We start from the raw sequence: 87,967 nt of genomic DNA on the forward strand, positions 1-87,967 counted from the left end.
CTTCTGGATGTTGCCGGCCGCTGGCCGGCAACATCCAGAAGCACCCGATGCCGGCCAGCGGCCGCCACTACCGGGCCAGGGTCCACCCCTTCTGCACGCCGCAGGGGGATAATGGGGGCCCACGTCGGGCCGGTCGCCGCCATGAAAGAACTCACCCTGGACTCTGCTGTCGCCACGCTCCGCGCCGGCGGCGTGATCGCCTATCCGACCGAAGCGGTCTGGGGCCTGGGCTGTGATCCCTCGCATGAGGCGGCGGTGCACATGGTGCTGCGGCTGAAGCAGCGCCCGATCGAGAAGGGCATGATCCTGGTCGCCGCAGAATTGTCGCAGCTGGAGGGCTGGGTGCGCCTGCAGGCGTTGCCCGATGCCCGCCAGCGCGCGGTGCTGGCCAGCTGGCCGGGTGCCAACACCTGGATCCTGCCGGCCGGTCCGCGCGCCCAGCCCTGGATTACCGGCGAGCACAGCGGCATCGCCGTGCGCATCAGCGCGCACCCGCTGGTCGCCGCCCTGTGCCGCGCCTGGGGGGGGCCCCTCGTCTCCACCAGCGCCAACCTGGCCGGTGAACCACCGGCACGCAGCCGTGCCGAGCTGGATCCACGCCTGCTGCGCCTGCTCGATGGCATCCTCGATGGCGAAACCGGCGGCCTGGCCCAGCCCACCCCGATCCGCGACGCGCTCAGCGGCAACGTGCTGCGCTCCTGAGCGGACGATTGCACTGCCACCCACAATCACGCACCCTGCCGCCATGAACCTGCTGCGCACCGCCCTGGGCCTGTGCCTGCTGCTGCCATGGACCGCATCGGCCGCCGAGGACGTGCGCGTCTACCGCTGCGTCGCCAGCAATGGCGCCGTGGCCCTGCAGGACAGGCCCTGCAGCAGCGGCCGGCAGGAGGTGCGTGACCTGCAGCGCCCGCGCGATCCGGCACCCCGGGTGGTGCGCAGTGACGCCCCTCCCGCGGTGCCCAGCGAGGTTCCGGTGATGCGCGATCGCGAAGTCCGCCACGTCTACATCCAGCCGCCACAACCGTTGTACGAGTGCGTGAGCGACGACGGTCGCCGCTACACCAGCGACAGCAACGAGGGCAATCCGCGCTGGGTCCCGTTGTGGACCAGCGTGTGGCTCCCGCACGGGCACCACGGCGCGGTCCATCCCGGTCCGCGCCCGGGCTTCGGCACGCCGGTCGGTGCGCCGATCGGTGAAGGCGCAGGCTACCGGCCGCCTGCGGTGGGCGTCGGCGTGCAGGTGCCGGCCGGCAGCGTGCTGGTCCGTGACAGCTGCCATGCGCTGCCGCCGCAGGACGTCTGTGCGCGCCTGCGTGACCGCCGCTGGGAACTGGACCGCCGTTACAACAGCGCGCTGCAGAGTGAGCGCACCGCCATCAGCAATGAACAGCGCGGCATCGACGCGCGCCTGTCGCGGGACTGCGAACGCTGAGCGCGATGCCTGCCTGGGCATGTACGCTGTGCGCATGAAGAACCTGATCTGGCTGGCCCTGGGCCTGTTCGCCGGCAACGCGTTGGCCGACGACGGGGTGATCTACCGTTGTACCTCCAGCAGCAGCGATGTGCCCACCCTGCAACGCACGCCCTGCCCTGCCGGCAGCAAGCAGCAGGTGGTGAGGGTGCCGGCCAGTGCTCCGCCGGCGCCGGCCTCAGCGGCACCCGTGCCGGCCGCGCCCGGACCGGCCGCGGCCACTGCGCCGTCCGTTCCCGCACCCGCGCCTCGTCGCCCCGGCGAAGGACGCACGATCATGGAAGCTGGCATGGTCGAACGCGAAGGCGGCGATCTGATACTCGACAGTGCATCGCTGCCACGCCAGGCCGATGCCGCGCCGGACAGCAATGCGCCGCCGAAGCCGCCGCTGCCACCGATCTTCCAGTGCACCGACAGCCAGGGCGGTGGCTACCTGCACGAATACGAAGCCGCCCCCGGGCGCTGCGAACTGATGACCGTGCAGGGACTGGGCGGCGCCACGCCGGTCAATGCCGCCGGCTGCGAAGTGGTGCGCGACCGCTGCGAGGAACTGCCGGACGCGCAGCGCTGCAGCAGCTGGCAGCAACGCTTCCGCGACGCACGTGGCCGTGAGCGGTTCGCCTCGCCGGAAAACCGCGACAACGCCCGTGCGGAACGCGAACGGCTGCAGGGCGTGCTGGAGGCCAGCAACTGCCCGGTACCGGGGTGACAGCCACCCGGTAGTGCCGGCCGCTGGCCGGCAATCGCAGGATCTTCAAATGATTCCAGTTGCCGGCCAGCGGCCGGCACTACCTTTTGGAAGATCAGAACCCGTAGCGCAGGAAGCCGCCATCCACCGCGATGCATTCGCCGGTGACATAGCTGGCCGCCGGCAGGCACAGGAAGCCGACGGCTGCGGCCACTTCCTCCGGCTCGCCGATGCGGCGCATCGGCGTGCGGTTGATCACTTCCTCGTAGTAGTCCGGGTCCGACAACGGACCGGACGTGCGCCGCGTGCGGATGTACCAGGGCGCCACCGCGTTGACCCGGATGCCATCCTCGGCCCACTCGACGGCCAGGTTGCGGGTCATCTGGTGCATCGCCGCCTTGGTCATGCCATAGACCACGCCACTGCGCACATGGGTCAGCCCGGACACGCTGCCGACATTGACGATCGACGACGACGCGTGCCGGGCCAGCAGCGGATGCGCGTAGCGCGACAGCTCGAAGGCCGAGAACAGGTTGGTCTCGAAGATCTTGCGCCATTCGTCCTCGGAATATTCCGTGGCCGCCTTGGTGACGTTGCCACCGGCATTGTTGACCAGGATGTGCAGGCCATCGCTGTGATCTTCCACCCAGTCCAGGATCTGCCGACGGTCCTCGTCATCGGAGACATCGGCCGCCAGCGCGTGCACCTGGTGCTGCGGATAGACATCCAGCAGTTCGTCGCGCGCCGTTTCCAGCATGTCGATGTCGCGGCCGACGATCATCAGATCGGCGCCGAGGCCAGCCAGTTCGTGCGCAATGGCCAGGCCAATACCGGCGCTGGCACCCGTGATCAGGGCCGTCTGGCCGTCCAGGCGCCACCGTTGCTGGGTCATGAGTCCTCCGGGGCCGCGCCCGCTGTGTTTCGATGCCGCAAGGATACGCGCTCACGGCAGCGCTCGGCCGGGGATGCGACACTTGCCCATACGCCCACCGCGGAGAGCCGCCATGCGCATCCTGATCCTGTCCACGTCGCTGCTGGCCAGCCTGCTGCTGGCGGCCTGCCAGCGGCCGCCCACGCCCAACCCGGAGAAGCCACCGGTGCCACGAGCGATGTCGCGTGCGATCAACGACCCGCTGGACCGCGCCAAGGACGTGCAGAAAACCGTCGATGATGCCGCTGCGCGTGAGCGCAAGGCCGAAGCCGACGCGACGCAATGACCTGTGGGGTCAGAGACCTGTGTGCTGCCAAGGAATCCGACCCCATGAACGAAAACGCCCGGCCAGAGCCGGGCGTTTTCATTCGGTACCGTTGCCGATCAGAATCCGCAGAAGCAGTACGCCAGCGCCTTCACCGGAGCGCCATTGCCCTTCTCGCGGGCCGCGTTCTCGACGAAGCGCAACTGAGTGTCCACTTCCGGCATCGTGCGTGCCAGCATCATCCGCGCCATCCCCGAATCAGACAGCATCCAGGCACCGGCGCGGCTGCCGGCGAAACCGCTGACGAACTGCGCGAACGGCGTCGCCGCCTTCTCGATGTAGCGCACGCGGTAGGCATCAGCCTTGCCCAGCTTGGCACGGCTGGCGGCATCGGCCACGGCATCCTTCAGGCCACCGAAGGCATCGACCAGGCCACGTTCCTTGGCCTGCGCACCGCTCCACACGCGGCCACGCGCCACTTCGTCGACGGCCTCGACCGGCTTCTTGCGGGCGTCGGCGACGCGACCGGTGAAGTCGGCGTAACCCTTGTTGATCACCGACTGGATGACCTGGCCAACGGCCGGATCCATCGGGCGGGTGACATCGAACGCACCCGCGAAACGGGTGGTGCCGACACCATCGGTGTGCACGCCGATCTTGTCCAGCGCGCGGCTGAAGTTCGGCACCATGCCGAAGATGCCGATCGAACCAGTGATGGTCGACGGATCGGCATAGATGCGATCGGCATTCATGCTGATCCAGTAGCCACCGGAGGCGGCCAGGTCGCCCATCGACACCACCACCGGCTTGCCGGCGGCCTGCAGGGCCACCACTTCGCGGCGGATCTGCTCGGAGGCGAACACTTCACCGCCCGGCGAATCCACCCGCAGCACGACCGCCTTCACGTTCTCGTCGTCACGCGCGGCACGCAGCAGCGCCGAGGTCGACTCGCCACCGATGCGGCCGGCCGGCAGGTCACCGCCACTGATTTCGCCGGCGGCCACCACCACGGCCACCTGCGGACGCGAGTCCACCGGGTTGCGGCGCGCGTCGAGCAGGGCCAGGTAGCGGCCGAAGTCAACGTTGCGGAAACCACCGTCGGCATCCTCGTCGGCCACGCCGCGCTCGATCATCAGATCCTCGAATTCCTCGCGGGTCTTCAGCGCGGTCACCAGCTTCTGCTGCAGGGCGAACTTGGCCAGGTCACCACCGGCGGCAGCGATGCCTTCCGGCAGGGTGTCGATGCCGGCGGCCAGCTGTGCCGGATCCAGGCGGCGGGCCTTGGCGATGTCGCCCAGGTAGCGCTGCCACACGTCGTTCATCCAGAACAGGTCGGCTTCCTTGGAGGCCGGCGACGCCGCGTCGAGCACGTACGGCTCGGCCGCGGACTTGTACTCGCCCACCTTGAACAGGTGCACGTCCACGCCCAGCTTGTCCTGCAGGCCGGTGCGGAAGTACTGGCGGTAGCGGCCGAGGCCTTCGAGCACGACCGAACCCATCGGGTCCAGGTAGACCTCGTCGGCCTGCGCGGCCAGCAGGTACTGCGACTGGCCCATGCTCTCGCTGTAGGCCACCAGCTGCTTGCCGGAGGCGCGCAGGTCCTGCAGCGCGGCGGCCACCTCACGCAGCGAGGCGAAACCGGACGGCTGCAGCTTGTCCAGCTCCAGCACCACGCGTTCGATCTTCTTGTCTTCCTTGGCCGACTCGATCACCCGCAGCAGATCGCGCAGCTGGATCTCCTCGGCGCCGTTGTCACCCACCGCCTTGGCCAGCGCGCGGCTGACCGGGTCGGCGCTGAACTGCTCGACCAGGCGGCCTTCCGGCGCGATCACGAGCGTCGTGCGGTCCTGCAGCGACTTGCTGGCACCGGCACCCATGCCGGCGGCGATGACGAACATCACCAGCAGCAGGAACAGCAGGCCGAAGAACACCAGGTTGAGGATCAACCGGCGGGTGAAGTTCATGACGTCCCACAGCCCGATGAAGAAACTGGCGACGGGGTTGCGACGCGCCGGGGGCAGCGGGGGCACGGGTTGATTCATGGAACGCTCCGGATGGCTTCTTGCCGTGGTACCAGCATAGCCGGTGCCGCGTGATGCAGCATCGGACACAAGTCAGGGGATCGCCCGTCACGGGTGAACGTGGCGGGCGGGAAGATCAGGACAGCGCGGATTGCCCGATGCGCTGGCTGCTGCGGCGCAGGCGCCAGCCCATCAGGATGGCAGCGGCGGTCAAGCCGACGATCAGGCCGATCCACATGCCCTGCGGGCCCATGCCCAGCCCCAGGCCGAGCCCGGCGCCGAGCGGCATGCCCAGGCCCCAGTACGCGAACATGGCGATGAACATCGGCACGCGGGTGTCCTTCAGGCCGCGCAGCGCGCCGGCCGACAGCACCTGGATGCCGTCCGGGAACTGGAAGGTGGCCGCGTACAGCAGCAGGGTCGAGGCCAGGCCGGCCACCGCCAGGTCGTTGGTGTACACACCGACGATGGCATCGTGGCCGAACAGCAGCACCGCCGCCGACAACGTCTGCGTGCCCATGATGATCGCGTAACCGGCCCAGGCCGCACGCCGCACGCCGAAGCCGTCACCACGGCCGACCGCATGGCCGACGCGCACGGTGGTGGCCTCGGCCACGCCCATCGGGATCATGAAGCACAGCTGCGCGACATTGATCGCGATCTGGTGCGCAGCGGCTTCGTTGGCACCAAGGCGGCCGATCAGCAGCGCGGTGACGATGAACAGGCCGCCCTCCATCAGCACGGTGATGCCGATCGGCAGGCCGGTGCGCAGCAAGTCCCAGATCGCCTTCCAGCGCGGCCCTTCGAAATGCGAGAACAGCTGCAGATGGGCGAAGCGCCTGGTGAACCACAGGTAGGTGGCGAAGGCGATCGCCTGCAGCCACATCATCACCGCCGAGGCGATGCCCAGGCCTTCGGCGCCCATTTCCGGGAAGCCGAGCTTGCCGTTGGCCAGCACATAGCCCATCGGTGCCAGCACCAGCAGGCCACCGAAGCCGAGCAGCATCGTCGGCAGCGTCCAGTGCATGCCTTCACTGAGATAGCGCATGCAGAAGTACAGGGTCAGCGCAGGTCCGCCCCAGCGCACCGCATGCAGGAACGCGGTCGCCCCCGGCACGATGTCCGGCGCGATGCCGAACGACGGCAGCAGCGGCGGCACCACGGTGAGGAAGGTGAACATGATCAGGCCCAGCCCCAAGGCCAGCCACAGTGCCTGGCGGAACAGCGGGCCGATCTCGCGCTCGCGGCCGGCGCCATGCAGCTGCGACACCGAGGCGGTGAGCGAGATCAGGGTGCCGATCGGAATCAGCATCGGCAGCCACAGCAGCGCCGTACCGATGGTGACGGCGGCCAGTGTGGCCGTGGCGTGGTGGCCGGCAATCACGTTGTCGACGAAGGAGATCAGACCGGTGGACACATGGCCCAGCACAAGCGGCAGGGCGAGCAGACCGGTGGCGCCGACTTCCTTGCTGAAGCGCGGCGTGGAGGTTGCAGTAGACATAAGGTGCTTGACGCGAACTGCGGTTGCGCGCGAAGGGCACAGGCACCGGGTTGCGGGCGCCCATCTTACGCGGGCGGCGCCAGCATTCCCATGACATGGCGTGAATGCTGGGTTTCAGCCGCCCCACACAAAAAGGGGACGGAGGGGATTAAGTCGTTTCAGGCCCGCTAGTGCCGGATGCGACTTAATCCCCTCCGTCCCCTTTTTTTACTGGCCGGCCTGGCGCTTGAGCCAGCTGTCGCGCTCGGCGGCGGGCACGGCGAGGAAGGCGCTGCGCACTGCGTCGCGTTCCTGCGGTGGCGTTCGCTGCGCGACCAGAGTCAGCTGGGCCAGCTGCGCCGGGCTGAGCTGGCGCAGTACGGCCAGCGCGGTCTCGCGCTGTTCCGGCGGCACGAAGCCGAACAAGCCATGCAGCTTGGGGAATTCCAGGCCCAGTTGCGGGCCCAGCCGCCACCCGTCGCGGAACGCCTGGTCCTGGTCGCGGAACTGTTGGCGCAGGCGCTGCTGCTGGTCCGCAGGCAGCGCATTGAATCGCGCAGCCGCCTGGCGGATGCGCTCGCGCTCTCCTTCCGGCAGCGCGCGCCAGGCGGCGTAGTCGGCGCGGCGCTGGCGCTGCTGCTGCGCATCGAGCTGGGCGAAGCCAGAGGGTGCTGCCGTCGACGGTGCTGGCGAAGCCAGCGGCGTGGCCGGCGACGTCGGTGGCGGCAACGGCACGTTCAACGATTGCGGCGCGGCAGACAGCGACAAAGGCAGGGCCAGCAGCAGGCTGGCGAACACGGACTTATTCATCGGCAGCAGCGGTTTCCAGCGTGGCACTGGCCGGCTCGGGCCGGCTCGGCCTGGATTGCGATTCATCCACCGGCAGCGGGCCGCCCGCGGCAGTCCACGCGTACAGGTCGGCATCGGCGACCAGCGGGTAGTCACGATCGGCCAGCATCGCTGCGTCGTCCGTGGCCTGGGCCGTGGTCGCATCCGGCGTGGCGTCGACCTTGCTGGGTGGCAGGGCTTCCACCGTCACCGGACCGGCTTCGCCCACCACTCCCTCCGGCAGCGGTGCATCACCGCCGAAGGAATGCCCCTGCCAGTGGCGCCAGCCCAGCGCTGCGGCCAACAGTATCGCCACGGTCGCCAGCAGGATCAGCGGACCGCGCCAACGTGGCTTGGCGTTCGTGCGACGGCGCTTGCCATTGGCGGCCGCCCGCTCATCGCGCTGCGGTGCGCGCCAGCTTGGGGTCGGGGCTTCATTGTGGGCGGTCGCGGCGGCGGGTTGCTGCAGCTGCTGCAGGCGCGCGGCCGGCAACTCACGGATACGCGCCTGCACCTGTTCGGCCAACTGGCGCCAGGCCGAGGCATCCGGCTGGCCGTGGGCATCACGCGGGCAGGCGTCGGCCAGCAGGTGCTGGTAGCCGGCCTCGTCCTGGTCGAGCACGCGCATGGCGATGCCCTCGTCCAGGCTGCCCCCCACCCGCAGCAGCAGCGCAAGGCGCGGCAGCGGCGGCATCGCGCCCAGCACGGCCAACGGCGGCAGCCACTGCCCGCCCACCGGCTCGCGCAGCGCCTGGCGCTGGCCCAGAAGGGTCCAGAAGCGGGTCGGCCACTGCGCCATCGGCAGGTCGCTGGCCACTGCGGCAAAGGCGCGCATCACCGCCACCAGGGTCTGCTCGGCGCGCGCGGCATCGCCGCACTGCAGTTCAGCGACCACCAGGGCACGGCGCTCGACGCCACGCAGGAACGCCGACAGCGCGCCGGCCGCGGTCGAGGAAACAGGGGCGGGCACAGCCGTCATCGGTCACTCCAAAGGTCTGCCGGCATGATAGCGGCAGGCCATCGACGCCCGTAGGACTTGCGCCCACAGGCACTTCGTGCTGCAGGTTGTGCACAGCACCACGCCCCCTCCGGCGAAAACTGTGGCTTCGGGCTGAATTCACTCTGTTTCAGCATTGTTTCACACTTAAGATATTGATTTTATTGTCCTTTGTTGTGTGGCGATTTTTTGACCAACCCAAGCGTGAGGCCGTCGCCATCGGCCTTCTACGTTTCCGATGGCCGTTAACGCACAACGTTATCCACAGAACATGTGGATAAGACTGAATCTCCAATGGACACCGATATTTAGGTGACATTTATGATTCAACGGGCGCCGCCCCGCCGCTCCCGCTGCTGCCATTCGCGCGCGCATGGCCCGTTACACTGGCCCGATGCTTTCACCGATTCCGACCCTGCAGGTCGCCCTGCCTGTCCCCCTGCCCCGCCTGTTCGACTACCTGTCGCCGGAGGGCGATGCCCCGGCGCTCGCGGTCGGCTGCCGCCTGAAGGTGCCGTTCGGCAACCGGGAGCTGGTCGGTGTGGTGGCAGGGCACGGCCAGACCGACGACGGCCAGGGACTGCGCCAGGCCTTGGCCTGGTGCGACCCGCAGCCGCTGCTGCAGGGGGAGCTGTGGCAGAGCCTGCAATGGCTGGCGCGCTACACCCATGCGCCACTGGGCGAGGTGCTGAGCACCGCCCTGCCCGGCCCGCTGCGCCATGGCGAGGTCCTGCCCGACACACACCACTGGGGTTGGCAGCTGACCACCGAAGGCCACGCCCAGCGTGAAAAGCTGCGCGCCGGCAGCCGTCCACGGCAACTGGCCGAGCTGCTGGCCGAAGCCATCGTGGATGAGGACGTGCTGGGCGAACGCATGCAGGACTGGCGCACCGCCGCGCGCAGCCTGGCCAAGCGCGGGCTGGCCGAGCGGGTTGCGCTGAGCGTGGCCCCCCAACACGCGCAGCCACTGCCCGGTCCCACGCTCAACCCGGACCAGGCCGAGGCGGTGGCCGCGATCAATGCCGCCGACGGCTTCCAGCCGTTCCTGCTGGATGGCGTGACCGGCAGCGGCAAGACCGAGGTCTACCTGCAGGCGATCATCCATTGCCTGGCGCAGGGCAGGCAGGCGCTGGTGCTGGTGCCGGAAATCGGCCTGACCCCGCAGACCCTGGCACGCTTCCGTGGCCGCCTCGGCATCGCCGTGCATGCGCTGCACTCGGGGTTGAACGACAACGAGCGCGCGCGCGTCTGGGCAGCGGCCTCACGCGGCGAAGCGCGCGTCATCGTCGGCACCCGCTCAGCGGTGTTCACGCCGCTGCCCCAGGCCGGCCTGCTGATCGTCGACGAGGAACACGACGGCAGCTACAAGCAGCAGGACGGCATCCGTTACCACGCGCGCGATTTCGCCCTGGTCCGGGCCAAGTCGCTGGGCGTTCCGGTGTTGCTGGGCAGTGCCACGCCCTCGCTGGAAACCCTGCACAACGCCTACGCCGGGCGTTACACCCACCTGCGCCTGAAACAGCGCGCCGGCGATGCGCGGCCACCACGCGTGCGCATCCTCGATGTACGCAAGCGCCCGCTGCATGACGGCCTCTCGGCCGATGTGCTGGCCGGCATCGGGGAGCATCTGCAGCGTGGCCAGCAGGTGCTGGTGTTCAAGAACCGCCGCGGCTACGCACCGGTGCTGCTGTGCCACGACTGCGGCTGGACCGCGCCATGCCAGCGCTGCGATGCGCCGATGACCGTGCATGGTGGCGGTCGTCGCCTGCAGTGCCACCACTGCGGCGCGCGGCAACCGGCGCCGCTGGCATGTCCGGCCTGCGGCAGCCTGGCACTGCAACCGCAGGGCATCGGTACCGAACGCCTGGAAGAACATCTCACTGCGGCCTTCGCCGACTTCCCGGTGGTGCGCATCGACCGCGGCACCACCTCACGGCGCGACGCGCTGGAACAGCAGCTGGCGAAACTGGGCGACCAGCCCGGCATCCTGGTCGGCACGCAGATCCTGGCCAAGGGCCACGACCTGCCCAAGCTGACCCTGGTGGTGGTGGTGGGTATCGATGAGGGCCTGTTCTCGGCCGACTTCCGCGCCAGCGAAAAACTGGCGCAGCAGCTGATCCAGGTGGCCGGCCGCGCGGGACGTGCGCGCGACCCGGGCGAGGTCTGGCTGCAGACCCATCACCCCGGGCACCCGCTGCTGGAAACCCTGGTGAGCGGTGGCTACCATCCGTTCGCGCAAGCCGAGTTGAACCAGCGCCAGGCGGCCGGATTCCCGCCCTTCGCGCATCTGGCGCTGATGCGCGCCGAAGCGCAGCAGGTGGAGCATGCCAATGCATTCCTGCTGGCGGCCCGGCACCTGCTGGGCGAACAGAACGTGGTCGAGGCCTACGGGCCGATGCCGGCGCCGATGCCGCGGCGGGCCGGTTACCAGCGCACGCAGCTGCTGCTGTCTGCGGTGCAGCGGCCGCCTCTGCATGGCGTGCTTTCGCAACTGGTTCCGCAGCTGTACGCGCTGCCGGAAGCACGCAAGGTGCGCTGGTCGCTGGATGTGGATCCAACGGATCTTTATTGAAGGGTCAGAGCCCACCCGTCGAGTGGGATCCGACCCCGATGCCCTGGGGTCGGATCCCTTTTCGCCGAAAAGGGCTCTGACCCCGGACGCCTTCGCTTACGTCAGCGGCGACATCACGCCGCGCTGGTAGGCCGGTCGCTCACGCAGGCGCGCATACCACTCGGCCAGGTGCGGCAGGTCCGGGCGCTGGATCGGCAGTTCATACCAGGCGTACACCAGCGAGCCGAGCGGAATGTCGCCCATGGCGAACGTCCCGCCCGACAGCCATGGCTGCGTGGCCAGGGTGGCATCGGCCATCGCCAGGTAGTCACCGGCACGGACGATGGCCGCGCTGATGCGCGCTTCGTCACGGTCGGCCGGCGCGGTGCGCATGATGCCCCAGACCAGGTCGCTGTACAGCGGCGCCATCCGCGAGGTGCTCCAGTCCATCCACTTCTCGGCCTGCGCGCGCTCCATCGGGTCCTCGGCGTACAGCGTGCCCAGCGCATAGCGCGCGCTCAGGTAACGCACGATGGTGTTCGATTCCCACAGCGGCAGGCCGTGGTCCTCGATCACCGGCACCAGGCCGTTGGGATTCATCGCCTGGTACTCTGGCGTCTGCGTGCCGCCATGGCTGCCGCCGACTTCGATGGATTCGTACGGCAGGCCGATCTCCTCGGCACACCACAGCACCTTGCGGACGTTGCTGGAATTGCGGCGGCCCCAGATCTTCAACATGCGGGTTTTCCTTGCTGGCAATGCGAGCGGCAACGATACGCCTGATTGGAGTGGAGATGTGCGTGCCGGATGCGGGATCGGGCATCTACAGCATGCCGGCCAGCGGCCGGCACTACCGGTTCTTTTTCCGGCACTACCGGTTCTTTTTTGGCAGCGCGCGCACGTAGGACGACTTGCCGTCCTTCTTCAGCTCGAACAGGCCGATCGCCGCCAGCAGATCGCTGAGTTTGCCGTAGCCATAGTTGCGCGGATCGAACGAGGCCTGGTTGCCGATCTGGCTGCCGACCGGCCCCAGGTGCGACCAGCCATCCTCGCCCTCGGCCGAGGACACCGCGCGGCGCAGCATCTTCACCAGCCGGGTGTCGCTGCGCATCTCCGCCCCGCTCTTGCGCGGGCGTGCATCATCATTGGCGACGGGCTCGTTCGACGCCTGTTCGCTCGATGCCTGCTCGGCATCCGGCACGCTGGCGTGGGTCTGGCCCAGCGCTTCCAGATAGGTGAACTTCGAGCACGCGTTGACGAACGGTTCCGGCGTCTTCTTTTCGCCGAAGCCATACACCTTCACGCCGTCGGTCAGCAGGCGCATCACCATCGGGGTGAAATCGGCATCGCTCGACACGATGGCGAAGCCATCAAGGTTGCGCGCGTACAGCAGGTCCATGGCATCGATCACCATCGCCATGTCCGACGCATTCTTGCCCTTGCTGTAGGCGAACTGCTGGATCGGACGGATCGCATACTCGTGCAGCACCGCTTCCCAGCCCTTCAACCGCGGGCTCTTCCAGTTGCCGTAGGCACGGCGCACGTTGGCCACGCCATAGCGGGCGACTTCGGCCAGGACCTCGTCGATCTTCGAGGCCGGCGCATTGTCGGCGTCGATCAACAGGGCGATGCGCTTTTCCGGTTCGCTCATGGATTCCTCGCGGGCGGTTGCCTGAACCCGAGTATCGCCGATCCACGCGGGCGCTGACGTGACAGGTGGCCGCCGTGCGAAGATGCCAGGCGCTTCCCCCAATGCCCCCACTGGAGTGAGTCGATGAGTCGCGAGCGCGTTCCCCACCTGGTCGTTGTCGGCGGCGGTTTTGCCGGTCTCTGGGCCACCCGTGCCCTGGCTCGCGAGCGCATACGCATCACCCTGGTCGACCGCCGCAACCATCACCTGTTCCAGCCGCTGCTGTACCAGGTGGCCACCGCCGGCCTGTCCGCGCCGGATATCGCCGCACCGCTGCGCCACATCCTCGGCCACCAGCGCAACGTGGAAGTCCGCCTCGGCGAAGTGGTCGCCATCGACAAGCAGGCACGGCAGATCGGCATGGCCGATGGCAGCACGCTGGACTACGACAGCCTGCTGCTGGCCACCGGCGCTACCCACGCCTACTTCGGCAACGACCAGTGGGCCGATGATGCCCCTGGCCTGAAAACGCTGGACGATGCCATTGCACTGCGCCGCAAGCTGCTGCTGGCGTTCGAACGCGCCGAGGCCGAACCGGACCCGGCGAAGAAGGCGGCGTGGCTGAGTTTCGCCATCGTCGGTGGTGGTCCCACCGGCGTCGAACTGGCCGGCACGCTGGCCGAGATCGCGCGCCACACGCTGCGCAACGAATTCCGCCACATCGATCCGGCCAGCGCCAAGGTGCGGCTGGTCGAGGCTGGGCCGCGCGTGCTGTCCTCGTTCCCGGAAGTGCTTTCGCTGAAGGCGCGCCGCCAGCTGGAAAAGCTGGGCGTGGAAGTGCTGACCGGTACCCCGGTGAGCGACATCGACAGCCAGGGCTTCAAGCTCGGTGAGCAGTTCGTGCCGGCCCGCACCGTGGTCTGGGCCGCCGGCGTGGCCGCTTCACCACTGGCGCGCACGCTGGACGTGCCGCTGGACCGCGCCGGCCGCGTGCAGGTGCAGCCGGACCTGACCCTGCCTGATCACCCGGAGCTGTTCGTGGCCGGCGACCTTGCCGCACTGAGCCAGGCCGACGGCAAGCCGGTTCCCGGCGTGGCGCCCGCGGCCAAGCAGATGGGCAAGTACGTGGCCGAGGTGGTCCGTGCACGCCTGCACGGCAAGCCCGAGCCCGGTCCGTTCAAGTACGCCGACTACGGCAACCTGGCCACCATTGGCCGCATGGCCGCGATCGTGCACCTGGGCCGGCTGCAGCTCTCCGGCGTGCTGGCCTGGTGGTTCTGGCTGGCCGCGCACGTGTTCTTCCTGATCGGCTTCCGCAACCGCATCGTGGTGTTGCTGAACTGGGCGGTCGCGTACTGGAGCTACCAGCGCAGCGCGCGCATCATCTTCGGTGATGACCAGGACGACCGGCGGCCGAGGCGGTAAGGCCGCACGCAACAGGGGTCGGATCCCTTTCCGCGGGAAAGGGCTCTGACCCCGTCAACAAACATGGAGCGCCATCCACGCATGGCGTGGATCTTATCTCTTGCCGATCTGGCACCTTGGGGGCCGAGAGCCCGGCGTGGGCGACCGTGTGGATCCAGGTCTTGCGACCGAGAAGTAGCTTGGGTCCCCACGCCGGATTCTCCCTGAACCGCCCGAACAGTTGGTTGAGTTGGCGCTCGAACTGATAAGACTGGGCAAGCGGGGAGAGCTCTCGACCCTGTCAGCCTAGCGGAGTTCTGCCATGTTTGGGATCGGGATTGATGTGAGCAAAGCCACGCTGGATGTGGCCGTCCATGGAGAGCAGTTTCGCCAATTCAGCAACGACAAGCGCGGCTTTGTACGCTTAATTCGGTGGCTGAAGACGTGGCCGATCAAGCAGGTCGTTCTTGAGGCAAGCGGGGGCTACGAGCGTGCTGCTCTGGATGTATTGCACGCCGCCGGCCTGCCGATGGTGCGAATCAATCCGGCACGTGCACGGCGATTTGCCCAAGGCACAGGCCGTGCCGCAAAGACCGATCGGCTCGATGCGACAGTGCTGGCGCAGATGGCCCATTTGTTACCGCTGACCCGCTACGTACCGCCTGCCCCTTGGCAGCAGCGTCTGGCTGAATTTGCGCAATGCCGCAGGCATCTGGTGCAGATGCGGGTCAGTGAGATGCAGCGCTTGCGGCGATTGGTCGATCCGGATCTGATTGCGATGAAGCAACGCTATATAGCTCAGCTATCTGACGACCTGAAGCAACTGGACAAAGCTATTGCCGAGCAGCTTGAGGGACAGCCTGGCTGGAAGAACATCGGCGCGCTCAAAGGCGTCGGCCCCATCCTGATCAGCACACTGGCCAGCGAGTTGCCCGAACTGGGCAGCTTGGGAAGCAAAGCCATAGCGTCGCTGGTGGGGCTGGCCCCGATGAACCGCGAAAGTGGCACCTGGCAGGGCCAACGGCGGATCAGTGGTGGGCGCGCGGTGGTACGCGAAGCCCTTTACATGGCGGCCCTGACGGCCATCCGGTACGAGCCAAGACTGCGCACGTTTTACGCTGGCCTGAAGGCCAAAGGCAAAGCGAGCAAGGTGGCGCTCGTGGCGGTCATGCGCAAAATGCTGGTGATCCTAAACGCCCGTAAGCGGGACGCCGAGGTGGCCCTCGGCTGCCCCTGACAAGACAGTTGCTACTTCCGGCAGAAGTCCTCCTTCCTCGCGGTGTCGGCAATCTGCGCGGTACTCCAATGCCGGGTGATCCAGATCGTCAGTGCGGTACTGCCGAGATGCCAGCGCAGCATGCCGCGCTGGGGTTGCCGCCACAGGTGGCGCCGGGCAATCCAGAAGGCCTCCCGCTCCACTTCAGGCACCTTGTTCTTCATCCCGTCCTTGTCGAAGAACTGGGCGGTGAAGCGCCAGGGGTTCATCGGCTGGTATCCCGCCCGTGGCTCACCGCTGCACGCAGCCACGCCACTGGGCGCGCGGTCGGCCGGCTTCGGCCGACCGTCCACCAATGCCAGCCCGAGCAGATACAGCAGGCCAGGCAGCAGCGCGATGCTGGCGACCAGCACGACGACGGAGATCCATGCGTTGCCGGCGGCACGCATCGCTCAGTGCGCCTTCGGTTTCGGGTACCACAGTGCGTTGACGATGACCCAGCGCTGGTCGAAACGCCCCATGTGGAAGTAGTCGACGAACCACGGGGTTTCCAGCCGCACCGAGGCCGCGTTGCCGGTCACGTCCAGCACCGTGCAGCGGCGATCCCATTGATCCTTCGGGGTCTTCAGCGCGCCCTGTTTCGTCAACGAGACCAGCTCTTCCTTCGACATCCGGCGCAGGCCCAGGCGCTCGTCGGGTGTATCGCCGAGCACAGCGCGCTTGGCCAGGTCCGGATGCAGGGAACGGGCGACGCGCTGCGGGTCGGCCTCCAGCTGGCCATCGACGTAGTCGTGGCAGGTGGCTTCGATGGCCGCGATCGTGGCGGCGTCGGCGGCAGGGCTCGTTGCTGCGGAAAGCGCGAACAGCAGGGCAATCGTGGACATCCGGGTCTCCGGCTCTGGGCGCGGGGCGATCATCGCATGGGCCGAATGGCCCATCCACGCATGACGTGGATCTACTGTAGAGCCGAGCCCATGCTCGGCTCCCGCATCGGGCAGACGGAACAACAGCCGAGCGTGGGCTCGGCTCTACAGAAGCGCAGGATCCGTTGCCTGCAGCCAGGCCAGCTTGCGTTCGCGGGGCTGCTGCTTGAGTTGCCACTCGGCCCGCGAGGCGGCGGCCCGGTCCGGGTATTCGCGCACGGCCAGCACGCGCAGCGGCGGCCGGGCCCGGGTGTAGCGCGCGCCCTTGCCGGCCTGGTGGGCGGCGAAACGCGCCTCCACATCGGTGCTGATGCCGGCGTAATAGCTGCCATCGCGGCATTCGAGCAGGTACAGGAACCACGGGCGGACGGACGGGGCCATGCCTGGATTATGCCGTGCTGCACTGCAGCGGATATACTGGCGCCCGAATGCAGGAGAGAGGCGCCGCGCTGGCGCCCGCCGAAGGCGCAGGCTCCCATGATCGCTCAGGCCGGTGGGCTGGAATCCCACCAACCATGCATTCGACTCGCCGAGCTGGAGAGAGGTCACCGGGCATGCCCGGGACGATCCGCCGAAGGGGCACGCGGCCCATGCCGCTGAACTCTCAGGCAAAAGGACAGCGGGAGCGGCACCGGTCATCGTCATCCCGTCATTGCGCAGGCAGTGGCGGTGGTCGCGCATGGCCGGCCCCACCGCGCCCGGAGCCTGCCCCATGCTGCTGTCCATCATCTACCTGATCGCCATTTCCGCCGAAGCCATGACCGGCGCACTGTCCGCCGGCCGCCGCCGCATGGACCTGTTCGGCGTGGTCATGATCGCCTGCGTCACGGCCCTCGGGGGTGGTTCACTGCGCGACATCCTGCTCGGCCACTACCCGCTGGGCTGGGTGAAGCACCCCGAGTACCTGGGCTTCACCGTGTGCGCGGCGCTGATCGCCACCTGGGTGGCGCGCTGGATGCACCACTTCCGCCGCACCTTCCTGGTGCTCGATGGCCTGGGCCTGATCGCCTTCACCCTGATCGGCTGCTCGATCGCGCGCGAAGCCGGCCATGCAATGCCGATCGTGCTGATCGCCGGCATGCTGACCGGCGCGTTCGGCGGGGTGCTGCGCGACATCCTCTGCAACGAGGTGCCACTCATCTTCCAGAAGGAGCTGTACGCGATCATCGCGCTGCTGACCGGCGCGGCCTATCTGTTGCTGCTGCACTGGGGCGTGGCCGATGCCACCGCAATCCTGTGCTGCCTTGGCGGCGGCTTCGCATTGCGCCTGCTGGCGATCCACTACCGCTGGGAAATGCCGAAGTTCGTCTACCACGACGAAGTGCATTGAGCCTCTTCGTAAAGTCGAGCCATGCTCGACTGCTCTTTGCAGGAAACCAACGCGCTTCGCGCGCAGGTCGGGCATGGCTCGACGCTACAGGAAGCGGTATCACCACCCCGGCGATGTACCTGGCGCTGTCGCTCATGCGCAGCGCCAGGCGCATCGCCGGTGCAGATGGGCCGGCCTCCAACTCCGACCGGCCCTGATCGCGGCCGCACCCCCGCAGGCGCTGGCCGCCATCCACACACGTGCCGCACTCAGGCGGCTTCGATCAGGCTGCTTCGGACACCTTCACGTCGCGACGGGCGCGCACGGCCGCAGCCAGACGCTCCAGCACCGTCACGGTGGTGTCCCAGTCGATGCAGCCATCGGTGATGCTCTGCCCGTAGACCAGCGGCTGGCCTTCCACCAGTTCCTGGCGGCCACCGACCAGATGGCTCTCGATCATCACGCCAACGATGCGCTGTTCGCCGTCTTCCAGCTGAACAGCGATGTCCTCGATCACCTTCGGCTGGTTCTCGGGGTTTTTCAGGCTGTTGGCGTGGCTGGCGTCGATCATCAGGCGCGTCGGCAGCTTGGCCTTGGCCAGCACCTGGCAGGCGTCGGCGACGCTGCCGGCGTCGTAGTTCGGCTGCTTGCCGCCACGCAGGATCACATGGCAATCCGGATTGCCGGTGGTCGACACGATGGCGGTGCCGCCCTGCTTGGTGACCGACAGGAAGTGATGCGGATTGGACGCCGCACCCACCGCGTCAGCGGCGATCTTCACGTTGCCATCGGTGCCGTTCTTGAAGCCGACCGGGCACGACAGCCCCGAGGCAAGCTCACGATGCACCTGGCTTTCGGTGGTACGCGCGCCGATCGCGCCCCACGCCACCAGGTCGGCGATGTACTGCGGCGAGATCACATCGAGGAATTCGACACCGGCCGGCAGGCCGAGCTTGTTGATGTCGCGCAGCAGGCCGCGGGCAATGCGCAGGCCCTTGTCGATCCGGAAGCTGCCGTCCAGGTCCGGGTCGTTGATCAGGCCCTTCCAGCCCACCGTGGTGCGCGGCTTCTCGAAGTACACACGCATGACGATTTCCAGTTCGCCGGCCAGCGCGTCGCGCAGCGGCTTCAGGCGCTGGGCGTATTCGATGGCGGCCTTCGGGTCGTGGATCGAGCACGGGCCCACCACCACTGCCAGGCGGTCGTCACGGCCGTGCAGGATCTGGTGCAGGGCCGCGCGCGAGGCGCTGACGGTGTCGGAGGCTTCATCGTCACAGGGCAGCATCGCCAGCAGCTGGGCAGGCGGTGTCAGCGGTTCGATGGTGCGGATGCGCAGGTCGTCGGTGTGCGGGGGCATTGCAGGAGATCTCCGGAACGTTGGGGTCCCCAGCGTGGCGGCATGAAAAAAGCCGCCAGGTTCGCTGGCGGCTTTCGGGAATGCGTCTGAAGCTTTCTTCAGGGTGAGCGCAGTCCTTCCTCCGCCAGTGGCTTCGGAAAGTAATACCAGTAAAAGCGGGTGGCGGCTGCGTTCATCGGGTGTATTGATAGCACAGCTTTTGCGCAGTGCAAAATGTTTCATCCGCAACCGCGGGTGCGGTTCAGCGAGGCGCGCGCCGGCGCTGCCCACGCGGCAGCAGCCACGCAAAGCCGCTCATTTGCCATGCACTTCCACGTCCAGCAACAGGCCTTCGTGGATGTCGGCCCAGCGCTCCAGCACGCGGTCCAGCTCCTGCCTGGCCTCGTCCAGCTGCTCGGGATTGAGCAGGGAACGGGTGGTGTAGAGGTCGGAGACCAACCGCCGCAGGGCCGCCTCCGGGATGGCCACCGACGGCCCTTCCCGCCCCGGCAACTGCAATGCCGGGCTGTCGCCAAGCGGGCCGAACAGCGTGACCTGGAGCGTGCTCTGCATGATCAACTTCCCTGCGGATGGACATGGGCAATGTCCTGTTTACCGCGTCCGGGTGACAGACGCATGTGCCATGCGCGTCCGGAGACGCTGCTACAAGGCGGCCAGGTCGGCAAGGTGCTGCCCCATCCCATCGTCTGCGCCGACGGCGTTGATGGTGGCGAAGTACTGATGCCAACCGGTGGCGGCAATGCCGGCCACCAGCGCATCGGCGTCCGCGCGGCTTGCACAGCGCCAGACCGCATAGAACTGCTCATCGCTGCCGTGCTGTACGCCCCTGGCAATGCGGCCCATCGCCAGCAGCGTGATGCGGACTGGATCGAACTGCTGCATGCCTGCACCGATACGGGCGAAGAAGGCATTCCGCTGCTCGGGCTGGAGCGTGGTCCAGGCGGGGGTGGCGGTGTAGAGCTCGATGAAGGTGTGCGACATGCTGCTTCTTCCTTGAAGGTTTGGGGGGTTGCCGGCCAGCGGCCGGCACTACCGGAGCGAGCGCATGGCGCGTTTGCGGATGTAGGCATTGGCATCACCAGGGTGCTGCTGTTGCCAGCGCGCGCACAGCGCACGCAGCCACTGCGGCTGTGTCTTGCCGGCATCATTGAGCCAGTTGCCGACCGAGTCCTGCACATAGCGCTCCGGGTCGTCGGCGAGTGCTTCCAGCATCGCCTCTGCAAGTTCCGGCTGCCGCTTGAACAGCGCGACATGTGTGGCCCACACGCCGCGCGGGCGCAGCGCTTCGCAGGCGAAGCGGCGCAGGTACGGCGATCCTTCATGCGTCCATGGTTGCAGGTACTCCAGCGCCTGCAGTGGTGCGGCAACAATGTCGGCACGCAGCGCCAGCCACGCCCATTCGCGCACGCCGAAGTGCGGGTCGTCAGCCAGTGGCCGCATCGCCTGCAGCTTGGCCGGCAGCGTCGCGTCGGCTTCGCCGCCGATCAGGTAGCAGGCCCAGCCACGCACCGTGTCTGACGCATGCGCCTGCCAGCGCGCAGGCTCCCCCTGTCCGGCTTCGTGCAGCAACCGCGCCGCCAGCGCCATGCGCTGGGTGATGCCCTTGCCTGAGGCGTCGCGCATGCATTGCAGCGATTCCGGCTCAAGGGCAGGCGCCACCACCTGCAGCAGCGCGGTGAAATCCACGGCCAGGCATTCGGCCAGATGGGTTGCAGCAGCGCTGCCACTGTTGAGTGCATGCAGCCTTTGCGCAGGAACGGGCGTGCTCATGCTGCCGATTCCCGCCCACCGTCCGTGTGCTGCCAGACCTTGTGCAGCAGCTGCGACAGCTGCTGCTGTTCACCCGCATCCAGGCCGTCGAACAGGCCGCTGATCCATTGCGTGTGCTGCTCGAACAACGACTCGGCCAAGCGCTTTCCCGGTGCGGTCAATACGATCTGCAGACGGCGGCCATCCCCGTCATCGCTGCGACGCTGCAGCAGGCCTTCACGCTGCAGGCCATCGAGCAGGCCGCTGATGGTGGCACGGGTCACGCCGGCACGCTCGGCCAGCAGGTGCGGCGGCAGCGTGCCACCGGCCCCGTGCAGCAGGAACAGCACGATGAAGCGGCCCTCGCTGAGCCCATGCGGTGCCAGCCGCGCGGCGCAGTCGCGATCGATCGACGAGGACAACGAGAGCAGCTGGAAGCACAGGCGCAGTTGCGCGATGTTGGCGTGGCCGCGTCGCTGCGATTCCTCCAGCAGGGCCTGATGCTTGGCTTCGATCATCTCACGAACACAATATGGTTAGGCGACTAATCATATCACCGGATAGCCGCCATCTGTAAACCACAGCCGATATCAGGGGAGCTTTCCCAGCAGCAGGCGCGCGATCAGCCCGCCGCCCTCGCGGTGCAGCAGCTGCAGTTCGCCTGAGTGACGCCTGGCCACGTTGGCGGCCATGGCCAGTCCCAGCCCGGTCCCACCGGTAGCGCGACTGCGCGAGCTTTCGCTGCGCTGGAACGGTTGCAGCAGGCGGACACGATCAGCTTCGGCGATACCCGGCCCGCGATCCATCACATCCAGCTGCACCCCATGTCCCCACACGGCGACATGCAGCTCCACGGCGCCCGCGTAACGCTCGGCGTTGTCGATGAGATTGTCGACCGCGCGCCGGAGCAGCAGCGCATCGCCATGCCACGGCAGCGTATCCGGGCACTGAAGCGAAATGTCGACCCCGCGCAGCAGCGCCCCTTGCAGGCATTCCTGCAGCAGGGCAGCCAGATCCAGCGAGCGCATCTGCAAGGGCTGCAGCTCGCCGCGTGCATAGTCCAGCACCTGCTCGATCATCGCGTCCATGCGTTCGATGTCCGCCACCATCCGGGCGGCCTGTGGTGCGGGAGCGAACTCGGCGCGCAGGCGCAGGCCGGTCAGGGGCGTGCGCAGGTCATGCGCCACTGCCGCCAGCATATGGGTCATGTCCTGTGCCTGGACCCGCAGGCGTTCGCGACCGGTGCTGATCGCGGCGGCCAGCATCTGCACTTCGCGTGGGCCATCGTCGGGCAATGGCGACTCGGCCTGCAGGTCGACGCGTGCGCTCGCTTCGGCCAGGCGCCGCAGCGGGCGCCCCAACCGGATCGACGCCCACGCCGCCAACGGCGCCAGCAGGATCGCACCGCCCAACAGGGCGAGCATCACCTGGCGGCGCCAGGCCGCCAGGTCACTATGGTCGCTGCCGACCACCCGCCAGCGGCCGTCGGCCTGGCGCATCCCCAGTTCAAACGGCGGCCACTGCATCGCGGTCAGCAGCGCGGCCTGTGATTTCAGCACGCCAGCACGACCGGAGGCGTCCAGTACCGCGCCACCCTCGATGACCTGCACATCGGGCGCCCTGCCCTGCCCCGTCCATGCCAGGCGTACATCCTCGGCCGGCATGCCCATCTGCGCGGCCGCCAGCTGCGCGAGCCAGTCGCTGGCGCTACCTTGGGGGGGCGCGTCCTGCGTCGCCCTGCGCAATCCCAGTGACGCCGGCGCCTGTTCCCCACGCAGTACCTGCATCGCATGGTCCAGCCGCATCGGTGGCGGCGCGGGCCGGGGCATCCAACCCACCACGGCAACGCTGACCAGGGTTGCCAGCAGCAGGCTGGCCAGCGCCAGCATCGCGATCCAGCGTGTGGTCGACCACCGGCTGCTCACAGCACCTGTACCTCGGCGTCGAAGCGATACCCTTCCCCGCGCAGTGTCTGCACGAGGGCTTCTGCCCCGGACGCGGCCTGCCCGAGCTTGCGGCGCAGGCGGCTGATCGCGAGGTCGATGGCACGGTCCACGCTGTCACTGGCTTCTCCGCGACTCAACTGCAGCAGCTGCTCACGCCCCAGCACCCGCCCGGGACGTTCGGCCAGCGCCAGCAACAGGGAAAACTCACCACGACTCAGCACCAGCTCGGCACCGTCCGGTGCGAACAGGCGACGCTGGTCGGGCAGCAATCGCCAGCCATCAAACCGCAGCTCGCTGGCCACCTGCGTGCGCAGCTTGTCCTGACGGCGCAGCAGTGCGCGTACCCGCGCCAGCAGTTCACGCGGATCAAAGGGTTTGGCCAGGTAGTCGTCCGCGCCCATCTCCAGGCCGATCACGCGGTCCGGTGCAGCCCCCATCGCCGACAGCATCAGGATCGGGATCGCCCTCGCCTGCAGCCTGCGGCAGACCGACAGCCCATCCTCACCGGGCATCATCCAGTCGAGGATGATCAGGTCCGGTCGTTCGGCCTGCAGCAGCACGTCCAGTGCCGCCGCATCCGCCGCCAGGCGTACCTGGTAGCCGTGCAGCAGCAGGTGGTCGGCGATGGCGTCGCGGATGCTGGCATCGTCGTCGACGACGATGACACGGATGGGAGTACTCATTCGGACAGTATCCAGCACCTGTGTATCAGGACGGTATCAACGCCGATATTCCGGCGATACGCCGCCGTGCGCCAATGGTCACCCACGATCACTGCGGAGTCTTCCCTTGCGCCTCTTCCTGTTGCCCCTGTTCGCCGCTCCCTTGCCTGCGCTCGCCTCCAACGCCGCCGCGCACATCCTGCCGATGTGGATGCAGGGCGGTCATCCGGCGGTGGCCGTCTCGCTGGACGGGCGCGCCGAACCGCTGCGCTTCGTGGTCGACAGTGCCGCGGGGGCAACGCTGGTCGATGCCCGCGTCGTGCGGCGCTATGGCCTGGAGGATGCGGATGCAGAGGTATCACAGGCGCAAGGGGCGAGTGCAGCTTCGGCGCGGTTGCAGCGCATGCGCAGCACGTCCTGGCAGCTGGGCAGCTGGCAGCTGCAGGCCCAAGCCATGAACGTGGATCTGTCATCGTTGCCGAAGGATGATGATCCAGCCATCGACGGCTTGATCGGCAACGATCTGACCGGGCGCTGGGACACCCGTTGGGACTTCGGCCGCAATCAACTGGCGCTGTGGACACCCGGCGGATTGAACCTGGAAGGACCGGGTTGCCAGCCCAATGCGCTGCCCGGCCGCACTGGCGGCCTGCGCCAGTTCGGCTTCATCACGCTTGCACTGGGCGCGCCCGCGGTGGACGCCATCGCCGTGGTCGACACCGGTGCCGCACAGACCGTCCTCAACGCCGAAGCCGCCCGCGCACTGGGGCTGCGCACCGACGGCAGCGACGCGCGGGTGCGGGTGCGTGAAAAGGGCACCGAAGGCCTGGGCGGCGGCAAGCAGGCAACCTGGCTGTACACCCTGCCCGGCATGACCGGCGGCGGCTGGCAGCACCCGTCGATGGAGGTCCGCATCAGCGAACTGCCGGTGTTCAAGGCGATCGGCCTGGAGGGCCGGCCGGCGCTGATCCTCGGTGCCGATGCAATGCGCGGCGGCCAGGTGGACATCGGTGCCGGCGCAGCACGGATCTGCCTGCGCCGGCCGCAGGCCGGCTGACAACTGGCGATGACGCCAGCGGCAGCCCGGCGTAGCATCACCGTGCGCCCCACCAGGAGTTCCACGCATGTGCCGTGCCACCCTGATGTTGCTGACGCTGCTCCCGCTGGCGGTACTGGCCGCGCCGCCACCCGTGCCCTCGCCCACTCGCATCGATGCCGAAGCACAGCGGCTGATGCAGGCGGCCCATGCGCGCGGGATGGCGCTGGCGGTGATCGATGACGGCAAGGTGGTGCATGTGGCCGCCTACGGTGAACGCAACGCCGCAGGCGAGCCGCTGCGCACCGACACCGTGATGTATGCCGCATCGCTCACCAAGATGGCCTTCGGCCACCTGGTCGCACAGCTGGCGCAGGACGGGGTGATCGATCTGGATGCCAGCATCGCCACAGCTCTGGACGTGCCGCTGCCAGACTACCCGCCCGAACCGAAAAAGTACGCCGACTACAGCGTGCTGGCGAGTGATGCACGCTGGCGCCGGCTCACGCCGCGAAAGCTGCTGAATCACGCCAGCGGCTTTGCCAACTTCGGCTTTCTCGAACCGGATGGCCGGTTGAAGTTCCACTTCGAGCCCGGCAGCCGCTACGGCTATTCCGGCGAGGGCCTGATCCTGCTGCAGTTCGTGATCGAACGTGGGCGAATGGGCGAGGATGTGGGTGCGTTGATGCAGCAGCGCGTGTTCGATCGCTTCGGCATGACGCGCACCAGCATGTCGTGGCGCGCGGATTTCGCCGGCAACCTGGCCGATGGCTGGACCGTCGAAGGCAATACAGAGCCGCACGATCAACGCAGCCGTGTGCGGGCGGCAGGATCGATGGATACCACCATCACCGACATGGCCCACTTCGCCGCCGGTTATGTGCGCGGCGATGGGCTGTCTGCGGCAATGCGCAGGGAACTGGTGCGGCCGCAGCTGCCGATCACCACCGCCAGCCAGTTCCCAACGCTGCAGCCGGAGCTGCCCGTTGCGCACCAGCACCGGGATCTGGCCGCGGGCCTGGGCGTGGTGACCTTCCGTGGCCCCCAGGGTGCAGGCTTCTACAAGGGCGGCCACGACGATGCGGTCGGCAACACTCTGGTGTGCATCGAGCGGCACAAACGCTGCGTGGTGATCCTGGGCAACGATGTACGGGCCGAGGCCACCTTCCCGGCACTGGTGGCGTTCGTGCTGGGTGATACCGGCGTGCCATGGCAGTGGGAGTACGGCGCGGCGAAGGCCTTCGTCGAATGAAGGCGCGATGATCCCTGGGCGGGGAGTGCGGAGGGATGGGAGCAACCATGCATGGCGTGTGGATCCACCTCACGCGTGGATACCTGCTCCGCTCAGCGCGCCTGCTCGAAGAACATCAGGTACACCAGCCGGCCATTCTCCGGGCGGTCGCCGAACGCTGGCCCGGCGGTATGCCAGAACCAGGGCCGCAGCAGCACCAGCCGGTTGAAACGCATCGGGATGCGCATGGTCATTTCCCACTGGCTGTCGTCGTTGCTGTCGCGCTCGATGATGTCACGATGCATGTCGCCGCCGTTGGCATAGCCCAATGCGGCCAGCTCCGCTGCATCCAGGGCCATGCGCTCGGTGCCGGTACGGCGGTGGCGGAAGAACTCGGTGCCGCCCTCGCAGTGCTCCGGTGCACTCAGGTAGAGGATGCCCGACCAGTGCGAGTGATCGGCGTGCACCTTGGCGCGGCCGGTGTCACCGGCCAGGGTAAGGCGGAACTTGCCGTGCGACTGCAGTGGGTTGACCGGCCGCAGCGGTTCGTTGACCAGCCGCGAGACCGCGCCGGACAGCCCGTCCAGTTCCAGCCGCTGCTGCGAATTGCGGCCGGGGAATGCGCCCTCCTGCACCGGATAGGTCAGGCCCAGCGCCGCCTGGCGCAGCCCCTGCGCATCGGCAGGAGAAAGGAAGTCGTCGACGACGATGAACGAGGTAGGCATGGCCACCGAGCGTAGCGATGCGCTGCTGCGGCGGCAACCGGGCAACGAAAAACCCCGCCTTGCGGCGGGGTTCTTCCTTGCATCGGGAGGGCGTGCCGACCAGGGTCGGCAACGACCGCCGGGGACGTGGACTTAGAAGTCCATGCCGCCCATGCCACCCATGCCGCCCATGCCACCGGCGCCACCCATGGCCGGCTCGTCCTTCTTCGGAGCTTCGGCAACCATGGCTTCGGTGGTGATCATCAGGCCAGCGATCGAAGCGGCGTTCTGCAGCGCCGAACGGGTCACCTTGGTCGGGTCCAGGATGCCGAACTGCAGCATGTCGCCGAACTCGCCGGTGGCGGCGTTGTAACCGAAGCTGCCGGTGCCTTCCTTGACCTTGTTGATGATGACCGACGGCTCGTCGCCGGCGTTGGCCACGATCTCGCGCAGCGGGGCTTCCATCGCACGCAGGGCGATCTGGATGCCGTGGTTCTGGTCTTCGTTGGCGCCCTTCAGGCCGGCCAGCGCGGTGATCGCGCGGACCAGGGCAACGCCGCCGCCCGGAACCACGCCTTCTTCAACGGCCGCACGGGTGGCGTGCAGGGCGTCGTCGACGCGATCCTTCTTTTCCTTCATTTCGATTTCGGTCGAGGCGCCGACCTTGATCACGGCAACACCGCCGGCCAGCTTGGCCACGCGTTCCTGCAGCTTCTCGCGGTCGTAATCCGAGGAGGTGTCCTGGATCTGGGTCTTGATCTGCGCCACGCGTGCATCAACGTTGGCCTTGTCGCCGACGCCGTCGATGATGGTGGTGTTCTCCTTGGAGACCTGCACCTTCTTGGCGCGGCCCAGGTCCTTGATGGTGGCCTTCTCCAGCGACAGGCCGACTTCTTCGGAGATCACGGTGCCGCCGGTCAGCACGGCCATGTCTTCCAGCATCGCCTTGCGACGGTCGCCGAAGCCCGGGGCCTTGACGGCCACGACCTTGACGATGCCACGGATGGTGTTGACCACCAGGGTGGCCAGCGCTTCGCCTTCAACTTCCTCGGCCACGATCAGCAGCGGCTTGCCGGCCTTGGCGACGCCTTCCAGCACCGGCAGCAGGTCACGGACGTTGGAGATCTTCTTGTCGTGCAGCAGGATGAACGGGTCATCCAGGTCAGCGGTCTGCGACTGCTGGTTGTTGATGAAGTACGGCGACAGGTAGCCGCGGTCGAACTGCATGCCCTTGACCACGTCCAGCTCGTTGTCCAGGCCCGAGCCTTCTTCAACGGTGATGACGCCTTCCTTGCCGACTTCCTTCATCGCGTCAGCGATGATCTGGCCGATCGATTCGTCCGAGTTGGCCGAGATGGTACCGACCTGGGCGATCGCCTTGTCGTCGGCGGTCGGCTTGGAGATGTTCTTCAGCTCGGCGACGGCGGCCGAGACGGCCTTGTCGATACCGCGCTTGAGGTCCATCGGGTTCATGCCGGCGGCAACGGCCTTGGCGCCTTCGCGGATCAGGGCCTGGGCCAGCACGGTGGCGGTGGTGGTGCCGTCGCCGGCATCGTCGTTGGTGCGCGAAGCAACTTCCTTCACCATCTGCGCGCCCATGTTCTCGAACTTGTCAGCCAGTTCGATCTCCTTGGCGACGGAGACGCCGTCCTTGGTGATGGTCGGCGCGCCGAAGCTCTTTTCCAGCACGACGTTGCGGCCCTTCGGGCCCAGGGTGGCCTTGACGGCATTGGCGAGAACGTTGACGCCGCGCACCATGCGCGAACGGGCGTCTTCACCGAAACGAATATCCTTGGCAGCCATTGCATTTACCTCATTGGTAGCGCCGGACGATGCCCGGCGGCTGGGAGTTTGGGATCAGGTTGAAACAGGTCGCGCCGGGGCTCAGCCGATGACGGCGAGCACGTCGTCTTCGCGCAGGACCTTGTATTCGACGCCTTCGCTCTTGTACGAGCTGCCGGCGTACTGGCCGTAGATGACCTTGTCGCCGACCTTCAGCGACGGCGCGCGCACGTTGCCGTTGTCCAGCGGCTTGCCCGGGCCGACGGCCACGACCTCACCCTTGGTGGACTTTTCCTTGGCCGAGTCGGGGATGACGATGCCACCGGCGGAGATTTCGTCGGCTTCGATCGGCTTGACCACAACGCGGTCGTGCAGCGGCTTGATGCTCATAGGAGACCTCTTAAGTGATTGATTGGTCTAAAAAAGTCCGGCGATGTTAGCACTCACCCCAGGCGAGTGCCAGAACCGCACGTGAAGAAACCCGACAACGTCGGGAGCAGGGCAGAGATGGAGCCCCGCCGCCCCCTTTCAAGGGCGGAATGAAAAAATTTTTCCGCCCGCGCGCCTCGGCCAAGGCGTCGGTCCTCGACAATTTCGGTGACAAGCGTCGCACTGTCAGATATCTGACGTTCATTTACGACAAAGTGTCACTGGATCGGCCTTAGGCTCGGTCAGGCATTCCCAATCACAAGGAGTAGTCGATGCGATTGCTGTCCCCGCTTGCCGCCGCCTGCCTGCTGGCACTGGCCGCCGCGCCGGCCCAGGCCGAGGTTTTCATCAACGAACTGCACTACGACGACAGCACCGCCGCCGGTGACGTCGGCGAAGCCATCGAGGTGGTCGCCACCGCGGGCGAGGACCTGTCCGGCTACCGCCTCTACCTCTACAACGGCAGCAATCCTTCGGCGGCCGCGGTCTACGTCAACAACCCGGTCCCGGCCGGCACCGCCGCCGGCTGCGGCAGCGCGACCATCGCCGTGGTCAACTACCCGACCAACGGCATCCAGAACGGCCCCAACGACGGCATCGCCCTGGTCGATGCCAGCGGCAAGGTGGTCCAGTTCCTCAGCTACGAGGGCGCCATCACCGCCTCCGGTGGCCCTGCCGCCGGCATGACCAGCCAGAACATCCCGGTGGCCGAGACCAACAGCACGGCCCCGGGCACCTCGCTGCAGCTGACCGGCAGCGGCAGCCAGTACACCCACTTCACCTGGGCCGAGTCGGCCAGGCAGACCTTCGGCAGCTGCAACAACGGCCAGACGTTCAGTGGCGGCGGCACGCCGGGCCCGAACACACCGCCGTCGGTCTCCACCACCACCCCGGCGCAGGGCAGCAGCACCTTCCCGGCCGCCGCCGACCTGGAAGTGGTGTTCAGCGAGACGGTGAACCTGGCCAGTGGCGCCTTCGCCCTGAGCTGCGGCACCTCCGGCAGCGTGCCGTTGACCTTCCCGGCCAGCGGCCGCAGCGTGAAGCTGTCCACCAACACTGCGCTGGTGGCCGGTGAGGCCTGCCGCTTCGACATCCGCGCCGCGCGCATCACCGACCTGCAGGGCGCGCACCCGGCCGCCGACAGCCGCATCGCCTTCACCGTGGCCAGCACCGGCGGCAATCCGGACCCGGGCAACCCGGGCGTGCCGGCCGGCTACTACTCCAAGGTCAACACCAGCAGCCCCAGCCAGCTGCGCTGCTCGCTGCATGCCACCATCAAGGGTCACACCGCCTACCCTTACAGCGGCTCGGGCACCAGTACCTGGACCATTCTGGAAATCGCCGACGAGGATCCGAACAATTCCGGCAGGATCCTCGATGCATATCGCAACCACAGCTACGCCAAGGTGACCGATCGCGCCGGCAGTGGCAGTGGCCTGAAGTACAACCGCGAGCACACCTGGCCGAACTCGCTGGGCTTTGCCACCACCACCGGTGACAAGGGCCTGCCGTACGCGCCGTATACCGACACCCACATGCTGTACCTGACCGACGCGCAGTGGAACGCCGACCGTGGCAACAAGCCGTTCGGCAAGTGCGACGCCAACTGCGGCGAGCGCGCCACCGAGGCCAACAACGGCCAGGGCGGCGGCAGCGGCGGCTATCCGGGCAACTCCAACTGGGTGCGCACGCCGGACGGCAACACCGGCACCTTCGAGGTGTGGGGCAAGCGCAAGGGCGACATGGCGCGTGCGGTGATGTACATGGCGATCCGTTACGAGGGCGGCAAGGATGCGGCCACCGGCCAGTCCGAGCCGGACCTGGAGCTGACCGACGACCGCAGCAAAATCGTCAAGACCAGCAGTTCGCCGGCCTACATGGGCCTGCTGTCCACGCTGATCGACTGGCACCTGTCCGATCCGCCGGATGATGCCGAGCGTGCGCGCAATGACGTGATCTACAGCTTCCAGGGCAACCGCAACCCGTTCATCGACCACCCCGAGTGGGCAACCCCGGCCCTGTTCACCTCGGCCAAGCCGGCCACCTGCCAGCTGGCCAACTGACCGCGCAACGCAGCGGTCCACGGCCGCCGCCGGGCCCTGACCCGGCGGCGGCCCTATACTCGGCGGTCATGTCGACCGTCGATCCCGTCCTGCTGCTGTTGACCACCTGCCCGGACCGGGCCAGTGCCGAGCGCATCGCGCACGCGCTGGTCGGCGAGCGCCTGGCGGCATGCGTGACCCGCCTCGATGGCGCGCAGTCGACCTACCGCTGGCAGGGCGAGGTGACCACCGACGCCGAACTGCAGCTGCTGGTGAAAACCACCGCGAGCCGCGTCGATGACGCAATTGCCCGGATCGTCGCACTGCATCCGTATGAACTCCCGGAGTGCATCGCGGTCGAAACCCGGGCCGGCCTGCCGGCGTATCTGGACTGGATCCGGGCACAGACCCGGGAGGACACTGATTGAAGACTCTGTTTGCGCGCGGCGCCACCTTGTGCGCCCTGTTGTGGCTCTCGCTGCCGGCCTTCGCGCTGGATGAGAAGGACCTGCTGCCGGTGGACCAGGCGTTCGCGCTGACCGCCATTGCCCCCGAACGGGGCCAGGTGCAACTGCAGTTCAAGATCGCACCGGGCTATTACCTTTATCGCCACCGCACCAGCGTCAAGGCCGACCCGGCCTTCAATGCCGGCGCGCTGCAGATGCCCAAGGGCGACAAGCACCACGACGATTTCTTCGGCGAAGTCGAGACCTATCGCGAGCGCCTGCAGGCCACCCTGCCCGGCACGCCGTCCGAGGCGGCCGGCACCATCAGCCTGGAAGTGCGTTACCAGGGCTGCGCCGATGCCGGTGTCTGCTACCCGCCGCAGAAGCGCGTGGTGCAGGTCACCCTGCCGGGCGCCGGTGCGGCGGCGGCGGTGCCTGCCGCGCGTGCCGGTGCGGCCAGCCCGTTCAACAACCCGCTGGCCGGTGCCGGCAACAGCGGTGGCCTGCGCCTGCCGGGCGCGGCCAACAACAGCCAGGCCCTGCCGCTGCCGTCGGAACAGGCGTTCGGCTTCGATGCCATCGCCAGTGACGGCAACACCCTGCTGCTGCGCTTCAGCCCAGCGCCCGGCTATTACCTGTATCGCGACCGCACCTCGCTGAAGCTGGAAGGCAGCGCCGGCGTGCTGGCCGGCAAGCCGCGCTGGCCAGCCGCGCAATCGCATCGCGACGAGCACTTCGGCGATGTCTCGGTCTACTTCAACCAGGTGGAAGTGCCGCTGCCGCTGCGCCGCACTGTCACTGATGCCGTCGACAGCACCCTGGTGGTGACCTTCCAGGGCTGCCAGACCGACGGCATCTGCTACCCGCCGATGACCCGCCGGGTGAAGCTGTCGATTCCCGCTGGCAAGCTGTCCGCCAGCATTGACCAGGCGCCAGCGCGCAACGAGGTGATCAGCCCGCTGCCCGCCGCCGGCGTGCCACGTGAATCCGCCAACGGCGCACCGTTGCGCCTGCTGCCGACCGTCCCCAACGACGGCATTGCCACTCCCGCCGCCAGCGGCAGTGAGGGCGCGCGCAATGAGTTCGCCGCCGACGCGCGCGATGGCAACGCACTGCGCACGCGCCCACCGGCGACAACCCCGAACCCGGACCGTTCGTTCGTCTGGGTGCTGCTGCTGGCGCTGGCCGGTGGCCTGGTGCTGAACCTGATGCCCTGCGTGCTGCCGATCCTGTCGCTGAAGGTGCTGAGCCTGGCGCAGAGTGGCGAAAGCCCTGAGCGGGCACGCAGCCATGCCCTCTGGTACACGCTGGGCGTGCTGGTCGCGTTCGCGGTGATCGGCGCGCTGATGGTGGGCCTGCGCGCGATCGGCAACGCCGTCGGCATCGGCTTCCAGCTGCAGCACCCGGGCGTGGTGGCGGCGCTGGCCTACATCATGTTCGCGGTGGGCCTGAGCCTGTCCGGCGTGTTCACCCTGGGCGGCGGCATCGGCAACCTCGGCCAGTCGCTGGCCAGCCGCAGCGGCCCGGCCGGCGATTTCTTCACCGGTGCGCTGGCCTGCCTGGTCGGCAGCGCCTGCGTCGGCCCGTTCATGGGCGGGGCGATCGCCTATGCCTTCATTGCCCCGCCGCTGAAGGCGATGACCGTATTCCTGTTCCTCGGCCTGGGCCTGGCGCTGCCGTTCCTGCTGATCGGCTTCGTGCCGGCGCTGGCACGCCGCCTGCCCAAGCCCGGCCCGTGGATGGAAACGCTCAAGCACGTGCTGGCCTTCCCGATGTATGCCACCGCGCTGTGGCTGCTGTGGGTGCTGGGCAAACAGCGCGGCGTGGACGGCATGGCACTGGTGCTGGGTGGCCTGCTGCTGTTCGCCTTCGGCCTGTGGCTGTTCGAGCGCAATCGCTGGACCGGCTCGCGTGCGGTGACCCTGCTCGGCGTGCTGCTGGCGATCGGCGCGCTGGTTCCTGCCTGGGGCGTGACCCAGCTGGCAGCGCCGGCACGCGCCGCACAGGCCGCCAGCGACAACGTGGTGGAGTATTCGCCGCAGTTGCTGGACCGCCTGCGTGCGGACAACCGCGTGGTGTTCGTCAACATGACTGCCGACTGGTGCGTGAGCTGCAAGGCCAATGAACGTGCCGTGCTGTCGCGGCCGGAGTTCAAGGAACTGCTCAAGCGCACCAACGCGGTGTACATGCGCGGTGACTACACCAACGTCGACCCGCAGATCACCACGTTCCTTGAAGAGCACAAGGCCGTGGGCGTGCCGCTGTACGTGGTGTACGGCCCGGGTGCGCCGCCGACCGTGCTGCCGACCCTGTTGACCCAGGCGGTGGTCGAGGAAGCGCTGCTGCGCACCGCACGATGAAGTGGCAACGGCCAGCGCTGCTGTGGACAGCGGTGCTGGCCGCCGGCCTCGGCCTGTGGGCCGGGCATCGATTGGCACCGGGACCGGTGGCGCTTGAGGCCGTGCCGGCGGCACCTGCTGTGGCGGCTGCGGCACCTGCCCTGCAGGTCGGCGACAGCCTGCCCGCGCTGTCGCTGCCCGATCTTGAAGGCCGGCCGCTGGACCTGCGCCAGCACGCTGGCGGTCGCCCGCTGTTGATCAATGTCTGGGCCAGCTGGTGCGCGCCCTGCGTGGAAGAAATGCCCGAACTGGCGCGTTTCGCACATATCCAGGGCGAGCACGGTGTGCAGGTGCTGGGACTGGCGCTGGATACGCCGGAAGACGTGCGCGGTTTCCTGCAGCGGGTACCGGTGGATTATCCGATCGTGATCGAAACCCCGGGGCCGCTTGATGCCAGCGTGCAGCTGGGCAATACGCAGGGCCTGCTGCCCTACAGCGTGCTGTTCGATGCACAAGGGCGGCGGGTGAAGGCAAAGCTGGGACCGTTCGCCCACGGCGAGATCGACAGCTGGGTGAAGTGAGGGTGTTTTTGCAGGGCTTGCAGCCCTGCACCCTGCTCAATGCAACGGCAACAGCCAAAGCGGGCTTTCCGTGGGATGGCGGGGCGCTGTGGCTGTGCAGGACACGCCGTAAACCCGTCCGTGGGAGCTCGATGGCGCCATCCATGGCGCCAACGGTCCTGCACAGCCACACCGCCCCACCTTCGACAGATTCCGGCGGCTGTTGGTAGGTGTCGACCTTGGTCGACACATCTATCGATATTCAGAACGGAATCAGACCCCGTGCCGACCAACGGTCGGCACCCACCAAAGCAGAACGTCGTTCCGACAGATCGCAGGAAACTGTCGAAGGCGGGGTGGGTCCGGTTGAGGGGGTGTCCGCGGCATGGATGCCGCGGCCAAGGCTACAGGGACGTACTTGCGCCGTCCCCCGCAACCGGACCCGCCCCGCTTCCTCACAGGAAACCCGCTGTTGCTTCGGCTGTTGCTTCTGAGGTTGCCGGCCAGCGGCCGGCACTACCGCGGGTGCCGGGCGCAGCCCGGCCGGCAACCCCTGCTTGACCGCAGGCAGGGCGCCACGGAGAATTCCGCGACTAATTCTCATTTGCTGTTGCGCAGGATGCGGGCGGCAGCCTCCCGGGCCCCTCTCCTTCGATGTTCAAGAACGTCCTGTTCCAACTGCATTGGCTGCTGGGCATTACCGCCGGTGCCGTCCTGGCCCTGATGGGCCTCAGCGGCGCCATGCTGTCCTTCGAGGACGAGCTGCTGCGCGCGGCCAATCCTGGCTTCGCTGAAATCGCCGAGCACCATGCGGACGGCCAGCATCCCCTTGCACTCAGCGAACTGGTGCCGTTGCTGCAGGCTGGCAGCGAGCGGCCCCTGCAACGCCTGCGCGTGGATGCCACCGGACAGCGGCCGTCGGTCGCGCGCTTTGCCGGCGGCAAGGAACACTGGGTGTACTTCGATCCGTACAGCGGCGAGCGCTTCAGCGCCCTGCGCGGGCAGGCATTCTTCGACGTCGTCGAGGACCTGCATCGCCACCTCGCTGCTGGTGAGCGCGGCAAGTGGATCACCGGCAGCTGTGCAATCGCGCTGCTGTTCTTCACCCTGTCCGGTCTCTACCTGCGCTGGCCACGACGCTGGTGGCACTGGCGCAGCTGGCTGGCGGTGGAGTGGACGCGCAGCGGCCGAGGCTTCCTGTGGAGCCTGCACTCGGTGGTCGGCACCTGGGTGCTGCTGATCTACCTGATGAGTGCGCTGACCGGCCTGTGGTGGTCGTTCGACTGGTACCGCAACGCGGCCAACACGCTGCTCGGTGTGGCGCCGGCGGCAAAGCACACGGTTGCCGCCGACGCGGCACTGGACGTCCATCGCATCGAGGCCACGCTGTACGCGCTACCCGGCGTGCGCACCGGCTTCATCGACCTGCGCCTGCCGGAGAAGCCGGGGCAGGCGCTGAACGTGCGGGTGATGGCCGGTGATCCGTCGCAGCGCGGCGGCCACCACGACCGTGCGCATGACCTGCTGCAGCTCGATCCGGCCAGCGGCGCGGTTCTCGATGCCCGCCCGTACGCACGCCAGGGCGCGGGCGGACAGCTGGCCACCAGCGTGTTCGCGCTGCATTCGGGCAGCTACTTCGGTGTGCCCGGGCGCGTGGTGGTGATGCTCAGCAGCCTGGGCATGAGCCTGTTCTTCATCACCGGCTGGATGCTGTACCTGGACCGCCGCCGCAGCCAGCGTGCAGCGCGAGGGCTGCGCCGCGCGCTGCCGGCCACGACCACCGATGGCCGTGGTCCGCCGTGGCTGGTGGTGCATGCCAGCCAGAGCGGACTGGGCGAACAACTGGCGTGGCGTGCGGCCGCGCAGCTGCAGGCGTCCGGTCATGCGGTGCAGGTGCGGTCGCTGGCCCGCGTCGATGCCGCGACGCTGCAGGCCACCTCCCAGGCGCTGCTCGTGCTGAGCACGTTCGGCGACGGCGAGCCACCGGATGCCACGCGCCGCGCGGCGCGGCTGCTGCTCGCACAACGCCTGGACCTGTCGCGCCTGCAGTTCGGCCTGCTCGCGCTGGGCGACCGCCAGTACCCGCATTACTGCGGCTTCGGCCGCCAGTTCGATGGCTGGCTGATCGGCAACGGCGCGCGCCCGCTGTTCGAGCGCATCGATGTCGATGCCGCTTCGGTGCCGGCATTGCGCCAATGGCAGCAGCAGCTGGGTACGCTCACCGGCATCGTCACCGATGACAGCGTGCTGCCTGCGGCTACGCAGATGCATGAGTGGCGCCTGCTCGGCCGCGACCACCTCAACCCGGGCAGCGTCGGCGGAGCCATCTGGCGTATCCGTCTTGCCGCACCGGCGGACGTGCAGTGGCAGGCGGGTGACATCCTGCACATCGCACCCCGCCACAACGCGCGGCATGCCGGTGCCGTGCTGAAGGGACACGGTCTGGATCCGCTGCAGCCCCTGCTGGTCGATGGCCATCCGCGCACGCTGCTGGCACTGGCCAGTGAACGCGAGCTGCCCGAGGCCGATGCCGCGCTGGCGGTGCAGGATGCCTGCCTGTGGCTGGCCGGGCTGCCGCTGCTGCCCAGCCGCGAGTATTCGATCGCCTCCTGCACGGATGACGGCGTGGTGGAGCTGGTGGTGCGGCTGGTGCATGACGCCTCCGGTCGCGCCGGGTTGGGCTCGGGCTGGCTGTCGTTGCATGCACCGATCGGTGCCGGCATCGTCGCCCGCGTGCATCGCAACCCCGGTTTCCATCGCGTCAGCGGCGCGCCGATGGTGCTGATCGGCAACGGCACCGGCATCGCCGGGCTGCGCAGCCTGTTGCGCGAAGCTGCCCACGCAGGCGAGCGCGGGCACTGGCTGCTGTTCGGTGAACGCCAGCGCGCACACGACTTCCTGTTCGCCGACGAGATCGAAGCCTGGCAGGCCAATGGCCATCTCACGCGGGTGGACCTGGCGTTCTCGCGCGATGGCGAGGGTGGTTACGTGCAGGATCGCCTGCGTGCGGCCGTCGATGCGCTGCGCGACTGGATGCAGCGCGGTGCGGTGATCCATGTCTGTGGGTCGTTGCAGGGCATGGCCGAAGGCGTGGACCAGGTGCTGCGTACTGCGCTGGGTGATGAAGCGGTGGAAACGCTGCTGGAAAACGGGCGCTACCGCCGCGATGTGTATTGATTCCTGCCGCCGAACGCTGGTGTGAGCCGAGCATGGGCTCGGCTCTACAGTGTTCGTGCAGCCGATGTAGCGCCGAGCCCACGCTCGACTGACTAGGCCGCCGCGCGCGCCTGCGGCATCGACTGCAAGCGGAACGCGCCCACGGCTTCTGCCAAGGCACGCACCTGCGCCTGCATCTGCGCCGTGGAGGCACCGGCCTCTTCCACCAGACTGGCGTTGCGCTGGGTGCTGGCTTCCATCTGCACGATGGTCTGGTTCACCTGAGCGATGCCCGCATGCTGGTCCTGCGACGCACTGCGGATACCTGCCAGCAGCTCGGCCAGCTGCTGCACGCTGCCGACGATCTCGCCCATCGTGGTGCCGGCCTGCGCGGCCTGCTGGTTGCCCTGGCCGACACGCGCCACCGAATCCTCGATCAGCCCCTTGATCTGCTTGGCCGCCTCGGCACTGCGCTGCGCCAGCAGGCGCACTTCGGCGGCCACCACGGCGAAGCTGCGGCCCTGCTCGCCGGCACGCGCCGCTTCCACCGCCGCATTGAGGGCAAGGATGTTGGTCTGGAAGGCGATGCCGTCGATCAACTGGGTGATGTCGCCGATCCGTCGCGAGGCTTCGCTGATGCCATGCATGGTCGCGACCACCTGGCCGACCGCCTCGCCACCCCGCTGGGCCACCGCCGCCGCGCCCTGCACCAGTGCATCGGCGCGGCCTGCGGCATCGGCGTTGCGGCCGACGGTATCGGTCAGCTCCTGCATCGACGCCGCGGTCTCTTCCAGGTTGGCGGCCTGCTGCTCGGTGCGCCGCGACAGATCGTGATGGCCGGCGACGATCTCGCCAACGCCGGTATCCAGGCTGGAGGTGGCCTGCTGGATGCGGGTGACGATGCGGCCCAGCTGCGCGACGGTGGCATTGGCATCGTCGCGCATGCGCGCGAACACGCCCTGCAGGTCCCCCTCCATGCGCACGCTGAGGTCGCCGCGGGCCAGCGCAGCCAGCAGTGCCTGCAGGTCACCAAGGTTGGTTTCAAAGGTGGCCAGCAGGCGGTTGATGCTGGTCGACAAGGTGCGCACGAAGCCCTGTTTTCCCTCCAGCGCGATGCGGCCGTGCAGGTCGCCATGTGCGGCGGCGTCGACCAGGGCAGCGACCTCGGTTTCCAGCAGCGTCTCCAGCGCACGACTGCGCCATTCCACCGCTACGCCGAGGAACTGCCCTTCGTCGATGATGGGGTTGGCAATCAGCTGGTAGCGCACGCCGGCATGGCTGATCTCGCGCTCCTCGCGCTGGCGCGCGCCGGCCAGGCTGGCCAGCGCCGGATGCAGGCGCACGGCATCGCTGCCCACCAGATCTTCGGCCTCGCGCTCGAGTTGCTGCAGCAGTGCCGGATTGACGTAGGCCACCTGGCCCTCGGCATCGATCACCATCAGCCCGGTCTGCGCACTGTCCAATGCCTGCCGCACACGGGTGTTGCCGCGCGCCACGGCACGCTCGGCCTCGATGCGCGCGCGCAGGCGCTGCTGCATGTCGACCAGGCGCTGCGCCAGCTGGCCGATTTCATCGTTGGCGTTGTAGACGCGCAGGGTGGTGTCGAGTCGGTCGTCGGCGATGTCGCTGGCGAAACGCAGGGTGTCCTGGATCGGCTGGCGCACCGCACGCAGCACCAGCACCAGGCTGGTGATCAACACACCGGCGACCAGCAGCAGGGTCACCGCGAACAGCACGCTCATGGTGCGTGCGCCGGCCTGCTGGCGCGCCTGTGCCTTGGCCAGCGCCGCCACCTGGGCCTGCTGGAAGGCGGCCAGCGCCGGCGCCACGCCGGCGGCGGTATCCAGCAGCGATTGCGCCTCTACATCCAGGCCCACGCGGGCGGCGGTATAGCCCAGCAATGCGGCCTGATAGGCCTCCATGCCGTTACGAAGGGCATCCTGCGCATCGGTCGGCAGGCCCACCAGTGCGAGATCGAACGGCAGCTTTTCTTCGCTCGCACGGTCGGCATGGGTGGAGTCGCCATCGAGCAGCAGCAGTGCCTCCTGGCGGCGCATCTTCTGCAGGGACAACGCCAACGAAGGCCGCTGCAACGCATCCACCTGCGCCTGCAGGGCGTCGGCGGCCTGCTGCAATTGCGCGGCGAGGCCGGCATCGCCACGACCCATCTCATCGACGCGTTCGAACAGGGCGGCCACACCCTGCGAGAACGCGCCGGCGGCTTCGGTCAGTGCCTGCAGCGCCTCGCGCCGGCCGGGATCCATCGGCATCGCGCGCAGCGCCTGAAGATCGGCCTGGAGCGCCTTCTGCGTCGCCAGCAGCTGCGCGCGGTCGGCATCGTCGAAACTACGTGCATACTGGGTTTGCAGACGACGCGCCTCGGCCACCTGCGTGGCCACGCTCGCGGCCAGATCGCTGCCGTGCTGGTAGCTGGCCTGGCTGCGCGCCGCCTGCGTGCTGGCATGGCCGGTCCAGGCGTAGACGGCGGCGATCGCGATCAGGCCCAGCCCACAGACCCACAGGGTCGCCTTGAGCTTGCTGGCCACACTGAGCCGATGCGGCTGCAGCCACAGCAGCAGGCCGGGGGACGCCGAGCGCAGTGCGGCAAGCCGCATGCGCAGGGACCGGAGGTGGGGGACGACGGCCGACATGACAGGCTCCAGGCGGAAGGACGCACCTGTATCGGCGGGAAATGGCGCAACTTTAGGGCGCTCCTGGTTCACTCCCATCGATTGCTGGCGGACGCGGCCTTTGTACCCGGCACAGGCGACGGGGGGATGACACCCGCGCAATGCTTGACCTCAACCCCGGTTGGGAGAGCACAGTAGATCTCCCTCCCCCGCCCGGCGCGCGCATGACGACGCTCGATGTCCCCCGCTACCTGCAACGCCTGAAGCTGGATGCACCGCCACCGCTGACGCTGGCGGGCCTGACCCTGCTGCAGCAGCGCCACAACGCACTGCTTCCGTTCGAAACCCTCAGCTGCCTGCTGCGCGATGCAGTACCGATCGACCTGGACAGCGTGCAGCGCAAGCTGCTCGACGACCGTCGTGGCGGCTACTGCTTCGAACTCAATGGCGGCCTGCTGGCACTGCTGCAGGCGCTGGGCTTCGATGCACAGCCGTTGAGCGCGCGCGTGCTGCTGGCCGCCCAGGACGGCGAACTGACCGCACGCACCCACCTGCTGCTGCGCGTGCAGGTGGACGGCGATGACTGGCTGGTGGATGCCGGTTTCGGCAGCCTGACCCCGACCGTGCCGCTGCGGCTGCATGATCCGCAGCCGCAGGCCACGCCCCACGAGCGCTTCCTGTTGCAGCGCCTGCCCGGCGAGGGGGATTTCGTGCTGTCCGCCGAGTCCGGCGATGGCTGGCGGGCGATGTATCGCTTCGACCTGCACGCGCCGGCACCGATCGACAACGTCGTGGGCAACTGGTACGTGTGCACCCATCCCGATTCCAGTTTCCCCGGCCAGCTGCGCGCATCCCTGACCGGGCCGGACTGGCGACGCACCATCGGCAGTGGCAACTACACCGAGTACCGTCCCGGCCAGGCACCGGACAAGCGTCCGCTGCACGATGTGGGCGACGTGCGCGAGGTGTTGCAGCAGCGCTTCGGCATGCAGCTGCCGGACGACCCACGGCTGGACCCGGCGATCAACGACTGGCTGCAGCGCTCGCGCGCCGCGCCCTTGTAGAGCCGAGCCCATGCTCGGCTGCTGTTGGCCCAGCCGCTCCAGCTCAGCCGAGCATGGGCTCGGCTCTACGGAATCGCGCGCGCCTGCACTGCGATCCGGTTGCCTTCACTGTCGCGGATCTCGGCCACACGCCAGTCACCCGCGTCGGCCGGGCCGAAGCGCAGCTCGGCCCCGGCCTGCAGCGCACGCTCGAGGCTGGCATCCAGGTCGTCAACCCCGATGTAGATGCGCGCACCGTGGACGGAGGGCAGATAGTCGGCCCCCCGCACCAGCGCCATGCTGGCACCGGTGGCCTCATCGGCAAACGGCAGGTAAGCCATCCTGCAGTCGTGCAGCAGGATCGGTTCGTCCACCGCCACCTGCAGCCAGTGCTGATAGAACGTGATGGCCCGGCCCAGGTCAGTGACCGGTATCTCGACGTGCAGGATGGGGTTCATGTCCGCAGGATAACCGGATGCTGACACTGCCTTGCAGGTCCGTACTGGCATGCTGGACCGCCCTTTCCCCGCGGAGTCCTGCATGTCCCTGGCCGATCATCGTGGTGCGCTGGCACCGCTGGGCTTCCTGCGCGTGGCCATCAACCTGGGCAATCCAGTACTGGCGCAGGGGGACGCGCGCTCACCGCGCGGGCCGTCACTGGAACTGGCCACGGCATTGGCGCAGCGCATGGGCGTGCAGGCACGCTTCACCTGCCACGACGCCGCGGCCGCGGTGGTCGCTGCAGCCAGCAAGGATGCCTGGGACCTGGCCTTCCTGGCCATCGATCCGGCGCGCGCCGACCGCATCGCCTTCAGCGCCCCCTATGTGGAGATCGAAGGCACCTACCTGGTGCGCGAGGACAGCCCTGCGCAGCAGGTGGCCGACCTGGACCGCGATGGTCTGCGCATCGCGGTCGGTCGTGGCGCCGCCTACGACCTGTTCCTCAGCCGCGAACTGCGCCACGCCATGATCGAGCGGGCCGAGACGTCGGCCGCTGCCATCACCCTGTTCGATCTGCAGCGCCTGGATGCCGCCGCCGGCGTGCGCCAGCCGCTGGCCGCCTGGGCGCAGGCGCATCCCGGCCACCGCGTGCTGGCCGACCGTTTCACCGTGATCCAGCAGGCGGTCGCGGCGCCGGCCTCGCGCCCGGCCGATGCATTGCAGGCGCTGTTCGAGGAAGTGGAGGCGATCAAGGCAGGCTCGTTGCTGGGCGAAGCCTTCGCCCGTGCCGGGCAGGCGGTTACGTTGGTACGGTGACTGCGGGACACACGCAGTCGGGCATGGCTCGACGCTATAAATGCGCGTCTGCCATGTGCCGGACGTGCTCGGCCGCCTGAGCGTGCAGCCAGTCGCGGAAGGCCAGGAAGCCGCGATGGCGGGCCGAGCGCTGCGGGTAGACCAGCCAATGCGGCCAGGCGGTTTTCAGTCGCAGGCTGGACAGCGCCACCAGTTGGCCCGAATCCAGCAGCAGGCGCGCCCGCGTCACCCGTCCCAGCGCTACGCCCACCCCGTCCAGCGCCGCACGGTGATGCGCCTCCGAATCATCCAGCACCGCCACGAAGCGCGGCGGCGGGTTCTGCCCACTCAGCGCGAACCAGGCGCCCCACGCGCCATCGGGATCCCCCAGCAGCGGCCACTGGTTCAGCGGCACGCGGTCGATCCCTCCCATGCGTTCGATCAGCGCCGGGCTGGCCATCGGCAGCAGCCACTCGTCGAACAGCGGCTCCACCACCAGGCCCGGCCACTGCCCGCTGCCCAGCCGCAGCGCGGCGTCGAACTGGCGCTGTCGCTCGAAGTCAATCAGGCGTTCACTCGACTGCAGGTTGATCTCGATCTGTGGATGCTCGGCAACGAAGTGCCCCAAGCGCGGCACCAGCCACGCCGACGCCATCGACGGTACCGCGCTGATCGTCAGCACGTGCTCGGCGCGTGCGGCATAGGGCTGGAAGGCCTCGTTGATCGCATCCAGATGCGGGCCGACCTGGTCGAGCAGGCGCTGCCCTTCCAGGGTGAGGGTGACGCCGCGTGGCTGGCGGACCAGCAGTGGCTGCCCCAGCCGCTCTTCCAGCTGGCGCATCTGATGGCTGAGCGCACTGACGGTCAGGCTCATCGACGCCGCTGCGCGTGACAGGTTGCCCAGCCGCGCGGCGGCCACGAAGCCCTGCAGGGCGTGAAGGGGCGGACGGGACATCAGGCTTGAATTCCTCTCAAGGCATGCTTGCGGAAATGTCGCTTTTTCCCGGTCAATGCTGCCCGTATCGTGCAATCCACTCAAGTGGAGGGACGCTCATGAACATCTACGGCAGCCTGTTGTTCCTGCAGGGCCACGTGGCCAACGCCGAACTGGCCCGGCAGCTGGCCTGCCCGTCCACCGGCTCCCCCACGGGTGCGCCGCAACCGGCCGCGCCGGTTCAGAAACCGCGTGGCCGTTGAACACGGCTCAACCTGCATACCAACGCTGGACGTGTTCAGGCAGCCATGGCATTGGGTCGATATCCAGCGCCCGGCAACCGTCGAGGGTGTCACGCAGCACGCGCTCGCCGGGGCCACCGGGCATGCGCAGGCCATCCTCTTCCGGAAGCTGCACCGCCGCCCAGTCGTGCAGCCGGTCCATGCGCAGGCGCTGGGCGGCCTGCAGCCAAGCCTTGAGCTGGAAACAGCGATAGCCCTGTGCGCCCAACGCATCAACCGCGAGCGACAACGCCTGGTTGGCACCACGCACCCATTCGGTGCGACCTCCGGCCTTGTCCTGGACCGTCATCGGCGCCGGCGCGCGGTGCGCCTTGAACGGCGAACGCAGCTGCAGCTCCAGATCACGCGCATCGCGCTCGCTCTCCGCTTCCACCAGCGTACCGGCATCAAGGTCGAAGAACTCGAACCAGCGCCGGTGCAATGCGCTGATGCGCCCGAGCGGATCGCGTGAAAAGCCGATCTTCGCGTAGTCCTCCCACGCACAGGGGAAGACGTAGGCGAAGACACGACCGTCGATGCGGATATGCGACTGCATGTGCGCAGGCTGCCTCCACTGCAGCCCGGGCGCAACCGGGCGTTGCGGTGGGCGCCGCAGGGCTTTGGCAGTACGGCTTCATGCAGCCGCTTCGGACTATCCTTGCTGGCTGTCGCTGTCATCACCGCCACCATGCCTGCTCCTGCGCCTGCCCACCTGCCGGTCTCGTCCATCACCCTGGAAGCGGCAACCTTCGCGGTGGTCCACCAGCACAACGCGGACATCGCGCGGCAACCGGCCTCGCTGACCAAGCTGATGACCGCCTACGCCGCTTACGGATGCGTCGAAGAGAACAGTGGCACGTGGGACCAGGCCGTCACCATCGCCGCCGAGGATGTGCATGCCGTAGCCGATGATGAAACACGCATGGGCCTGGTGCCCGGCGAAACGGTCACGCTGGCGCGTCTGCTGGAAGGGTTGATGATCGTCTCCGGCAATGATGCGGCGCTGGCCATCGCACGCCATCTGGACGGATCACAGCCTGCGTTCCTGGGCCGCATGAACTGGCACGCGCGCCAGCTTGGCCTGCGCAGCACGCGGTTCGCCAGCGTGTCCGGCATCACCACCCCGCACCATGCCTCCAGCGCGCGCGACATGGCGGTACTCGCCGCCTGCCTGCTGAATGACCATCCGCAGATCCTGGCAATCACCGCGCAGCGCACGTTCGCGCATGGCCGCTTCAGCCGCAGCAACCAGAACGCACTGCTTGGCGAAGACGGCGTGGATGGATTGAAGACCGGTTACACCCAGGCCGCAGGCTTCTGCCTGGCCGCCACTGCCTGCCGGGCTGTGCCCGGGCGGAACCTGCCGGTACGCCTGATCACCGTGGTGCTGGGCGCTGAAAGCCGCGACGCACGCGATGCCTTTGTGCGCGAGCGGCTGGCCGCCGGGTTTGCGGCGCTGGACGACACCACCGCCGACGCCTGAGCGGATCAGCGTCGCTTGACCGTCGCCACGATCAAGCGCTGCAGCTCGGCCTCGGCGCCGACCTTGTCCAGCGCGCCTCCCGCCACGGCTTCGGACAGGGCTTCGGCCGCACCGAGAATCGCCCAGCGTCCGGCCAGGGGGACCGTGCCATCGGCCGCAAACGGGCCCAGCCAGGTGTCGCAGTTGTCGATGAAGTCCTGCTGGTAGCGCCGACGCACTTCATGGAGTTCCGGCGCGCCCACCAGCGCAGCGAGGATGCCCTGCACTTCACTGCCCTGGCTGAGGACGCAGTCGATGTAGCCGGAGGCGATGGCCGCCGCACGATCGGCCAGGTGCGCCCTGGCACGGCCGATACGCTCGTGGAAGACCACCGTCTGCCGCCCGTCATAGTCATCGTAGAGCGCGGCCAGCAGCCCGTTGCGGGTCACGAAGTGATCATAGGCCACCGGTTTGGTCACACCGGCCGCCTCGGCCAGCCGCCCCAGCGTCAATGCGTCGGTGCCTTCGTCGCCGACCAGCGCCCAGGCCACGTCCAGCAACTGGCGGGCGCGTTGCTCGCGGGTCAATCGGCGGCGCGTGGGAGCGGCGTTGGCAGGCATCGGTGGAGCACGGCGGTCAGCGCATCGGAGCACCGATTTTACGGCCGATCGCCAGCGCGGTCTGCAGATGCGCTTCGGCTGCACCGGAATCGGCGTCCAGCAGCAGGTCGGACGACAGCACGCGCGCGCCGCAGTAGTCGAAGATGCCCATGTCGATCTGGGTCTTCATCGCCGCACCGTAGCCGCGCCGTTCGATCATGTCCGCGCCAGCCCCGCCGATGCCGACCAGATGCACGCCCAACCGCTGCAGCTTTTTCTGCACCTTGCCATCGGCGCCGTCCTGGTAGGCCCAGCCCTGGGTGAACACACGATCGATCCAGCCCTTCAGCAGCGCGGGGAAGGACCACCAGTACAGGGGATAGACCAGTACCAGCGTGTCGGCAGCCTGCAGCCGCGCCTGCTCGGCGGCGACGTCAGCCGGAGTTGCGCCGGTGCCACGGAACAGCGCCTGGTCCTGCATGTTGAAGCGCGGATCGAAGCCTTCAGCCATCAGATCGGCGTGGGTCACGCTGTTGGCGGCATCCGACGCGGTGATGGCTTCGCCGATGCGCCTGGCGATGGCATGGGTCAACGCGCCGGGTTCAGGGTGGGCGGTAACGATGAGGGTGTGCATGGGGCATGTCCGGAGTTCACTAACTACCAATAGTAAGTAGTGTCGCCCGGGATACCAGCGCCATGCGTGGGACGCTGTTTCCGCATCCACCGTATAGTGCGGCGGTTCCCACTGAGCTGCCCGACGATGCACCGGTATCTGCTTGCCCTTCTGCTGGCCCTGCCGATGGCAATGGACGTTACGCCCGCGCTGGCCGGTGAACTCAGTCCGGAAGACTCGGCCGCATTGCGCAAGGAGGTGCAGGCGATGATGGGCGCCTTCGCCCGTGGCGATACCGAGCTGATCATCGCGCGTACCCATCCCAGCCTGAAGCAGCTGGCCGGTGGCGACGAGGCCTATGCGCGGGCGACCCGCGACACCGTGAAGGCGCTGCGCAGGGCCGGCGTCAGCATCATCAGCGACGAGGCAGGCGTGCCGGGCCGCACCTACGCGGCCGGTGACGAGGAAGTCTGCTTCGTACCGCGCCAGTCACTGCTGCGCGTGCGCGAAGCGCCGATGCGCAGCACGTCATTCATGGTTGCTGTGCGACGCGTCGGTACAACGCAATGGCGCTATCTGGACGGCGCGGCGATGCTGGACAACCCGGCACTGCTGCGGCAACTGCTGCCGGCGCTGGAGCCGGGCGTGACGCTGCCCAGGGGTGGGATGGAAGCGCTGTAGTCGCAGGTGCGCGTCCATCCACGCCCGGGCTGGATCCATTGCAGGCCTGGGCGTGTGTCAGCGGAACAGCGCGTTCAACGCCGCGCCCGAAGCCGCCTGCTGCAGGCCATCGAAGCGGCCGTCCTGCATGATCGGCTCGATGGCCTGCATCAGCCCACCCCACGCAGCTCGCGCCAGCGCACCGCCCAGGCTGACCCGTCGCACGCCGAGTGCGGCGATGTCCTGCAGGCTCAGCGGTGTCGGTCCACCCACCAGCAGGTTCACCGGCTTCGCCCCCGCAGCGGCAACCACCGCGCTGATCTGTTCGCGCGTGCTGATGCCCGGTGCATACAGCACATCGGCGCCGGCCTCGGCATAGGCGCGCAGGCGCTGCAGGGTGTCCTGCAGATCCGGCACGCCAACGAAGAAATTCTCGGCCCGCGCGACCAGCAGCACATCGCCCCCCGCGCGGTCGATGGCCGCACGTGCCGCACACAGTCGCTCGACCGCCTGCCCGATCGGCCGCAGCGGCGCATCGGGCACGCCGCTGGCGTCCTCGATCGACAGCGCCGCGATACCGGTGTCGATGGCCGCCGCCACCGCCTCGCCCACTGCCTGTGGCGTGGCGCCGAAGCCATCACCGAAATCGGCGTTCAACGGCAGCGGTGTCGCGGCCGCCATCAGCCGCAGATGTTCCAGTGTGGCCTGCAGCGAAACCGCCCCATCCGGCCGCCCTTCACTCCAGGCGCAGCCGGCACTGGTCGTGGCCAGTGCCTGGAAGCCCTGCCGCTGCAGGTAGCGGGCGCTGCCTACGTCCCACGGATTGGGCAGCACGAAACAACCGCGCGCATGCAGCTGGCGGAAACGCGCGCGCTTGCGCTGGGTGTCGGCATCAAGCGGGGTCATGGCGGGTTCCCGGGCGGCGGACCTGCACCCTAGCCCACGCTGCGGCGGCACTCAATCACGGCGTGGGCCAGCGTGCATGAGGTGATGCCGGCTGCTTATTGGACACCACCGTGCACGCTGCCCGAGCGTGCTTGCCTGCCACACAGTGCCCCACGGAGCCCCAGATGCACCCGGACCCGCAGACCCTGATCGACGCCGGCGACGATGACGCCCATTGGGCCGACCTGCTTTCACCCGCGCGCCGTCGCCTGATCGCGTCGGCCGGGCTGGCCGCTGGCGGCCTGGCCAGCGCGTCGGCTGCCACCGCAGCCGCGCGCAGCGACAACGCCGTGAACACCACCGAACCCGGGCGACCCGGCTTCCGCGCCATCGTTCCGCCGGCGCCCGAGGGCCGCAGCCCATGGGGCCAGGCCACGGCCAGCGAGCCTACCCCGCGGCCGGCCAGCGTGCGCCCCGGCGAGGCCACGCTGCCCACCCGGCCACGTGCCTACACCGCCATCAAGAGCTACCACGCCCACATCTACTTCGACGAGGACAGCTTCGAGAAGGCCGCGCTGCTGCGGCGCTGGGCCGCCGAGCGCTTCCCGGTGGAGCTGGGCAACTGGAACCTTGAGCCACGCGGGCCGCACGTCACCCCGTCGTTCTATTTCGGCTTCACCAACGACCTGTTGCCGGTGCTGGTGCCCTGGCTGCAGCTCAACAGCCTGGGCCTGACCATCCTGATCCACCCCAATACCGGCGATGGCCGCGCTGACCATCTGCATTACGCGTTGTGGGTGAACCGCGCGCAGCCGGTCAATGCCTACAACTGGCCGGCGCCGAAGCCCGGGCAGCCGGAACCGCTGGAAGAGGTGTTCCCGAACGTGGTGCCGACGGTGCCGCTGGAGATCTGAGCGGCCGGGTGCCGGACAGCTCCATGTTGGGGCGCAGTGTGCTGCCCACCGAACCCCGTCCTCCCCGCATGGCGTGGATGCCGGCATCGTCGGCCTACGTGCATGCATCCCCGTCCAGCACCACGTTCAGCGCGCCTTGATCCAGCGCCCGCCATACGGCCGCAAGCGCTCTGGCAGATTTCAAACAAACGATTGAAACGCTGCAAACTTCGCCGAACTGGACAGCATCCGCCGGTTCCGCCAGACTGCCGCCCTTTCCCGTCTTCCGGATCCCATGGCGAAGCTGCTGGTCCTGCACGGCCCCAACCTCAACCTGCTCGGCACCCGCGAGCCGGAGGTCTACGGCCACACCACGCTGGCCGACATCGACCAGGCCCTGGCTGCCCAGGCATCGGCCGCCGGACACACCGTGGAACGCCTGCAGTCCAACGCCGAGCATGTGCTGGTGGACCGCGTGCAGGCTGCGCGCAGCGACGGAACCGCTTTCATCCTGATCAACCCCGCCGCCTTCACCCACACCTCGGTCGCCCTGCGCGATGCGCTGGCGGCGGTGGCGGTGCCGTTCATCGAGATCCACCTGTCCAACCCGCATACCCGTGAGCCGTTCCGCCAGCACAGCTACTTCAGTGACAAGGCAGTGGGCGTGGTATGCGGTTTCGGTGCCGACAGCTACCGCTACGCGATGGACGCGGCGCTGCTGCGCGTGCAGGCGGCCAGCGCGTGAAGATGCCGCCGCGTGTGCTTGCCGGCATCCTGCTGTGGGCCGGTCTGTGCGGCGCCAGTGTCGCTGCCGAGCGCGCGGCCGCGGGCATCGACTGCGCACAGGCAAGCGGCGGCTACGAGCGCGACATGTGCGATTCCGATCGCCTGGATGATGCCGACAGCGCATTGAACGCCGTCTACGCGCAGGCGCGTGGCGAACTGAAGGCGCAGGCAACCGATGGCAGCTGCAGCCGCTGCGCGGCGGCCGAACAACAGCTGGTGAAGGCCCAGCGCATCTGGATCACCTTGCGCGATGCAGATTGCGAGGCGGTGTATGCCTTCAATGCAGACGGCACCTCGCGCAACCCCGCGAAGATGCAATGCCTGATCACCCAGACGCGCGACCGTACGCGGCAGCTGCGCGAGTTCTACGAACTGCTTTGAACCGAGTGCAACCGCACTCTCCACCACACTGACATCACGAGCAAAGAGGCCACCATGGATCTCCGCAAAATCAAGAAGCTGATCGACCTGCTGGAAGAGTCGAACCTGGCTGAAATCGAAATCAAGGAAGGCGAAGAGTCGGTGCGCCTGTCGCGCGCCCCGGTGGCCGGCTATGCCGCCCCGGTCGCCGCGCCGGTGTATGCCGCTCCGGCCGCCCCGGCGCCGCAGGCGATGCCGATGCAGTCGCCGACCGAAGCCTCCACCGGCGGCAGCGCCAAGCCGGGCCCGGCACTGCCGGAAGGCCACGTGCTGCGCTCGCCGATGGTCGGCACCTTCTACGCCTCGTCCGCCCCGGACAAGCCGGCCTTCGTCACCGTGGGCCAGCAGGTCAAGGAAGGCGAAACCCTGGCCATCATCGAAGCGATGAAGATGTTCAACCCGATCGAAGCCGACACCTCCGGCACCATCGTTGCCATCCTCGGCGAGAACGGCCAGCCGGTGGAATTCGACCAGCCGCTGTTCGTGATCGGCTGAGGGGCGCGCCATGCTCGACAAAGTCGTCATCGCCAACCGAGGGGAGATCGCGCTGCGCATCCTGCGCGCGTGCCATACCCTCGGCATCCGCACGGTGGCCGTGCACTCCACGGTCGACCGCAACCTCAAGCACGTGGCCATGGCCGACGAGTCGGTCTGCATCGGTCCGGCGCCGTCGCCGCAGAGCTACCTCAACATCCCGGCCCTGATCGCGGCGGCGGAAGTCACCGATGCCCAGGCCATCCACCCGGGCTACGGCTTCCTGTCGGAGAACGCCGACTTCGCCGAACGCGTGGAAGAGTCCGGCTTCATCTTCATCGGCCCCAAGGCCGACACCATCCGCATGATGGGTGACAAGGTCGAAGCCATCCGCGCGATGAAGGCCGCGGGCGTACCGTGCGTGCCCGGCTCGGGCGGCCCGCTCGGCGAGGACATCGTCGCCAACACCAAGATCGCCCGCGAGATCGGTTATCCGGTCATCATCAAGGCGGCCGGCGGTGGCGGTGGTCGCGGCATGCGCGTGGTGCACGCCGAAGCGTCGCTGAAGACCTCGATCGAAACCACCAAGAGCGAGGCCAAGGCCGCGTTCGGCAATGGCGAGGTCTACATGGAGAAGTTCCTGGAGAATCCGCGCCACGTGGAAATCCAGGTGCTGGCCGACGGACAGGGCAACGCCATCCACCTCGGTGAGCGCGACTGCTCGATGCAGCGCCGCCACCAGAAGGTGGTGGAAGAGGCACCGGCGCCGGGCATCACCGCCGAGCAGCGCGAGCAGATCGGCAAGGTCTGCGTGGAAGCCTGCATCCGCATCGGCTACCGCGGCGCGGGCACGTTCGAGTTCCTGTACGAGGACGGCCGCTTCTACTTCATCGAAATGAACACCCGCATCCAGGTGGAGCATCCGGTCACCGAAATGGTCACCGGCATCGACCTGGTGGCCGAGCAGCTGAAGATCGCCGCCGGCCAGAAGCTGTCGATCAAGCAGAGCGACGTGGTGCTGACCGGCCATGCCATCGAGTGCCGCATCAACGCTGAAGATGCCGAAACCTTCGTGCCGAGCCCGGGCACCATCACCGGCTTCCATCCGCCGGGTGGCCCCGGCGTGCGCGTGGACACCCACATCTACAGTGGCTACCGCGTGCCGTCGAACTACGACTCGATGATCGGCAAGCTGATCGTGCACGGCCCGGACCGCGAAACCGCCATTGCCCGCATGCGGGTGGCACTGAGCGAAATGGTGGTCGATGGCATCAAGACCAACATCGCCCTGCAGCAGCGGATCATGCGTGACAAGGGCTTCCAGGCCGGTGGCCAGAACATCCACTACCTGGAAAAGCGCCTGGCCGAGCGCAAGAACAAGCCGATCGCATTGACCTGATCGGCGCCAGGTGCTGGACATGAAAAGGGCGGGGATATCCCCGCCCTTTTCTGTTCCTGTAGAGCCGGGCCCATGCTCGGCTTGCCGCCAAGCACAGCCGAGCATGGGCTCGGCTCCACAGCGAGCACGTCAGCGCTTGTCGGCCACGTCGGCCGGAATCTGCGAATGGGCCAGCGGCCGCACGCCATTGGGCGAGGTCGGATCGACGATCACCATGGTTTCGGTCGAACCATCGGGCCACACCACCTGGAAGGTGCTGCCGGCCGGCAGTGAAGCGAATGGCATGCCACTCTGCGCGCGGTAGACCGCAGCGACCTGGCTGGCACCGGCGCGGCGCACGTCTTCCTGCGCCTTCACCGTGGTCAGCTCCACCTTCGACAGATGCCGGTAGCGGTCCTCGTAGGTATCGATCATCAGCAGGCCAACCGCCCCAGCCGAGTAGGCCACGAACAGCGCCACCCAGAACCAGAACTTGGCCCCATGCAGGAATCGACGGTAATTCATCGCCCGTCCCTCTTTCCAACCAATCGCTTGATCCATTCCTTCATTTTCCCAGCACCTTGCCGCGATACCGCAGCGTCATACACGAAATCCCGGAAATCCTGCGCTCCATCCTGCGAACAGATCCCTCCGTTCGCACAAAAATTGTTGACCAGCACGCTGTCCGCTCCACAGGCCAGGCCGAGTTCACAGGCCGCAAGCCGCCATGCAAGTTCACTGAGCTGCTCGCCCGCCACCAGCCCGTCAAGCGCGCGGTCACCGGCCGCACGCACGCCCATGCCTGGCGCGATGGCCATGTAGGCCTCGGGGTCGCGCGAGGTGCGCACGCGCTCGACCAGGTCGCGGCGGTACTCGGCACTGTCATGCAAGGGCTCGCCCTCGGCGAACAGCGACGCTTCCGCGGCCAGGTTGCCCTGCGCGGCCGCCTTGCGGCGTTCGGCCAGCACCAGCGCCGCGCCCAGCTTGTCGCCCGGCACGAAACCGCCACACCGCTGTGCCACGCGCTCGCGTGCCTCGATCATCGCCGGCGCCGCAGTCAGGCCCAACCCGCTCAGTACGTTGTTGTCCAGGCGGTAGCCACCCGGATCGAGTGCGTACTGCGCGCAATAGTCATAGACGCGGCTGAGCATCCAGCGCGCCTCGTGATTGCCGTTGTCGGCCTGTGCGCGCAGGCGCTGGGCGTAGGCATACAGGTCGCTGGCGTCTTCGATGTCGGCGCGCAGGTCCAGCGGCAGGCCCGACGGCAGCGTGTTGCCGCGCTCGAAAGCCGCCAGCCGCCGCGCCGGGGCTTCCGGCACCACCGGCAGCGGCGCTCCGCCGTCACGGCTGGCCATGGCCAGCGGCAGGTCCGGCGACGCCGACGTCGACGCCACGCCCGCGGCATGGCCGCTGGCCCGATACCCGGCCACGCCCAGCACGGCCACCGCCGGCAGCACGAGCAACCAGGTTTTCAGGGTCGGAGCGAAGGCCATCGGCGGTGGTGAGCGTTCACGGCACACAGGAAAGCGCCGAGTTTAGCAAGGCCCGGCAGGCCTGTCTGAACTGCCCCCATTCATCTCAGAGCGGCATCTCAGGCAATACGGAGACGCCCCGATGGTCTAGCATTGCCCCCTTTCCCGCGACTGTCCCCACCGCCATGCCGTTCCTGGAACTGACCCTGCGCTGCACCGAAGCCACCCAGCCCCGCTATGAAAATGCGCTGGAGGACGTCGGCGCACTGGCCGTGACCCTGCTTGATGCCGAAGCCGACACCAGCAACGAACAGGCCATCCTCGAACCCGGCGTGGGGGAAACGCCGCTGTGGGACACCCTGGTGCTGAGCGCGCTGTTCCCCGCCGACAGCAATGCGCTGCTGCTGCTGGCCGCCCTGGAATCCTTCGACCCGGAACTGGACTGGAGCAATGGCAGCTTCCGCGCGGTCGAAGACGAAGACTGGGAGCGCGCATGGCTGGACCAGTTCCAGCCGATGGATTTCGGCAGCCGCACCTGGATCGTGCCGTGGAACCATGAACTGCCGGACGCTGCACAGGCCGCCGATGCCGCCGTGGTGCGGCTGGACCCGGGCCTGGCCTTCGGCTCGGGCACCCACCCGACCACCGCCCTGTGCCTGCGCTGGCTGGACCAGCTGGCCGTGGACGGCCAGCTGCAGGGCCAGCGCGTGCTCGACTTCGGCTGCGGCTCGGGCATCCTCGCGCTGGCCGCGCTGAAGCTGGGCGCCGCCGAAGCGATCGGCGTGGACAACGACCCGCAGGCGCTGGTCGCCACCGCCGACAATGCCGAGCGCAATGGCGAGCAGGCCCGCATGCAGGTGTACCTGCCGCAGGACGAACCGGTCGCCACCTACCCGATCGTGGTCGCCAACATCCTTGCCTCGGCGCTGGATGCGCTGGCCGAGCTGCTGGCCGCACGCGTCGCCGCCGGCGGTCGCATCGCCCTGTCGGGCATCCTGCAGGGCCAGGAAGGCGAACTGCTGCAGCGTTATGCCGCGTGGTTCAACGATCTGCAGGCCACCCAGGATGGCGACTGGATGCGCATCACCGGCACGCGCCGCGCCTGATCGTGATTGAATGACCGCTGGATCCGAGCCCGCGCCCTGAGCATGTCCGAGCCGAACCCGCCGCGCCGCCCTTTGGCCACCTTCCTGCGCCCCGCGTCGGAAGGCGAGGCCGCACCTGCGACCGACGCGCGCACGCCCGACCCGTCGGCGCATGACATCCCTGCCGCGAAGTCCGGGGACCCGGTCGACGCGGCGCTGCCGCCGATGGCGGAGACGCGACAGCTCGATGACACCGTCATCCTCGACGAAGCGACCGTGATCGAACCCGTCCTTGCCGTCCCGGCCGCGCAGGCGGTGGCCGGCGATGCGCCGAGCTTCCTGGGCACTTCGCGGCCGCGCGCGCTGCCGACGCCGCGCTGGCACTGGGTGCTGGTCGCCGGGCTGGCACTGCTGCTGGTACTGCAGAGCGTGCTGGCCGATCGTGCGCGCCTGGCCGCCGACGCCGGCAACCGCACCTGGCTGGGCGCACTGTGCGGCGTGCTGCGCTGCAGCCTGCCGGCCTGGCACGAGCCGACCGCGTTCACCATGACCAGCCGCGAGATCCGCCCCCTGCCCGGCCAGGCCGGTGTGCTGCAGGTGCAGGCCAGCATCCGCAACGATGCGCGCTGGGCACAGGCCTGGCCGGACCTGCGCCTGTCACTGTCCGATGCCGATGGCCGGGTGATCGGCAGCGGCGTGTTCACGCCCGCGCAATACCTCGGCGAAAGCCCGGCCACGACCGTGCTGGAACCGGGCCAGAGTGCGCGCATCGCGTTCCGCGTGCAGGAACCCGCCGCGTCCACCGTCGCATTCACCTTCGACTTCCTCTGACCAGGGTAGAGGCGACCAGCCGTGGCAGGTCGGGCACGCTCGCGCTAGACTGGCCGCCACCACCTCGTCCGGCCGCGCGCTCCGCGCGCACGGGCCAACCGAATCGGGAACCCCCTTGAACGCTGTCCTCTCTCGTCCTGACAACAGTCGTGGCGCTCCCCGGCCACCGCTGCGTGAACACGTCGCCCAGTCCGTGCGCCGCTACCTGCGTGATCTTGATGGCTGCGACGCGGACGATGTCTACGAGATCGTGCTGCGCGAGATGGAAATCCCGCTGTTCGTGGAAGTGCTCAACCACTGCGAAGGCAACCAGAGCCGCGCCGCCGCGATGCTGGGCATCCACCGCGCCACCCTGCGCAAGAAACTGAAGGAATACGGCATCAGCGCCTGAGCGCGCGCGGGTAGTGCCGGCCGCTCGCCGGCAACCCCATGAACGATGGCAGGATGTCGCAGTTGCCGGCCAGCGGCCGGCACTACCGGTAGATCCACGCCATGCGTGGATGCAGCCCCGGCAGGATCACCCGCCGCCGCCCGCCTTCCAGTAGTACCGCACCACATGGAAGAACACCGGCGCGGCGAAGCACACCGAATCGAGCCGGTCGAGCATGCCGCCATGGCCCTCGATCATGTGGCCCCAGTCCTTGATGCCACGGTCGCGCTTGATCGCCGACATCACCAGGCCGCCCCAGAATCCCATCAGGTTGATCAGCAGCGACAGGCCGAACGCCTGCAGCGGCGTGAACGGGGTGATCCACCACAGCGCGGCCCCAAGCGCGCTGGCACTCAGCACGCCACCCACGAAGCCCTCCACCGTCTTCGATGGCGACAGCTTCGGCGCGATCAGGTGCCGGCCCAGCAGCTTGCCCCAGATGTACTGCAACACGTCCGAGGACTGCACCACGATCACCAGGAAGGCGAACAGCAGCACGTTGCGCGAGGGGTCATGACCGGGCACGTGCAGGTTCAGCAGCAGCGGCACGTGCGAGATGCAGAACACGCAGATCATCAACCCCCACTGCACCTTCGCGGTGCGCTCCAGGTAGTGCGTGGTATCGCCACCGATGGTCGACAGGATCGGCAGGAACAGGAACGCATAGACCGGGATCAGCAGCGTGTACATGCCGTACCAGTCGATCCACACCAGGTAGTACTGCCACGGCAGCACGATGTAGAACGCAGCCAGCAGCGCGTAGTAGTCGCCTGAACGGGTCGGCGCCAGGGTGATGAACTCGCGCAGCGCGAACAACGAAATGATCGCGAACAGCACGATCACCCCGGCGCGGCCGAAGAACAGCGCCAGCCCGACCACGATCGCCATCACCCACCATGCACGGATACGCGACACCAGGTTGGCGATCACCGCGCTGGGCTGACCGCGCTGGCGCCAGCGCAGGGTCTCGGCCACCAGCGTGGCCAGCACCAGCACCGCGCCGACGCCGGCAAACAGCAGGCCGGTCTGCTGGCCGACACTCTGCGTTGCCAGATCGCCAGATACATCCAGCACGAAACTCATGCACGACCCCCATTCGGCGCCAGGTCCAGCAGCGCCTGCCGGCTGCGGGCCAGGAATGCGGCCTTGTCCTCGTCGGCCTGCAGCCGCAGCGGCGTGCCGAAGGTGGCCGTGCACAGCAGCGGCAACGGCAGGAACCGCCCCTTCGGCATCACCCGCTTCAGGTTGTCGATCCATACCGGCACGAACTCCAGCTCCGGCCGTTGCCGCGCCAGGTGGTAGATGCCGCTCTTGAACGGCAACAGCGGTTCATCGCCGATATTGCGCGTGCCTTCCGGGAACAGGATCAGCGAGCAGTCTTCGTCCACCGCATCGCGCAGTACCTTCAACGGGTCCTGCTGGCGATGGCCGGCCTCGCGCTCGACCAGAACACCGTTGAACACCGCATCGATCAGGTAGCGACGCAGGCCATCACGCTGCCAGTACTCGGCCGCGGCCACCGGGCGCACCTGGCGCCGCAGTGCCGGTGGCATCGATGACCAGATCAGCACGAAGTCACCATGGCTGGCGTGGTTGCCGTAGTACACGCGGCGCTCGCTGGACGGCGCGCAACCGATCCACAGCGCGCGTGCGCCGGTCACCACATGGATCGCGCCACTGCAGGCGCGGGCAATCAGTTCGGCAAACATCGGTCACTCCCATTCACGTCTGCGGCCACACCACGGCCAGCACCAGCAGTGCGAACTGCACTGCGGTCAGCAGGTACTGGCGCAGCAGCAGGCGGCGCATGCCGGACCAGCGCGCATCCCAGCCACGCAGTGGCGCATCGGGCGACGCGCGGCGCAGGCCACTGTCGTGCAGCAGCTGATCGATGCGGCGTGCGGCGGCTTCGCCCTCCAGTCCTTCATCGCGCAGCAGCTGCAGCAGGCTGGCATCCAGCCCCACCCGCCACGCGTGGTAGGCCTGTGCGATGCCCGCGGCAACACTGAGCAGCAACAGGCCGGCAGCGATCATCGCCAGCCCCGGCTCGGTGCCGAGCAGCAGCAGTGCCACCAGCAACATCCCCAGCGACAGCAGCGCCGGCCAACGCCCCTGGCGCAGCAGCAGGTGCATGGTCACCAGATCGGGAACCGTGCTCATGCGCGCGCTCCTGCCGCAGCAATGATGGCATGCAGATGCGCCGCGTGCAGCACGATGCCGGGGCGTGCAGCCCGCACGATCGCCACTGCCGCGTTCGCATCGGCGGCACGACCACTGCGCAGCAGCCAGGTGGCGACGCTGGCGGCGCTGCGCGAATAGCCCAGCGCGCAGCACACCAGCAGCGGCCCCTGCACGCGCAGACGCTCGATGGCACCGGCCGCCTCGCGCAGCTGTTCCGGCGTGGGCACCACCAGGTCCAGCATCGGCACGCTGGCATACGCCGCGCCCGGCGCGCGGCAGGACAGTTCAGCACAGGTATCGACCACGCCGACCAGCGGTGTTGGCAACGCAGCACAGGGAATGCGTCCCAGCCACACGTCATCCATCACCGGCACCGGATGCGGCGCACGCCGCGTCCACAGCCGCGAATTGACCCAGGCTGCGCCCAGGTACGGCGCCAGCAGCCAGCGTGCCGCCATGGTCAGGCGACCATCGGCGCGCTTCTGGAACACCGCGGTACCCAGCCCGGCATAGGCCAGCGCCACCAGCAGCAGCGACACCACCGGCCACAGCAGCCACAACGCGGCGCCACGCAGAAGCACCACCGGCACCAGCAGTACAGCGGCCCCCAGCAGGTACACCCCTGCCAGGCGCCAGCGCTTGGCATCACGTGCCGTGCGCCATGCACGCAGCGGTGGCGTGCCCTGCTCCGGCCACAGCCACACGCACAACCAGCCGGCCAGCAGGCCGGTCGGGATATCGATGAAGTGATGCTGGAACGTGGTCAGCACCGAGACGCCGATCAACAGCGCCCACGCGTGCAGCACCCAGCGCCACACCCCGTGCAGGTACTGTGCGAACTTCACCCACAGCACGATCAGCAACACGATGTGCAGCGACGGTGCCTGGTTGAACGGCTTGTCGAAGCCCAGCAGCACATCGAACAGCCAGCCGAACACACCGCCGATCTGCGGACGCTCGAAGCTGAAGCGCAGCGGCCACAGCAGGAAGCAGCTCACGGCGATCAGCTGTGCGCTGAACAGCCGCAATGCGTGCCGGTCCAGCTCCAGCCGTTGCCGGCACAGGAAGAACGAGACCGCGTAGAACAGGTCGATCGACCAGTACGGCACGATCGTCCATGGCACGAACGGGATGCGGGTCTCCCAGCCGAACGCCATCACCGGCAGAGTGGCGTGGCGGCCGGCCATCCAGTTGGCGAAGCCATAACTGGCGAAGAAGAACGGACCCAGCAGGGCCAGCCACAACAGGGCGCGCCGCCAGGGGCGCCCCTCTGCGGCCAGTGGGGATGCGGCGAGCGTCGCCATCACGCGGTCCGGCGCGCCAGCGATACGGTGAAGATGCCGAAGTCGTCGATACGCTGCGCCACCTTCTCGAACCCGGCCAGGCGCACCAGTTCGTCCATCTCCTGCTGGGTACGGCGGCGCATCACCCACGCTGCGCCACCGCGGTGGCTGGTCAAGGCACGGGCAATGAATTCCAGCTGCGGGTGCCAGGGCTGGCCGGTATAGGCCAGGTAGCCACCCACCGGCACCGCTGCGGCAATGCCCTGCAGCGAGCGCAGCACGGCGTCGTTGTCGGGGAACAGTTCGTACAGGCCCGAGACCACCGCCAGTGTCGGTGCTGGATCGACCTTGGCCAGTTGCGCCGGATCGAACGCATCGCCCTGCTCGAAGCGGGCGATGTCGGCCGCACCGAGGCGCTCGATCAACGCTTGGCCCTGGGTCACGTTCAGATCGCTGAAATCACGCAGCACGATACGGTCGGCGCGCTGTTCGCCCTGGCCCAGCGCTTCCAGCACATACCGGCCATGGCCGGCGGCCACGTCCAGCACACGCACCGGCGTGCCCTGCCCGCGCAGGCGCTGGGCAGCGTCGCGCAGCAGTTCCTGCAGGTGCTGGCCGCGCACGCGGATGCCACGCCAGCCGATTGCATCCAGGTAGTTGCGGTCGACCATCCGCCCCAATGGGCCCTTGCCGCGCGCCTCATTCCGGTAGATGTAGTCCAGCGTGCTACCGGAATCGAAACCGGTCTGCAGGCCCAGCGCGATGCCTTCGGACAGCGTGCCGCCGAAGCGCAGGCCGCCACGTACCATGCGCCAGCGCAGGTCGGCCAGGCTGTTGCGTTCCGGTGGCCAAGCCAGGATCTCCGATTCCTCGAAGGTCGGCCCATGGCGGTGCGCGTCGCGCCGTGACAGCTCGCGCAACGGTTCGGCAAAACGCGCCTGGATGAAGCTGCGGATGCGCGCCAGTGCTGGTGCACGATCGCGCTCGCCCAGCGTGTCGTGGAAGAAGCCCGGCAGATGCACACGCTCCTTGATCGGGCTGGACAGACGCTCGTAGAAGCGGTCCTGCGGGCCACGGTGCACGACGAAATCCGAGCCGGACACCAGCAGCTGCACCGGTACGCTGATTGCCTGCGCATCGGCCACGATGCGGTCGGCCGCCTCGTACAGGCCCAGCAGCACGCGCACCGAAATCGGGCGGGTGATCAGCGGGTCGGTGCGATAGCTCTCTACCCGCGCCGGGTCATGGGTCAGCCACTGCGGCTTGACGTAGCTGTTGACGAAGAAGTTGCCACGCAGCTTCTGCATCAAGGCCAGGCCCGGCCGCGCGAACGGCACGTACAGCTTCACCTTGAACGCCGGCGAGGCCATGACCAGCGCGCGCAGGCGTGGCGCGTAATCGTGCACCCAGGTCGCGGCGACCACCGCCCCTACGCTCTGCGCGATCACCACGATGTCTTCCACCGCAATGCCGTGCTCGGCGCCGATGTGGGCGATGAAACTGTCCAGATCACGCACCAGCGCCGGGAAGCCCGGTGCATCGCCCCGTGCGCCCGGCGAACGGCCATTGCCGCGCGCGTCCCAGGCGAAGAAGGCGGTGTCGGGCAGGTCCAGCTCATCGACCAGGTGGGTGACCCGGCCGGAGTGCTCATGGCCGCGGTGCAGCAGCACGATGGCCTTGGTGGCCGGCGTTGCGGTGGTGCCCGCCCAGTACCGGTAGAACAGCGGTACCTGGTCGAAGCTGTGGAATTCCCGTTCCTGCGCCTGACGCATGCAATCTCCTGATTGTCTTCTTGTATCTGCTTGATTAATTCGGCGAAACCGCTGCTTCCCGCAGTCCCCGACGGACGCGGTTGACCATCGTCAGCACGCACAGCACCGCCATGACCGCGGCCACGCCAGTGACCGTCATCGCGCCAACCCACTCGAACGCCAGCAGCAGGCCCAGCGCACCGATCACGAACGCGCGATCGCTCTTGCCCATCGGGCCGTCATAGCGGCGGCTGGCACCGACCATCAGCCCCAGCACCCCGGCGTACTCGCTCAGGGCCGCGGTCCAGGCCAGCAGCCACAGCATCTCGGGGCGCACGCCCGGCACGCTGAGCAGGCTCAGGTACAGCGCCGCATCGGCGATCACATCGCACAGCTCATTCAGATAGGCGCCCAGCCGCGACTGCTGGCCGAACTCGCGGGCCAGCATGCCGTCCACGGCGTTGAGCGCCATGCGCAGCAGCATCCACAGTGGCAGCAGCAGGTACAGCAGGGGCTGGGCCGGCGCGCAGCACCAGACGGCGGCGGCCACCAGCAGCGAGAACACGGCAGCGGCCACGGTCACCGTATTGGCAGTGATCCCCATGCGGTACAGACCGCGTACGGCTGGACGCAACAGGTCCTGGAAACGTCCTTTCAATGCATAGATCGACATGATCCGTACCCGCTGATCCTTGGCAGTGCGGGCACAGCCTACCCCATCGTTGGCAGATTCCGACAACCCTGCTCTAGTCCGCAGGCCAGCCCCCGGATCGGGCCGGATCGGTGTGCCCGACCCGGCCTTGCGTCGATCGCCACGGCAAATTCCCCCTTCCAGCGCCCGCCACCGGCCCCCACCGCCTACAATATCGGCCCCGCTCCGCTGCCGATTCTGTCCCATGACTGCTGATCTGTTGCCCGTCCGCCGGGCCCTCCTCTCCGTTTCCGACAAGACCGGTCTGGTCGAGCTGGCCACTGCGCTGGCGGCACGCGGCGTGGAGCTGCTGTCCACCGGCGGCACCGCCAAGGCGATCCGCGATGCGGGCCTGGCCGTGAAGGACGTGGCCGACGTCACCGGTTTCCCGGAAATGATGGACGGCCGGGTCAAGACCCTGCACCCGATGGTGCACGGCGGCCTGCTGGGCCGTTCCGGCCTGGATGATGCGGTGATGGCTGAGCACGGCATCGGTGCCATCGACCTGCTGGTGCTGAACCTGTACCCGTTCGAATCGGTCACCGCCAAGGCCGACTGCACCCTGGCCGACGCGGTGGAGAACATCGACATCGGCGGCCCGGCCATGCTGCGTTCGGCGGCCAAGAACTTCGCCCGCGTGGCGGTGGCCACCGACCCGTCGCAGTACGCCGAACTGCTGGCCTCGCTGGCGGCCAACGACGGCCAGCTGTCGGCCGCCACCCGCTTCGCGTTCTCGGTGGCCGCGTTCAACCGCGTCGCCCAGTACGACGCGGCGATCAGCAACTACCTGTCGGCGGTCACCGCCACCGACGCCGCCGTACCGGCACGTGCCGAGTACCCGGCGCAGATGAACTCCACCTTCGTGAAGGTGATGGACCTGCGCTACGGCGAGAACCCGCACCAGAGCGGCGCGTTCTACCGCGACCTGTACCCGGTGCCGGGCACGCTGGCGACCTTCCAGCAGCTGCAGGGCAAGGAGCTGAGCTACAACAACCTGGCCGACGCCGACGCGGCGTGGGAATGCGTGCGCCAGTTCGATGCGCCGGCCTGCGTCATCGTCAAGCACGCCAATCCGTGCGGCGTGGCGGTTGGCGCCGGCAACGGCGATGCCTACGAGCTGGCCTACGCCACCGACCCGACCAGCGCCTTCGGCGGCATCATTGCCTTCAACAAGCCGCTGGATGCGGCCACTGCAAAGGTCATCCTCGACCGCCAGTTCGTTGAGGTGCTGATTGCCCCGGATTACGAGCCGGCCGCGCTGGAATACGCACAGAAGAAGGCCAACGTGCGCGTGCTGCGCATCCCGCACGGTGATGGCCTGAACAACTTCGACAGCAAGCGCGTCGGCTCGGGCCTGCTGCTGCAGTCCTCGGACAACCGCGGCATGACCCGCGACGAACTGAAGGTGGTCAGCAAGCTGGCGCCGACCGACAAGCAGTTCACCGACCTGCTGTTCGCCTGGAAGGTGGCCAAGTTCGTGAAGTCCAACGCGATTGTGTACGCCAAGGACAACCGCACGATTGGCGTGGGCGCCGGCCAGATGAGCCGCGTGTACTCGGCCCGCATCGCCGGCATCAAGGCCGCCGATGCGAACCTGGTGGTCGAGGGTTCGGTGATGGCTTCCGATGCGTTCTTCCCGTTCCGCGATGGCATCGATGCCGCTGCAGCCGCCGGCATCAAGGCGGTCATCCAGCCGGGCGGTTCGATGCGCGATGCCGAAGTGATCGCCGCCGCCGACGAACATGGCCTGGCCATGGTGTTCACCGGCGTGCGCCACTTCCGCCACTGATCCGCATCACGAAGCCGGGCGCTGCCCGGCTTTTCTCTTCCGTACCCGAGAACCCTGTCCCATGAAGATCCTCGTCATCGGCTCTGGCGGCCGCGAACACGCCCTGGCATGGAAGCTGGCCCAGTCCTCCCGTGTCACCGAAGTGATCGTGGCGCCCGGCAACGCCGGTACCGCCAGCGAAGACACGTGCCGCAACGTGGCAGTCAAGGTGACCGATATCGACGGCCTGCTGGCGTTGGCCCAGGCCGAAGGCGTAGCGCTGACCGTGGTCGGCCCGGAAGTACCGCTGGTGGCCGGCGTGGTCGACCGCTTCCGCGCCGCCGGCCTGCGCATCTTCGGGCCAACCGCCGCCGCCGCGCAGCTGGAAGGCAGCAAGGCCTACGCCAAGGACTTCCTGGCGCGCCACAACATCCCCACCGCGTACTACGCCGTGCACAGCGACGTGGACGCCGCGCTGGCGTATGTGCGCGAGAAGGGCGCACCGATCGTGGTCAAGGCCGATGGCCTGGCCGCCGGCAAGGGCGTGATCGTGGCGATGAGCCTGACCGAGGCCGAGGACGCGGTGCGTGACATGCTGTCCGGCAACGCGTTTGGCGATGCCGGTGCGCGCGTGGTCATCGAGGAATTCCTCGACGGTGAGGAAGCCAGCTTCATTTCGATGGTGGACGGCGTGCATGCGCTGCCGATGGCCACCTCGCAGGACCACAAGCGCGTCGGCGACGGCGACACCGGCCCGAACACCGGCGGCATGGGCGCCTATTCGCCGGCCCCGGTGGTGACGCCGGAGGTGCATGCACGGGTGATGCGCGAGGTGGTGAACCCCACCGTGCAGGGCATGATCGCCGACGGCATCCCGTTCACCGGTTTCCTCTACGCCGGCCTGATGATCGATGCCAGCGGCGCACCGAAGGTGATCGAATTCAACGTGCGCTTTGGCGACCCGGAAACCCAGCCAGTGATGCTGCGCCTGCAGTCGGACCTGGTCGAGCTGGTGGAAGCGGCCATCGATGGCCGCCTGGATGAGGTCGAAGCGCAGTGGGACGCGCGCCCGTCGCTGGGCGTGGTGCTGGCGGCCAGGCCGTACCCGGAAGCGCCGATCACCGGTGACGTGATTTCCGGCCTGGACGACGTGCCGGCCAGTGCCAAGGTGTTCCATGCCGGTACGGCATTGGATGCGCAGGGCCACGTGGTCAGTGCGGGCGGTCGCGTGCTGTGCGTGGCCGCACTGGGCGACAGCGTGCGCGACGCGCAGGCCAATGCCTATGCCGGCGTGGCCAAGGTGAGCTGGGCCAACGCGTTCCACCGCAACGACATTGGTTGGCGCGCGATCGCACGCGAGGGGTGAGGCACACCCCCGCTTCCATGCATGGCGCGGATTGAATACCACGGTAAAGCAAAGGCCCGGCATTGCCGGGCCTTTGCTTTACAGGACTGCTTCGAGACCCTTCCGATCAATCAGGTTCAAAAGCTTCAGCGACGGCCCGCTCGGCTTCTTCCCGCCCTGTTCCCAGCTACGGACCGTCGAAACGCTGGTGTTGAGCACACCTGCGAACACCGGCTGGCTAAGTTCCAACGACGTGCGAAGTGCACGGATCTGGGCGCTGCTGTATTCGGGCACAGGCCCCAGACAAAGCGCCTCGTACATGCTCATGCGCCGCTTGTCGATGAAGCCGCTGGCGTAAAGGCCCGCCGCGCCTTCATGCACCGCATCGAGGATCGCACTCTTTGCACGTCCATGTTCAACCGTCTTTGTCATGGCAAATCTCCTGCAGTTCTCCGCAGATAACTGCCCTGTCCAACTGTTCAGGGCTCATTCTCAAGAACTCAGACACATACAGCTGAAGGGCGTCCCGTTCCGCACTACTGATGGTCGCGCGCGCGTTCTTCTCGTAGCAGAAGAGAAAGAACCAGTAGCGCCCCACCTTAGTTGCGACAATAACGCGGGCGCTACCGCGCTTTCCGCGGCCCGGCAGCGCAACCCGCTTTTTGAGAAGGCCGCCCCCTATATCTGCATCAATCCGTCCTTGACGCATTTCCACCGCCGCGCGGCACAAGGCTCTATCGGTCAGTGAAGAACGTCGTGTACTGCGGTTGAAGCTTCGAGTGCGGAAGACACGTGACATGATCATACCGTGCCACCGAGTGGTACGGCGTGAAAATCAGCGTCCAGCGCATGCTCCGGTCGGCGCAGCTGCCGCCCTGGCGCCAGGATTGATCCACGCCATGCGTGGATGCGCTCCAGAAACAAAAAGGCCCGGCATCTCCGCCGGGCCTTTCTTCATTCCAACGCCTTCCCGCTTACGCGGTGAACAGCGCCTTCATCTTCTTCAGCGCGTTCGCTTCAACCTGGCGGATGCGCTCGGCCGACACGCCGTACTCGTCGGCCAGTTCCTGCAGCGTCACCTTGCTGTCCGCGTCCAGCCAGCGGCGGCGGATGATGTCGCGCGAGCGAGCATCCAGTTCCGCCAGGCCTTCGCGCAGCAGCTGCATCTGGTTGTCTTCGCTGTCCTCGCGCTCGTAGGCCATCGACGGGTCTTCGTCATCGGCAACCAGGAACGCAGCCGGCGACGGCGGCGCGTGCTCGTTGTCCTCGTCGGTCGGCGCATCGAACCCGATATCGCGACCCGACAGGCGCGACTCCATTTCCATGACCTCGCGCTCGGAAACGTTCAGGTCCTTGGCCACCGCGCTCACCTCAGCCGCGTTCATCCAGCCCAGGCGCGTCTTCGACTTGCGCAGGTTGAAGAACAGCTTGCGCTGCGCCTTGGTGGTAGCGACCTTCACGATGCGCCAGTTCTTCAGGATGAACTCGTGCATCTCGGCACGGATCCAGTGCACCGCGAAGGAGACCAGGCGCACGCCCATGTCCGGGTCGAAGCGCTTGACCGCCTTCATCAGGCCGATGTTGCCTTCCTGGATCAGGTCGCCCAGGGCAAGGCCGTAGCCGTTGTAGCCGCGGGCCACGTGCACCACGAAGCGCAGGTGCGAATGCACCAGCTCGCGGGCAGCGTCCAGATCGTTGCCGTCGCGGAAGCGACGGGCCAGGTCCTGTTCGTCATCGACCGACAGCACCGGGATCTGGTGCACGGCACCGATGTAGGCGTCCAGCGAACCGAGCGCACTGGGAATCGGGAGATTGTTTGCCACAAGGGCAGTAGAGGTGTTCTGGCTCATAGGCACCCATCTTAGCAGTCCGGGATTTGGACTGCTAAAGGAGGAAAAAGTTCCAGCATCCCATTGATGCAACACTGGTCCCAAACAGAGCCCTACCGTAGCGCGATTTGATGACAGTGGCGAGCATGCTTTTCGGGATTCACAATCCCTTGGAATTCAAGCAATTAGCTGGCGTAAAGCGGCCGATTCCGGTCAAGCGGAGCTGAACGGGCCGTTCTGAAGGCCCATTCAGGCCCGGGAACGTTGCCCGGTGTTCAGGCCCAGCGGCCCGCCAGCCCTCAGAGTGCCGAGCGCGGCGGCAGCGACCAGTCGATCGGGGCCTGGCCGCAGCGCTGCAGGTACTCGTTGGCCATCGAGAAATGACGACAGCCGAGGAAGCCCCGATGGGCCGAAAGCGGCGACGGATGCGGCGACTTCAGCACGCGATGGCGGCGGGTGTCGATCACCTTGCCCTTCTGCTGCGCATAGGCGCCCCAGAGCATGAACACCAGCCCTTCGCGCTCGCGGTTGAGCACATCCACCACGTGGTCGGTGAAGCCTTCCCAGCCACGACCCTGGTGCGCACCGGCCTTGCCCTCTTCCACCGTCAGCACCGCATTGAGCAGCAGCACGCCACGCTGCGCCCACGGAATCAGGCAGCCGTGGTCCGGACGCGGGATACCGAGATCGCTCTCGATCTCCTTGTAGATGTTCAGCAGCGACGGCGGCACCGGCACGCCCGGCGGCACCGAGAAACTCAGGCCATGTGCCTGGCCGCGACCGTGGTACGGGTCCTGCCCGAGGATCACCACCTTCACCTGCTCGAACGGCGTGGCGTCGAACGCGGCGAAGATCTGCGGGCCGGGCGGGAACACCGCCGCGCCACTGGCCTTGCGCTGGCGCAGGAAGCTGGACAGCTCGCGCATCTGCGGCTGCAACAGGTAATCGCCGACATGCTGCTTCCAGCTCGGTTCCAGCTGGATCGTCGGGGTGTCGGCTACTTCATCCATCATCGCAACAGAGGTCCATCGTTCAATCGGGCCAGCCTCAGCTGGAACAGCACCTTGGTGACCAGCAGCCGTTCTTCGATCGGCTTGAGCACCAGGTCGTTGGCACCGGACTGCAGCAGCCCGGTCTGGTTGTGTGGGTTGCCATCGCCGGTCATCACCAGCACCGGCAGGCGGCGCTTGCCGTAGCCGAAATCCACGCGCACGCGCTGCACCACGTCGCGACCGCTCAGTTCGCCCTTCAGGGTGACGTCGGTCAGCACCAGGTCGATACGGTGGCGACTGCGGCCCAGCGACTCGGCGGTGAGCAGGGTGAACGCTTCTTCGGCGCTGACCACGTGCAGCACGTTCAACTGCTGGCGTTCCAGCATGCGCTTGGTAGCCTCGGCCACCACGCGGCTGTCCTCGATATAGAGGATGGTGGCACCGGGGATGGTCTGCGGCTGCACGTAGCCGCGGATGAAGGTCGCCAGTGCTTCATGGCCGAGCGATTTGTCGAAATAGTCGGTGACGTACTCGGTGAAGCGGCGCTGCTCCAGGTGCTGCTGGGCATCGCCGGAGACCACGATCACCGGCACATAGGCCTGGCCGGCCGCTTCGCGCACCATCCGCGCCAGCGCCAGGCCGTCGCCATCGCGCAGGGTCAGCGAGGTCGTCACCAGGTCCACCGGCCCCTGTGCCAGCGCCTGCTGTGCGTCCTCGATGCTGTCGCAGCCGATCACCTCCACGCCCGGCAGGTCACGCTGCAGGACGTCGGCGATCAGCTTGCGCACCAGCTTCGAGCCATCGACCACCATCACCCGCGTCGCGGGCCCTTCAAGGTGTTTCAGCGCTTGCGGTTGCATGCCGGTCTCAGGTGTCGGTCGGGCGGGTCTGGCGGAGGAAGTGGCCGGTGACCAGCCAGGCGCCCAGCCAACCCAGCAGCAGCGTGCCGAGCAGGACCAGGCCGCCGTGCAGCAGGTCCAGGCCGTGCAGTACGAACGGGCTGCCGTAGCTGCGCGAGAGTTCGGCCAGCGGCATGCGCAGGGCGGCACCCGCAGCGCCGATCAGGGCCAGCGCCACCGCGCCGGCGCCCAGGCCGTACCACGCGCCCAGATACAGGAACGGGCGGCGGATGAAGCCATCGCTGGCGCCGAGCAGCTGCAGCACGCCGATCTCTTCGCGGCGGGCCTGGATGTCCAGGCGCACCGTGTTGCCGACCACCAGCGCGGCACCCGCGCCGAGCAGGACCGACAGCACCTGCACCAGCCGCGCACCGAAGGCAAGCCAGGCATCCAGGCGCTGGCGCCACAGCGCATCGTGCTGCACCAGATCGGCCTCCGGCAGGCTTTCCAGCGCGCGCGCCAGGCGTGCGTCGTCCTTGCCCTGGCCGGGAGTGATCACCAGCAGCGAAGGCAGCGGATTGTCGTTGAGTGCGTCGATCGCCTCACCCAGGCCGGCATCGCGCAGTTCCTGCAGGCCCTGCTCGGGCGTGCGCACGTTCACTTCGGCCACGTCGTCGCGGTCGCGCAGCTGGCCGGCCAGGCGCAGCGCGCCGGGTGCATCGACGTTGCCCTTCAGGAACACATTGATGTCGCGCGACTGCTGCACGCTGCCGGCGAACTGCTTGAGGTTGTCCAGCGCGATCGACAGGCCCAGCGGCAGCGCCAGCGCCAGCGCCATGACCATCACCGTCAGCAGGGTCGCCCATGGCTTGCGGCAGGCGCGGCCCAGGCTGAACACCACGCTGTGCACGTGGTGCTGGAACCAGACGCCCACGCGTGAGGGGGCGGCGGCTTCGCTGTTTTCGTTCTTCGCCATCGGTTACTCCGCCAGGTCCTGCGGCGAGATGTCATCCACCAGCCGGCCATGGTCGAGGATCAGCACGCGCTTGCGCATGCGGCGCAGCAGCGGCAGGTCGTGGCTGACCACCAGTACGCTGGTGCCGCGCGAGGGCAGCTCGGCGAACAGGGCCATGATCTCCGCCGCCAGGGTCGGGTCGAGGTTGCCGGTCGGCTCATCGGCCACCAGCAGCTTGGGCTCGCCGACGATGGCGCGGGCGATGCCCACGCGCTGCTGCTCGCCGGCCGACAGCTGCGAGGGCAGCGCCTTCTCGCGATGGCCCAGGCCCATCCGCTCCAGCACCGAGCGCACGCGCTTGCTGATGTCGCCACGGCGGGTGCCGCGCAGGATCAGCGGCAGCGCCACGTTCTCGGCGATCGAGCGGTCCATCAGCAGCCGGTGGTCCTGGTAGACCGCGCCCACCGCGCGTCGGTGGCGGGGCACGTCGCCGCCGCGCACCTTCAGCAGGTTGCGCTCGTCGAACACCACCGCGCCGCGGCTGGGCCGCTCGTCGAGGTGGATCAACTTGAGCAGGGTGCTCTTGCCCGCACCGGAATGGCCGGTGACGAACAGCATCTCGCCCGGCGCGACCTCGAAGCTGACATCGATCAGCGCCTCGTGGCCACCGGCGTACTGTTTGCTGACATTGTCGAAGCGCAGGACACTCATGCCCCGATTATGCAGGAGCGGCGCGACCTCGTGGAGACGGTCGCGCCGATCGGTAGTGCCGGCCGCTGGCCGGCAGCCATGTGGGTTGCGGGCCAGCGGCCGGCAACCCACATGGCTGCCGGCCAGCGGCCGGCACTACCGTTCAAAGCGACCCGACCAGCGGTCGGGTGCTACCCGCTGATCGGCAGCGCCGATCAGCTGCCCGACAGCATCCGGCGGATCTTGCGGCCGATGCGGGTCAGGAACGAATCGCCGCTGTCGGCCGCCGTGCGCACCGGCTTGGCCATCACCTGCACCGGGGTCACCGGGCTGGCGCCGTTGCCGGCGTTGGCCTGCACACCCTCGCTACCCTCGACCGGACGTCCGTGGCGACGACGACGGCGCTTGCGCGGCTTGCGCTCGCCATCCACGGCACCTTCCGGCGCGCCCTCGGCGCGCGGCGGGCGCGGCGGACGCGGAGCCTGGGCGACAGCGGCTTCAGCACCTTCGGCCGGGGCAGCTGCAACCTGCTCGCCTTCCACGCGCGGCTTGCGCGGGCCACGCGAACGGCGCTCGCCGCTGCGCTCACCGTCGCGACGCTCGCCACGGCCACCGCCGGAGCGGCCCCCACTGCGACCACCACCACGGCGCTCTTCTTCAGCGGCGCGGGCTTCGCGCGCTTCACGGAAGATCTGGCCGACGCTCTCGTTCTCCTCACCTTCCTCGCCAGCAGCCGGGGCCGGGCGTTCCGGGCGCGGCAGCGGCGTCAACAGTTCCTTGGTGACCGGCTCGGACGGGATCTTCTGCTCGATGTAGGCCTCGATGTCCGGCAGGCCCATCGCGTAGCGTTCGCAGGCGAAGCTGATCGCATCACCCTCTTCGCCCAGGCGCGCGGTACGACCGATGCGGTGCACGTAGTCTTCGGCGTCGAACGGCAGGTCGTAGTTGTAGACGTACTTGATGCCGTCGATGTGCAGGCCACGCGCGGCCACGTCGGTGGCCACCAGGATTTCCAGCTGGCCCTTCTGGAAGCGGTTGAGCAGGCTCTCACGCTTCTTCTGCGGCACGTCGCCGGACAGCACGCCGACGCGGTAGCCGGCCTTTTCCAGCGAGCGGGCGACGCGCTCGACGAACACCTTGGTATTGACGAACACCATGGTGCGCGCGCCTTCACTGCGCGACAGCAGGCCCAGCAGCAGCGGGATCTTCTCGTCGTCGGCCGGGAAATAGATGCGCTGGCGCACGCGCGCAGCGGTGATGGTCTCGGCTTCGACCACCAGCTTCTGCGGCTCGTTCATGTGCTCGTAGGCCAGCTCCAGCACGCGATGGCTGAGGGTGGCACTGAACAGCAGGGTCTGGCGGATGGTGCGTTCCGGCATGCGGCGCAGCAGGAAGCGGATGTCCTTGATGAAGCCCAGATCGAACATGCGATCGGCTTCGTCCAGCACGCAGATCTCGCAGGCATGCAGCGAGACCACCTTGTGCTGCTTGACGTAGTCGATCAGGCGGCCCGGGGTGGCGATGATCACGTCCACGCCCTGCTGCAGCAGCTCACGCTGCTTGTCGTAATCCACGCCGCCGTAGACCAGCGCGAAACGCAGGCCCAGGTCGGAACCGAACTTCACCGCATCCTTGTGGATCTGGATGGCCAGTTCGCGGGTCGGGGCAAGGATCAGCGCACGCGGATCCTCCGGCTTGCGGTCGGCCAGCGCCGGGCGGGTCAGCAGGCGGTTCACGACAGCGACCAGGAAGGCCAGGGTCTTGCCGGTGCCGGTCTGGGCCTGGCCGGCAACATCACCGCCGGGCAGCGCGACCGGCAGGGTCAGCGCCTGGATCGGGGTGCAGCGGGTGAATCCGGCTCCTTCAAGGCCGGCCTGCAGGGCCGGATGCAGCTCGAAGGAGGAGAAGGTCAAATCGGTCAGCGGTTTGTCGCTCATGAGTCCGTCTTGGTATGGCCGCCGGCCCGTGGGGCGGCTGGCACTTCATCGTCTAGGGGCACCGTCGCAAACTGCGGCCCCTGCGGCGGGTTGGCAGGCTGGGACCACCGGTCCGCGCGCCGCACAATGCCCCAGTTTACCGCACTCGGGCAGGCAAACCGGAATGCAGCGTCTCATGGCATCCAGAGACGCCACCTTCACCCAGCCACACCGGACTTGAACGGCCTGCCCGGGTTCGCTGGTGTCGCCCACTGCCAGCCCCATGTACAGGAAGACAGTGAAATCCGACACATACCGGCCATCGAAGCGATCACGATACGCTGGGTTCCAACCGGCGCCTGTCCCTGCCCTGCGATAGGGGTACACTGCCGGCCGTGAGCGTCCAGGCATCCCGCCGAACGCACCGCGGCAGTGCGCCGCGAGGCAACGACGAGGGTCGCGCCACCGGGCATGGCCCAGTTCACCCACCTCCGGCATGGCCGGGTGCAATCCAAGACGAGAAACCAAGATGAGCGACAAGGTTGTACATGTCGGCGACGCCGACTTCGATAGCGCAGTGCTGAATTCCAAGGAACCGGTGCTGGTCGATTTCTGGGCCGAGTGGTGTGGCCCCTGCAAGATGATCGCCCCGGCGCTGGACGAACTGGCCGATGCCTACCAGGGCCGCGCCAAGATCGCCAAGGTCAACGTCGACCACAACCGCGCACTGGCCGCCAAGTACCACGTGCGTTCGATTCCGTACCTGGTCGTGTTCAAGGACGGCGAGAAGGTCGGCGAGCAGATCGGTGCGGTGGGCAAGGCCCAGCTGGCCGGCCTGCTGGACAAGGCCCTGGCCTGATCCTGCTGTTCCCGGCAGCCGCCGCCCGCGGCTGCCGGCGGGCGCCCCGCGTCCATCATGAATGCTGTTCCCGGCGACCCTTGCATGCCGCCGCAGGCCGATGATAGTGTCGGCATATCCGGCCGCGCTCGCGTGCCGCACCCTCTGGACGCAGTTTCTTCCAGACCCATTCCCAACGTTCGCCGCCCCAGCCGGGCGCTCGCACCTTCAAGCGAGGAATAACGCTCTTGTCCGATAACACTTCCGAAACCGGCAGCGCCGATGCGCCCGCCGAAAAGCGCGTGCGCAAGCCCCGCGTGAGCAAGGCCGCCGCCCCGGCAGCCGCCGAAACCAGCGCCGCTCCGGCGCAACCGACCCTGCCGCTGGCAGCCGCGCCCGAAGCGCCGGCACCGGCTGCAGCCGCCCCCGCGCCGAGCGCGCCTGCCACTGAAGCCCCCGCCTCCGGCGGCGGTGAGGGTGGCGAAGGCCGCGAATCCGGACAGCGCCAGCAGAACCACCAGGGCGGTGGGCAGCACCAGGGCCAGGGTCAGAACAACAACCCCTACAACCAGAACGGCCAGCAGGGCCAGGGCAATCGCCGCGACCGTTTCCGCAACCGTCGCGACCGCGACCGCAACCGCGGTGGCCGCGATGACGGCATGCCGCAGGACGGCGGCGAGCAGCAGCCCTTCGTGCCGCGCCCGCACGCCAACGTGCCCGAGGGCTTCCCGGTCTACTCGCTGAGCGACCTCAAGCGCATGCCGGCACAGAAGCTGCTGGAGATCGCCGAGCAGCTGCAGATCTCCGAAGGCGTGGCCCGTGCCCGCAAGCAGGACGTGATCTTCGCCCTGCTGAAGGTGCTGACCCGCCACGGCGACGGCGTTGCCGCCGATGGCGTGCTGGAAATCCTGCCGGACGGCTTCGGCTTCCTGCGCGCGGCCGAAGCCAGCTACCTGGCCGGCCCGGACGACACCTACATCTCGCCCAGCCAGATCCGCCGCTTCAACCTGCGCACCGGCGACCACATCTCCGGCCGCATCCGCTTCCCGAAGGACGGCGAGCGCTACTTCGCGCTGAACATCGTCGACACCATCAACGGTGAGCCGATCGAAGCGTCGAAGAACAAGGTGCTGTTCGAGAACCTGACCGCGCTGTTCCCGCGCCGCCGCTTCACCCTGGAGCGTGGCAACGGTTCGTCGGAAGACATTACCGGCCGCATCCTCGATCTGATGGCGCCGCAGGGCAAGGGCCAGCGCTCGCTCATCGTGTCCCAGCCGAAGGCCGGCAAGACGATGATGATGCAGCAGGTCGCCACTGCCATCACCACCAACCATCCGGACGTGCACCTGATCGTGCTGCTGATCGACGAACGCCCGGAAGAAGTGACCGAAATGCAGCGCACCGTGCGCGGCGAGGTCATCAGCTCGACCTTCGACGAGCCGGCCGCGCGCCACGTGCAGGTGGCCGAAATGGTCATCGAGCGCGCCAAGCGCCTGGTCGAGCACAAGAAGGACGTGGTGATCCTGCTCGACTCGATCACCCGTCTGGCCCGCGCCTACAACAACGTGGTGCCGAGCTCGGGCAAGGTGCTGACCGGTGGTGTGGACGCCAACGCCCTGCACCGCCCGAAGCGCTTCTTCGGTGCCGCGCGCAACGTGGAGGAAGGCGGCAGCCTGACCATCATCGCCACCGCGCTGGTCGACACCGGCTCGAAGATGGACGAGGTGATCTACGAAGAGTTCAAGGGCACCGGCAACAGCGAAGTGCACCTGAGCCGCCGTATCGCTGAAAAGCGCGTGTTCCCGGCCATCGACATCAACCGTTCCGGCACCCGCCGCGAAGACCTGCTGATCGAGCCGGAACTGCTGCAGAAGATCTGGATCCTGCGCAAGCTGCTGCATCCGATGGATGAAATGGCCGCGATGGAGTTCCTGCTGGACAAGATGAAGAACACCAAGTCCAACGACGAGTTCTTCGGTTCGATGAAGCGCTGATCCACGGCATTGCATCGAAAGGAACCTGCCGCTCGCTGCGGCAGGTTTTTTTTTGCCTGCAGGGCGACCCACTTCACTTTGCCGCCGCCGACTTTTGGCGATAATCCGCCCGATACCCTGCCCGGCCCTGCGGGCGTGGCCACCGATTCCGCTGTCGCCCCTTCCGGAGAACCGGTCGGGTCCAGCCTCCTGCCGGATCCGTCGACGCATGCGAACGCTGTCTCCCCGCCTCAACCTGGGCAAGCTGATCCTCGCCCTGGCCCTGCTCAGCGCCATCGTCGCCCTGGCCAATACCCTGCTGGCCAGCTACCGCGTGCAGCGCGACCAGCTGGTCGGCAATACCCTGGAAGCCAACCGCGTCTATGCCACCAAGCTGGCCGAGACCACCCAGAACTTCCTGCTGGCCGCGCAGCAGGAGCTGGCCTACGCCGCCACCCGGCTCGGCCAGAGTGACCTCGATCCGGCACAGGCGCAGGACGAGGCCAGCCGCCTGCAGCTGCAGACCAACAGCTTCAACTCCTCGCTGGTGGTGGACGCCGACGGCCTGGTGATCGCCACCTCGCCGCAGACCCTGCAGCTGCAGGGCGAGATCCTGCACAGCGTCGGCAACAATGCCGCATTGGCTGCACGCCAGCCGATGATCAGCGACCCGTACCAGTCGACCACAGGCAAGCTGCTGGTCTCGCTGTCGCACCCGATCTTCGACCGCCAGGGCCACTATCGCGGCTACGTCAGCGGCACCCTGTACCTGCGCCAGCGCAGCGCGCTGCATACGCTGCTGGGCAAGCACTACTACCGCGACGGCTCCTACCTGTACGTGGTCGACCGCCATGGCCGCCTGCTGTACCACGCCGACGGCAAGCGGGTCGGCGACTACGTGGTCGGCAACCCGGCGGTGAAGGCGGTGGTGCGCGGTGAGCGCGGCGCGCAGCAGGTCCGTAACAACCTGGGCGTGTCGATGCTGGCCGGTTACGCGCCGGTACCGGCCACTGGCTGGGGCATCATCGCCCAGCGGCCGACCGAGGCCACATTGCAGCCGTTGTCACGGTTGATGACCGCGGTGATCTGGAACGCGATCCCGCTCGGCCTGCTGTCACTGCTGATCACCTGGTGGTTCGCCCGGCGCATCTCGATGCCGCTGTGGCAGCTGGCGCGCAACGTGCAGGGTGGCGAGGACACCGGCAGCGCGATCAACCACGTCAGCGGCATCCGCGCATGGTACTTCGAGGTTGCCCAGCTCAAGCAGGCGGTCCTGCACAGCTTCAACGCCCTGCAGGACCGCATTGGCACACTCAACCGCGCCAACCGTACCGATCCGCTGACCGGCCTGCTCAATCGCCGCGGCCTGCAGCAGGCGCTGGATGCGCTGCAGGTGCAGGGCATTCCGTTCGCGATCCTGGCGCTGGACATCGATCGCTTCAAATCGATCAACGACAGCCACGGCCATGACGTCGGTGACGCCGCCATCGTCCATATCGCCGACCAGATGCGCCGCTACTCGCGCGACAGCGACATCCTCTGCCGTGCCGGTGGCGAGGAATTCCTGCTGCTGCTGCCGGGCATCAGTACCGACTCGGCGCGCCAGGCCGGCGAGCGCCTGCGCCAGCACATCGCCGATCATCCGTTCGAGCCGGTCGGCACCATCACCGTGTCGCTGGGCGTGGCCCACTTCCCCAGCTTCCATGTCGATGCCGAGCAGGCGCTGCGGCTGGCCGACAAGGCCCTGTACATGGCCAAGGAACAGGGCCGCAACCGCGTGGTGGTCTACCCGTACGCGGACTGAAAAGCGGCCGGCCTGGCCGACCGCTCCATCCGGGCTCAGCGCTGCGCCAGCGGCGTCAGCAGGCGCAGGCCGCGCTGGGTGCCATCGACCATGTACACGCCGCCAGCCGGCAGCAGATCACTTCCCGCCTGTCCGGCGCCATCCGGCGTGCGCCAGGGTGCGGCCTGGCGCGGGCCGGGGATGAAGGCACGCCAGCGGCCGTAGCGTTCCGGCTGGCCGTTGTCGCTGTTGTTCAGGGCGAAAGTGACCGGCACGCGCACGGTCCATGAATCCCGCGTGCTGTCCTCGCCGGTGGTCGGCGGCGAGAAGGTCCACTTGCGGGCCGCACTGATACTGGCCTTGGCGAAGATGTCGCGCATCCTGGCCATGGTCCGTTCCGGTGCGACCACGGTCATGTTCACCTGCTCGGCAATGACATCGGCCACGGTGCCGTCGCGTGCGACCTTGACCAGCAGCAGTACGTCACCCTGCCCGCCATTGCGGAAGGCCTCTTCGGGGTAGCGCGGCGGCGGCATGCGCTTCTGGGTGATCGAATCGGTAGCCTTCGGATCATATTCACTGAAGTCGACGCTGGTCATGCTGATCTGGTAGTTGCCGTCTTCCTGCTCCTTGCCACGCAGGCGTACGCGCAGCGGCGCGTGGACGGCCACCGGCGTGCCATCGCGCAACGTCGGTTCGAACTGCCAGCCGCGGATGGCGCCTTCCACGAACGACACGATGCCGGGTGCGAGCATGGCACGCTGGTCCAGGACCAGCGTGCTGACCGAACCATCGGCCGCCACGTCGATACTGCCCGACAGCACCATGCTCATCTCGGCAGTGGCGCGCACGGCGCGCGCGTTCTGGGCCATGGCATCGGCCTGCAGCAGGGGAGCACCGGCGGCGAACGCCAGGGCCAGCGCAAGGAACAGGGGGGAACGCATCATTGCCGGATCCATGGTGATGAGGTGAACCCCGAGCGTACCGCAGTCCGAGCGGGACCGGCAGGCAGTACACGCCACGCCGTTCAGGCCAGGCGATGGACCGCCGCATAGGGCGGGGTATCCGGATAATCACCGCTGGCGAAGCGCGCCTGCAGGCCCTGCCACCACGCGGGATCAAACAGGTGCCGGTAATGTTCGCGCACCGCCGCCAGCTCGCCCGTCGGCAGGCCCATGAACGGGCCGAAGCGCTCGGGAAACACGTCGCGTGGCCCGACATGGAACCAGGGTTCGTCGGCCATGGCTTCCTCCGGCGTGCGCGGCTGCGGCCAGGCGCGGAACACGCAGTCGCTGACCAGGCACAGCTCGTCATAGTCGTAGAAGACTGCCCGGCCATGCCGCGATACGCCGAAGTTCTTCGGCAGCATGTCGCCGGGGAAGATGTTGTTGCGCGCCATGTCGGTGATCGCCTGCGCGTAGTCGAGTACCGCCGCACGCACCGCGTCGCCGCCCTGCTCGCGCAGGTAAAGGTTCAATGGACGGAAGCGACGCTGCACGTAGCACAGTGCGACTTCCACCTGGTCGCCATCGACGCGCACGCTCTGCGCGCACTGCGCAAGCAGCTCCTGCAGCAAGGCCGGTGCGAAGCGGTCGCGCGGGAAACGCAGATGGCGGTACGGCTGCGCATCAAGCAGGCGACCGACACGGTCGAGGTTGAACACCAGCGCATACTTCTCTTCCACCTGCTGCCGCGACATCGACTTCGGCCACGCGAAGCGGTCGCGGATCAGCTTGAACACCAGCGGATAGCTGGGCAGGGTGAACACCGCCATGACCATGCCCGGCGTGCCTTCGGCATGCACCAGCCGCTCCTGCGGATGTTCGTTGAAGTGGCGGAAGAAGGTACGGTAGCGCTCGGTCTTGCCCTGCTTGGCGCGGCCCAGCACCGTATAGATCTCATCAATGGGCTTGCCCGGCAACAGGCTGCGCAGGAACACCACCGCATCGCCCACCGTGGCAAGGTCGGCCTGGAAATAGCTGCGCGACACGCCGAACAGATGGGCGACATCGCGACGCCGGGTCAGCACCGCATCTGCACGCAGGCCCTGCCCATCGTTGACCAGGGCGATCACGCACGGTGAGAAGCGGTGTTCGCCGAACACGCGACCCACCAGGTAGGCGCGGCGCTCCCGGTAGAACACGGTGTCGAGCAGCTCGATGCTGCGCACCGGCGTATCACCCCAGTGGGCCAGATCATCCTGCAGGCGCACAGCGATGGCCGCCGCGCAGCGCAGCTGGTGCGCATACGGAATGTCGAAGCGGTAATCGGCCAGCACGCGCTGGAGAGCCTCCACCGGCCGCGTCGGCGAGACCGCATAGGTATGCCGTGCGACCGGGTGGGTGATCGCATCGGACGGCTCGACATCGAAGGCGATGAACTCCAGCGCCGGGTCCACGCCACGGGTGGAGAACAAGCGCCGCGACAGCGTGTTGTAGAAGGTCTTGTACAGCTCGGCGTCGATCAGCCCCCGCAGCAGTGCGCTATAGCGCGCATGCACCTGCAGCCACAGCGCGCGTTCCCCGATCGCTTCGCCGGCGAGACGCCGCAGCGCATCCATCTGTTCGGCGATGCACAGGTCGTACAACGCGATGCGCTCGACTGCATCCCGGTGCGCGCCCACCCAGTCGCGCTGCTCGAAACGCTGCCGCGCACGGGCGGTGATCGCCGCAAAGCGGGCGTGATACTGCTCGAAGCCGGCGTGAATGGCGCCGGCGATGCGCGACGCCAAGTCGGCAACGGTGTCAGGCTCGGACATGCAGGGCTCACCCGGGAGGACCTGCCTCACCATACGCTGGCGTGGGGTGGCTTGTGTAGGGCCACTGCATGCCGCGACAAACGCAACGATTCCTACAGACCTGATGCCTCCCTGCTGCCTACCCTTTCAGGCCCAACAACGGCACGAGGTGACGCATGCAGCAAATGACCTTTATTCCGCGCGTGGAGGAAGGCAACGTCATCCCGCAGCGCGCCCGCGACGGCTACATCAGCGCGACCGCCCTGTGCCAGTCCGTCGGCAAGCGCTGGTCCGACTACCGGGCACTGAAATCGACGGAGGAGTTCCTGCAGGAGCTCATGGCGCAGACGAAGCTGTCCGAGAACGAGCTGATCCACGTGGTATCCGGTGGGAACCCGGCCATGCAGGGCACCTGGATCCACCCGTACCTCGCCATCCACCTCGGCCAGTGGCTGTCGCGCAGGTTCGCAGTGAAGGTCTCGCAGTGGGTGGTGGAATGGCAGCAGGGTCGCGCCAATGCGTTGCTGCCCGTGCACATCGACCGCTACATGCAGAACCGTGCCAAGGTGCCGTACACCCATTTCTCGATGCTCAACGAGCTGACGTTGAACCTGATCGCACCGCTGGAGCAGGCGGGCTATACGCTCCCGCAGGCGCTGGTGCCGGACATCTCCGAAGGCCGCCTGTTCTGCAAATGGCTGAGGGATCATCGCGGCGTCGACACCGATGCGCTGCCCACGTACGACCATGCCTACCCGGACGGCCGCACGGTGCCGGCCAAGCTGTATCCCAACGAGTTCTACGAGGACTTCCGCCGCCACTTCAACGAAGTGTGGCTGCCAGATCATGCGCCCAGGTACTTCGCCGCACGCGACAGCAAGGCTCTCTCGTTCGTCTCTGCACTGCTGCTTCCAGCAGCCTGAAAGCAGCGCCGAATGTGCTCGGCTGCTTCGGCTGGAAGCAGCCGAGCATGGTCCGGCGCTACGGAGGCGGCCACTCAGATCGCCAGTTCGGCCTCCACGTCCTGCACCTTGCGCCGGGCCAATGCCAGGTTGGACTTGGTACGGTCCAGCACGATGTAGAAGAACAGGCCCTTCTTCTTCGCCACCGGGCGCATGATGTGGTACGCCTTGCCCAGCGAGATCAGGATGTCCTCGATGCTGTCGTTGAGGTTCAGCGATGCGGCGGTCTTCATCTTCGCGCGGATCACTTCGGTATTGCCGGCGGCGGCCACTTCCATGTCCATGCCGGCACCGGCTTCGCCCAGCAGCATGCCGCTTTCGTAATCGACCAGCGCCACTGCCTGCGCGCCGTCGATGCCCATCAGTGCGTTCAACGAATCATTCAATCCAGCCACGTCGCACCCCTTGTCGATGTTGGTCCGAGCCCCTTGTTCCCCTGCGGCCGGGCTCACGATCCGCCGAGTTCGGCCAGGATCGCCTGGCCACATTCCCTGCTCTGCCAAAGCACCTGGCCGATCACGCTGCGCTGGTCGCAGGCCGCCATCAGCAGCAACGGTGCGCGCCCTTCGGCCTGGATCGCCAGCATCAGCACCTTTCCGCCCGCCGCTTCCAGCATCAGTGTCTGCAGATCGCCCAGCACCAGTTCGCGCCCGACCGCCGCAGCCAGCGCCAGCATCGCGCTGGTCATCGCCGCCAGCCGTTCGCCGCGCCCTTCGGCGCCGGCGCTGACCAGGGCAAAGCCATCGACGCTGGCCAGCACGACCGTGCGCACGCCTTCGACCCGCTGCTGCAGGTCCTGCAGCAGGGGCTGCAGGCGCTCACGCTGACCGGCGTCGGGCAGTACCGCCACCTGCCCGTCAGCCATGTGCAGCCACCAGTGCGTGCGCTTCCATTTCGCTCATCAGTACATCCATCAGCAGCAGTCCCTGTCCTCGGTCACGGGCATCCACGGCCAGCAGCGGCAGCGGCTGGTCGTCAAGGCAGGCACGGATGGCCCAGTCATCCAGTGCGGCCTGCGGTGCCTGGTCCAGGTGGGTGACCGCCACGACCAGTGCCAAGGATGATGCGAACGGCTGCAGCACCTGCAGATAGCCTTCCAGCTCGCTGGCCAGGCCGGCGCGGCGCGCATCCAGCAGCAGCACCGCGCCACGGGCGCCCTGCAGCAGGATCGGCCACAGGAAATCGAAACGCTGCTGGCCGGGTGTACCGTAGAGACGCAGGCGTTCGCCGTTGGGCAGGTCGATGTCTGCGTAGTCCAGCGCCACGGTGGTGGAGGCCTTGTCGGCGCCGAGGCGATCACTGTTGGCCACATCCGTGTCGACCACCGCGCCAGCCGCGATGCTGCGTACCAGCGTCGACTTGCCGCTGCCCATGCCGCCCAGCACGACCACCTTGTGCTCACGCATTGCGCTCGCTCCCGCGCAGGTGCCGCCACAGGCGGGCGAGCAGTCCGTTGTCGGTGCGGGTGCCACCTGCCGCCATCATCAGCGTCGCCGGGGCGGCCTGCAGCTGCGCGTAGCCACACAGATAGGCGGCATGGATGAAATCGCGAACCGCCGCCGCCGGCAGTTCGAGCAGCATCGCGCATTCCTCAACCGTGCACGCACGCTTGAGCAGCAGCGAGCACAGGCGGAAGCCATCGTGGTCATGGCCCAGTACGCGGAAGTCCGGCCAGCGCAGCAGCTTCACCGAGGCGCCGCGCAGGCGCTCGTCCAGCGCCTGCCAATGGCGGCTGCGTTGCGCCCATTGCCACAGCAGTGGCCGCAGCGGCTGGCGTGGCCGCTCGCCGGCCAGGGCCTGCAGGCGCGCCGGTGTCAGCGCGTCCAGCTGCAGGCGCTCAAAGGCATCGGCCAGCCGCTCCACCAGCGCCGCAGCCGGCTCCTGCAACAGCACGGCCTGATCGTGCTCCAGATCCATCAGCAGCAGAGGCTCGCCCGCATCACCCAGCAGTGCCTGGCCCTGTCGCAGCGGCAGCCGCTCGCGCAGCAGGCGGGTGATGGCGTGCGCGCCATCTGCCAGGCGGATCGGCGCAGGTGTCTGCATGACCAGGGGCTCCGGTGCCAACTGCATGCGACGCAACGCGCGACCGATGGCACCGTCATCAAGCACGTCCTGATGCCCGTCGCCATCACGCAGCTGGCCGCCGATGTCCTCAATCCAGCACTGCAGGCGCGGACGTTGCTGTCGCATGCGCTGGGCGGCGTTGCGCAGCGCCGGGGTATCGCGGATGACCAGCAGATCACAATCGTCCAGATCCTGGCTGCGGCGGACCTGGCCATCCGGCAGCGCCGAGGCCAGGCGCAGCCGTTGCAGCAGGGCCTGCTCGCCCTGGATATCGGTTCCCACTACCAGCACGCGTGCCATCCGTGTTCCCCGTGCGGCCACCTCCCCGGTGGCCTCGCGTCGCCAAGGCTAGGGCATCGCCAGCGGCGGCCGTCGTGATCGATTGCTCAGATTCAAGGCGACTGCGAAACCGCGCCGATCCATTCTGCGACCGCCATCGCGGGCAAGTTTCATGCCCCGTTGACGGCATTCCGACGACCGACGGATGTCACGGTTCTGGACACGGGTCGAATGGGGTCAGATCCCTTTTGCTTGCAAAAGGGATCTGACCCCAGCGCCATAAAAAGAAACCCGCGCCGAAGCGCGGGTTCCGGTGTCACGGCCGAACGGCAGTGGATCAGCCGCGCAGCTGTTCCAGCGCGGCGTTGAAGGTCGCGCTCGGGCGCATCGCCTTGCTGGCCTTGGCCACGTCCGGGCGGTAGTAGCCACCGATGTCCACGGCCTTGCCCTGCACTGCGATCAGCTCTTCGACGATCTTCTGCTCGTTGTCGGTCAGCGTCTTGGCCAGCGGGGCGAAGCGCGCCTTCAGGGCGGCGTCCTCGTCCTGCGCGGCCAGGGCCTGGGCCCAGTACAGCGCGATGTAGAAGTGGCTGCCACGGTTGTCGATGCCACCCAGCTTGCGCGATGGCGACTTGTCGTTGTCCAGGAACTGGCCGTTGGCTTCGTCCAGCGCCTTGGCCAGCACACGGGCAGCGGCGTTGTCGTAGCGGTTGCCCAGGTGTTCCAGCGACGCGGCCAAGGCCAGGAACTCACCCAGCGAATCCCAACGCAGGTAGTCCTCTTCAACGAACTGCTGCACGTGCTTCGGGGCCGAACCACCGGCACCGGTCTCGAACAGGCCGCCACCGGCCATCAGCGGCACGATCGACAGCATCTTGGCGCTGGTGCCCAGTTCCATGATCGGGAACAGGTCGGTCAGGTAGTCACGCAGCACGTTGCCGGTCACCGAGATGGTGTCCTCGCCCTTGCGGATGCGGTCCAGCGAGAACGCGGTGGCTTCCACCGGCGGCAGGATGCGGATGTCCAGGCCGGTGGTGTCGTGGTCCTTCAGGTACTGCTCGACCTTGGCGATGACCTGCGCGTCGTGGGCGCGGGCGGCGTCCAGCCAGAACACGGCCGGGGTGCTGCTCAGGCGGGCGCGCTCGACGGCCAGCTTGACCCAGTCCTGGATCGGCGCGTCCTTGGTCTGGCACATGCGCCAGATGTCACCAGCTTCCACGGCGTGCTCGAACACCACGGCGCCGGCATCATCGGTGACCTTGACGACGCCGTCGGCGGCGATCTGGAAGGTCTTGTCGTGCGAGCCGTACTCCTCGGCCTTCTGCGCCATCAGGCCGACGTTCGGCACCGAGCCCATGGTGGCCGGGTCGAAGGCACCGTGCGCCTTGCAGTCGTCGATGACGGCCTGGTACACGCCGGCGTAGCAGCGGTCCGGAATGACCGCCTTGGTGTCCTGCAGCTTGCCTTCGGCATTCCACATCTTGCCCGAGTCGCGGATCATCGCCGGCATCGAGGCGTCGACGATCACGTCGCTCGGCACGTGCAGGTTGGTGATGCCCTTGTCCGAATTGACCATGGCCACGCCCGGGCGCTGCGCGTACTCGGCGGCCAGGTCGGCCTCGATCGCGGCGCGGGTGGCTTCAGGCAGCGACGGCAGGCGCGCAGCCAGGTCACCAATGCCGTTGTTGGCATCGAAACCGGCCTGCTTCAGCACGTCGGCGTGCTTGGTCAGTACGTCCTTGTAGAACTCGTTCACCGCCACGCCGAACATGATCGGGTCGGAGACCTTCATCATGGTCGCCTTCAGGTGCAGCGAGAACAGCACGCCCTGGGCCTTGGCATCGGCAATCTGCTCGCCGATGAACGCGGCCAGTGCCTTGCGGCTCATGACGGCGGCATCGACGATCTCGCCCGCCTTCACTGCGGTCTTTTCCTTCAGCACCACGGCGCTGCCGTCCTTGCCGTGGAAGGTGATCTTCAGCGAACCGGCGTTGGCCAGGGTGGCCGACTTCTCGCTGCCGTAGAAGTCACCGGCGGCCATGTGCGCGACGTGCGACTTCGAATCCGACGCCCAGGCGCCCATGCGGTGCGGATGCTTGCGCGCGTAGTTCTTCACCGACAGCGGTGCACGGCGGTCGGAGTTGCCTTCGCGCAGCACCGGGTTCACCGCACTGCCCTTGACCTTGTCGTAGCGCGCCTTGTAGTCGCGCTGCTGGTCGTCGGCCGGGGTTTCCGGGTAATCCGGCAGCGGATAGCCCTGGTCCTGCAGTTCCTTGATGGCCGCCTTCAGCTGCGGCACCGAGGCGGAGATGTTCGGCAGCTTGATGATGTTGGCGTCCGGGGTGGTCGCCAGCTGGCCCAGCTCGGCCAGGTCGTCGCTGACCTTCTGCGCGTCGCTGAGCAGTTCGGGGAACAGCGACAGGATGCGGCCGGACAGCGAGATGTCACGGGTTTCCACCACGATGCCTGCGGTGGCGGTGTAGGCGCCGACGATCGGCAGCAGCGACTGGGTGGCCAGGAACGGTGCTTCGTCGGTCAGCGTGTAGAGGATCTTGGACATGGGGGACTTGGACTCTGTAGCAGTGCTCAGGGGAAGGCCGGCGCCAGCGCCGGGCCACGTGCAACCGTGTCGCGCGCGGGGCCGGGCCCCACGCTTTCCCCCGTCGCCGTCAGGGTGGGCGCGCGGCGGGGAAACCCCTGCATTGTCGCGTTTTCGGCCGCGCGGGGCAAAGCTGTGCCATACGCGGCGGTACTGGACCGCTGTGTTTCGTCGTTGGCTCGCTTCCGGTCTGGAAGCTGAGGCTTGATGGCTAGTTCGACTTCCCGCTCATTGAGGCACGCGTGACCCACTCCGACAATCGCGGCCCCCACTCGGCACGCCTTGGACAGGTCAATGTCTGCGAGCGCTTGCTTTGCTGGAAGTTGCAGATGCGGAATCCCCCAACGACGGCGGCCAGGCTGGCGAGTTCATCAGCCGTCGCTGCAGAGCCTCGGATGTGCAGCGAACCGGCGCCAGACGATCCGGGTCGAACGTAGACGTCGTACCGGGTGGAACCTCCTTCCGCCCTTGCATACCCCGACACGACATATCCGCCGTCCGTGAAGCGCAGATCCGGCGTGCTTCCTGACGCAGGCTTTTCGGGGGCATCGCCCTCGTAGATCAAGGCGACTTCCCTACCGTCATGCCTGATGCGGTGCAGACCAAAGTCAACAGGAGCCTCGTAGGTCACGGACATGCCTGTCGGCACGCGCAGGCAGGCACCGTACAGAAAGTGGTCGCAGCCGTAGCTCCAGAGATTCGCGGGGCCCATTGCGAGTGTGAGCGCAATCCAGCTGAGCATGCTGTCCCCCGACCTGTCCGTGTTCCGTTCAGCGTACCCCGCTAGCCTCCCTAAAGCGGGCGTCGCCCAATAAAAAAGGACGCAGCCTCGCGGCTGCGTCCATCGTGAGCCCTGCCGGGAGAGAGTCGGCAGGACTTACTTGACCTCGAACTCCTGCGGCGTTCCGGCCGCCTTGCCATCGACGGTGACCTCGGCGCGGTACTTGCCGGCCGGCCAGCCCTTTGCATTCTTGAACGTGACGTTGGTGGTTTCCGCACCACTGGTGTTCAGGGTGGCGTTCTGTTCGCCGGCTACCTGGCCGTCCTGGTAGGTCAGCTTGGCGCCAACGGTGACGTTGTTGGCAGCGCCGTCGGTCTTGACCGAGACGATGATGTCATCCTTCGGTGCGAACAAAGCCGTCGTCGCAACCGACTTGTCGGCGGCGGCGGTCTTGCCGACGGTGACCGACGAGACGTTGACCGCAGCGGCTTCGGCCATCGGCGGCGGTGCGCCGGTCATCGGCGCGGGAGCTGCGGGTTCGGCCGGGGCGGTCGCTGCCGGAGGGGCGTTGCTGTCGGTCGACTCTTCCTTCTTCTTGCAACCGACCAGGGCAACGCTGCCCAGCAGGGCGGCGATCAGGGCGGTCTGTAGCGGGGTGGTCTTGATCATTCGGGGTTCCTCCCAGGGATTGTCGGACGGCGTTCGATGGCCGGCTTACTTCGGCGGCAGTTTCAGGGTCTGGCCCGGGAAGATCTTGTCCGGGTCATCAAGCACATCGCGGTTGGCTTCGAAGATCTTTTTCCAGGCATTGGCGTCGCCCAGATGCTGCTTGGCGATCTTCGACAGCGAGTCACCCTTCTGCACGGTATAGGTGCCGCCGCTGACAACGTCTGCGGTGCTGTCCACCGAAGCGCTGACGCCGGAGAAGTCCGCCTTCGGCACCTGCTCGGCGGTACTGTCGACACTGCCACTGACGCCGGAGAAATCGGCTTTCTTCTCGGTACTCATCCACAACTCCCGTCTGCATGACTACGTGATTCGCACGGTGCCATGGAGGTTGTTAAATGGGGATGGTGCAGATGTGAAGCCGCCCCCCGGGGCGGCTGAACAATCGGGGGAATGGACGCCCGGTAGTGCCGGCCGCTGGCCGGCTGTGCCAGGGGGATCCGGCCTTGGCCGATTGCCGGCCAGCGGCCGGCTCTACCCGTAACCACCTGCGAATCATGGTAGTGCCGGCCGCTGGCCGGCGCTCGCCGGGCATGGCCCGGCGCAACGGGCAACCGCCTGTGGCGGTTACTGCCGCAGTTCGCGGTAGGTCGCGGCCGGGGCGGCGATGCCCGGGCTGGCACGCCAGGGGTTGATGTCCAGGCCGCCACGACGGGTGTAGCGGGCCTCCACTTCCAGCCACTGCGGCTGGCAGCGCGCAGACACCTCGCTGAAGATCCGTTCAACACACTGCTCGTGGAACTCGGCGTGCTCGCGGTAGCTGACCAGGTAACGCAGCAGGCCGGCGCGGTCGATCTTCGGCCCGCGGTAGCGCAGGCTGACCGTGGCCCAGTCCGGCTGGCCGGTAACCGGGCAGTTGGACTTCAGCAGCGCCGAGACCAGGGTTTCCTCCACCACCTCGCCGGCATCAGCGGCGAGGAAGTCTGCCTGCGGCGGGCCGTAGCAGTCGATCTCCAGGTCCAGCCCATCGATGGATTCGCCGAGCGGCGTCTCACGCAGGCCCGGCAGGCCGAATTCGACCTCCACCGGCGCACCGGCGCAGGCCGACAGATCCGCCACGATGCGCGCGCGCAGTGCCTCGGCGCTGTCGATACGGGTGCTGTTGAGGGAGTTCAGGTACAGCTTGAACGACTTCGATTCGATCAACCGCGGCGAGGTGCACGGCACCTGCACGGTGGCGACGGCGACCTGCGGCTTGCCACGCGCGTCGAGCCAGCTCAGCTCGAAGGCATGCCAGCGGTCGTGGCCAACGAACGGCAGCGCGGCGTCATCGAGGCCGATCTCGGCGCGGGCGCCGCTGCGGGGGATGGGAAACAGCAGGCCGGGATCGTACTGCGACGGGTAACTGACCTCGCGACCGAGGCTGGAATCCTGTGGGGTGTTCATGGGCGCCATTGTATCGCGCGGACGGCGGGCCTTCGGCCGGGCTGGCCAACGGCGGAGCCCCTCCGTGGTGGGGTTGGTGGGTCGTCGAAAGCCTGGGTTCCGGGGTGTGGGCCAGGCGGGCGGGATGGGCGGGGACCCGTGAACCCATCCCCGGGGGCTTAGCCGCGCCATCCATGGCGCGGATACCCCGCCCATCCCACCCGCCCGGCCCTCCGACACATTTCTGTCGCCGATCCACCACGGGAAAGATCAGGAAAATCAAAATCAGAATCCGATCCTTCAGACGTTCATGACGTCCGCCGTGCCGACCAACGGTCGGCACCCACCAACAGCAGCGGGCACCAACAGCCGCGGGAAACTGTCGAAGGCGGGGTGGGTGCGGGTGTGGGGG

At 67.7% G+C, this 87,967-nt stretch carries 87 protein-coding genes and 2 riboswitches; of the genes, 34 read left to right on the forward strand and 53 right to left on the reverse strand.

Annotated elements, in window-relative coordinates; all coding sequences use genetic code 11:
- Nucleotides 1-111: 111 nt before the first annotated feature.
- Genes VG566_RS15095 through VG566_RS15105 form a run of 3 tightly spaced genes read left to right on the forward strand, consistent with a single transcriptional unit; the run spans nucleotide 112 to nucleotide 2,183 of the window.
- Entirely contained in the window at nucleotides 112-702 is a 591-nt protein-coding gene (locus VG566_RS15095; protein ID WP_080053022.1) for a Sua5/YciO/YrdC/YwlC family protein, read from the forward strand.
- Between the two features lie 43 nt (nucleotides 703-745).
- Nucleotides 746-1,435 (forward strand): DUF4124 domain-containing protein, encoded by a 690-nt coding sequence (locus tag VG566_RS15100; protein WP_241884890.1) that lies wholly within the window; start codon nucleotides 746-748, stop codon nucleotides 1,433-1,435.
- Nucleotides 1,436-1,469: 34 nt separating this feature from the next.
- On the forward strand, nucleotides 1,470-2,183 hold the full coding sequence (locus VG566_RS15105; RefSeq protein WP_049439342.1) for a hypothetical protein: 714 nt from the start codon (nucleotides 1,470-1,472) through the stop codon (nucleotides 2,181-2,183).
- A gap of 94 nt (nucleotides 2,184-2,277) precedes the next feature.
- Here VG566_RS15105 and VG566_RS15110 read toward each other — a convergent pair whose 3' ends face one another.
- The gene (locus VG566_RS15110; protein WP_014038643.1) at nucleotides 2,278-3,054 is read right to left on the reverse strand and encodes an SDR family oxidoreductase; all 777 of its coding nucleotides are present in this window, start codon (nucleotides 3,052-3,054) and stop codon (nucleotides 2,278-2,280) included.
- A 112-nt stretch (nucleotides 3,055-3,166) separates the two neighbouring features.
- Between VG566_RS15110 and VG566_RS15115 the strand changes: the two genes are divergently transcribed.
- Nucleotides 3,167-3,379, forward strand: a complete 213-nt coding sequence (locus VG566_RS15115; protein ID WP_134809345.1) for a hypothetical protein — start codon at nucleotides 3,167-3,169, stop codon at nucleotides 3,377-3,379.
- A 98-nt stretch (nucleotides 3,380-3,477) separates the two neighbouring features.
- Here VG566_RS15115 and sppA read toward each other — a convergent pair whose 3' ends face one another.
- From sppA to VG566_RS15135, 4 genes are all read right to left on the reverse strand, one after another.
- On the reverse strand, nucleotides 3,478-5,400 hold the full coding sequence (gene sppA / locus VG566_RS15120; RefSeq protein WP_164167313.1) for a signal peptide peptidase SppA: 1,923 nt from the start codon (nucleotides 5,398-5,400) through the stop codon (nucleotides 3,478-3,480).
- A gap of 115 nt (nucleotides 5,401-5,515) precedes the next feature.
- The gene (locus VG566_RS15125) at nucleotides 5,516-6,880 is read right to left on the reverse strand and encodes an MATE family efflux transporter (RefSeq protein ID WP_046432753.1); all 1,365 of its coding nucleotides are present in this window, start codon (nucleotides 6,878-6,880) and stop codon (nucleotides 5,516-5,518) included.
- Nucleotides 6,881-7,087: 207 nt separating this feature from the next.
- Nucleotides 7,088-7,669, reverse strand: a complete 582-nt coding sequence (locus VG566_RS15130; protein ID WP_049408659.1) for a DUF3106 domain-containing protein — start codon at nucleotides 7,667-7,669, stop codon at nucleotides 7,088-7,090.
- The gene (locus VG566_RS15135) at nucleotides 7,662-8,666 is read right to left on the reverse strand and encodes a hypothetical protein (RefSeq protein WP_049408661.1); all 1,005 of its coding nucleotides are present in this window, start codon (nucleotides 8,664-8,666) and stop codon (nucleotides 7,662-7,664) included. Before VG566_RS15135 ends, VG566_RS15130 begins: the two co-directional genes overlap by 8 nt.
- 412 nt (nucleotides 8,667-9,078) lie before the next feature.
- On the opposite strand from VG566_RS15135, the gene VG566_RS15140 reads away from it, so the two are divergent.
- On the forward strand, nucleotides 9,079-11,256 hold the full coding sequence (locus VG566_RS15140; protein ID WP_164109798.1) for a primosomal protein N': 2,178 nt from the start codon (nucleotides 9,079-9,081) through the stop codon (nucleotides 11,254-11,256).
- A 96-nt stretch (nucleotides 11,257-11,352) separates the two neighbouring features.
- Here the strand turns inward: VG566_RS15140 and VG566_RS15145 are convergent, their stop codons facing one another.
- Together VG566_RS15145 and VG566_RS15150 are read right to left on the reverse strand one after the other, a co-directional pair.
- Nucleotides 11,353-11,973: a glutathione S-transferase family protein gene (locus tag VG566_RS15145; RefSeq protein WP_014648579.1), complete on the reverse strand. Its 621-nt coding sequence runs from the start codon at nucleotides 11,971-11,973 to the stop codon at nucleotides 11,353-11,355.
- A gap of 133 nt (nucleotides 11,974-12,106) precedes the next feature.
- Complete coding sequence (locus tag VG566_RS15150) at nucleotides 12,107-12,886, reverse strand: NYN domain-containing protein (RefSeq protein WP_014648580.1); 780 nt, start codon at nucleotides 12,884-12,886, stop codon at nucleotides 12,107-12,109.
- A 123-nt stretch (nucleotides 12,887-13,009) separates the two neighbouring features.
- Between VG566_RS15150 and VG566_RS15155 the strand changes: the two genes are divergently transcribed.
- Both VG566_RS15155 and VG566_RS15160 read left to right on the forward strand, forming a co-directional pair.
- Nucleotides 13,010-14,290 carry an NAD(P)/FAD-dependent oxidoreductase gene (locus VG566_RS15155; RefSeq protein ID WP_164109782.1) on the forward strand — a complete coding sequence of 427 codons (1,281 nt, stop codon included), beginning with the start codon at nucleotides 13,010-13,012 and terminating at the stop codon, nucleotides 14,288-14,290.
- Between the two features lie 301 nt (nucleotides 14,291-14,591).
- Complete coding sequence (locus VG566_RS15160) at nucleotides 14,592-15,506, forward strand: IS110-like element ISStma6 family transposase (protein ID WP_032957125.1); 915 nt, start codon at nucleotides 14,592-14,594, stop codon at nucleotides 15,504-15,506.
- Between the two features lie 11 nt (nucleotides 15,507-15,517).
- Here VG566_RS15160 and VG566_RS15165 read toward each other — a convergent pair whose 3' ends face one another.
- The 3 genes from VG566_RS15165 to VG566_RS15175 all read right to left on the reverse strand — a co-directional run bounded on the left by VG566_RS15165 (nucleotide 15,518) and on the right by VG566_RS15175 (nucleotide 16,789).
- Nucleotides 15,518-15,934 (reverse strand): hypothetical protein, encoded by a 417-nt coding sequence (locus VG566_RS15165; RefSeq protein WP_241884799.1) that lies wholly within the window; start codon nucleotides 15,932-15,934, stop codon nucleotides 15,518-15,520.
- Between the two features lie 3 nt (nucleotides 15,935-15,937).
- Nucleotides 15,938-16,369 (reverse strand): nuclear transport factor 2 family protein, encoded by a 432-nt coding sequence (locus VG566_RS15170; protein WP_049439281.1) that lies wholly within the window; start codon nucleotides 16,367-16,369, stop codon nucleotides 15,938-15,940.
- Between the two features lie 144 nt (nucleotides 16,370-16,513).
- Entirely contained in the window at nucleotides 16,514-16,789 is a 276-nt protein-coding gene (locus VG566_RS15175; RefSeq protein ID WP_032958252.1) for a GIY-YIG nuclease family protein, read from the reverse strand.
- 40 nt (nucleotides 16,790-16,829) lie between these two features.
- Nucleotides 16,830-16,919, forward strand: a riboswitch (glycine riboswitch).
- 13 nt (nucleotides 16,920-16,932) lie between these two features.
- A riboswitch (glycine riboswitch) is annotated at nucleotides 16,933-17,038 on the forward strand.
- Nucleotides 17,039-17,120: 82 nt separating this feature from the next.
- Between VG566_RS15175 and VG566_RS15180 the strand changes: the two genes are divergently transcribed.
- Nucleotides 17,121-17,738: a trimeric intracellular cation channel family protein gene (locus tag VG566_RS15180; RefSeq protein WP_005411215.1), complete on the forward strand. Its 618-nt coding sequence runs from the start codon at nucleotides 17,121-17,123 to the stop codon at nucleotides 17,736-17,738.
- 262 nt (nucleotides 17,739-18,000) lie between these two features.
- Here VG566_RS15180 and VG566_RS15185 read toward each other — a convergent pair whose 3' ends face one another.
- The 7 genes from VG566_RS15185 to VG566_RS15215 form a co-directional block, all read right to left on the reverse strand.
- A complete protein-coding gene (locus VG566_RS15185) occupies nucleotides 18,001-19,074 on the reverse strand; it encodes a 3-deoxy-7-phosphoheptulonate synthase (RefSeq protein WP_014038657.1) in 1,074 nt (357 codons plus the stop codon).
- Between the two features lie 294 nt (nucleotides 19,075-19,368).
- Nucleotides 19,369-19,626: a hypothetical protein gene (locus VG566_RS15190; RefSeq protein WP_014648585.1), complete on the reverse strand. Its 258-nt coding sequence runs from the start codon at nucleotides 19,624-19,626 to the stop codon at nucleotides 19,369-19,371.
- A gap of 90 nt (nucleotides 19,627-19,716) precedes the next feature.
- Nucleotides 19,717-20,055, reverse strand: a complete 339-nt coding sequence (locus tag VG566_RS15195) for a DUF6616 family protein (protein WP_046432768.1) — start codon at nucleotides 20,053-20,055, stop codon at nucleotides 19,717-19,719.
- 48 nt (nucleotides 20,056-20,103) lie between these two features.
- Nucleotides 20,104-20,844: a DNA alkylation repair protein gene (locus VG566_RS15200; RefSeq protein WP_241884800.1), complete on the reverse strand. Its 741-nt coding sequence runs from the start codon at nucleotides 20,842-20,844 to the stop codon at nucleotides 20,104-20,106.
- A complete protein-coding gene (locus tag VG566_RS15205) occupies nucleotides 20,841-21,341 on the reverse strand; it encodes a MarR family winged helix-turn-helix transcriptional regulator (RefSeq protein WP_032958244.1) in 501 nt (166 codons plus the stop codon). The genes VG566_RS15200 and VG566_RS15205 overlap by 4 nt, the downstream gene beginning before the upstream one ends.
- Nucleotides 21,342-21,413: 72 nt before the next feature.
- Entirely contained in the window at nucleotides 21,414-22,712 is a 1,299-nt protein-coding gene (locus tag VG566_RS15210) for an ATP-binding protein (protein ID WP_241884812.1), read from the reverse strand.
- A 32-nt stretch (nucleotides 22,713-22,744) separates the two neighbouring features.
- A complete protein-coding gene (locus tag VG566_RS15215) occupies nucleotides 22,745-23,452 on the reverse strand; it encodes a response regulator transcription factor (protein WP_014648590.1) in 708 nt (235 codons plus the stop codon).
- A gap of 106 nt (nucleotides 23,453-23,558) precedes the next feature.
- Here VG566_RS15215 and VG566_RS15220 point away from each other — a divergent pair, with 106 nt between their 5' ends.
- Nucleotides 23,559-24,488, forward strand: a complete 930-nt coding sequence (locus VG566_RS15220) for a retropepsin-like aspartic protease (RefSeq protein WP_046432775.1) — start codon at nucleotides 23,559-23,561, stop codon at nucleotides 24,486-24,488.
- Between the two features lie 67 nt (nucleotides 24,489-24,555).
- Nucleotides 24,556-25,719 carry a serine hydrolase domain-containing protein gene (locus tag VG566_RS15225; protein WP_241884801.1) on the forward strand — a complete coding sequence of 388 codons (1,164 nt, stop codon included), beginning with the start codon at nucleotides 24,556-24,558 and terminating at the stop codon, nucleotides 25,717-25,719.
- A gap of 92 nt (nucleotides 25,720-25,811) precedes the next feature.
- Here VG566_RS15225 and VG566_RS15230 read toward each other — a convergent pair whose 3' ends face one another.
- The 3 genes from VG566_RS15230 to VG566_RS15240 all read right to left on the reverse strand — a co-directional run bounded on the left by VG566_RS15230 (nucleotide 25,812) and on the right by VG566_RS15240 (nucleotide 28,574).
- Nucleotides 25,812-26,423, reverse strand: a complete 612-nt coding sequence (locus tag VG566_RS15230; RefSeq protein WP_032958237.1) for a DUF6445 family protein — start codon at nucleotides 26,421-26,423, stop codon at nucleotides 25,812-25,814.
- Between the two features lie 132 nt (nucleotides 26,424-26,555).
- Nucleotides 26,556-28,205 (reverse strand): chaperonin GroEL, encoded by a 1,650-nt coding sequence (gene groL, locus VG566_RS15235; protein ID WP_005411226.1) that lies wholly within the window; start codon nucleotides 28,203-28,205, stop codon nucleotides 26,556-26,558.
- A gap of 81 nt (nucleotides 28,206-28,286) precedes the next feature.
- Nucleotides 28,287-28,574 carry a co-chaperone GroES gene (locus tag VG566_RS15240; protein WP_005411227.1) on the reverse strand — a complete coding sequence of 96 codons (288 nt, stop codon included), beginning with the start codon at nucleotides 28,572-28,574 and terminating at the stop codon, nucleotides 28,287-28,289.
- Between the two features lie 311 nt (nucleotides 28,575-28,885).
- Here VG566_RS15240 and VG566_RS15245 point away from each other — a divergent pair, with 311 nt between their 5' ends.
- The 5 genes from VG566_RS15245 to VG566_RS15265 all read left to right on the forward strand — a co-directional run bounded on the left by VG566_RS15245 (nucleotide 28,886) and on the right by VG566_RS15265 (nucleotide 37,177).
- On the forward strand, nucleotides 28,886-30,676 hold the full coding sequence (locus tag VG566_RS15245; protein ID WP_241884802.1) for an endonuclease: 1,791 nt from the start codon (nucleotides 28,886-28,888) through the stop codon (nucleotides 30,674-30,676).
- Between the two features lie 68 nt (nucleotides 30,677-30,744).
- Nucleotides 30,745-31,083, forward strand: a complete 339-nt coding sequence (gene cutA / locus VG566_RS15250; RefSeq protein ID WP_014648595.1) for a divalent-cation tolerance protein CutA — start codon at nucleotides 30,745-30,747, stop codon at nucleotides 31,081-31,083.
- Nucleotides 31,080-33,461 (forward strand): protein-disulfide reductase DsbD domain-containing protein, encoded by a 2,382-nt coding sequence (locus VG566_RS15255; RefSeq protein WP_241884803.1) that lies wholly within the window; start codon nucleotides 31,080-31,082, stop codon nucleotides 33,459-33,461. The genes cutA and VG566_RS15255 overlap by 4 nt, the downstream gene beginning before the upstream one ends.
- Nucleotides 33,458-34,021, forward strand: a complete 564-nt coding sequence (locus tag VG566_RS15260; RefSeq protein ID WP_111205589.1) for a TlpA family protein disulfide reductase — start codon at nucleotides 33,458-33,460, stop codon at nucleotides 34,019-34,021. The genes VG566_RS15255 and VG566_RS15260 overlap by 4 nt, the downstream gene beginning before the upstream one ends.
- 633 nt (nucleotides 34,022-34,654) lie before the next feature.
- The gene (locus tag VG566_RS15265) at nucleotides 34,655-37,177 is read left to right on the forward strand and encodes a PepSY domain-containing protein (protein ID WP_014648598.1); all 2,523 of its coding nucleotides are present in this window, start codon (nucleotides 34,655-34,657) and stop codon (nucleotides 37,175-37,177) included.
- A gap of 92 nt (nucleotides 37,178-37,269) precedes the next feature.
- On the opposite strand, the gene VG566_RS15270 is transcribed toward VG566_RS15265, so the two are convergent.
- On the reverse strand, nucleotides 37,270-39,807 hold the full coding sequence (locus tag VG566_RS15270) for a methyl-accepting chemotaxis protein (RefSeq protein WP_423172661.1): 2,538 nt from the start codon (nucleotides 39,805-39,807) through the stop codon (nucleotides 37,270-37,272).
- 203 nt (nucleotides 39,808-40,010) lie between these two features.
- Between VG566_RS15270 and VG566_RS15275 the strand changes: the two genes are divergently transcribed.
- Entirely contained in the window at nucleotides 40,011-40,850 is an 840-nt protein-coding gene (locus VG566_RS15275) for an arylamine N-acetyltransferase (RefSeq protein WP_241884805.1), read from the forward strand.
- 65 nt (nucleotides 40,851-40,915) lie between these two features.
- Here VG566_RS15275 and VG566_RS15280 read toward each other — a convergent pair whose 3' ends face one another.
- Entirely contained in the window at nucleotides 40,916-41,287 is a 372-nt protein-coding gene (locus VG566_RS15280) for a VOC family protein (RefSeq protein ID WP_075076459.1), read from the reverse strand.
- A gap of 82 nt (nucleotides 41,288-41,369) precedes the next feature.
- On the opposite strand from VG566_RS15280, the gene VG566_RS15285 reads away from it, so the two are divergent.
- Nucleotides 41,370-42,086 carry a transporter substrate-binding domain-containing protein gene (locus VG566_RS15285; protein WP_014648602.1) on the forward strand — a complete coding sequence of 239 codons (717 nt, stop codon included), beginning with the start codon at nucleotides 41,370-41,372 and terminating at the stop codon, nucleotides 42,084-42,086.
- 34 nt (nucleotides 42,087-42,120) lie between these two features.
- Here VG566_RS15285 and VG566_RS15290 read toward each other — a convergent pair whose 3' ends face one another.
- Entirely contained in the window at nucleotides 42,121-43,020 is a 900-nt protein-coding gene (locus VG566_RS15290; protein ID WP_032959086.1) for a LysR substrate-binding domain-containing protein, read from the reverse strand.
- Nucleotides 43,021-43,118: 98 nt separating this feature from the next.
- Between VG566_RS15290 and VG566_RS15295 the strand changes: the two genes are divergently transcribed.
- Nucleotides 43,119-43,262, forward strand: coding sequence for a hypothetical protein (locus VG566_RS15295; protein ID WP_162838509.1), 144 nt, complete (start codon nucleotides 43,119-43,121; stop codon nucleotides 43,260-43,262).
- 7 nt (nucleotides 43,263-43,269) lie between these two features.
- On the opposite strand, the gene VG566_RS15300 is transcribed toward VG566_RS15295, so the two are convergent.
- Nucleotides 43,270-43,836, reverse strand: a complete 567-nt coding sequence (locus VG566_RS15300) for a GIY-YIG nuclease family protein (protein WP_049439308.1) — start codon at nucleotides 43,834-43,836, stop codon at nucleotides 43,270-43,272.
- A gap of 132 nt (nucleotides 43,837-43,968) precedes the next feature.
- On the opposite strand from VG566_RS15300, the gene VG566_RS15305 reads away from it, so the two are divergent.
- A complete protein-coding gene (locus tag VG566_RS15305; protein ID WP_241884813.1) occupies nucleotides 43,969-44,763 on the forward strand; it encodes a D-alanyl-D-alanine carboxypeptidase family protein in 795 nt (264 codons plus the stop codon).
- Nucleotides 44,764-44,768: 5 nt separating this feature from the next.
- Here VG566_RS15305 and VG566_RS15310 read toward each other — a convergent pair whose 3' ends face one another.
- Both VG566_RS15310 and VG566_RS15315 read right to left on the reverse strand, forming a co-directional pair.
- Complete coding sequence (locus VG566_RS15310; protein ID WP_241884806.1) at nucleotides 44,769-45,362, reverse strand: TetR/AcrR family transcriptional regulator; 594 nt, start codon at nucleotides 45,360-45,362, stop codon at nucleotides 44,769-44,771.
- Nucleotides 45,363-45,378: 16 nt separating this feature from the next.
- Nucleotides 45,379-45,975 (reverse strand): NAD(P)H-dependent oxidoreductase, encoded by a 597-nt coding sequence (locus VG566_RS15315; protein ID WP_049407909.1) that lies wholly within the window; start codon nucleotides 45,973-45,975, stop codon nucleotides 45,379-45,381.
- Nucleotides 45,976-46,101: 126 nt separating this feature from the next.
- On the opposite strand from VG566_RS15315, the gene VG566_RS15320 reads away from it, so the two are divergent.
- Complete coding sequence (locus VG566_RS15320) at nucleotides 46,102-46,635, forward strand: hypothetical protein (RefSeq protein WP_014648608.1); 534 nt, start codon at nucleotides 46,102-46,104, stop codon at nucleotides 46,633-46,635.
- A 57-nt stretch (nucleotides 46,636-46,692) separates the two neighbouring features.
- Here the strand turns inward: VG566_RS15320 and VG566_RS15325 are convergent, their stop codons facing one another.
- Nucleotides 46,693-47,520, reverse strand: a complete 828-nt coding sequence (locus VG566_RS15325) for an isocitrate lyase/PEP mutase family protein (RefSeq protein WP_197557224.1) — start codon at nucleotides 47,518-47,520, stop codon at nucleotides 46,693-46,695.
- 164 nt (nucleotides 47,521-47,684) lie between these two features.
- On the opposite strand from VG566_RS15325, the gene VG566_RS15330 reads away from it, so the two are divergent.
- The 5 genes from VG566_RS15330 to accC all read left to right on the forward strand — a co-directional run bounded on the left by VG566_RS15330 (nucleotide 47,685) and on the right by accC (nucleotide 51,471).
- Nucleotides 47,685-48,413: a DOPA 4,5-dioxygenase family protein gene (locus VG566_RS15330; RefSeq protein ID WP_014648610.1), complete on the forward strand. Its 729-nt coding sequence runs from the start codon at nucleotides 47,685-47,687 to the stop codon at nucleotides 48,411-48,413.
- A gap of 274 nt (nucleotides 48,414-48,687) precedes the next feature.
- Nucleotides 48,688-49,137 carry a type II 3-dehydroquinate dehydratase gene (aroQ, locus tag VG566_RS15335; protein ID WP_032959080.1) on the forward strand — a complete coding sequence of 150 codons (450 nt, stop codon included), beginning with the start codon at nucleotides 48,688-48,690 and terminating at the stop codon, nucleotides 49,135-49,137.
- Nucleotides 49,134-49,559: a lysozyme inhibitor LprI family protein gene (locus VG566_RS15340; protein ID WP_032959079.1), complete on the forward strand. Its 426-nt coding sequence runs from the start codon at nucleotides 49,134-49,136 to the stop codon at nucleotides 49,557-49,559. The genes aroQ and VG566_RS15340 overlap by 4 nt, the downstream gene beginning before the upstream one ends.
- A 54-nt stretch (nucleotides 49,560-49,613) precedes the next feature.
- Nucleotides 49,614-50,093, forward strand: a complete 480-nt coding sequence (gene accB / locus VG566_RS15345) for an acetyl-CoA carboxylase biotin carboxyl carrier protein (RefSeq protein ID WP_005419696.1) — start codon at nucleotides 49,614-49,616, stop codon at nucleotides 50,091-50,093.
- A gap of 10 nt (nucleotides 50,094-50,103) precedes the next feature.
- Nucleotides 50,104-51,471: an acetyl-CoA carboxylase biotin carboxylase subunit gene (gene accC, locus VG566_RS15350; RefSeq protein WP_014648613.1), complete on the forward strand. Its 1,368-nt coding sequence runs from the start codon at nucleotides 50,104-50,106 to the stop codon at nucleotides 51,469-51,471.
- A gap of 129 nt (nucleotides 51,472-51,600) precedes the next feature.
- Here the strand turns inward: accC and VG566_RS15355 are convergent, their stop codons facing one another.
- Together VG566_RS15355 and VG566_RS15360 are read right to left on the reverse strand one after the other, a co-directional pair.
- Entirely contained in the window at nucleotides 51,601-51,975 is a 375-nt protein-coding gene (locus VG566_RS15355; RefSeq protein ID WP_032959077.1) for a hypothetical protein, read from the reverse strand.
- Complete coding sequence (locus tag VG566_RS15360) at nucleotides 51,972-52,943, reverse strand: hypothetical protein (protein ID WP_241884807.1); 972 nt, start codon at nucleotides 52,941-52,943, stop codon at nucleotides 51,972-51,974. The genes VG566_RS15355 and VG566_RS15360 overlap by 4 nt, the downstream gene beginning before the upstream one ends.
- Nucleotides 52,944-53,107: 164 nt before the next feature.
- Here VG566_RS15360 and prmA point away from each other — a divergent pair, with 164 nt between their 5' ends.
- The 3 genes from prmA (at nucleotide 53,108) to fis (ending at nucleotide 55,229) form a co-directional block, all read left to right on the forward strand.
- Nucleotides 53,108-54,028, forward strand: coding sequence for a 50S ribosomal protein L11 methyltransferase (prmA, locus tag VG566_RS15365; protein WP_180835825.1), 921 nt, complete (start codon nucleotides 53,108-53,110; stop codon nucleotides 54,026-54,028).
- A gap of 42 nt (nucleotides 54,029-54,070) precedes the next feature.
- Complete coding sequence (locus tag VG566_RS15370; RefSeq protein ID WP_049407899.1) at nucleotides 54,071-54,838, forward strand: DUF3426 domain-containing protein; 768 nt, start codon at nucleotides 54,071-54,073, stop codon at nucleotides 54,836-54,838.
- A gap of 115 nt (nucleotides 54,839-54,953) precedes the next feature.
- Nucleotides 54,954-55,229: a DNA-binding transcriptional regulator Fis gene (fis, locus tag VG566_RS15375; RefSeq protein WP_005419706.1), complete on the forward strand. Its 276-nt coding sequence runs from the start codon at nucleotides 54,954-54,956 to the stop codon at nucleotides 55,227-55,229.
- A 126-nt stretch (nucleotides 55,230-55,355) separates the two neighbouring features.
- On the opposite strand, the gene VG566_RS15380 is transcribed toward fis, so the two are convergent.
- The 6 genes from VG566_RS15380 to VG566_RS15405 are packed head-to-tail and all read right to left on the reverse strand — an operon-like array spanning nucleotide 55,356 to nucleotide 61,156.
- Complete coding sequence (locus VG566_RS15380) at nucleotides 55,356-56,351, reverse strand: phosphatidate cytidylyltransferase (protein ID WP_014648618.1); 996 nt, start codon at nucleotides 56,349-56,351, stop codon at nucleotides 55,356-55,358.
- A complete protein-coding gene (locus VG566_RS15385; protein WP_241884808.1) occupies nucleotides 56,348-56,977 on the reverse strand; it encodes a lysophospholipid acyltransferase family protein in 630 nt (209 codons plus the stop codon). Before VG566_RS15385 ends, VG566_RS15380 begins: the two co-directional genes overlap by 4 nt.
- Nucleotides 56,978-56,990: 13 nt before the next feature.
- The gene (locus VG566_RS15390; RefSeq protein WP_014648620.1) at nucleotides 56,991-57,428 is read right to left on the reverse strand and encodes a hypothetical protein; all 438 of its coding nucleotides are present in this window, start codon (nucleotides 57,426-57,428) and stop codon (nucleotides 56,991-56,993) included.
- Complete coding sequence (locus VG566_RS15395; protein ID WP_414934054.1) at nucleotides 57,425-58,753, reverse strand: phosphatase PAP2/dual specificity phosphatase family protein; 1,329 nt, start codon at nucleotides 58,751-58,753, stop codon at nucleotides 57,425-57,427. Before VG566_RS15395 ends, VG566_RS15390 begins: the two co-directional genes overlap by 4 nt.
- Nucleotides 58,753-60,504, reverse strand: coding sequence for a bifunctional alpha/beta hydrolase/class I SAM-dependent methyltransferase (locus VG566_RS15400; RefSeq protein ID WP_241884809.1), 1,752 nt, complete (start codon nucleotides 60,502-60,504; stop codon nucleotides 58,753-58,755). The genes VG566_RS15395 and VG566_RS15400 overlap by 1 nt, the downstream gene beginning before the upstream one ends.
- Before the next feature lie 34 nt (nucleotides 60,505-60,538).
- Nucleotides 60,539-61,156 (reverse strand): CDP-alcohol phosphatidyltransferase family protein, encoded by a 618-nt coding sequence (locus VG566_RS15405; RefSeq protein WP_241884810.1) that lies wholly within the window; start codon nucleotides 61,154-61,156, stop codon nucleotides 60,539-60,541.
- A gap of 223 nt (nucleotides 61,157-61,379) precedes the next feature.
- On the opposite strand from VG566_RS15405, the gene purH reads away from it, so the two are divergent.
- The gene (gene purH, locus VG566_RS15410) at nucleotides 61,380-62,963 is read left to right on the forward strand and encodes a bifunctional phosphoribosylaminoimidazolecarboxamide formyltransferase/IMP cyclohydrolase (protein ID WP_005411265.1); all 1,584 of its coding nucleotides are present in this window, start codon (nucleotides 61,380-61,382) and stop codon (nucleotides 62,961-62,963) included.
- A gap of 61 nt (nucleotides 62,964-63,024) precedes the next feature.
- Nucleotides 63,025-64,308 carry a phosphoribosylamine--glycine ligase gene (gene purD, locus VG566_RS15415; RefSeq protein WP_014648625.1) on the forward strand — a complete coding sequence of 428 codons (1,284 nt, stop codon included), beginning with the start codon at nucleotides 63,025-63,027 and terminating at the stop codon, nucleotides 64,306-64,308.
- A 78-nt stretch (nucleotides 64,309-64,386) separates the two neighbouring features.
- Here purD and VG566_RS15420 read toward each other — a convergent pair whose 3' ends face one another.
- The 8 genes from VG566_RS15420 to rhlB all read right to left on the reverse strand — a co-directional run bounded on the left by VG566_RS15420 (nucleotide 64,387) and on the right by rhlB (nucleotide 71,529).
- Nucleotides 64,387-64,719, reverse strand: coding sequence for a helix-turn-helix domain-containing protein (locus VG566_RS15420; RefSeq protein ID WP_169411602.1), 333 nt, complete (start codon nucleotides 64,717-64,719; stop codon nucleotides 64,387-64,389).
- A complete protein-coding gene (locus tag VG566_RS15425; RefSeq protein WP_241884811.1) occupies nucleotides 64,703-65,086 on the reverse strand; it encodes a type II toxin-antitoxin system RelE/ParE family toxin in 384 nt (127 codons plus the stop codon). Before VG566_RS15425 ends, VG566_RS15420 begins: the two co-directional genes overlap by 17 nt.
- Before the next feature lie 175 nt (nucleotides 65,087-65,261).
- A complete protein-coding gene (gene rpoH / locus VG566_RS15430; RefSeq protein WP_005411269.1) occupies nucleotides 65,262-66,137 on the reverse strand; it encodes an RNA polymerase sigma factor RpoH in 876 nt (291 codons plus the stop codon).
- A 278-nt stretch (nucleotides 66,138-66,415) separates the two neighbouring features.
- Nucleotides 66,416-67,129 (reverse strand): uracil-DNA glycosylase, encoded by a 714-nt coding sequence (gene ung, locus VG566_RS15435; protein WP_197561442.1) that lies wholly within the window; start codon nucleotides 67,127-67,129, stop codon nucleotides 66,416-66,418.
- On the reverse strand, nucleotides 67,126-67,968 hold the full coding sequence (locus VG566_RS15440) for a response regulator (protein WP_019660837.1): 843 nt from the start codon (nucleotides 67,966-67,968) through the stop codon (nucleotides 67,126-67,128). The genes ung and VG566_RS15440 overlap by 4 nt, the downstream gene beginning before the upstream one ends.
- Nucleotides 67,969-67,975: 7 nt before the next feature.
- The gene (ftsX, locus tag VG566_RS15445; RefSeq protein WP_032961674.1) at nucleotides 67,976-68,923 is read right to left on the reverse strand and encodes a permease-like cell division protein FtsX; all 948 of its coding nucleotides are present in this window, start codon (nucleotides 68,921-68,923) and stop codon (nucleotides 67,976-67,978) included.
- A 3-nt stretch (nucleotides 68,924-68,926) separates the two neighbouring features.
- Entirely contained in the window at nucleotides 68,927-69,613 is a 687-nt protein-coding gene (gene ftsE / locus VG566_RS15450; RefSeq protein ID WP_014648630.1) for a cell division ATP-binding protein FtsE, read from the reverse strand.
- 194 nt (nucleotides 69,614-69,807) lie between these two features.
- Complete coding sequence (rhlB, locus tag VG566_RS15455; protein ID WP_049404055.1) at nucleotides 69,808-71,529, reverse strand: ATP-dependent RNA helicase RhlB; 1,722 nt, start codon at nucleotides 71,527-71,529, stop codon at nucleotides 69,808-69,810.
- A 508-nt stretch (nucleotides 71,530-72,037) separates the two neighbouring features.
- On the opposite strand from rhlB, the gene trxA reads away from it, so the two are divergent.
- The 3 genes from trxA to VG566_RS15470 all read left to right on the forward strand — a co-directional run bounded on the left by trxA (nucleotide 72,038) and on the right by VG566_RS15470 (nucleotide 76,123).
- Nucleotides 72,038-72,367, forward strand: a complete 330-nt coding sequence (gene trxA, locus VG566_RS15460; protein WP_005411275.1) for a thioredoxin — start codon at nucleotides 72,038-72,040, stop codon at nucleotides 72,365-72,367.
- A gap of 227 nt (nucleotides 72,368-72,594) precedes the next feature.
- Complete coding sequence (rho, locus tag VG566_RS15465) at nucleotides 72,595-74,340, forward strand: transcription termination factor Rho (protein ID WP_046429862.1); 1,746 nt, start codon at nucleotides 72,595-72,597, stop codon at nucleotides 74,338-74,340.
- Nucleotides 74,341-74,548: 208 nt separating this feature from the next.
- Complete coding sequence (locus VG566_RS15470; RefSeq protein WP_241884507.1) at nucleotides 74,549-76,123, forward strand: sensor domain-containing diguanylate cyclase; 1,575 nt, start codon at nucleotides 74,549-74,551, stop codon at nucleotides 76,121-76,123.
- Nucleotides 76,124-76,158: 35 nt separating this feature from the next.
- On the opposite strand, the gene VG566_RS15475 is transcribed toward VG566_RS15470, so the two are convergent.
- Together VG566_RS15475 and aceK are read right to left on the reverse strand one after the other, a co-directional pair.
- Nucleotides 76,159-77,049 (reverse strand): energy transducer TonB, encoded by an 891-nt coding sequence (locus tag VG566_RS15475; protein WP_241884506.1) that lies wholly within the window; start codon nucleotides 77,047-77,049, stop codon nucleotides 76,159-76,161.
- A gap of 80 nt (nucleotides 77,050-77,129) precedes the next feature.
- Nucleotides 77,130-78,860: a bifunctional isocitrate dehydrogenase kinase/phosphatase gene (aceK, locus tag VG566_RS15480; RefSeq protein WP_241884504.1), complete on the reverse strand. Its 1,731-nt coding sequence runs from the start codon at nucleotides 78,858-78,860 to the stop codon at nucleotides 77,130-77,132.
- Nucleotides 78,861-79,015: 155 nt separating this feature from the next.
- Between aceK and VG566_RS15485 the strand changes: the two genes are divergently transcribed.
- Nucleotides 79,016-79,762 carry a KilA-N domain-containing protein gene (locus tag VG566_RS15485; RefSeq protein WP_049404049.1) on the forward strand — a complete coding sequence of 249 codons (747 nt, stop codon included), beginning with the start codon at nucleotides 79,016-79,018 and terminating at the stop codon, nucleotides 79,760-79,762.
- Between the two features lie 74 nt (nucleotides 79,763-79,836).
- On the opposite strand, the gene VG566_RS15490 is transcribed toward VG566_RS15485, so the two are convergent.
- The 8 genes from VG566_RS15490 to queF form a co-directional block, all read right to left on the reverse strand.
- Complete coding sequence (locus VG566_RS15490; RefSeq protein WP_014648639.1) at nucleotides 79,837-80,196, reverse strand: hypothetical protein; 360 nt, start codon at nucleotides 80,194-80,196, stop codon at nucleotides 79,837-79,839.
- Between the two features lie 53 nt (nucleotides 80,197-80,249).
- Nucleotides 80,250-80,666, reverse strand: coding sequence for a roadblock/LC7 domain-containing protein (locus VG566_RS15495; RefSeq protein ID WP_032961694.1), 417 nt, complete (start codon nucleotides 80,664-80,666; stop codon nucleotides 80,250-80,252).
- Entirely contained in the window at nucleotides 80,659-81,207 is a 549-nt protein-coding gene (locus tag VG566_RS15500) for a GTP-binding protein (RefSeq protein WP_014648641.1), read from the reverse strand. The genes VG566_RS15495 and VG566_RS15500 overlap by 8 nt, the downstream gene beginning before the upstream one ends.
- Nucleotides 81,200-82,165: a hypothetical protein gene (locus VG566_RS15505; RefSeq protein WP_046432820.1), complete on the reverse strand. Its 966-nt coding sequence runs from the start codon at nucleotides 82,163-82,165 to the stop codon at nucleotides 81,200-81,202. Before VG566_RS15505 ends, VG566_RS15500 begins: the two co-directional genes overlap by 8 nt.
- Before the next feature lie 316 nt (nucleotides 82,166-82,481).
- Nucleotides 82,482-84,704, reverse strand: a complete 2,223-nt coding sequence (locus VG566_RS15510) for an NADP-dependent isocitrate dehydrogenase (protein ID WP_046432822.1) — start codon at nucleotides 84,702-84,704, stop codon at nucleotides 82,482-82,484.
- 916 nt (nucleotides 84,705-85,620) lie between these two features.
- Nucleotides 85,621-86,133, reverse strand: a complete 513-nt coding sequence (locus VG566_RS15515; RefSeq protein ID WP_241884501.1) for a hypothetical protein — start codon at nucleotides 86,131-86,133, stop codon at nucleotides 85,621-85,623.
- Nucleotides 86,134-86,178: 45 nt separating this feature from the next.
- Complete coding sequence (locus VG566_RS15520; protein WP_005419771.1) at nucleotides 86,179-86,472, reverse strand: LysM peptidoglycan-binding domain-containing protein; 294 nt, start codon at nucleotides 86,470-86,472, stop codon at nucleotides 86,179-86,181.
- A 285-nt stretch (nucleotides 86,473-86,757) separates the two neighbouring features.
- A complete protein-coding gene (queF, locus tag VG566_RS15525; protein ID WP_049439336.1) occupies nucleotides 86,758-87,576 on the reverse strand; it encodes an NADPH-dependent 7-cyano-7-deazaguanine reductase QueF in 819 nt (272 codons plus the stop codon).
- Nucleotides 87,577-87,967: the final 391 nt, after the last annotated feature.

Source organism: Stenotrophomonas sp. CASM114 (assembly GCF_049384325.1).
GTDB classification, from domain to species: domain Bacteria; phylum Pseudomonadota; class Gammaproteobacteria; order Xanthomonadales; family Xanthomonadaceae; genus Stenotrophomonas; species Stenotrophomonas muris.

What these genes read in the sequence shown, in the direction of transcription:
- purD (WP_014648625.1), top strand. Translation starts at nt 63,025, where the DNA reads ATGAAGATCCTCGTCATCGGCTCTGGCGGCCGCGAACACGCCCTGGCA.
- VG566_RS15440 (WP_019660837.1), bottom strand. Translation starts at nt 67,968, where the DNA reads ATGCAACCGCAAGCGCTGAAACACCTTGAAGGGCCCGCGACGCGGGTG.
- VG566_RS15405 (WP_241884810.1), bottom strand. Translation starts at nt 61,156, where the DNA reads ATGTCGATCTATGCATTGAAAGGACGTTTCCAGGACCTGTTGCGTCCA.
- VG566_RS15130 (WP_049408659.1), bottom strand. Translation starts at nt 7,669, where the DNA reads ATGAATAAGTCCGTGTTCGCCAGCCTGCTGCTGGCCCTGCCTTTGTCG.
- trxA (WP_005411275.1), top strand. Translation starts at nt 72,038, where the DNA reads ATGAGCGACAAGGTTGTACATGTCGGCGACGCCGACTTCGATAGCGCA.
- VG566_RS15155 (WP_164109782.1), top strand. Translation starts at nt 13,010, where the DNA reads ATGAGTCGCGAGCGCGTTCCCCACCTGGTCGTTGTCGGCGGCGGTTTT.
- aroQ (WP_032959080.1), top strand. Translation starts at nt 48,688, where the DNA reads ATGGCGAAGCTGCTGGTCCTGCACGGCCCCAACCTCAACCTGCTCGGC.
- VG566_RS15170 (WP_049439281.1), bottom strand. Translation starts at nt 16,369, where the DNA reads ATGTCCACGATTGCCCTGCTGTTCGCGCTTTCCGCAGCAACGAGCCCT.
- VG566_RS15110 (WP_014038643.1), bottom strand. Translation starts at nt 3,054, where the DNA reads ATGACCCAGCAACGGTGGCGCCTGGACGGCCAGACGGCCCTGATCACG.
- aceK (WP_241884504.1), bottom strand. Translation starts at nt 78,860, where the DNA reads ATGTCCGAGCCTGACACCGTTGCCGACTTGGCGTCGCGCATCGCCGGC.
- VG566_RS15175 (WP_032958252.1), bottom strand. Translation starts at nt 16,789, where the DNA reads ATGGCCCCGTCCGTCCGCCCGTGGTTCCTGTACCTGCTCGAATGCCGC.
- prmA (WP_180835825.1), top strand. Translation starts at nt 53,108, where the DNA reads ATGCCGTTCCTGGAACTGACCCTGCGCTGCACCGAAGCCACCCAGCCC.
- VG566_RS15500 (WP_014648641.1), bottom strand. Translation starts at nt 81,207, where the DNA reads ATGCGTGAGCACAAGGTGGTCGTGCTGGGCGGCATGGGCAGCGGCAAG.
- VG566_RS15225 (WP_241884801.1), top strand. Translation starts at nt 24,556, where the DNA reads ATGTGCCGTGCCACCCTGATGTTGCTGACGCTGCTCCCGCTGGCGGTA.
- VG566_RS15305 (WP_241884813.1), top strand. Translation starts at nt 43,969, where the DNA reads ATGCCTGCTCCTGCGCCTGCCCACCTGCCGGTCTCGTCCATCACCCTG.
- VG566_RS15310 (WP_241884806.1), bottom strand. Translation starts at nt 45,362, where the DNA reads ATGCCTGCCAACGCCGCTCCCACGCGCCGCCGATTGACCCGCGAGCAA.
- VG566_RS15260 (WP_111205589.1), top strand. Translation starts at nt 33,458, where the DNA reads ATGAAGTGGCAACGGCCAGCGCTGCTGTGGACAGCGGTGCTGGCCGCC.
- VG566_RS15230 (WP_032958237.1), bottom strand. Translation starts at nt 26,423, where the DNA reads ATGCCTACCTCGTTCATCGTCGTCGACGACTTCCTTTCTCCTGCCGAT.
- VG566_RS15360 (WP_241884807.1), bottom strand. Translation starts at nt 52,943, where the DNA reads ATGGCCTTCGCTCCGACCCTGAAAACCTGGTTGCTCGTGCTGCCGGCG.
- VG566_RS15125 (WP_046432753.1), bottom strand. Translation starts at nt 6,880, where the DNA reads ATGTCTACTGCAACCTCCACGCCGCGCTTCAGCAAGGAAGTCGGCGCC.
- VG566_RS15485 (WP_049404049.1), top strand. Translation starts at nt 79,016, where the DNA reads ATGCAGCAAATGACCTTTATTCCGCGCGTGGAGGAAGGCAACGTCATC.
- VG566_RS15510 (WP_046432822.1), bottom strand. Translation starts at nt 84,704, where the DNA reads ATGTCCAAGATCCTCTACACGCTGACCGACGAAGCACCGTTCCTGGCC.
- VG566_RS15205 (WP_032958244.1), bottom strand. Translation starts at nt 21,341, where the DNA reads ATGATCGAAGCCAAGCATCAGGCCCTGCTGGAGGAATCGCAGCGACGC.
- VG566_RS15215 (WP_014648590.1), bottom strand. Translation starts at nt 23,452, where the DNA reads ATGAGTACTCCCATCCGTGTCATCGTCGTCGACGACGATGCCAGCATC.
- VG566_RS15385 (WP_241884808.1), bottom strand. Translation starts at nt 56,977, where the DNA reads ATGTTTGCCGAACTGATTGCCCGCGCCTGCAGTGGCGCGATCCATGTG.
- VG566_RS15400 (WP_241884809.1), bottom strand. Translation starts at nt 60,504, where the DNA reads ATGCGTCAGGCGCAGGAACGGGAATTCCACAGCTTCGACCAGGTACCG.
- VG566_RS15325 (WP_197557224.1), bottom strand. Translation starts at nt 47,520, where the DNA reads ATGACCCCGCTTGATGCCGACACCCAGCGCAAGCGCGCGCGTTTCCGC.
- VG566_RS15280 (WP_075076459.1), bottom strand. Translation starts at nt 41,287, where the DNA reads ATGAACCCCATCCTGCACGTCGAGATACCGGTCACTGACCTGGGCCGG.
- VG566_RS15135 (WP_049408661.1), bottom strand. Translation starts at nt 8,666, where the DNA reads ATGACGGCTGTGCCCGCCCCTGTTTCCTCGACCGCGGCCGGCGCGCTG.
- VG566_RS15330 (WP_014648610.1), top strand. Translation starts at nt 47,685, where the DNA reads ATGCACCCGGACCCGCAGACCCTGATCGACGCCGGCGACGATGACGCC.
- VG566_RS15195 (WP_046432768.1), bottom strand. Translation starts at nt 20,055, where the DNA reads ATGTCGCACACCTTCATCGAGCTCTACACCGCCACCCCCGCCTGGACC.
- VG566_RS15390 (WP_014648620.1), bottom strand. Translation starts at nt 57,428, where the DNA reads ATGAGCACGGTTCCCGATCTGGTGACCATGCACCTGCTGCTGCGCCAG.
- VG566_RS15520 (WP_005419771.1), bottom strand. Translation starts at nt 86,472, where the DNA reads ATGAGTACCGAGAAGAAAGCCGATTTCTCCGGCGTCAGTGGCAGTGTC.
- VG566_RS15505 (WP_046432820.1), bottom strand. Translation starts at nt 82,165, where the DNA reads ATGGCACGCGTGCTGGTAGTGGGAACCGATATCCAGGGCGAGCAGGCC.
- VG566_RS15165 (WP_241884799.1), bottom strand. Translation starts at nt 15,934, where the DNA reads ATGCGTGCCGCCGGCAACGCATGGATCTCCGTCGTCGTGCTGGTCGCC.
- VG566_RS15370 (WP_049407899.1), top strand. Translation starts at nt 54,071, where the DNA reads ATGTCCGAGCCGAACCCGCCGCGCCGCCCTTTGGCCACCTTCCTGCGC.
- VG566_RS15185 (WP_014038657.1), bottom strand. Translation starts at nt 19,074, where the DNA reads ATGCCCCCGCACACCGACGACCTGCGCATCCGCACCATCGAACCGCTG.
- queF (WP_049439336.1), bottom strand. Translation starts at nt 87,576, where the DNA reads ATGAACACCCCACAGGATTCCAGCCTCGGTCGCGAGGTCAGTTACCCG.
- VG566_RS15160 (WP_032957125.1), top strand. Translation starts at nt 14,592, where the DNA reads ATGTTTGGGATCGGGATTGATGTGAGCAAAGCCACGCTGGATGTGGCC.
- VG566_RS15180 (WP_005411215.1), top strand. Translation starts at nt 17,121, where the DNA reads ATGCTGCTGTCCATCATCTACCTGATCGCCATTTCCGCCGAAGCCATG.
- VG566_RS15190 (WP_014648585.1), bottom strand. Translation starts at nt 19,626, where the DNA reads ATGCAGAGCACGCTCCAGGTCACGCTGTTCGGCCCGCTTGGCGACAGC.
- VG566_RS15425 (WP_241884811.1), bottom strand. Translation starts at nt 65,086, where the DNA reads ATGTCACGTGTCTTCCGCACTCGAAGCTTCAACCGCAGTACACGACGT.
- VG566_RS15320 (WP_014648608.1), top strand. Translation starts at nt 46,102, where the DNA reads ATGCACCGGTATCTGCTTGCCCTTCTGCTGGCCCTGCCGATGGCAATG.
- VG566_RS15265 (WP_014648598.1), top strand. Translation starts at nt 34,655, where the DNA reads ATGTTCAAGAACGTCCTGTTCCAACTGCATTGGCTGCTGGGCATTACC.
- rpoH (WP_005411269.1), bottom strand. Translation starts at nt 66,137, where the DNA reads ATGAGCCAGAACACCTCTACTGCCCTTGTGGCAAACAATCTCCCGATT.
- VG566_RS15295 (WP_162838509.1), top strand. Translation starts at nt 43,119, where the DNA reads ATGAACATCTACGGCAGCCTGTTGTTCCTGCAGGGCCACGTGGCCAAC.
- VG566_RS15475 (WP_241884506.1), bottom strand. Translation starts at nt 77,049, where the DNA reads ATGATGCGTTCCCCCCTGTTCCTTGCGCTGGCCCTGGCGTTCGCCGCC.
- VG566_RS15420 (WP_169411602.1), bottom strand. Translation starts at nt 64,719, where the DNA reads ATGACAAAGACGGTTGAACATGGACGTGCAAAGAGTGCGATCCTCGAT.
- VG566_RS15515 (WP_241884501.1), bottom strand. Translation starts at nt 86,133, where the DNA reads ATGATCAAGACCACCCCGCTACAGACCGCCCTGATCGCCGCCCTGCTG.
- accB (WP_005419696.1), top strand. Translation starts at nt 49,614, where the DNA reads ATGGATCTCCGCAAAATCAAGAAGCTGATCGACCTGCTGGAAGAGTCG.
- VG566_RS15290 (WP_032959086.1), bottom strand. Translation starts at nt 43,020, where the DNA reads ATGTCCCGTCCGCCCCTTCACGCCCTGCAGGGCTTCGTGGCCGCCGCG.
- VG566_RS15210 (WP_241884812.1), bottom strand. Translation starts at nt 22,712, where the DNA reads ATGCTGGCGCTGGCCAGCCTGCTGCTGGCAACCCTGGTCAGCGTTGCC.
- cutA (WP_014648595.1), top strand. Translation starts at nt 30,745, where the DNA reads ATGTCGACCGTCGATCCCGTCCTGCTGCTGTTGACCACCTGCCCGGAC.
- VG566_RS15300 (WP_049439308.1), bottom strand. Translation starts at nt 43,836, where the DNA reads ATGCAGTCGCATATCCGCATCGACGGTCGTGTCTTCGCCTACGTCTTC.
- VG566_RS15200 (WP_241884800.1), bottom strand. Translation starts at nt 20,844, where the DNA reads ATGAGCACGCCCGTTCCTGCGCAAAGGCTGCATGCACTCAACAGTGGC.
- VG566_RS15240 (WP_005411227.1), bottom strand. Translation starts at nt 28,574, where the DNA reads ATGAGCATCAAGCCGCTGCACGACCGCGTTGTGGTCAAGCCGATCGAA.
- VG566_RS15355 (WP_032959077.1), bottom strand. Translation starts at nt 51,975, where the DNA reads ATGAATTACCGTCGATTCCTGCATGGGGCCAAGTTCTGGTTCTGGGTG.
- VG566_RS15285 (WP_014648602.1), top strand. Translation starts at nt 41,370, where the DNA reads ATGTCCCTGGCCGATCATCGTGGTGCGCTGGCACCGCTGGGCTTCCTG.
- VG566_RS15105 (WP_049439342.1), top strand. Translation starts at nt 1,470, where the DNA reads ATGAAGAACCTGATCTGGCTGGCCCTGGGCCTGTTCGCCGGCAACGCG.
- VG566_RS15145 (WP_014648579.1), bottom strand. Translation starts at nt 11,973, where the DNA reads ATGTTGAAGATCTGGGGCCGCCGCAATTCCAGCAACGTCCGCAAGGTG.
- VG566_RS15150 (WP_014648580.1), bottom strand. Translation starts at nt 12,886, where the DNA reads ATGAGCGAACCGGAAAAGCGCATCGCCCTGTTGATCGACGCCGACAAT.
- VG566_RS15115 (WP_134809345.1), top strand. Translation starts at nt 3,167, where the DNA reads ATGCGCATCCTGATCCTGTCCACGTCGCTGCTGGCCAGCCTGCTGCTG.
- ftsX (WP_032961674.1), bottom strand. Translation starts at nt 68,923, where the DNA reads ATGGCGAAGAACGAAAACAGCGAAGCCGCCGCCCCCTCACGCGTGGGC.
- accC (WP_014648613.1), top strand. Translation starts at nt 50,104, where the DNA reads ATGCTCGACAAAGTCGTCATCGCCAACCGAGGGGAGATCGCGCTGCGC.
- VG566_RS15275 (WP_241884805.1), top strand. Translation starts at nt 40,011, where the DNA reads ATGACGACGCTCGATGTCCCCCGCTACCTGCAACGCCTGAAGCTGGAT.
- VG566_RS15100 (WP_241884890.1), top strand. Translation starts at nt 746, where the DNA reads ATGAACCTGCTGCGCACCGCCCTGGGCCTGTGCCTGCTGCTGCCATGG.
- ftsE (WP_014648630.1), bottom strand. Translation starts at nt 69,613, where the DNA reads ATGAGTGTCCTGCGCTTCGACAATGTCAGCAAACAGTACGCCGGTGGC.
- VG566_RS15395 (WP_414934054.1), bottom strand. Translation starts at nt 58,753, where the DNA reads ATGGCGACGCTCGCCGCATCCCCACTGGCCGCAGAGGGGCGCCCCTGG.
- VG566_RS15095 (WP_080053022.1), top strand. Translation starts at nt 112, where the DNA reads ATGGGGGCCCACGTCGGGCCGGTCGCCGCCATGAAAGAACTCACCCTG.
- purH (WP_005411265.1), top strand. Translation starts at nt 61,380, where the DNA reads ATGACTGCTGATCTGTTGCCCGTCCGCCGGGCCCTCCTCTCCGTTTCC.
- VG566_RS15315 (WP_049407909.1), bottom strand. Translation starts at nt 45,975, where the DNA reads ATGCACACCCTCATCGTTACCGCCCACCCTGAACCCGGCGCGTTGACC.
- VG566_RS15245 (WP_241884802.1), top strand. Translation starts at nt 28,886, where the DNA reads ATGCGATTGCTGTCCCCGCTTGCCGCCGCCTGCCTGCTGGCACTGGCC.
- sppA (WP_164167313.1), bottom strand. Translation starts at nt 5,400, where the DNA reads ATGAATCAACCCGTGCCCCCGCTGCCCCCGGCGCGTCGCAACCCCGTC.
- groL (WP_005411226.1), bottom strand. Translation starts at nt 28,205, where the DNA reads ATGGCTGCCAAGGATATTCGTTTCGGTGAAGACGCCCGTTCGCGCATG.
- VG566_RS15270 (WP_423172661.1), bottom strand. Translation starts at nt 39,807, where the DNA reads ATGTCGGCCGTCGTCCCCCACCTCCGGTCCCTGCGCATGCGGCTTGCC.
- VG566_RS15470 (WP_241884507.1), top strand. Translation starts at nt 74,549, where the DNA reads ATGCGAACGCTGTCTCCCCGCCTCAACCTGGGCAAGCTGATCCTCGCC.
- VG566_RS15495 (WP_032961694.1), bottom strand. Translation starts at nt 80,666, where the DNA reads ATGGCTGACGGGCAGGTGGCGGTACTGCCCGACGCCGGTCAGCGTGAG.
- VG566_RS15380 (WP_014648618.1), bottom strand. Translation starts at nt 56,351, where the DNA reads ATGAGTTTCGTGCTGGATGTATCTGGCGATCTGGCAACGCAGAGTGTC.
- VG566_RS15140 (WP_164109798.1), top strand. Translation starts at nt 9,079, where the DNA reads ATGCTTTCACCGATTCCGACCCTGCAGGTCGCCCTGCCTGTCCCCCTG.
- ung (WP_197561442.1), bottom strand. Translation starts at nt 67,129, where the DNA reads ATGATGGATGAAGTAGCCGACACCCCGACGATCCAGCTGGAACCGAGC.
- rhlB (WP_049404055.1), bottom strand. Translation starts at nt 71,529, where the DNA reads ATGAGCGACAAACCGCTGACCGATTTGACCTTCTCCTCCTTCGAGCTG.